Origin of the sequence: Arthrobacter sp. FW306-2-2C-D06B, from assembly GCF_021789175.1 — a bacterium.
Classification (GTDB): domain Bacteria; phylum Actinomycetota; class Actinomycetes; order Actinomycetales; family Micrococcaceae; genus Arthrobacter.
On record NZ_CP084560.1, the window covers coordinates 4,167,381 to 4,279,935 of the forward strand.

The window sequence follows — 112,555 nt, forward strand, 5'->3', positions numbered from 1 at the left end:
CCACCGTGCCGGAATCCTCTAGGATCACCGCGCCGGAGGCGGCCCCGAGAAGCTTCCCGGCGGTAACGAGGTTGCTGGCTTCGAGCGCCACGGTTGCGTGGTCCTTGGTGGGCAACGGCGCCCGCGGAGGAGAAATCCGAGTGGCGCCGGCAGCCGGCCGAGGATCGCCGGCGTCGGTATATTGACAGCCGGACAAACCGGCCGCGAGCAGCAGCCCTGCCAGCAATACCGCTACAGTTCTGGTTCCCCCATGAGCCACCATGAATCCGAGTGTAGCGGGCCGCGCAATTTAGCATGGCGACCCTATTGCGCCGCCATGGCCCCAGTAGTTAACTAGTTGCGCCGCGCTAGCTTGATAGCCGCCTGGTGCGCCGGTTCTGGGGCCGGCGCACCAGGCTTCCCCAACTAACTCGCATTTGTTGTCGTTTAGCGGCCTGTAAACGACAACAAATGCGAGTCAGTTGGGCCTCTCAGGATCCGATGGGAGAAAGTGCCCGCACCAGACCGAAGAGGTCCTTCGGGTCATCGGGGTTCGCGACGAGGTCGATCTCCTCGAAGAATTCTGAACCCTCAACGGCGTCGCGGAGATACCGCAACGCGGAAAAGTCCTCGATCGCGAAGCCCACGGAATCGAAAATCGTGATCTGGTCCGTGGAGGTGCGGCCCAGCGCGTGCCCGCACAGAACCTGCCAGAATTCCGTGACGGGAAATTCGGCGGACATTTGTTGGATCTCGCCTTCAATCCGCGTCTGGGGATCGTATTCCACAAAGACATCGCCGAGGCCCAGGATGGCAGCGTCGAGTTCGGTCTTCCCTGGGCAATCTCCACCGATCGCGTTGATGTGAACACCGGGCGAGACCTGGGCAGCCGTAAGGATGGTGGCGTTGGCCTTGTCGGCCGTGCAGGTGGTGATGACGTCGGCGCCCTCCACTGCCTGGGCCGCGGACCCGGCGATGGTGATGTCGAAGCCGAGGGGAGCCATGTTCCGGACGAACTTCTCCATCGCAGCCGGATCCGTGTCCCAGATCCTGACGCTGTTAATGCCCAGAGCCGCCCGGAAGGCCAGGGCCTGGAACTCCGATTGGGTTCCGGTCCCGATCATCGCCATGGTGTGGGCATCCGGGCGCGCGAGTTTCTTAGCGACCATCCCGGACGTAGCCGCCGTCCGCAGCGCTGTCAGCACTGTCATCTCCGCGAGGAACGTCGGATAGCCGTTATGGACGTCGGACAGGACACCGAAAGCTGTCACGGTCTGGAAGCCACGCGCTGGATTCGAAGGGTGTCCATTTACATACTTGAAGCCGTATGTTTCCTGGTCGCTGGTGGGCATCAGCTCGATGACCCCAAACGGCGTGTGGCTTGCCACCCGCGGCGTCTTGTCAAAAGACTCCCACCGGCGGAAGTCGTCTTCCAAGTACTGAATCATCTCCGAGATGATGGTCTCCGGGCCCCGCCCGGCCGTCCAGCGAACCATATTGCGGACATCGACAAAGCGCGTCATGTGCGCTCCTTTCCCTCATAAGCACTGTTGCTACGAGGCTACGGAGCGGCGATATGCATCCACAATGGCCAGAGTACGTACTTTTCATTGAGAATACGTACAAAATGACGAAGCAAATTTTACATAATGTTCAAGCGGGTCCGTCCTGCGGGCGCCTACCGCAGGACGGAACTGAGCAACAGGCTCGTCTCGCTGTTGACGATCCCGTCGATCCCGCGGATCCTGCCGAGGACCTGGTCGAAGTCGCTGAGGCTTTCCGTGCGCAGCTCGGCCACGAGGTCCCATCCGCCGTTGGTGGTGTGCAGCGCCCAAATCTCCGGAAGTCCCCTGAGCTGGCGAATGACCTTGTCGGCCGATCTTCCCTCCACGGCAATGAGCGCAATAGCCCTAATCGCAAGTGGATCGACCTCGTCGCGCACTCTCGCAGTGAAACCAACGATGGTTCCGGAGGAGACAAGACGATCGAGCCTGCTATTCACAGTGGCCCTGGCGACGCCCAGCTTGCGCGCGAGGCTCGCCACGGACGCCCTGCCGTCTTCCCGGAGGGCGGAGAGGAGCTGACGGTCGAGGTCGGTGAGTGCTGCCATAAAGATAAACGTATCGCCCATTCCCCAAGCGGGCCTGAGTCCGTAGGGTATCGACATGAGCATCTACATCAGCCCCGACTCTGCTGCATGGTCGCTGACGGCCATGGCGACCGGTGCGTCAGCGGGATCAATCGATGATGCAAATGGCATGTCCAACTTGGTGAAGGAAATCTACGAGACAGAAGGTTTCGAAGCCCTGTCGGGTGTGGTTTTTGCCTTGGCTCATCACAACAGCCTCTCGCTGCATGCACTCGCCACGGCCACCGGAATATCCGTCCACGAGCTGCTGGAAATCCGGAAGCATCAAGGTTCCACTTTTCATCACTCCCCTACGGCAGTAGCGTCGCGGTTCGACGCCATTCCACCCCGGATCCAGGCAAGCCTGGAACCATTGCCTAATGAAACCGAGGCATAGGACCGCTGGCTCCCATCCTTCGCCAGCCTGACTGTCATCCGGTTACGGAACATGACGACGGCCGGTGATGCGGGCCGCCCTGCTGGATGTTATTTTTCTTCTTGAGTAATGAGCACCAGCGCGAAGCCCTGACTTGCTGGTCGGCAACCCTCTCTCCGGCGGGGTGCCTCAGGTGACTACTCGGCGTATCGACACTTTCGAACTGCAAGCGTGACTGAGGAGCACCAATGCCTGAACCCACCGAAGAAAAACTCTCGTACCGTCTCATCACGGGCCCTGACACGAAGGATTTCTGCGAGCGGATCTCCACCGCCCTCGCGGAGGGATACGTGTTGCACGGCAGCCCGGCCGCGACCTTCAATGGCACGGACGTGATTGTGGCCCAGGCCATCGTCCTACCCGCAGCGATCGCGAGCGCGGATGCAGCAGTTGCCAACGCGGTAGACCAGCTTGACGAAGAGTTCGACGGCGAGGGCCACGCATGAGCTACGCAGGCGACCTCAGCCCGCACGACGCCTGGACCAAACTGGAGCAAGGCGCCATCCTGGTGGACGTCCGCACCGAAGGCGAGTGGGCACACATTGGCATTCCGGATACCAAGGCCACCGAAAACGATCCCCTGTTCATCCAGTGGAACCTGGCCGGCGGCATCCCCAACACCCGTTTCATCGAAGAGCTGACGCAACAGGCTCCGGAAGCGGATGGCACCGAACTGGTCTTCCTTTGCCGCTCCGGCCAGCGTTCCATCGCCGCCGCGATCGCCGCAACCCAGGCCGGGTACACCGCATACAACGTCCTCGAGGGCTTTGAGGGCGAACCGGACCGCTATGGCGAGCGAACTGTGAACGGCTGGAAAAACCGTGGACTTCCGACGAACCTGGGGAACATCTAAGTGACTTTCAATCCTGACGCCGCCGGCTGGAGCCCTGATACCCAGGCAGTCCGCGGTGGTCTTGACCGCACCAATTTCCAAGAAACATCCGAGGCCGTCTTCCTGAACTCCGGATTCGTCTATGAGTCCGCCGCGGCCGCAGAGCGCGCATTCACGGGAGAGGACGAGCGCTTCGTCTACTCCCGTTACGGCAACCCCTCCGTGGCCACTTTCCAGGAGCGGCTCCGCCTGCTCGAAGGCACCGAAGCGTGCTTCGCGACGGCGTCGGGCATGTCCGCTGTCTTCACCGCGCTCGGTGCGTTGCTGGCTGCAGGTGACCGCGTGGTTGCCGCCCGCTCGCTCTTCGGTTCCTGTTTCGTGATCCTCAACGAGATCCTGCCGCGCTGGGGCGTCGAGACCGTCTTCGTCGACGGACCGGACCTGGAACAGTGGCGTGCCGCGTTGTCCGAGCCGACAACGGCAGTGTTCTTCGAGTCGCCGTCGAACCCCATGCAGGAAATCGTGGACATCGCGGCAGTGAGCGAGCTCGCTCACGCGGCGGGCGCCACCGTCGTCGTCGACAATGTCTTTGCCACTCCCCTGCTACAGCGCTGCGGGGATCTCGGCGCAGACGTGATCGTCTACTCGGGCACCAAGCACATCGATGGCCAAGGCCGGGTCCTGGGCGGAGCGATCCTGGGCACCAAGGAATTCATCGACGGTCCCGTCAAGCAGCTCATGCGTCACACCGGGCCGTCGCTTTCAGCGTTCAACGCCTGGGTCCTGACCAAAGGCCTGGAGACGATGGCGCTGCGCGTCAATCACTCCTCGGCGTCTGCGTTGCGGATCGCCGAATGGCTTGAGGATCAGCCGGCCATCAGTTGGGTCAAGTACCCCCTGCTGAAGTCTCACCCGCAGTACGACCTGGCTGCGAAGCAAATGAAGGCCGGCGGAACCGTGCTCACCTTTGAGCTGCTCCCCTCTGCGGGGCGATCGGCGAAAGAGGCCGCCTTCGCGCTGCTGGACGGGCTCGCCGTCATCGATATCTCGAACAACCTCGGCGACTCAAAGTCCCTCATCACCCATCCCGCCACCACCACGCACCGCGCCATGGGTCCGGAAGGCCGAGCGGCCATTGGCCTGAGCGACGGCGTCGTGCGGCTTTCGGTGGGGCTGGAGGATGTGGCCGACCTCATCGGGGACCTGGAGAGGGCCCTCAAGCAGGTCTAGCCCGCCGGGTTAGCCCGGCGCTTCGCGCCAGTCCTGGCGCACCCAGGTGAGGACGGGCTGCGGCTTGGTGTCGCTCTCGTCCCTCTCCGAGCGCATCGTGATCTGAACTGCGTGCTCGACGACGGCGGCCAACCCGGCGGCGTCGGGCGCGCCCCCGTTGGTCCCGCTCCAGCGCTCGGCAACACCACGCTGCTCGATGGCACCGTTCCCGCGGCCCAGGATGGCCGCCACGCCGGTTTGCACCAAGTCGAGTTCACCCTGTTCGGCGAGCACAGGTTCCAGGTACTCCACCAGCGACCATACGACGTCCGCGGCGGGCTCCGGGCGGAACGTTCCGAAATCCAGCAGTTCGGTGCGCAGTCCGAAGTTGCTTGCCTGCCAGGACGCCATCCGCAAAAGCGCCGTGGGCACGGCCGCTGGCTCTATACCGGCATGGTACTCACGAACGGAAGTCTCAACCAAGGCCCTGACGAGCACCGCGATGAGCGCCGCATCCTCGGCCCGTAGGCAGACATCGGCCACCCGGACTTCCACCGTGGGAACGTGCCGGGATAGCCTGGCGTCGAAATAAACCATCCCCTCGTCCAGCAACACTCCCGTTTCGATGAGCCTCCTGACAACCCGCCTGTAAGCAGCCAGGGAACCGAAGATTGCTGACGGTCCCGAGGACGGCCAGCGGTTCCACGCCTGCGTCCGGTAGCTCTCAAAACCGGTAGCCAGGCCCCGCCAGTAAGGGGAATTGGCGCTCATCGCCGTGAAGACAGCGAGCTTGTCCCGGATCCGGTCAAGGACCATCACTCCTTCCTCCGGGGACTCGATCGAGGTGTGGACGTGGAATCCGCAGGTGAGCTGTTCGTGCGCCGTGATGCCGAAACGTTCGAGCATGATGGCGTATCGGGGATCAGGAGTGGTGTGCAACGCGGCGTCCACGGGCGAGGTGGCCAACGCGGCGATCCTTGCGCCATGGCGCCGAGCGGCATGGCTCGCGAGGCCCCGCGCCCTGCGGATCTGGTGCAGGAGCTCGGCGTAGCTGCGGCATGGCCGGGTCTGGGTTTCGATCTGTTCAAGCTTGAGCTCGTGGCTTAGGCCGGTATCGGGGCCGTCGATCTCCTCAAGCGTAGGACCTATGTCGGAGCCATCTTGGGCGGGTCCGTCATAGGCGGGGCCGTCCTGAGCGGGGCCAGAGAGGAGCGCATCGGCAAGCGCGAGCGGCTCGCCGGTCACCGGATCGACGATCAGCAATTCCTCTTCCACACCAAAAGTGCGCACGGATCAATTGTGCGCCATGGCAGCCTCGCCGAGACAGAGCGGGATTTTGCGGGCCGCCCGATGGATTCTGCTGGATCACTCCTGCCATGCGGAACGAGTATCCCCATATTCCGGGCATTAGCGGAAGCCACCCCCGGGGTAATCCAGCAGAATGTCGGCCAACTCATCCACATACGCCACATTCTTTGGCCCGTCAGCCCCGACATCGTGACTAGCTGGATCCATGGATGCCCTGGATTTCCTCTCCTCAGTGGGCGGCGTCGCCCGGGTAGGTCTGCTTCGCGCCAACGGCTATACGCCCTCAGCGATCCACAAGTTGGCTTCCGCCGGGGCGCACCAACCACGAAAGGGCGTGTGGGCCCTCGAGTCGGCGGATCCGGAATACCTCACGGCGATCCTCAACAACGGACATGTCACGTGCGCGAGTGCAGCTTTACGCTACGGCCTGTGGATCAAAGACAGGCCCATGCGCTTGCATCTGGCTACGAGGCACTGCCGGGGCAGCGGTTTCGTCAGGCACGGCGGGCTTCGCCTCTCTCCGGAGAATGCCGTCCCCGTGGCATCCGTAGAAGACACCGTCATTCACGCTCTGACCTGTTTGCCGGACGTTGATGCTATTTCCATTGCGCAGTCGGCCATGCGGCAGTTCGGCATCCCGCAGGCCATGATCGAAAGTGAGATCTCTGCCGACTACTACGGAAACGCCAGAAGGCTGTTGGCAAAGGCAGACGGACTGTCCGAATCCCTACCCGAAATCAGCGCCCGCCTGCTGTTCGAATCAGAAGGCCTGCCATTCCGCCGCCAAGTCCATATCCGCGGTGTCGGACGGGTCGACTTTTTGATTGGCAGGAGGTTGATCGTTGAGGTCAATGGCTATGCCTTCCACAGCTCCCGGGAGGCATGGAGGAAAGACATGGCACGACTGAACGCGGCGCAGGTACGTGGCTTTGACGTCCTGAGCTTCGCCCCCGAGAAGATCTGGAACAACCCGGAGCAGGTGATGGAGGAAATCCGCGCCGTCCTGGCCCTGCACAGCGAACGGAAGTGACCCCAACGACGGATTCTGCTGGATCACCGGCTCTGGTGGAACGGACACCCCAGAGCTTCCGCGCCTGGGAGGCAGCACACTCTGGGTGATCCAGCAGAATGTTCCGCCGGAAGTCCGAATCGTCCCAAATCCGACGCTGTCAGTCCTGGAAGTACTCGATCTTGGCGCCGATGGTGTTGAGCCGCTCGGCCAGGTCCTCGTATCCGCGCTCAATCACGTAGATGTTACGCAACTCGGACGTGCCGCGGGCCGCCAGCATGGCCAAGAGCAGGCACGCGGCGGGTCGGAGTGCCGGAGGGCATCCGACTTCCGCGCCGCGCCATTTGGTGGGGCCATTGACGTAGATGCGGTGCGGATCGAGCAGTTGCACCTGGGCGCCAAGCTTGTTGAGCTCGGTCAAGTAGATCGCTCGGTTCTCGTAGACCCAGTCGTGGATCATGGTCTGGCCCTCGGCATTGCCGGCGATGACCGCGAAGAACGGCAAGTTATCGATGTTCAAACCCGGGAACGGCATCGGATGGATCTTGTCTTCCGGGGCACGCAACCGGGATGGCTTGGTGGTGACATCCACCAGGCGAGTCCGTCCGTTGCGGGCAAAGTACTCCCCGGAAATGTCGAGCTGCTGGCCCATCTGCTCAAGCGTGGCCAGTTCGATCTCCATGAACTCGATGGGGACCCGGCAGACGGTGACCTCCGAGTTGGTCACGATGCCCGCGGTGATGAGGCTCATGGCCTCGATGGGGTCTTCGGACGGGAAGTACTCAATGTCGACGTCGATCGCCGGGCGGCCCGTGATCTTCAGGGTGGTTGTTCCGATGCCGTCGATCACCACACCGAGCCCCTGCAAGTAGAAACAGAGGTCCTGCACCATGTAATTGGGGCTGGCATTACGGATCACGGTGGTACCGCTCCGGTGTGCGGCGGCCATGATGGCGTTCTCCGTCACCGTGTCGCCGCGCTCCGTGAGGACAAAGGTGCGGTGCTCGCCGTCGGCCGGTGGAGCCTGCACGGAATAGAAGCCGGACTTGGCCTCCACCGAGAGCCCGAACTGACGCAACGCCTGCATGTGCGGTTCCACGGTTCGAGTCCCAAGATCGCAACCGCCGGCGTAGGGCAGTTGATAGGAGGCCGCCTCATCCAAGAGGGGGCCCAGCAGCATGATGACGCTGCGGGTGCGGCGCGCCGCCTCCACGTCCATGGAGGCGAGGTCCAGGGTCTCCGGGCGGCGGATGCGAAGATCGTTGCCGTTCAGCCAGGTGCATTCGACACCGATCGAGGTCAAAACCTCGACGATCCGGTTGACTTCTTCGATCCGGGCGAGCCGGCGCAAGGTGGTGGTGCCGCGGTTGATGAGGCTCGCGCAAAGCAGTGCGACTCCGGCATTCTTGCTGCTGTTGACGTCCACCGAGCCGGAGAGCGTGCGTCCGCCCTCTACGCGCAGATGGGTCATCTGCCGTTTGCCGACTTTGACGATGGTTCGCCCGAAGATCGACTCAAGGCGCTCGATCATGCGGAGGCTCAGGTTCTGCTTGCCCTGTTCCATTCTGGCAATGGCGCTTTGGCTGGTGCCCAGTTCCGAAGCGAGCTGTCCCTGTGTCCAGCCCTTTTCGCCACGGGCATCGCGAAGAAGGAGACCTACATGTTCGGCAGTCGGTTGCGTCATAACCAATAAATATCACGGATGGTCTATCAATGGGAGGTTCTGTGACGCAACACGCCGATTCCGTCACAGAATAGTCGTCTCGTGCGATATTTGGGTTTCCCAGTCCATCGTTGCGTTTGCTCGCCACTGCCTGGAACCAGCCGCTGGCCTACCCAACTAGCTCGCAGGTGTTGTCGTTATGAGGCGCCAAAACGACAACAACTGCGAGTCAGTTGGGCTGCTTCAGCCAGACGAAGTGCCACGTTCCTGCCCATTGCGCCGCGAGCACCGCCGCGGCTGCGATGAGCAGTCCGCCAGCGAGAACCCAGACGTCAAGGCGACTGTAGGTGGATTCGCGCGCCCAGGTCCGCCGTCCACCGCCGAAGCCGCGCGCCTCCATGGTCACGGCCAAGCGGGACGCCCGTCGTATCGCCTGGACCAGTAGCCCGAAGCTTTGGCCGAGCATGGCCTTGAACCGTTGCGGCGGGCTCCCATGCGAGCCGACACCCCGCGCGCGCCGTGCCATGCCGATGGTCTGCCACTCCTCCGCCATGAGCCCCACGAGCCGCAGCGCGGCCAAGGTGCCCAGGACAAAACGGTGCGGCAGTTTCGCCTTCTGCGCCAGGGCATCGGCAAGGTCCGTCGGATCGGTGCAACTCATCAAGAGAATGGCCGGCAGCGCGATCGCCAAGCCGCGCAGCATGAACCCGAGTCCCAGCTGAAGCGAGCCTTCGCTGATCGACCAGATCCCGACGTCGAGCAGTATCCTCCCGCTGTCGGCCGACAGGATCGCGGTGCTCCAGCCGCCAAGCGCCGCCGCGATAATCAGGGGCCAGCCGCGCTGCCACAGCAAGCGCACGGTGAGCCCCGCGAGGGGGAACAGCGCCAGTTCGCCAAGGAGCGCCGTCGAGGCGGACACGAGGTCGATGGACAGCGCCAAGACCAAGGTGATCAGGAAGACAGAGACAAACTTGGCCAGAGGATTCGCCCGGGTCAGGAGGGCATTATTGCCGCGCAGGGTCAGGGTTTCCCTCATGCCGCACCCGCTTCCTGCCGGGCCCCGCCTTGGAACGCGGGCTCGAACCGCATTTCGGTGCCGCCCAGGACGGAGCTGAACTCCTGGTCGTGGGTCACGGACACCACGGAGGTTCCGGCGTCGAGCAGTTCGGAGAGGAACGACGCAAGCTCGGCCCAAGTGTTCGCGTCCTGGCCGAACGTGGGTTCGTCCAGCACCAGTACCCGGGGGTGGGCTGCGAGCACTGTCGCCACGGACAGCCGGCGCTTTTCGCCCCCGGAGAGCGTGTACGGATTGGCGTCCACCAAATGCCCCAGGCGCAGCCGTTCCAACAACTCGTCCACCCGTTCCTCGCCATGGCCAAGGTGCTTCGGGCCGAACAGGAGCTCGTCGAGCACGCGGCCGGTCACGAACTGATGTTCAGGCTCTTGGAACACCGTCCCGATGCGGGAGATCAGCTGCTGGGCCTTCCACTTGAACGGGTCGGTGCCGGCCCCGTCGCTGAGCCCGACGGCGGCAGTCACCGTGCCGGACACCGGCGCCAACAAGCCCGCGAGGGTCAACGCGAAGGTCGATTTTCCGGCGCCGTTGGGACCGGTGATGGTCAGGGCCTGCCCGGCGAGCACTTCGGCGTCGAGGCCGGACTGCACAGGAAGAGGCGGGATGGTTTTGAACCTGCGGCGCCGTGGCCGTTCGCGGGACACCGCGAGCTCCTGCGTGGCGAGCAGCAGTTCTCCAGCGTTGCCGGGGCCGGAGCCTACTCTCGAGCCGGAACCTGTTCCCGAACGTGGCCGGGTGGCCGGCACGTACCCGGGCACCCAGACGCCCGCAGCAGTGAGCATGTCCCTTGCTTGCACCAACACGGTGTCCGGATCGCCGTCCAGGAGCACCGCCGGCGTCGACCCTCCCGTGGACGAGGAGCTGCCCGGCTGCAGCACTACGATCCGGTCCACAAGGTCTTTCCAGACGGAGACCCGGTGCTCCACCACCACCAACGTGGCGCCGGTCTTATCGAGGCAGCGGCCCACGGCATCGCGTACTTCCAACACGCCGGCGGGGTCCAGGTTGGCCGTCGGCTCGTCCAGGAGGATCAAGCCGGGCCGCATCGCCAGGATGCCGGCCAGCGCAAGTCGTTGCTTCTGCCCGCCCGAGAGGGCCGACGTCGGGTGATCGAGCGGGAAGCTGCCGCTCGCACTATTCCGCAGCCCGACGTCGTCGAGCGCTTCATGGACCCGCTTCCAGATCTCTTCCCGCGGCACGCAAAGGTTCTCCGCGCCGAACGCGACGTCGTCGCCCAGCCGGGAAAGCACCACCTGGGTTTCCGGGTCCTGCTGCATGAGTCCGGCACGGCCCCGCTGGGCCCTCGGCGAAACACCGTCCACCAGCAACGAGCCGGTCTCGTCGGCGTCGTCACCTTCCTCGCCCAACACGCCCGCCAGGGCATGCAGGAGCGTCGACTTGCCCGCGCCCGAGGGGCCGAGCAGGAGCACACGCTCCCCTGGACGGATGTCCAGGTCGAGGGCGTGGATGGCCTGCGTGGTGCGGCCCGCGTGCCGCCAGCCCCAGCCTTGCGCGGAAATGGCGGCGGGTCGCACCACAGAAGGGGTGCCGGAATCAGGGCTGGGCATCAGGAAAAGACGGGCTCCGAGGCGGCCTTGCGGGACGCGAACGCACTCAGGACACCGGTCCTGGCCAGGCCGCGGGTCGCGATCCAGGACAGGGCTCCGGCAATGACGGCACCGGAGATCGTGCAGAACACGATGTACGCGAGCTTGTCGACCGGTTCGTAAGCGATGTTCCAGCCCCACGGGAGGAAGGAGTCGTTCAGACCGCAGAACAGGCCCGCGCCGGCACCGGCCAGCAGGGACACCGGCAGGTTGAACTTCTTGTACATGAAGGCCAGGAAGATGAGTTCCGCGCCGAGGCCTTGGAGCAGGCCCGAGATCAGCACCGTGGTTCCGTACTGCGAACCCATGATGAGCTCACTGGTGGCGGCCACCGTCTCGCAGAATATTGCCGCACCGGGCTTGCGGACGATGAGCATGCCCAGCACTGCCGGAATCATCCAGCCGCCGGCGATCAGGCCGCTCAGCGGCGGGTAGCCGGCGGACATCGGCGTTGCAACCAGAGCCATCTGGTCCCATGCCCAGAAGATCACGCCACCGGCGATCGAGATCAGTGCCGCCACGACGATGTCCACGACGCGCCAGTTGTAACCAGGCTTGGTGAGGCCCGGCCTTGCAGAAATACCAGTCATTTTGTCCTCCTGAGGAACAGGAGGGGAAAGTGTTTCCGGTTGCCTGCGAGCGGCTTCCGCCGCGCCGGTCCGGACACTATGAGAACTCGACTCCCTTGCGCCGGTACTAGCCGGATCAGGTTCGAGGGTCTGCGGCTGTCCGCACTCTCAGCGCCCGTCCTCCGTGCCGCATTGCTGCGAGCCCGACGGCGGCGCTCCCCTGTCGTTATCAATCCACCCTTTTGGGCGTGGTTCAGTTTACACCTTGGCGGGGTTTCGGGCGCTGTGCCGGAACGGGTACCGACAGATTCTGCTGGATCACCGGCCGGGTGAGCGCAGGCAGGCCCGGAATGGCGCGGGCGGCCGAGGAAACTGGGAGAATGATCCAGCAGAATGTGACGCAGCGCGGGCAAAGGAGCGGTCTTGGCAGGCAATGGCGAAGCGAACAGCACCACGGTGGCCGAACCTAGGCTCGCCGCGAGCGTGATCCTGGTCCGCGAGGCCGCCGTTCCTACGGTCCAGTCAGACCTGGAGGTTCCGGCGGATGCCGGGCGCGGCCTGGAAGTCTTCGTCCAGCACCGCGTGACCACGATGGATTTCGCCGCGGGCATGGTCGTCTTCCCGGGAGGGCGAGTGGATCCGGCGGACAGCTCAGGCTGGGACTTCGCGGACGACGTCGTCGAGCGGCACGCCGACGCATGGCGCCGGAGCAGCATCGCCGTCGAGCCCGCTTCGGCCCGTTTCAACGCCGGCCGGGTGCTGGCGGCTGCGCGGCGCGAGGTGTTCGAAGAGGCCGGGCTGAAGCTCGACGCCGCCACCCTCCGCCCGTGGGCCAACTGGGTCACCCCGGCAGACCAGCCCAAGCGCTTCGACACATACTTCTACCTTGCCTGCCCGCTTTCGGGTGCAGAGCCAAGGCACCAAACCACGGAAGCGTCGTCGTCCTTGTGGATGCCGGTCCATGGGATCCTGGATGCCGAAGCCGCCGGAACCCTCAAGCTCATGCCGCCCACGCTGGCGCTGCTGGATGAGCTCCTCGCCCTCGGCACGGTGGAAGCGATACTGGCCGAGGACCGTGACATCGTGCCCGTCCGTCCAAAGCCTGGAGCTCTGGAGGAGTTCTTCCGGCTGAGGCGCCAATCCCCAACCGTTGCTCCGGAACTGCCCTGAAGTGGAGTTAGGCTGGGGACGATCCTGTTTCCTCCCGCAAGGAGTCCCGGAATGAACCTCCTCATCAAGCTGCTCGGCACTGGCGTCAGCATCGGCGCAGGCTTTGTCGGCACCAAACTCGTCAATGCGTTGTGGGAAAAGTCCACCGGCAAGAAGCCTCCCAAGGGTCACGATGACATGGAGGCAAGCCTGCGCTCGGCACTGACCTTCGCGCTGATTTCGGCGACCGTCAGCGCAGTCATCCAGGTTTTCGCAAGCCGCAGTACCCAGCGCGCCATCTCGCGTTTCTCGAAGACGCAGGACATCGTCTAGGCTGACCGCCCGCCATCCCGGCCGTTCGCGGCTGAGCTCCCGCCGTTCCCGGTGTTGGGCATTGCCGGTTCCGTTTCCTGAGCTTTCTCAGCTGCCCGTTGACCGGCAGCCCGCAGCACCACGGCCTCGAGTTCGTCTATGGTCAGCAACTCGCGGTGGAGGTGCTTGGTCCGGTAGCCTGCGCGGCCCACCATGTGTGCGGATACGGGCACGGTCAGCAGCTGGAAGATCCAGGCCACCGCCAGGATCGGCCACACCCACCATTCGCGCATCTGCAGCCCGATGGCCGCCAAGACAAGGAACAGCCCCAACACTTGCGGCTTGGTGGCCGCGTGCATGCGGCTCATAAGGTCCGGGAACCGCAACAGGCCGATTGCCGCGCCCAATGACATCAGCGCGCCAACAATCAGCAGCACTGCGGTGACCGCATCGATCACTGCGTCAACTCCGGTGGCATTAGGAGTCATTGACCTGTCCCCTTCGGTCGGCCACGAAGCGGGCCACCGTCACCGAGCCAACGAACCCGATCAGCGTCAGGGCGACGAGCAGCACGAGGTTGTTGAGGTGCCTGTTGACGGCCATGTCGATGGCCAGCGCGGCGCCCAGTATGGCGAGCAGCACGTCCGAGGCGAGCACCCGGTCCAGCAGGGACGGCCCGACGGCGATCCGGTAGATGGCGCCTGCCGCCGCGAGGCTAAGAATCACCGCCGTGACGATCAGCACGATGTCTTTCATGAGCCAACTCCCCTCGTTGCAGGCCAGCCTTCGGCCTGGAGTGCGTCCATTTCCGCCCGGGTACCCATGATCCGGATCAGCGAGGCCTCCGTGTCCTGGACTTCCTTGCGCAGCTTGGCGGTGTCCACATCGTTGCGGACATTGAGCCCGTGGATATAGAGCGTGGACGTTGAGCGATCCACCTCCACCACCAAGGAACCCGGAATCAGCGAAATCACGTGGCCTGTGGCGGTCACCATGAGGTCGGAATGGCTACGAAGGGGAACCGCGACCACGGCATTGGTGACCGAAGGCCCCCGGAATACCGCCAAGTACATGACTTGGAAGCTCGCGGCCACCACTTTGGCAAGGAACAACCCGGCAAAAGGAATGGCTCGCAGCACGTTGAATCGTCCGCTGAGTTCCACGGGAGGCAAATAGAAGACCCTGGCTACCACCACGGCGATCAGCGCTCCGAACACCAAGTTGCCCGGGCTGAAGTCCCGCCAAAGCGCACCCCAGACGACCACGAGCCAGACCAGCAGGGGCAACTCGGTCCGGAACGAAATCCGCTTGCGGCTCACTTGGCACCTCCCTGCACCGGCGCAGCGATCTCCGGAACCTTCGCATTCCCGCCGAGCACGGAATGGATGTACGCCGTACGGTCCAACATCTGTTCCGCGGAGTTTCCGGCCAATTGGAACAGTGGACCGGCGAAGACGGTCAGCGCCACGCCAAAGACCACCAGCGCGGCAGTCGGCCCCACCATGGTCCGCGGAAGCAGGCCGACTGCTGCCGTGTCCTTGAGGGCGGCGGCCGGGTATTCCGCGTCCTCGGGCTTCCGCCAGAATGCGCGGTTCCAGACCCGGGCAATTGCCAGCAAGGTCAAGAGGCTCGTGACCACGCCGCCCACCACCAAGGTAATGGCCAAGGGTGTCCCGAGGGCGATGCCTGCCTGCAGGAGCCCGAGCTTCCCCAGGAACCCGGAGAAGGGCGGGATTCCTGCGAGGTTCATCGCCGGAATGAAGAACAAGAGCGCGAGGAGCGGAGACAGTTTGGCGAGCCCACCCAGCCTGTCCATGGACGAGCTGCCACCTCGGCGCTCAATCAAGCCGGTCACCAGGAACAGGCTCGTTTGGACCGTGATGTGGTGGGCCACATAGAAGACCGCGGCAGCAAGCCCCGCAACGGAAGACATGGCCAGCCCAAATACCATGTAGCCGATGTGGCTGACCAAGGTGAAGGAGAGTAATCGTTTGATGTCGCTCTGCGCTATGGCCCCGAGAATGCCCACCAGCATGGTGAGGAGCGCTACCACCATCAACGGGGCATTCAAGGTGTCGCCCGGGAAGAGAAGGGTCTCCGTGCGGACCATCGCGTAGACGCCCACTTTGGTGAGCAGGCCCGCGAACACGGCAGTGACCGGTGCCGGCGCGGTCGGGTACGAGTCAGGCAGCCAGAACGACAGCGGGAACACGGCAGCCTTGATGCCGAAGGCCACGAGCAGCATGACGTGGAGCAGGTTCCTGGTGCCAGGATCCAATTCGGCCAGCTTGATGGCAAGATCCGCCATGGTGATGGTCCCGGTGGCTCCGTAGATCATGGCAATGGCGATCAGGAACAACACCGAAGACACCACGGAAACCACCACGTACGTGACCCCGGCGCGGATGCGCGGACCGGTGCCGCCCAGCGTCATGAGCACGTAGCTCGCGGTCAGCAGGATCTCGAAGCCCACGTACAGGTTGAAGAGGTCACCCGTGAGGAAGGCGTTCGAGACTCCGGCTACCAGGATCAGGTAAGTCGGGTGGAAGATCGACACCGGCGCCTCGCGGTCGCCGTCGGCCATGCCCTGGCCGGTGGCGTAGATGAGCACCGCGAGGCTGATGACGGAAGAAACCACCAACATGAGCGAGGAGAACTGGTCGACCACCATCACCACGCCAAAAGGCGGCTGCCAGCCACCCAGGGTGACGGATGCTGTGCCCGTGGTCCATACCGAGGCAAGGAGCCAGCATTCCAGGAGCAAGGTCAGGGACAATAAACCGATGCTGACCGCGCGTTGGGCCAGAGGGTTCCTGTTCAGGGCGAACGTCAGTGCGGCACCGAGGATGGGAAGTACGACGGCGAGCGGCGCCAGGCTGGCGATGTTCACTGGGGGCCCCCTTCCTTGGCTGCTTCGGTTACTGCCGTCACCGGGAATTCGGACGTTTCTTCAGGAACCACGGAGTCGTCTTCGGCGTCAAAGCTAGGTGTCTTCGCCACACGCCGGTCTTCGGCGTCGTCCTGGATGTCGTCTTGACGTGCCAACGCCCAGGTCCGGTAGATGATGCCGAGCATGAATGCCGTCACCGCGAAGGAAATCACAATCGACGTCAGGATCAAGGCTTGTGGCAAAGGATCGTTGTAGTCGCGCGGATCCGTCGATTTGTTGAACAGCGGGGCCAGCCCGGCATATCCGCCCGTGGCGAGGATCAACAGGTTGGTTGCGTTGGCCAGGAGCATAAGCCCCAGGAGAACGCGCGTCAGGCTGCGTTCCAGGATCAAATAAATTCCGCAGGCATAGAGCACTCCCATGACGATCAACAAGGTCAAGTTGACGCTCATGGGGTCCCCTTCCCTGGCGCAATAGTTGCTGTGGTTACCGCGGCGGCGGCTTCGGATCGGGCTTCCCCGGAATCCCCCGAGTCGCCGCCGGCAGTCTCTTCGAAGTGTTCGTCGATCTCGGCTCCCAAGCTGCGCAGCACGTCCAAGGCCAGCCCTACGACCACGAGGTACACGCCGATGTCGAAGACCGTCGAGGTCACGAACTTGATGTCACCGAACAGCGGCAGCCAGAACCCGATGATGGCACTTTGGAACACTTGGCCGCCCAGCAGCAACGGGACGAAGCCCGCCGCGGCCGCCGTCGCAAGACCGGTTCCCAGCAGCATGCCGGCGCTGATCGGTGCGGCTTCCCGCAACTCGAACCGTCCGCCGGCCAAGTAGCGGATGGTCAGGGCGAGCCCGGCAGTGAGTCCGCCGGCGAAGCCGCCTCCCGGAAGATTGTGTCCCGCAAGCAAGAGGTACACGGAGAAGACGATCATCGAGTGGAAAATCAGCCGCGTGACCACTTCGAAGATGATGGAACGCCGTTCCGGTGCCAGGGTTCGGCCGGCCACGAGCCAGGGGTCCGTCAGGGAGCCCGCGAACTTGCGGACGAGTGCCAGCGATGCGTCGTCGCGCGAACTGCCCCCGGCGGCGGCGCGCCTTCCCACAATGCCCTCGGGAATCGTGGCGGCCTTGTTGAGGCGCTCACCCCTGCTGCGGACAAAGATCAAGCTCGCGACGCCGGTAGCGGCAACTGCCAGCACCGAGATCTCCCCGAAAGTGTCCCACGCCCGGATGTCCACCAGCGTCACGTTGACCACGTTGAGTCCGCCGCCGCCTTCGTAGGCCAGCCGGGGGAACGAGAGCGACACAGGCTCGGCAATGCGGGCGCCCATCGCGTAGATCGCCACGAAGATCATGGTGACCGCGAACGCCACGCCGATAATGACGCGGACCACCCGGTATTTGCCGCCGGTGCGGTCCCGGAGCTCCGGAGGGAGGCTGCGCATCGCCAGCACGAAGGCCACCAGGATGATGGTCTCCACGAGCATTTGCGTCAAGGCGAGGTCCGGGGCTCCCTGCAACGCGAACATGAGCGCGATGCCGTAGCCCGTGACAGACACCATCAGCACTGCGAGGAAGCGCTTATTGGCACGGACTGCGGCTAGCGCGCCAACAACGATTCCTGCCGCGGCGATGAGCTGGAGCGGAGAATTCGGGTCGATCAAAAAGAGACCGCCTGGGAGCGGCTTGTTAGCGACGATAAGTGCCGTGAGCGGAACGGCGAACGCCACGGTGAGAATAACCGCCAGGTAAAAGTAGAGGGAACCGCGCTGCGTGCGCCCGGTGACCCAGACGGCGACGTCATCCAAGGCCCCGATGGTGCGCTGGTAGGCGCGATCGCCGTCCACCCAATCCGGGATATGAGTCTGCGCCCTCGCCACGAGGTTACGGGCATAGAACATCACGACGCCGGCCGCGAACGTCACGGCGGTCAGCCCCAAGGCGGGAGTCAGTCCGTGCCATAGCGCAAGGTGGCTGGCACTGGCTGCGGTTGGTCCGACTGCGTTTGTTCCGGCAGCGGGCTCTACAAAGAGCGCCGCATACGGTTGGATCCACCCGTCAACCGGATCCGGCCACAGGCCGTACACGATGGTGAGGAAGCTCAGGATCGCGGGCGCCGCGAGGAACGATGGCTGGATGGCTTTGAACGGAGTCCGTTCCACGCCCGGCTTGGTGGCGAACGCACCCCACATGAAGCGGGCGCTGTAGGCGAACGTGAGGATGGACCCCAGGACCAAGCCGACGAGGAGGAGCAGTCCCCACGGTTGCGAAGCAGGGGCCGTGCCGTAGTGGACGAAGGCTTCGAACACGGATTCCTTGGCCACGAAGCCTGCCATCGGAGGTATTCCGGCCATGGACGCAGCGGCGATGGCCGCCACAATGGCGAGCGCCCTGGAGGACTTGTACACGCCCGAGAGTTTGCGGATATCGCGCGTGCCGGATTGGTGGTCGATGATGCCCACCACCAGGAACAGGGAAGCCTTGAAGAGCCCGTGGGCCAGCAGAAGCGCGAGTCCGGCCAGCGCGGCGTCGGGCCGGCCGAGGCCCACCACCATGGTGAGGAATCCGAGCTGGCTGACGGTTCCGTAGGCGAGGATGAGCTTGATGTCGGTCTGCCGGAGCGCCCGGTAGCCGCCCACCAGCATCGTCGCCAGGCCGAGCCCGAGCACCAGCGGCAACCAGTACGGGCTCTCGCTGAACCCCGGCGCCATGCGGGCGACGATGTATATGCCGGCCTTCACCATGGCCGCGGCGTGCAGGTAGGCGCTCACCGGGGTGGGTGCGGCCATGGCGCCCGGGAGCCAGAAGTGGAAGGGGACCAGCGCCGATTTGGTAATCGCACCTACCAAGATGAGTACGACGGCGGCAGCAACCGCACCTTGTGCGGGTCCCGTCACGAGGGCGGCCGCTTGAGTCATGATCGCCGAAATCCGGTATGTTCCGGCGGCCTGGCCCAGAATGATGAGGCCCACGAGCATGGCCAGGCCGCCGGCGGTGGTGACCATGAGGGCCTGCAAAGCCGAGCGCCGCGCGGACAGTCGGGTGCGCGCATAGCCGATCAGCAGATAGGACAGGACGGTGGTGAGTTCCCAGAAGATGAACATCATCAGGAGGTCGTCCGCCGTCACCAGGCCGAACATCGCCCCGGCGAAGGCGAGGAGTTGGGCCCCGAACCCTCCGAGGTCGGCATCCTTGTTCTTGAAGTACCGGGCGCAATAGACCAGGACCAACGCGCCGACCCCCAGGACCAGCAAGGACATCACCCACGCCAGGACGTCCATGCGGAACGCGAATTCAAGCTTGAGGTTTGGAATCCATGGGAGGGTTTCTTCGATGAAACCGCCGGTAGGGTCCCCGGGACCCGGAAGGCTCTGGCCGGGATAGATCCGGTCGTACTGTAGGAGCAGCCAGATAAAGGCAGCGGCGGGAACCGCTGCGATGACGTAGAAGGCATTCCGCTGAAGTTTCCGGAAGATCCAGGGCGCCACAGTTGCCGCTGCAAAGGTCACGGCAAGGACTGTGATCACTGGAATCTCCGCAAAGTCAGGAATAAGTTGTCAAAAGTTGGAGCAGGCGGTCAAGCGTTGGGTTCGGTGCAGGTAGTTTATCAACCATGAACATGGCAACTGCGCCTGAGGCCCCGCACCCGGCATCCGAGCTTGCTTCAGGCCCTGCCCTGTCGAACAAGGGCCAGATCCTTGCGTGGGCATCCTGGGACTGGGGTTCCGCGGCATTCAATGCCGTGATGACCACCTTCGTGTTCACCGTCTACCTGACGTCGAAGGCGTTTGGCGGCGAAGATTCCGCGTCGGCGACGTTGGGTGCCGCGCTGGCGATTGCCGGCGTCGCGATTGCGATCCTCGCGCCGGTCACCGGACAGCGTTCAGACTCCGGCGGCCGGCGGAAGCTGTGGCTCGGAGTCAACACCGCGCTCGTGGCCGTCCTGACGGGCTCTTGCTTCTTTGTTTTCCCCAAGCCCGAATTCCTGCTTCTGGGTGTCTCGTTGATCGCGCTTGGCAATGTGTTTTTCGAGTTCGCGGGTGTCAATTACAACGCCATGCTGGCCCAGATTTCCACCCCGGCCAACATCGGCAAAGTGAGCGGCTTCGGCTGGGGGATGGGGTACCTGGGCGGGATTATCGCGCTGCTCGTGGTGCTGCAGCTATTCGTCCAACCGTCCTTCGAGTGGTTCGGGGCCTCCACCCAGGACAGCCTGAATATCAGGCTCGTGGCTGTCTTCTCCGCGCTCTGGTTCTTCATCTTCGCGCTGCCGGTCCTTTTCGCGGTTCCGGAACTCTCCGTCAAGAAACCGGAATCCCGTCTCGGGTTCCTTGCCTCCTACGGTTTGCTGGTCCGCAGGATCAAGGCCATCTATCAAACCAGCCCGCACACCATCTACTTCCTGCTCGCGAGCGCCATCTTCCGCGACGGCCTGGCGGCGGTCTTCACCTTCGGCGGGGTCATTGCTGCCGGGACCTTCGGCTTCGAGCTCAAACAAGTCATCTTCTTCGCGATTTTCGGCAACGTGGTGGCCGCCGTCGGCGCCATGATCGGTGGATTCCTGGACGACAGGATCGGACCCAAGGCCGTCATCGTCATCTCCCTTCTAGGACTCCTGGTAGCCGGCACCGCGATCCTGGTTCTCGGCAACGGCGACTACGTGTTCTTCGGAGCCCATTGGGCAGGCAGCACCACGTTCTGGGTGTTCGGGCTATTCCTCTGCCTCTTCGTGGGACCAGCACAGGCTTCCTCCCGCGCCTACCTCGCGAGGCTGGCGCCGGACGGCGAATCCGGCGAGCTGTTCGGACTCTACGCCACTACCGGCCGGGCCGTGAGCTTCCTGGCGCCTGCGCTCTTCACACTGTGCATCACCCTTGCGACCCCTCTTGTGGCCCCGGGCGCAGCCCAACGCTGGGGAATCCTGGGCATCATGGTGGTGCTCCTGGCCGGCCTGCTGGTGATCCTGCCCGTCAAGTCACCCAACAAGACGGAAATCGCGACCGTTCCGCTGAGCTGAGACTGTGCTTTGCGGAAAACCCTTGATCTTTGATTGTTAGTAGAGTTTACTAACTCACATGGAAGCCCTTCGTGACCGCCAGCGCACTGATCGGACCGGGGCAGCAACCCTGCCTTCCGACGGGCGAGCCCACAACCTCTCCTTGGTGCGCCAGACGCTCCACTCGGCAGGGGCGATGAGCCGTGCGGAACTCTCCCGGACCCTGGGCCTGACCCGCGTCACGGTATCAGACCTCGTCTCGGACCTCCTGGAACGAGGCCATGTGGTGGAGCTGGGCCACTCGGATGAAGTCCGCCCTGGCAAGCCGGCCATCCTGGTGGACATCAATCGCCAAGGCCTTCAAGTGATCGGCATGGACTTGGCCGAAAATTCCGTGCTGCGTGCCGCTGTCCTGGACCTTGACGGCAACATCCTCGAACGGGTCGAGCGTTCCCTCTCCGAGGGGAGCGGAGAGGACGTCGTCAACCAGGTCCTCGAACTCGCTTCCGAGGCCGTCGGACGGGCCACCGCCACGCTCCTCGGGATCGGAGTCGGAACCCCCGGCATCGTCAACGCGGACGGCGTGGTCACCACGGCCCCCAACTTCGGATGGAAGGACGTCGCCCTCCGCGGCCTCCTCCAGGAGCGCACCGGCCTGCCAACCCTCGTCTCCAACGACGCCGACGCCGCAGTCCATGCGGACCATACGTTCGGCGGCGGCAGTGACGACGAAGTCCTCGTGAAAATCGGCCGCGGTGTCGGTTCGGGGCTCATCGTCGGCGGCAGGCGCGCCCGGGGCGCCCACTCCGCGGCGGGCGAAATCGGCCACGTTACGGTCGGCACCGACGGCGGAACCATGTGCAAATGCGGTAAAACAGGCTGCCTCGAAACCTGGATGTCCGTCCCAAGCCTCGAACTGGCCCTGGCCGAAGCAGCGGCGAGCTCCGAACCGGACGCCGCGGCCGACGTCGTACTCCGGGAGGCAGGCGAGCGGCTCGCCATCGCCCTCGCGCCCGTGGTTGGCGCCCTCGATTTGGGCGAAGTAGTCCTCAGCGGACCCCGGGAGCTTTTGGAAGGCCCCCTTCTCAACGCCGTCCAGCAGACCCTGCTTGAGCGGCTATTGCACCAGGACCCTTCACCGGTGTCCGTCCGTCTCGCGGCAGACGCACAGGACATTGTCCTGCGCGGAGCCGCCGTGATGGTCCTGTGGAACCAGCTTGGCGTGGCCTAAGTGCCCCGCCCCCGCCGTTTCCAACCCTGACTAACCAGCCAAGCATTCTTCGAAGGAACCGGACATGGAAACAATTCAGTCCCCCGCTACCCAGTCCTTTGCCACCGGGGCCGCCCGCACCCACCTCCGCCGCCTCGCGGCAGGCACCCTCATGCCCGGATTCACCGGCATCGCCGTCCCCGTCTGGATCCTTGAAGCGTACGACGCCGGGCTGGCGGCAGTGTGCCTCTACGGCACCAACGTGGCGTCCCCCGTCCAGCTGCGCGAGCTTTGCGCCGGGCTCCGCGCGCATTCCCCGAACACGCTTATCGCCGTCGATGAAGAGGGCGGCGACGTCACGAGGCTGCACTACCTCACAGGTTCACCGCAGCCCGGAAACGCGGTGCTCGGGCGTTTGGACGACGTCGGCCTGACCGCTGCCAGCGCCAGCGCCATCGGCCACGAACTCGCAGGCCTGGGCATCAACCTCAACCTGGCCCCGGATGCCGATGTCAATTCCGCTCCGGCCAATCCCGTGATCGGCGTCCGCAGCTTCGGGGCCGAACCGGATTTGGTGGCCCGGCATACCGCCGCTTGGATCCGTGGACTCGAAGACGCCGGCGTGGCATCGTGTGCCAAGCACTTCCCGGGCCACGGCGACACAACCACGGACTCCCATCTGGCCCTCCCGCGGGTCACGGCCGACGCCGCCACGCTGGATGCACGCGAACTTGTCCCTTTCCGCGCACTCGTCGCGGCCCGTGGAGCCACAGTCATGACCAGCCACATCCTGGTCGAAGCCCTCGACCCGGACCACCCCGCCACCTTCTCCTCGCGCATCTTGCAGGACCTCCTGCGTCGGGACATGGGATTCGAGGGCGTCATCATCACGGATGCCCTGGACATGGCTGGCGCGTCGGCCCAGACCGGCATTCCGGAAGCAGCCGTCCGTGCACTGATCGCCGGGGCGGACCTGCTGTGCCTTGGCTCCGAAACAGGACCGGCACTCTTCGAGCAGACGCTCACCGCGATTGCAGACGCGGTTGAAGAGGGGCGTTTGCCCGTGGAGCGTCTCGCGGACGCGGTCGCCCGCACGGCAGCATTGTCCTCGGGTTTCCCCGCCGCGGGTGCCGCGGAAATCCAGGAGGCCTCCATCAGGGGCCAGCTCGGCCTACCGGGCCAGCCGGAGCCTGCCGGCGTGCCTGCCGACCGCAGGGCGCTCGCCGGCGAGCGTATCGCCGAGGCCTTCGAGGTGTCCGAAGCCGCCCAACGATGGCTTGCACGGGAGGAACCCGTGGCGATCGTGCAGGTTGAAACCGGGTCGAACTTCGCCGTCGGCCGCGTGCCCTGGGGCCCCGCTGCCACGGCTTCGGCGGTGGTCCGCGAAGGCGAGGTGCCCGACGGCGCGCGGGTCGCCGTCGTCGGGCGCGGCCTGGATGCCGAACACCCGCTGTGGACCGTATTCGCCCGCTTGAGGGCGGAGGGGCACGCGGTGATCGCTGTCGAGTGCGGCTGGCCGCGCGGCGGAGCGGACATCGTCACGTATGGTGCGTCCCTCACCGTGTCCCAGGCCCTGACTGCACTGCTGAACGGCAGCACCAAAGCCTGACCTTGGCTAGCTAGCGCCCGCACCCCACCTATCGACAGAAAGTTGCCATGGAAGTCATTGTCACGCCCACTCCGGAAGCGGCCGCTTCGGCCGCCGCCCAAGCCGTCCTCTCAGGACTCCCTTCAGGCAGGGGACCCGTGCTGGGCCTGGCTACCGGTTCGTCTCCCCTGGGACTGTACGCGGAGCTCGCAGCTGCTGCGGCTGCGGGACGAGCCGATTTCTCGGCCGCCACGGGATTCGCCTTGGACGAATATGTGGGCCTTCCGACTGGACATGTCCAGTCCTACCGCGAGGTCCTGATCCGCGAGGTCTACGATGTGATCGGGCTTCCCTTGGCCGGGCTGAGTGTCCCTGACGGTACCGGCACCACCCAGGCCGAGCTCGAAGCGGGAGCGGCTGCCTACGACGCCGCAATAGCTGCCGCCGGCGGTGTCGACGTGCAGATCCTCGGCATCGGCGCCAATGGCCATGTGGGATTCAATGAGCCCGGATCCTCTTTGTCCTCCCGGACACGGCTGAAGAGGCTGACGGCCCGCACGAGGCGGGACAACGCCCGGTTCTTCGACCACGACGGCGATGTCCCTACCCACTGCATCACCCAGGGATTGGGGACTGTGTTGGATGCGCGCCGGCTGGTGCTCATCGCCACGGGCGCCGCGAAGGCCCCCGCGATCGCTGCCGCCGTCGAGGGACCGCTGACGGCGTCGTGCCCGGGTTCGATCCTGCAGTGGCATGCCGACGCTGTCGTGGTTCTGGACGAGGCGGCAGCCTCCGGATTGGAGAACCGCGAATACTACGACGACGCCGCGCGCGGCCTGGCTCTGACCCCCTAGAAAGGCGCGCACCGCTTTGTGCGGCGGCTGTGAGTGGCATCATTCCGCCGTCCCCTCAAGAGGGCTAGGGTGGACTTATGAACGTGGATGAGACAGAACTTCCAGGCCTCGGGGTCCGCAAGGATTTCATCACGGCCTCGGGACGCCGGATCGGTGTTGTCGAGATGCGGGAGGGTGAGACCGAGCTTTTCGTCTCCACGTGGGACGATCCCGATACCTGCCAGGCATCCATCCCGTTGACCGCAGACGAGGCCGCCGCCCTGGGCAATCTCCTGGGCGGGCAGCACATCGCCATGCGTTTGGCCGAAGCCCACAAGGAAATTCCCGGCATTGTCACGCGGCAGTTCTCCATCACCGCGGATTCCCCTTTCAACAACCAGCCCATGGGCAAAGCCCAGATCCGCACCCGCAGTGGCGTCTCGATCGTGGCGATCATGCGCGAAGGCGAAGTGGTTCCCTCACCGGCCCCCGACGTCGTCCTTCACACGGGTGATTTGCTGGTGGCTGTCGGTACGCAGGAAGGTCTTGACTCTGCGGCTGCCATTCTGCGCAACGGCTGACGTCCATGGACCCCCTGGCCCTGACCCTCATTGAGCTGGGCGCAGTCGTTTTCTGTCTCGGCCTCTTGGCGCGCTTGGCCGGCAGGATCGGCATGTCACCCATTCCGCTCTATTTGGTGGGGGGACTGGCGTTCGGGGCGGGTGGACTGATCAAGCTCGATGGCATGCACGAGTTCGCCCATCTTTCCGGCGAAATCGGCGTCATCCTGCTCCTGTTGATGCTCGGCTTGGAATATACGGCCGCGGAACTCGTCACCGGGCTGCGCCGCTCCTGGCAAGCCGGCGTTTTGGACCTCGTGTTGAACTTCCTGCCAGGTGCCGGGATCGCCGTGTGGCTCGGCTGGGGACTCGTGGGCGCGATCGTGATGGGCGGGGTGACCTATATTTCCTCCTCCGGCATCGCCGCCAAGGTGATCACCGACCTCGGCCGGATCGGTAACCGTGAAACGCCGGTGGTGCTGGCCATCCTGGTGTTCGAAGACCTCACCATGGCCATCTACCTTCCTATCCTGACGGCGATCCTCGCGGGCGTGGGCTTCCTGGGCGGTCTCCAGACGGTAGGTATTGCGTTGGCCGTCGTCACCCTCGTGCTGGTAGTGGCCCTTAAACACGGCCATCGGGTATCCCAGGCCGTGCACAGCGAAAACTCCGAAGTCTTCCTGCTCAATCTCCTCGGGGCCGCACTTCTCGTGGCCGGCATCGCGTCCGCCCTCCAAGTCTCCGCGGCTGTGGGCGCGTTCATGCTGGGCATTGCCATTTCGGGGGCCACGGCCCACAACGCGACGCGGATCCTTGAACCGCTGCGGGATCTCTTCGCGGCTATCTTCTTCGTGGCCTTCGGCCTCAACACGGACCCGTCCAGCATCCCGCCAGTCCTGGGCTGGGCGCTGCTCCTGGCTCTCGCGACAGCCGTGACCAAGGTGCTGACCGGATTTTGGGCCGCGAAGCGGGCAGGGATCGCCGTTCCCGGGCGTTTCCGCGCCGGAGCCGCTTTGATTGCCCGCGGCGAATTCTCCATTGTCATTGCGGGCCTCGCCGTGGCCTCGGGAGTCGTCCCGCGCGAACTTGCCGCCCTCGCCACCGCGTATGTGCTGCTCATGGCCATCATCGGACCTCTCGCAGCCCGCTTCGTGGAACCGACAGTCAAGGCCTTCCGCAAGTCCCCGCGCAAAGCGAAGGCATCGGAGCCTATTGCGTCCTTCGAGGCGTGAGATCCCGGCCTTTTCGAGCCTCCAAAGAGGCGAGATCTCACCTCTCGATCTGTAAGCGGGCCCGCACTACTCCTCCCCACTGTGGATAACCGGCTACGGGCGCCTACGTTGTGCCAAGAATTGGTGCATGCGCAGTCCCGGGCCTCTTCCTGAAACCCTCAGGGGCCGCTCGTTCACGCTCTCCGAGCAACGCGCTGCCGGGGTTTCGGACAACCGGGCATGGAATAAGGATCTTCGCGTGGCCAGCCGCGGAGTCGGTGTTCCGTGGGGCGCCGCCCAGGAACTTGCCCACACCGCACGCCTGCTGACCGGCATCTCACCGGGAACAGTCTGTTGCGGCCCGACGGCGGCAATCCTGTGGCGTTGTCCCCTCCCTTTTGACCTCGAACGCCAGCCGTTGGTGCATTTGCTGCGGTGGGACGGCGGGAACCGGCCAGTTCGCAAGGGGGTCGCCGGGCGCAGGGTAGCTTTGGGGGCCGCCGACCGTCAGGCACTTGACGGAGTCCCCGTGACGAGTCCTGCCCGGACGTGGCTCGATTTGGCGGCATTGCTGCCCCTCGACGATCTCGTGGCCGCTGCCGACCACTTCATCTGCACTCAGTCCCGCAGTTTCGGCCACAACCGGGCCGCGCTTTGTTCCCTTGAGGATTTGCGTTCGCAGGTGGAGGGAAACCCGGGCATCCGTGGACGCAGGAACGCCCTGCTGGCGCTGGAACTCGCGAGGGTTGGGGCCGACTCCGTACCGGAAACCAAGCTCCGTCTTGCCATCGGCCGGCGGGGATTGCCGGAACCTGTATTGCGCTTTGTCGTCCGGGATTCAGCCGGCTGGGAGCTGGCATGGCCGGACTTGGCCTTCCCCCGGTACAAAGTTGCCGTCAATTACGACGGCAGCCACCACCTGACTGCCACGCAGAAGGAATCGGACATTCGCCGTGACGAATCCATCGCCGCGATCGGCTGGACCTCAGTGACCATTACGGCACGGCACGTGAAGGCGTGGGGGTTCGACGGCGTCGTGCACCGCGTGCGCGATGCCCTTGCCCGCGCCGGTTGGGCCAGCGAGACGTGAGATCTCGGCCTTTCGTACCTTCAAAGAGGTGAGATCTCACCTCTCGACAGGGGCTAAACAGCCGTCCGGTGGAAATTCAGGTGGCTGCGGCTCGCGGTGGGGCCGCGCTGGCCCTGGTAACGGTTGCCGTAGCCGCCGGAACCATAGGGATGCTCAGCGGCCGACGAGAGCCGGAAGAAGCACAGCTGGCCGATCTTCATGCCGGGCCACAACTTGATGGGCAGCGTCGCAACGTTGGAGAGTTCAAGCGTCACATGGCCCGAGAACCCGGGATCAATGAAGCCGGCCGTGGAGTGCGTCAACAAGCCGAGGCGCCCCAGCGAAGACTTTCCTTCGAGTCGTGCGGCGACGTCGTCCGGCAGGCTCACGGTTTCGTATGTTGAACCGAGCACAAACTCGCCCGGGTGCAGGATGAAAGGCTCATCACCCTCGACCTCAACCAGCCGAGTCAGCTCAGGCTGCTCCTCGGAGGGGTCGATGTGCGCGTATTTGTGGTTGTCGAACAGCCGGAAGAAGCGGTCGATCCTCACATCCACCGAGGACGGCTGAACCATCGCGGGGTCGTAGGGCTCCAAGACGATACGTCGGGAGTCGATTTCGGCACGTATGTCGCGGTCAGAGATCAGCACAGGATCAAAAGTACCGTATGCATCGCGAACCCCGTGGTGCCGGAGTGGCGCATGGGACTATAGTGCACCACATAGACTACCGTTACCGCTGTTGTGCTTGGGAACGGTGGCACGACGCGAATCTGGGGAAACATTGAGACGAATTGCGGTGCCCGTCGCCGTGCTGGTGGCATGCCTTCTCACGGTGATGGCCCCTGCCTCTGGCCCGCTCGCCGTTCCGGTTCCGCTCGCGGGAACTGCCGCCGCCGCGCCTTCCACCTCAAGCACCACCGCAGGCGCTGAAAGTACGACGACGGCGTCCGCACCGCCGTCGGGATCTAGCCTTCCGCAGGCCGCACCCGCGCCGGGGTCATCATCGGCCACCCCCGCACCACCAGGAGCTGCAGCCGCCCCTGCTACAGCCACGGCTGGCGCAGGCACCTCCTCAACCGTCCCAGCGGGGACCTCCCCTGCGCAGGGGAGCCCCGTCGTCGAGCCCGGCAAAGGCACCTCACCCCAGGCAGTGGCCGGCCCGCCCCCGCTGCCCTCCATCCCGCCGGCATCCGGCCCGGACCCGCTCCCCGGGACCGCGGCAGGGGGCGCCACCCTGCCGGCTCCAGCCCCGACGAAGTCCTCCCCCGCAGCTGTGCCGCTGGTCTCGACGCAAGCATTGGTCAACGACGATAATTCCGCCCAGGTGCTGGCCGTGTTCAACGCCATCAATGCCTACAGGACGTCGCTCGGCTTGAATCCGGTGAAGTACAACCCCACCGTGTCAACTCTTTCGCAGGACTGGTCCAACAACATCGCCAGCCGCCAAGTGATTGAACACCGCAGCAACTTCTGGACCGACCCCAGGGCCTTGAACCCCAACAACGGGGCAGGCGAGATCATCGCGGTCCGCTGGGATCGGAATGCCGCCCAGCTTGTCGAATGGTGGAAAAGCTCACCCGCCCACGATGCGCTCCTGCGGGATCCCCGTTTCAACGTGATCGGCGTTGGAATCACGTTCACCGACGGCAACTACCTGACCACGCCCAACAGCTACACGATGTGGGGCGTCGTCAATCTCTTCGGCTATACGACGCTCCCCGCCGGCACAGTCAACAGCCCGGGCGCCGGCACGGCCCCTCCCCAGCTTCCGCCCCCGACCGTCTGCGACCCCATCGCGAAGCACCAGCCGCCCACGCTGGACCTCAGCACCGCAGCCATCCGCAGCGCCGGTGACCTCGTCGCCGTCGACCCCTCCGGCAACTTGAGGGACTACCCGGCACTCGGCAACGGTACGTTCGGTCCCGCGCGGACGGTCGGTACCGGTTTCGCCGGGGCGAAGGAAGTGATGACCACCGATTGGGACCGCGACGGTGTGACCGACGTCTTGGTCCAAATGCTGGACGGCAGGCTCCTGCTCTACCCCGGAGCGGTGAGCGGAGGATTCAAGGCGCCGGTGACGTTGGGCGGATCGGGCTGGCAGTCGATGACCATGGCCGTGGGCATTTGGTGCGGCAACAACCGGCTTCCGCAAATCCTCGCCACTGATTCCAGCGGCGCGCTCTACCTGTACCGGAACCTGGGGCTCACCGCCCTGGTCGGACGGACCCAAGTGGGCTCGGGCGTCAGCGCGATCCGGCTGAGCATGGTGGACTACGACGCCGACGGCTTCCAGGACCTCCTGGCGGTTGAAGCAAACGGGAACCTGCGACTCTACCGCGGCTCCGGGCTCACCGCGCCGAGGGCAGAGGCACATCTGGTGGTCGGAACCGCCTGGACAGACTACTCCGGATTGCGCTCGCTCAAGGGCGTCACGGGCCTCAACACCACCGGAATCGCGGGCCTGCTGAGCGATGGAACGATCGAGTATTGGGACCTGACCGCCGGACGCCTCACGACCCCGAGCACTCCGATAACCGGTTTGGGCGGACTCAAGCTGGCGCAGTAACTCTCATGCCTCCGGGGTTTGCTCCTCGATGACCGACTTGAGCTGCTCCAGCTGGACCACTTCGTCTTCCATGGTCTTCTGGATCATGCTGTTCATGAGTTTCTGCAGACCCTTGGGGTGGTACTCCAGGGCGAAGCGCAGGCGGGTATTGGGCCCCTCGGTGCTGAGGTAGTAGCCGCCTGTAGGCCGCGCAGGACCGGCGACGACGGCGAAACGCACTTCGGCGCCTGGCCTGGCTTCAGTGATTTGGAAATCAGCCGCGATCGGCCGCCCGCCCGGGCCCGCCAAAGTCTGCTGATAAACGGCGCCCTTTTCGCCGGCGTGTCCCGAACGGAGCGAAATGCTGCGGATACCGCTGCGCCACAGCGGATTGTTGAGTCCGTCCACCAGGAATTGATAGACAGTCATGGCATCGCGACCAATGAGTACTTCATGCTCTGCAAATGCCACGGAATCCTCTTTCGGCGTACGGCTCTTGGACATAGCCGGGTTCCCCATGACACAGCAGCTAACTGCTACAGAATAGTCAGGCGCGGCGCAGCGCAACACACCCACGTCGAGCCTTAACCGAATCTTTACGAGCTCTGTAGGGAATTTGATGAGACCGTGATACCGGTGAGTCTGTGTCTAAATCAGGGCCCCAACTGCGCTAAGCTGGGATCTGCTCCGGCTGGTTTGCGGAGTATTGCGGGCGTAGCTCAATGGTAGAGCGCTAGCTTCCCAAGCTCGATACGCGGGTTCGATTCCCGTCGCCCGCTCCATTTTTGCCCGGATACAAGGCCTCCCATACCCTGGGTGTATCGTCAGGAGCTAGGAGCCATTTCGGCTCTGCTCTAAGGGAGCGATCATGGCTGACAAATCACCTCGCCAAGCTGCATCGAAAAAATCCGGCAAATCCATCAAAGAAAAGCGCGCGGACAAGCGGGCTTCAGAGTCCTCCGCAACCACGGTGGCCAAGCCGGCAACCGGCAACAAAAAGTGAGCGGCCATACAGGCGCCATGACACTCGGCATCCTGTCGTCCTCGCGGAAGCCGGACGAGCGCCGGCTGCCTGTCCATCCCCTGCACCTGGAGCGTATTGCTCCGGAACTCCGGCAAAATATCCGGCTCGAGCGCGGCTACGGCGAGCGCTTCGGCTTTTCGGACGGCCAACTTGAGCCGCTGGTCGCTGGCATGGCAAGCCGTGAAGAACTGATCGCGGATTCGGATGTCATTCTCCTGCCCAAGCCGCAGCCGGAAGACCTGGCCGATCTCCGCGACGGGCAGGTCCTCTGGGGTTGGCCGCACTGCGTCCAGGACAGGGCCATCACCCAACTGGCCATCGACAAGAAGTTGACCCTGATCGCGTTCGAGGCGATGAACCACTGGGCCAGCGACGGCGGCTTCGGGCTCCACGTTTTCCATAAGAACAACGAACTTGCGGGCTACTGTTCGGTCATCCACGCCCTTGCGCTGACGGGCTCGACGGGTGACTACGGGAGGCGGCTGAGCGCCGTCGTGATTGGCTTCGGAGCCACAGCGCGTGGCGCGGTGACCGCCCTCAACGCGCACGGCATCCACGATGTCCAGGTACTGACCAACCGCGGCGTTGCGGCGGTCGGCTCCCCCATCCACTCGGTTCGCATAGTGCAGTTCGACCACGACCAGAACGCCCCTTTCCTGAGCGAGGTCATTACCGATCGTGGCCGCCTGCCACTCGCTCCGTTCCTTGCCGCGAGCGACATCGTGGTCAACTGCACGCTGCAGGATCCCAACTCGCCGCTGACATACCTGCGGACCGAGGACCTGGATGCGTTCCAGCCGGGCAGTTTGATTGTTGACGTCTCCTGCGACGAAGGTATGGGCTTCAGTTGGGCGCGGACCACGACGTTCGCCGAGCCGATGTTCACGGTGGGCGACCACATCAACTACTACGCCGTGGACCACAGCCCGTCCTACTTGTGGAACTCGTCCAGCTGGGAGATCAGCGAAGCGCTCCTGCCGTTCCTCGGGACGGTCATTTCGGGCCCCGAGGCCTGGGAGGCCAGCGAAACGATCTCCCGGGCCATCGAGATCCGGGACGGTGTCATCCGCAACCCGGATGTGCTGCAGTTCCAAGGACGCTCAGCGGACTATCCGCACCTTGCGGCGTAATCGCCTCGCAGCCTCACTGCGGCTGAGCCCGGCGCCGTGTGGGTGCCCGGCTCAGCCGCGTTCGGCCGTTATTCCGCTACGCCGACTGCGGGACGATCCGCACCATCCGGCGTCGATCCCTGACGTTCACCTTGAGCCGCAACTCAGACTTCCGGGCGAGCACGACGGCGACTGTCGCCGCCGCGAGCGCCGGCACCCCACCGGACACCAAGAGAGCTGCCTGCGGGTTCAGGTGCTCGGCAAGCCAACCCATCATGGGTCCGCCGATGGCTTGGCCACCGATGAGCACCATGATGTAGAGGCTCATGACGCGACCGCGGATGCTCATGTTGGCGCTCACCTGGACCAGCTGGTTGGCGGCGGTCAGGAACATGAGGCACCAGAATCCGGAGAGAACCATGGCGGCGGAGAGCCACACCATGGACGGTGCCAACGCCGCCAGGCACAGCATCAACCCGTACATCCCGGCGCACAGCACCACCGAGCGCAGGCGCAATTGGCGGCGGCGGGCCGAAGTGATTGCTCCGGCCAGCGCGCCAAGGGCAACCATGGCGTTGAGCAAGCCGTAGCCGCCGGCACCCGCATGGTAGATGTGGTCCGCGAAGGCGGCGAGGAGCACAGGCAGGCTCATCGCGAAGACCGCGACAAAGCCGGCCATGAGCCACGGCCAGTAGATGGTGGGCTTGCTGAGGGCGTATCGCAGGCCTTCCTGCAACATTCCCTTGCGTTTTGGCACGGGCGTGCTGACATAAAGTTCGTTCTTGCGCAGCATGAGGAGCATGGTCACCGTGGAGCAGCAGGCCACCGCGTTCGCCGCGAAAGCCCAGCCCGCGCCGACCGCGGTCAGCAGCACGCCGGCCAGTGCGGGACCAATGAGGCCGCCCAACTGGAACGTGGTGGAGTTGACGCTGATGGCGTTGCGCAGGTATTTCGGGCCCACGAGTTCGTTGACGAAGACCTGCCGGGCGGGCTGGTCGAGAACCGTCACAAGGCCCAGGACAAACGCGATCACGTAGACGTGCCACACCTCGATGTGGTGGCTCAACGCCAACACGGCAAGGATGGCGGCCAGGGAGGCAGCCACGCTTTGGCACAGGATGAGGATGCGTCGCTTGGGGAAGCGGTCCGCCATCATGCCGCCCCACGGGCCCAGGAACAGCGACGGCATGAACTGCAATGCCACGGTTATTCCGACGGCGGTGACGGATCCGGAGAGCTGGAGTACCAACCAGTCCTGGGCAATCCTCTGCATCCAGAGAGCGATGACTGCTACGAAGTGGCCCATCGCGAAAATCCGGAAGTTTGGTACTTTGAGGGAAATGAAGGTGTGCCGCCAGGGCAACCGTTCGCTGACGACGGCGATTGGCTGGGTGACCGTATCCGGTTCGGCAGCATGTGAAAATCGGCTGCTTGCGGCGAGTGAATCGATGATGGGTTGGCTGACGTTTGCCGCTGAGGGCGGTGGGGGTGCCAAAAGTAGTCCTTGGATAGGCGTTTCGCTGGGATGCCTTTAACGCTAGGGTTGGCCGCGGTGATTATGGAAGTGAATTGGCCGTATAACTAGCATTGCGAAGTGCAATACACCGGCGTGAGCGGCGGTGTACGTAGCTATTCAAGGAGTCCCGTGTTCGAACCCGTGCAGCTGCGGTCCTTCCTGGCCGTGGCAGAGACTTTGAGTTTCACGAAGGCAGCCGAGCGCCTCGGCTTGGCACAGCCCACGGTCAGCCAGCACGTGAGAAAGCTGGAGACGGCGGCCAAACGGGCGCTTGTAGCCCGCGACACGCGGGATGTCCGGCTCACGGACAACGGCGACGCCATGGCCGGCTTTGCCCGCAATATCCTCTCCGCGCACGATTCCGCGGCGAGGTACTTTTCCGGCTCCGCGATGCGCGGTCGCCTCCGGTTCGGAACAGCGGACGATCTCGCCATCACAGGTTTGCCTCGGATCCTGCGCGAGTTCCGGCAGCTGTACCCCCAGATCAACCTGGAACTCACCGTCAGCCAGAGTGACCAGCTCTACAAACGCGTCAATGCGGGGCAGTTGGATCTCGTATTCGTGAAGTGGGTGGGCGAGGCGAAGGACGGCACGGTCGTCCGGCACGACAAGTTTGCCTGGGTGGGCGTCGAGCAGACCGTGCTGGACCCCGCCAGCCCTGTGCCGCTGATCTGCTATCCGGCTCCGAGCGTCAGCCGGAAACTTGCCATCGACGCGCTGGAGGCCATGGGCCGGACGTGGCGGGTCACCTGCTCGACCAAGCAGATCGCGGGCGTCTTGGCGGCGGTGCGCGCAGGCATAGGCGTCGCAGTCATGCCGTCGTCGCTGGTTCCCGAGGACCTCACGGTGATCACCAAACGCTTCGACCTCCCGCCCGTGGGTGACGTCGACTTCACCTTGATCCGCAACCCTTTGGCGAACGCCGAGGTAGTCGATGCGCTGACACAGGCGATCATCGGCAGAACCCTCAACAAGCAGGCGTAGCCAGCTCCCGTGCAGAAAGGAGGACGGTCTGGACGATCGTCTTCCGGCGCCGCTCCGCCCTGCTTGACCCCTTGCTGCCGGCCATGAGGCCATCCAGCTCGGGCAGTACCGGCCAGGCGTCACACAACGCAATGATGGTGAGCATCAGATCGGCCGCATCTTCCCTGGACGTCCCCGGCATGGCCCGAATGACGCCGTCAACCTTGTTTCTGCAGTTCGCGGCCCGGTCCGGACGGTTCACCACATATTCGCCCCGCTCCAAACCCTCCCAAAACAGCAGTCTCGGAAGGGTGGCATCTTGGTGGTGATGGTCGAACAGGCGTCCGGCGTAATCGGCCAAGGCTTCGGGACCAGCGCCCTCGATGCGGACTTCGTCCACCACCTTGCTGAGCTGGGATGCGATCACGGCGTCGAAGAGAAGATCTTTCTTGCCGAAGTACTGGTAGATGCGTTCCTTGTTGACTCCGGCCGCAGCGGCGATGCGGTCCACCCTGGCGCCGGCTAGTCCGAATTGGCAGAACTCGGCAGTCGCTGCCTCAAGGAGGAGTCGCTTGGTCCGCTCGGTATCCCATGCCATGTGTCCACCTTAACAGATTCCAACCAAGTAGTTGCAGTTTTCGATGGTGGGGTCTAGTCTGAACTCACGCCGAAAGCAACCAAATAGTTGGAGAATGTCATGAGCACCCAAATCCCCGTTTCCGCACCCGCGGACAGCGCCGCGGTTGCGCCGGTTCCCGCGCCCGCTCCGCACCTGCCTTCCGTGCACACGCCCTCCGTGCACACGCCTTCAATACACATGCCTTCCGTGCACATGCGTGCGGTCATCACGTGGCTGGCCATCTTCCCCCTCGTCGCGATCGGCATGACGATCCTCGCTCCGCTCACGGAGTCATGGCACCCGGCACTGCGCGCCCTCGTCCTGACGCTCGCCGTGGTTCCTACCGCCGTCTACCTGGTTGTCCCAAAACTGCTCGCCGGCTACGGTTCCCTGAAGAGGCGGCAGGCCCGGAAGGCCACCGCCAAGGCCTAGCCTGTGTCAGGCATCACCCGGCGATCGGGTGGCCACGCGCTAAACTTGTCACGTTATGAACCGCACAATGTTTAAGTCCAAGATCCACCGTGCCACGGTGACCCATGCCGACCTGCACTATGTAGGTTCAGTGACGGTCGACCTGGATCTGCTGGATGCTGCGGATATTCTCCCCGGCGAACTCGTCTCCATTGTTGACGTGACCAACGGCGCGCGCCTGGAAACTTACACCATTGCCGGCGAACGCGGCTCCGGCGTCATTGGCATCAACGGGGCCGCTGCGCACCTGGTGCACGTGGGCGACGTCGTCATTCTCATCACCTACGCGGAGATGACCACGGAAGAGGCCAGGGCCTACCAGCCGAAGGTTGTCCATGTGGACAGGGCCAACAAAATCGTCCAGCTCGGCAGTGATCCGGCCGAAGGCATCACTCCCGGCATTATGCGCCCGCCGCACGCACTCAACAACGCAGACCTGAACTAGCTTCCCCTCTTCCGCTGCCCCAGGGCACCGCTCCTTCGCGGTCCACATGGCGGAACATGCCGCCGTCGGGCCTTACAGCCGAATAAAGCTGATTTAGGCTGGGACTGTGAACCCACGCCGCTCCGCGCCCGTCCCCCTCCGGATGCCGTAGTGCTGGGCGTACTTTCCGGGTTCTTCGTGGTGTGGGCCATCATTCTGGTGGGCATGTTCGTCGGCAAGCGCGGGATCCTGGGAGACAACGCACGTTCGGTCCTCAGCGGCCTGACTTTCTTCGTCGCGAGCCCTGCGCTTCTCTTTGAAACCCTGGGCAAGGCCCATCTCCGCGACATCTTCGCCGCTCCGCTCCTGGTCACGGCGGTCGGCGCCGTCGTCACTGGCAGCTTGTTCTTCGTCATCGTGAAGTTCTGGCTCAAACGCTCCCTGCCCGAATCGCTCATGTCCTCCATGAGCGCTTCCTTGGCCAACTCTGCGAACCTCGGCATCCCCATCGCCGTGTTCGTCCTCGGCGACGCAAGCTATGTGGCTCCACTGTTGATCTTCCAGCTCGCATTCTTCACTCCCATGTACTTGATGGCGCTCGACGCGAGCACCAGCGCCCACCGCACCACTCCCCTGCGCTTCGTCCTGATGATCGTGCGGAATCCGATGATCGTGGGATCGGCCCTCGGCTTGGTGGTGGCTGGAACGGGCTGGCAAGTGCCCTCGCTCATCATGGACCCGATCCACTTGATCGGGGGTGCCGCCATTCCGGCGATGCTGATGGCCTTCGGGATGAGCCTGAATGGCTCCCGGCCCCTGCAAAAGGACACAGGCCGCCGGACGGACGCGCTCCTGGCCAGCGGCTTCAAGTTGTTTGTCCACCCCACGATGGCGTACTTGTTCGCCCGCTTCGCCCTGGGCCTGGAGGCGCATGCCTTGTTCGCCGTGGTGGTCACGGCGGCCCTGCCCACTGCGCAGAATGTGTTCGTGGCCGCGAGCCGCTACAACACGGGAATCACCGTGGCCAAGGATACGGTCCTGATCACCACGGTGGTGGCCGTCCCGGCAATGATCGCCGTGGCCCTACTGCTCACCTAGCCCAACTGACTCGCATTTGTTGTCGTTTTGGGCGCCGAAAACGACATTAAATGCGAGTCAGTTGGGTCGGCGCCTACTCTTCCTCTACCGAGTCGAGGTACCTGTCCAGGAGCTGCGCGCAGCGGATGAAACCCAGGTGCGAATACGCCTGCGGGTGGTTGCCCAGGTGGGTCTCCGTGCCGGGGTCGAACTCCTCGGGAAGCAGCCCGGTCGGCCCGAAGAGCGCCACGAGCTGGTTGAACAACTCCAGCGCATCGTCCAGCCGGCCCACGGCCAGGTACGCCTCGATCAGCCAGGTGGTGCAGATGTGGAACCCGCCCTCCAGGCCCGGCAGGCCGTCGTCGTACCTGTACCGGAACACGGTGGGACCCACCCGGAGCTCCCGCTCGACGGCGGTGACGGTGTCCAGGAAGCGCTGGTCGCGGACGTCCAGCAGGCCCGAGAGCCCGATATGCAACACAGCCGCGTCGAGGTCCGGGCTGTCGTAGGCCACGGTGTAGGAGTTCGCGGAATCATCCCAGCCCTCGCGGAGGACTTCCGCGCGGATGGTGTTGGCCGTTTCCTCCCACTCGGCCCCGATGGGGCGCCGGAACCGGACCGCCGTCTGCATGGCCCGGTCCAGGGTGACCCAGCACATCACCTTGGTGTAGATGTGGTGCCGTGGCGCCCGCCGGGCTTCCCAAATGCCATGGTCCGCTTCGTGCCAGCGGGCCAAGACGGCCGAGGCCATCTGCTCCATGAGTCTCCAGTGCTCGTCCGGCAAGGTGCCGCGGCGCTTGCTGAGGGTCTGGATGAGCTCGGCGATCGGTCCGAAGACGTCCAGCTGCACTTGGTGGTCGGCGGCGTTTCCGATCCGTACGGGCCGCGAGCCGGCGTAACCGGGCAGGCTCTCGATAATGGCCTCCGTAGACAGCGGGGAGCCAGTCACGGAGTACAGGGGATGCAGCCATTCCGGACCCGGAGCGTTCTCGAGGATGCGGCCCAGCCAGCGGAGGAACCCGTCTGCCTCCTCGGTGGAACCCAGGTCCACGAGCGCATTGACCGTCATGGAGCCGTCACGGAGCCAGCAGTAGCGGTAATCCCAATTGCGGGTGCCGCCGATCCCTTCCGGCAGCGACGTGGTTGGAGCCGCGAGGACGGCGCCCGTCGGCTCGTGCACGAGCGCTTTCAGGACAAGTGCCGAGCGCCGCACCAGCGATGGTTTCATGTCGGGTAGTTCCAGCCCACGGACCCACTGCCGGGATTGGTGCGCGACGGCGGCCCGCCGGGCGAGCTCTCCGGCGGGGTCCGGCGTCGTCGGCTCAGTGTCTCCGCACCTCAGGTTCATGACGACGGGACCGTACGCGAGGCTGACTTCCGCGGTTGCGGTGCCGTGCTTGCCATCGCTCGTGACCGTGAACGAGACCCCGGGAGCGAAGAGGATGATGGGATCCGAGGTACCCACGACGTGCAGCTCTTCGCCGCGGACTTCCATATTGAACGGGGCGTTGGCATAGTCAGGCCGCGGTGCGAAAACAATCCGCGCGCTGCCGGTTCCGGACAGGACCCGGACCAGGCTGGTGATGCCGTCCGGTGCAGGCTCAAGATAGTCGGTGACCGTGACGTCCGCCCACCGGGTCTCCACGATCATGGTGTTGTCGACATAGCGCTGGCCCAGCACCTTCGACGTCTTGACCGGTTCCACGCTGAAGTGGCCGGCCGGGTCGCCACCAAGGATGTGCGCAAACAAGGAGCCGGAATCCGGGAGGGGATGGCTCATCCAGCAGATCTTGGCTTCGGGGGTGAGCAACGCCGTCGACGTCCCGTTGCCGATCATCGAATGCCGCTCCAGCCCCACCGCGTCCTCGCCGAAAAGCCACGCACGGCGCAGTTCGAACAGGATGGCGAGCACTTTGGCGAACGATTCCGGGTCCGGCAAGCGGTGGCGCGCCGTGGATTCTCCATCTCCAATGTGCAGGCCAAGATCCGGGCCCCGCAAGGTTGCTATCGCGAGCTCATCGCTTTCCGCGTCGCCGGCAAACAGGGCCGCGCTGGCCCCCAACTGTGTACGCAGATGCTCCAGCGCGGCGTCTTTGGAGGGCTCCACGATGGACAGGTCCAGGACGGATCCGTCCACAATGAAAAACAGGCCCAATTCACGGGCGATCTCGTGCGCCTCGCGCGTCACCCGTGCCACGACGGCAGGCGTGGCCGGCCTGGTGTGGATGGCTACCGCCACGGGCTTGCGCTCGATGCTGACGCCCTTTTCGAAACCGATGGATTCGTTCAGGGCGGTCGCTGCCTGCTGAAGTACGGCTTCCGTTGCCATCGAGATGCTGTACGCGTAGGTCATGTCGAACTCGGCGCCGTGCGAACCTACGAGGTGGACTTCCGCCGGCAGCCGGGACACCGCGGCAAGGTCCCGCAGCGACCTGCCTGAGATGACGGCCGTATGTGTGTTCGGCAGCGCCGCCAGTGCCCGGAGCGCGACGGCTGCACTCCCCAAGGGGAGCGTCTCAGTGGATACGCCTTCGGCAGCGCAGAGGGTTCCACCGTAGTTGCAGGCCACCAGGAGCCCTGGAGTGCGGGCCAGCATCCTCAATTCCCCGAGCAGCTCCGGAGTGATTCCATCGTGGGCGGCCTCGGATTGGACTGCCGTCCGCAGGAGGCCCAACGGAAGCGATTTTGTCAGCAGCGCCGAATCGGCCACGGACAAATTGAGCGGAGTAGCCATGGGGGACGATCCTTCCGGGGTGGTTCGTCCAGTTTCCGCCCGGCGGGTTTCGCCTCCATGACCCGCGTATTGCCGGGGTGTAACGAGTTTGCTTTAGGGGGCCGTTACACCCGCGTCAGCCCGACGGCTTCCGCCACCAGCTCCACGGAACGCAGCCGCTGCTCCGTGCCCGTGCTTTGGTGCGCAACGATCAGTTCGTCGGCGTCGGCGTGGCGGGCAAACTCGTCGAGGTAATCGCGCACCACTTCCGGCGTGCCCACGGCGGAGTACTTCACCATCTGCGCGATGTGCTGGCCCTGGGGCGAGTCCAGGATGAGGTCCGCTTCGGCGTCGGTGAATTCGCGTCCGCCGCCCAGGAAGCGGGATACGCGGTCCCGCTTGACCTCGAGGAAGAGCCGTTGGGCTTCGGCCGCCGAATCCGCGGCCACGACGTTGACGCCCGCGATCACGTAGGGTTCCTGCAGCTGCTCGGACGGTTTGAACTCGCGGCGGTAGACGGCGACAGAGTCCTGCAGCGCGTTGGGCGCGAAGTGCGAGGCGAAGGCGTAGGGCAGGCCGAGCTGCGCCGCCAGGTGCGCCCCGAAAAGCGAAGACCCGAGAATGTAGAGCGGCACGTTGGTGCCCTTGCCCGGCGTCGCTTCGACCCCTTGGATGCGGGTGGGTCCGGTGATGTAGCCCTGGAGTTCCAGCACGTCTTGCGGGAAGGTGTCCGCAGCCATGGGGTCGCGGCGGAGTGCACGCATCGTGTTCTGGTCACTGCCGGGCGCCCGTCCGAGGCCGAGGTCGATGCGGCCCGGGTGCAGCGTCTCAAGGGTGCCGAACTGCTCCGCGATGGTGAGCGGCGAGTGGTTGGGCAGCATGACGCCGCCGGCACCGAGCCGGATAGTGCTCGTGTTGGCCGCGATGTGCGCAATCAGCACGCTCGTGGCCGAGGACGCGATTGAGCCCATGTTGTGGTGCTCGGCGTACCAGATCCGCCGGTAGCCGAGCCGTTCGGCCAGTTGCGCCATGGCGACGCTCCCGGCGAAACTCTCCGCCGCCGTCTGCCCTTTGCCGATTATTGCCAGGTCGAGGATGGAGAGGGGAACAGTCACGTGATGCCGGCCTTTCGAAGGTGGTTTCGTTCAAGGGGCCGGTTCCCCGGCCACTCTTGCGACAACGACGGCGGCGTCCGGGTTATTTCTCTTGTTTGCGTGGGTTCCGTCTCAGCTCGTGAAGATGCCTTTGCCGGTCTCCATGTCGATGGGCAGGGAAGAGTGCTCGTGGGCGATCTTCCATGTTCCGTTCTTCTTCTCAAGGCAAATGGTGAAGCGGTTGGTCATCGCCCGGAGCCGTTCCCCATCGGCCGATATCCCGGCGAAGGTCACAGCCGCATGTCCGAAAGCCACGTCCTCCCCGGCGACGGACTGCACATCGTTGAAATCGACCTGAACGCGCTCATCGCCGAGCGAACCGAACCATTCGCCGGCCATCTGCCGCCAAGCCTCGATTCCCGTGTATTGCCATAGCCCCCAGGAATCGTAGATGTGGACGTTGTCGTCGTAGAGCGCCGTGAATGCGTCAACGTCCTTCGCGTGGACAGCAGCTGCGTAGGAGTCCAGCGCCTGATTGACCGGGGTTTGCTCGTTGCTCACGAAAAATCTCCTCACGTGTCGGCGGTTGTGTGTGGGAAGCCTACACCGTGGCCCGAGTGTGACTCCTCGGGACCTCGAATGAACCTCCGTTAACTCCTATATCCCAGCGTTTCACAGCGCTTTGACCGGCACTGGGGCCTGCCGGATAGTTGCAGCAACGCACGCAATCCATCACTTTCGAAGGGGACTTTCATGGCAATTTCACGCCTCAAAACAGGCAGCGCACTGGCACTCGCCGTGACCACGACTCTCGGCCTCGCCGCGTGCTCGGACCCGGGCGCCTCGGCCGCGTCAGCGCCGTCGTCGTCCGCTGGCTCTTCCGCTGGCAAAACCTTCAACCTGGCGCCGGAGCAGAACCGCTTCCCGGTACAGGTCTCGCCGGAAGCCGCCGCCCTGGTTCCCGGGTCGGTCAAGGCGGACGGCAAGCTGACCGTCGCCGTGAGCCCCTTCGCCGCACCGCTGGCTGTCTATGCCACGGACAACAAGACGCCGGTGGGCAACGAGGTGGACATCGCCGTCGCGCTGGCAGAATCTCTGGGGCTCAAGGCGGACATTGTCCCGACGGCGTGGGCCGACTGGCCGTTGGGCGTGGAATCGGGCAAATATGAGGCCGTCATCTCGAACGTCACCGTGACGGAAGAGCGCAAGCTCAAGTTCGATTTCGCCAGTTACCGAGAGGACAAACTGGGCTTCTACGCCAAGAGCGACAGCTCCATCACGAAGGTGGATTCGGCTCCGGACGTAGCGGGCAAGCGGATCATCGTGGGCTCGGGCACCAACCAGGAAGCAATCCTGTTGCGCTGGGACGCCGAGAACAAGAAGAACGGCTTGAAGCCGGTCGAGTTCCAGTATTACGACGACGACTCGGCCTCCACGCTGGCGCTTCAGTCGGGCCGCGCGGACCTGACGTTCGGGCCGAACGCGACCGCGTCCTACAAGTCGCAGACCGATGGCAAGACCAAGAACGTGGGCCTGGTGGCTGGCGGGTGGCCGCTCAAGGCGAGCATCGCGGTGACCACTAAGAAGGGCAACGGCTTCGCGGCGGCAGCCCAGGCCGGCCTGAACGCGCTCATCAAGGACGGAACCTACGGCAAGATCCTGGACCGCTGGGGACTCACCGCGGAAGGCATCCAGAAGTCTGAACTGAACCCGCCGGGTCTTCCGAAGAGCTAGGGAAGGATTTAAGCATCGACTGCTCCGTAACTGTCGTTTTGGAGGTCGAAAACGACAGTTACGGAGCAGTCGATAGCCTTGCGGGTGTAACTTTCCACATACCCGCGACTCCTCCCAGCGAAAGGGAATTCCATGGGCCAGCGCCTTGCCATCCTCGACGACTACCAAGCTGTGGCACGCGACTATGCGCCGTGGGCCGACCTTGCGGGCGACGGCGTCGATGTCACCGTTTTCACGGAGCCATTGGCTGACGCCGTGGCCGTGCTCCGCGACTTCGATATCATCGTGGCCATGCGGGAACGGACCGCTTTCGACGCCGGGCTCCTCCGGGAACTGCCGAAGCTGAAGCTCCTGGTCACCACCGGAATGGCCAACGCAGCCATCGACCTGGGCGCAGCCGCGGAGCAGGGAATCATTGTCTGCGGGACGGGCGGCTCACCCGCCGCTGCGCCCGAGCTGACGTGGGCCCTGCTTCTGGCTTTCGCACGGAACGTGCCGTTCGAGGACCGTCGGCTCCGCGCCGGAAATTGGCAGAGCACGGTGGGTTTCGAGCTGTCAGGAAAGACGCTCGGCGTGCTCGGGCTGGGAAAGATCGGGAGCAAGATCGCCGGCTACGGCAACGCCTTTGGCATGGAGGTGATTGCTTGGAGTCCGAACCTCACTGAAGAAACTGCCGCTGCGGCCGACGCCAGGAGGGTGAGTAAGGAGGCACTCTTCCGGGAGGCCGACGTCGTTAGTGTCCACGTGCGGTTATCGGAACGGTCCCGGGGGCTCGTCGGGGAGAACGAACTACGGCTCCTCGGCCCCGAAGGCGTGCTGGTGAACACAGCCCGCGGGCCGATCGTGGACGAGGCTGCCCTCCTTCGCGGGCTCAGCGAGGGCTGGCTTGGCGGCGCGGCCCTGGACGTGTACGACGTCGAGCCCCTCCCGGCGGACCACCCCCTCCTCACAGCCCCGAGAACCGTGCTGACGCCGCACTTGGGTTACGTCAGCTCGCAAAGCTACGCCCGCTTCTACGGCGAGGCCTTCGAGGACGTCCGCGCGTGGGTGCGGGGGAATCCGGTGCGGGTGCTCACCGCTTGATTCGGCGGCGTCGATTGGGGTTGAGGTTGGGGTTGAATAGTCCAGTGCCTGCCGAATTCTCGCTCCGTCCCGCCCTGCCCACCGATGCCGACTGGATCGCCGAACTACGCGCCGTCGTCATGCGACCCGACTTGGAACGGCTTGGTCGTTGGGATCCCGTGCGGGTCCGGGAGCGGTTCTTGAACGCGTTCCAGCCCGATCACACCTCCGTCATTCTCGCCGAAGAGCAACGTGCCGGCGTCATTGCTGTCCGTCCCGAGCCCGAAGCGCTGTGGATCGAACACTTCTACATCGCTCCCCGATTCCAGGGGCAAGGACTTGGGGCCGCCGTGCTCCAGCGGGTCATGGGCGAGTCAAAGGACCACCGGCCGGTCCGGCTCAACGTGCTCCAGGGCAGCCCTGCGCGACGCCTCTACGAACGCCACGGCTTTGTCCTGGAGACCGAGGACCCGGTAGACGTTTTCATGGTTGCAGCCTGATTTGTAGCGAATGCGGTCGTCTACGGCTCTGTTGTCCTGCAAACCGGGCTATCACAGCCGCATCCGGTTTGTGGAAGGTTCGCCAGTCCGTGCGAATGTCGACCCACCGTTCAATCCTGTGGATGCGTGTACCGTGGCCATCTTCGCCGGCTTCGCCCTCTACGCGGCCTTCGCGCTTAAGCTGCTTCTTTTCTCCCGTGTACCGGGCTCGGAGCGTTCGATCAATCTCATCCCGTTCGCAAGTATCGCGAAATACGCGTTCAGCCACTCTCCCGGGACCGAGAGAGTGGCGTTCGCCACCGTCGTCGGGAACATCCTGATCTTCGTCCCGCTCGGAGTCTACGCATCGTGGCTCCGACATCGGGCGGCCGCATGGCTGACCATGTTCACGGTTGCCTCGGTCAGCGTGGCCGTAGAGGTCATCCAGGGCGTGTTCGCGGTTGGAGCATCTGACATCGACGACGTGATCCCCCACTCCACTGCTCCACTGCACTGCTGAGGGTAAATCCATCGGCCGGCACGGTCTTGCGCCGGCGCTGACCGAGCCGCGGTTCGTCAGGCCACCCGGATGCCGTGGTCAGCGAGGAACTCGCGGGCACGGCCCATCTTGCGGTCGGCGGAGAAGGCGTACCACTGTTCGCTAAGGTTCTCGCCGTGGACGAGGTCGCGGAACCGGAAGAAGGCACCTTTGCCCTCGATCGCCCGCTCCAGCCGCTCCCGGAGGGCATCATTGTGCTGCCGCTCGGCGAAGGCCGCCATGTCCTGCCAGCCGTTCCGGGAATCGGCGCGGCTGATTCGAAGCCAACGGTCCGGTTCTTCCTCTACATCGATGGCGGCGTCCTCCCCGACGATCATCGGGTCGGTGGCGGTCTCGTCGTACACCTGCCCGGTGTGTAGGTCGAGGTAGCCACCGGCCGACAGCTCGGGATCCCCTTCCAACACGGTGCTGAGCATGTCCAGGTCTACTGGCACCACTTTGCCTGTCAGCGGCTCGCGGCGCAGAGCGGCCAGAAGGTCCTCGGCCAGGATCCGGTCCCCGACGCCGTCGCGCCACGTCAGCCGGTTGATAACCGAGAGTGCCACCGGCTCGGCTTCCTGTCGTCTTTGCTCCAGCGCCATCGGGATGCCGGCCCCCACCTGTTGCAGAGCGTCATCGATGTCGGGCCCGGTCACCGCCGCGAGGAAGCGGGCCGCATCTGGCGCCGCGATGGCTTCACGCAGCTCGGACAAGTCGAGCGCGGGCATCTGCACCTGTGCGGCCCAGGCGTGCAGCAGCATCGGGTGCGGCCGGCTCGGCTTCCCCGGGGCCGGGCTCTCGCCGTCGTCGGCGGCCCACCGGCGCCCGTACTGGTCCGGGATGCTCCCCCAGCCCCAGTACGGCAGGGGGCCATCAGGGCGGATACCCAATACCTCAAGCGGGTCGACCTTTACCTCCCCGACCACGCATCGGTGTGTCCAGGCGTCACCGAGGTCGTACGTGAACTGAAACTCCGCCCCCGGCTCCAGCGTCCGGGTGACCTTGGCAGTAGCGATGTCGATTGGCGCTTTGATCGGGCCGTGGATCGATCCGGCGATCTCGGTTCCCGTCTCTTCGTCGGTGATTACCCGGCCGTCGGCCAAGGTGAACATTGACAGGTGTGAGCGGTCCCATCGGGCGAAGGCATCGTTGATGGCGTTGGCGAGATCCATGAAGGTGTGCGAGGGTCCGACCGCGAAGATGCGCCCGGGCCAGGGCCACAGCTCCTCGCCACGACCGCCGAGCAGTTCCACCGTCACCGATAACCACGTTCGTGCCATACCCAAGGATGGCACGCGCCACGGCTCTGCCGAGGACCGGTTAACGTGCTCGCGCTCGGCCCGTGCCATCACCGCTGCAAGCTCCTCGACCGTCAGCCGTACGGGAACGACCTGAGACGCCTCCGCACCCCTGGACTTGTTCCCGCGCTTCCAAGGGCCCGTGAACGGTTTACACCGGGTTTGTGTCTACCGGCATGCCACGATGGCCGCGTCCCGTCTCACCCCTGCCAGCAGTGCTGAGCGAGGGGTGCGCATGGGCATCGGTTATGTACTCCATCACGCGGCCCCTATTTCCCGCCGCCGCATGGCGATGAGCGCAATGGTCGTGAGAGCGGCAGCTATGCCGAGCATCCAGAACCCGTCGCTCCAGTCGCTGCCGGAGGCCGAGGGAACGGGCGTGTGGGTGAACGGCGAGAGGTCGCGGACACTCTTGTCCAAGCCGATCATGCCACCGTAGATGCCAATCATCACGCCCAGGACGAGCGTCCCCCAGCCCAGCGGCATGGTCCAGCGTGGCCAGAGGACGAACGCTGCCGCCGGCAGCGCGAGGTAGATGAGGGCCGCGGGAAGCTGGTCGGCGGCGGTCTGCCACACGTCGGTGACGGCGCTTGAGGTGTCCCCGGACGCGATGAGGGACGCCCACGCGCCCACGGCAGCGAACGCCATGACGAGCACCACCGAGGCTGCGCCCAGCGCCAGGAAGCTTGCGAGCAAATGGACGCGGCTCAGCGGCTGAGCCGCGAGGAGCGCTGCCGTGCCGGCCGTTTCCTCCTGCCGCAGCCGGACGATAGCCTGCAGGCAGCACGCCGCGGCGAGCACCCCGGCGAACTCGAACAGGACCGAGATCACGAGCTGGGTCATGGACGTGCCTTGGGCTTGGATCATGGCGCGCAGGACGCTCGTAATTGATGGAGCGCCGTTGAGGGCCTGCTGGACCGCTGACCCGAGAGCCCCTGCGAGGAGACCGGTCGCGAGGCCGCCCAGGCACCAGCCGATGATCGCAGCCTGCTGGAGCCTGAGTGCGAGCGAGAACGGCCCGCGAAGGCTCGCCCTCGCGTCCGCTCGGCTTGCCCGGCCCGCGAGGACGCTCGCGCCGACATCGCGCCGTGACATGAGGACTACGGCGGCGGCGATGCACGCCGCTCCGAGCGCGAGCGGGAGCGCGATCGGCCACAGCCGGTTGCCCGTGTAGGCGAAGGTCTGCTGGCCCCAGCCGATGGGAGAGAACCAGCTCGGCCAAGCCGCCGTGATCACGAGGCCATCCGGGCTGACCTTGCCCGTCGCGTCGCCGAAGCCCCGCAGGAGGTAGGCGAGCGCGACGAGCGCCGACGCGATCCCGTTCGCCCCGCGCGAGGTGCTCATGAACTCGGCCGAGAGCAGCCCGACGCCCAGGAACGCGATCCCGACGGAGCCCGCGGCCGCGCCGGCCACGAGCGAACCGCTCGGTTCGAGCCCGCCGACCATGAGGCCCGTCGCGAGGGCCGCCGCCACGAGGACATTCGCGACGAACCCGTGTGCGACTGTCACGGCCAGCGGCGCCCAACGCCCCGCAGGGGTCGCCGAGACGAGCTCGGCGCGGCCAGATTCCTCCTCGGCGCGGGTGTGCCGCACGGCGAGGAACGTGCTCATGAACCCGGCCAGAAGCGAAATGAACGCGAAGAGCGCGAAGAATGTGAAGGCGCCTTCGCTCGCGCCGCGGACGAGGCCGCGGAGCATGAGAATCGCGGGCGTCGCAGTCGCGAGCTGCAGGACTTCGACACGGGAAGCCTCGTAGCCATAGGCCTTGAGGATCGTCGTTACCGACAGGAGCGCGAGCAAGCCGATCGCGATGACCCAGATGGCAAGCTGCCACCGGTCGCGGCGGAGCCGCTGCACGTAAAGGGTCAGGAACGTGCTCATCTCAGGTTCCCGTCCGCTCCACGTCCCGATGACGACGGCGGCGAGTGGCGCCGTTCTCCTGCACGAGCAGGCGGATCTCGCGCATGAAGACGGCCTCCATGAGGGGGTCGAGCCCGCTCGTTGGCTCGTCCAGCAGGTACAGCTCAGCGTCGGTTGCGAGGGCCGCGACAAGCGCGACCTTCTGCCGGTTGCCCTTCGAGTACGCCCGGCCCTTCTTGGAGGGGTCCAAGTCGAACAGCTCCAGGTCGAGACCGTCTAGAGCCTTGACCTGGCTGAAGTCCTTATGTAGGCCGGCAGTCCGGATGACGGCGTCCATAAAGTTCACCGTACGCAGGTTTCAGAATCTTGTGAACGGTCAACCCTGTCGGCGACGCACCGGGTCCATCGGTCCTTCGGCATAGCCAAGACCGGTCACGTCCAGTCCGCCCGGCTATGGTCCCCTAGGCGCGCCATAAGTAGGTGGCCTTTCCGCGTGAGCGAGGTGCCCGCTAGCCGGTCCCCCCGCCTGTCAGCTCGCCACCTTCATGCCTTACCTTCGAGAAAACCGCCATGCAGGCACTCTCTCTAATTCCCGTATGACCCGCCCGATTGAATGCCCGGTGAAGGCGCCCTAATCGCTACACGCCACGGCGGCTCTGAAACCTAGAGATACGAGCCCGGCCCGACGCCCTTACGAAGGCCACGGTTTTGTCTTGGAAACCCAGTATCCATTGGCCGTGTTCATGGTTGCAGGAGGTTCTTGATGTATCCGTTCAGAGCTGCTGTTCCCATACGGTTAGTCGGAGCCGCACCAGTCCGTCATTGCCGGGTCCGTTGCTCCCCACCGGCCACCTCGCCTCACGAATTCGGCCAGGGAACCCTGCCGGCGTGGGCCCAGAGCGCCGTTTTGGACGCTCAAAACGGCGTTCATGGGGCCCCACCCCGGCGAGGGCCCCGGCCTGAGCTTGCGAAGGCTGGGAGCCGGTGGGGAGCAATCGATGGAGGTTCAAAGCTGTACCGATTCCAACGCCTCCGAACGCACCGGCGTCGCGAGCCCAAGGTTTTCGCGGAGGGTCGAGCCGGGGTACTCCGTGGGGTACACACCGCGTTCCTGAAGCTCGGGCACCAGATGGTTCACGATGTCGTCCAAGCCCGTGGGGATGAGCCAGGGCGAAATGTTGAAGCCGTCCACGGCACCCACCCGGGCGTATTCGGCCAGGGTGTCGGCCACGGCTGTGTAGGATCCCGTGAAGGTCGCGTCCACCCTGGAAGTCCGCGAGCTCACGAACTGCCGGATGGACAGGCCCTTCTCCTTGGACTCGGCGCGCCACTGCTCGGCGAGCTGACGGGCCTTGGCACCGTGGAAACCACTGCCACGGGTCTCGGAGGTCTCCTCCACCACCGGATCGATCTCCGGAAGCGGACCATCGGGATCGTAGGCAGACAGCTCCCGGCCCCAGAACTGTTCGAGATAGGCAACTGCCTGCTGCGGCCCTATCTGCAGACTTCGGACCCACTCCTTCTTTTCGCGCGCTTCCTCGTCGGTCGCCGCGACGATGAACTCGCTGGCAGGCATGATCTGGACGTCGTTGGCGCCCCGTCCGGCAGCCAGGGAGCGCGCGACGATATCGGCGCGGAACTCCACGGCGTCGTCGAACTTCGGGTGCGCCGAGAAGATGACGTCGGCTTGGCGGGCGGCGAAGTCGCGGCCCGCCGGGGAGTCGCCGGCTTGGAACAACACTGGCCTGTACTGGGCGCTGCGCGGCAACCGGGGCGTGAAGTCCACGGAATAGTGCTGCCCCGAGTGGTGCACGCTCCGGACATGCGATGGAACCGCCCAGGAATCCGCGGAAACGGACGAGGAAACCGCTCCGTCCTCCCACGAATCCCAGATCCTCTTGGCCGTCTCCACGAAGGCTTCGGCATGGACGTACCGATCGGCGTGGTCCAGATAGCCACCCCGCCGGAAGTTGGCCCCGGTCCAGGCGTTGTCCGTCGTCACGACGTTCCACGCCGCCCGGCCGCCGGAGAGCAAGTCGAGCGAGGCGAGCCGGTGCGCAAGGTCTGCGGGATCGTTGTACGTCGTGTTCTGCGTTGCCACGAGCCCGATGATCGACGTCACCGACGCGAGCGCCGCGAGCATCGTCTGCGCGTCCGGCCTGCCCGCAACATCCAAAGCATGCGGACGGCCGAGGTGTTCACGCAAGCGCAGGCCTTCGCCCAGGAAGAAGGCAGCGAAAAGCCCGCGCTCGGCGGTCTGGGCGATCCTCCGGAACGACTCAAAATCGGTCTGCGAACCGGATTCGGGCGCCTTCCAGATGGTGCCGGAATTGACGCCCTGGAAGAAGATCCCGAACTGGATCTTCCCGCTCGGCTGGAATTTAGCACGGTTGTGCAGTGTCATGTTCTCTCCTCAGTTTTCCGAGCCGACGCTCGCGTACCGGCTCCGCGGCCGTTCAAGACCCAGCAATTCCCGGAACGTGCCGCCCTGGGCAACAGGCTTAAGCGCCCCGCGGCGCCGAAGCTCGGGCAGCACCAACTGCGCCAGCTCCTCGAGCTCTGCGTCCAGCACCGCTGGATGCAGCCGAACACCGTCGGCCACCGCAAGCAGCTCCGCCAGGAAATCAACGAGTTCCGCAGCCGTGCCGATGAAGCGCGCTCGGGAACTGGACCACGGAGTAAAGGCGTCCAGTTCGGCGAGCCGCGCAGAGGCGCTTTGCCCGCGCGAGTCAAGGACGACGTCGAGCTCCGCCACCACCGCCGGACCGCCCCCAACAACGGCGCCGCCCCCAGCGATAGCCCGACGCACCTCCGCCACCTCCGCGGCGAGCAGCGAAGGGGTCGGAGCGGACGCCAGCACCACATCGACGTTCGAAGGAAGCAAGCCAGCCTGCGCAACCACGGGCAACTGCCCCTGCAGCGGACGCGGAATGATCGAGGGTCCCTTCACCGAATACCGGGTCCCTGCGAAATCCGCTGGCGTCTCGAAGTCGACGTAGTGCAGCTTGTCGACGTCAAGGTACCGCCCGCTGGCCACGTCGCGGATCACCGCGTCGTCCTCCCAGGAATCCCAGAGCCGCCTGCCCACGTCCACCGACGCCGCGGCCTCCTGCGCCAACGCGGCACCTTCAGCAAAAGAGCGCCCGACGGCGGCAGCCTCCTCCGCGGAGCCGCTCGCCGCGACGAGCCAACCGGCCCGTCCGCCCGAGACAAGGTCCAGGCTCGCCAGCTGCGTCGAAACGTGGAAGGGCTCGGTGTAAACCGTGTCGACTTCCGGGACCAGCACAATCGAACTTGTCACTGGCCCGGCGAAGGCGGCCCGCTGCAAGGCGTTCAGACGGCCGGCAACGTCACGTCCGGAACTCACCGGCCCATCGGCGAACGTCGCCACATGAAACCCCGCCGACTCCGCCGCCAACACTGTGCTCCGGATCCGCGCACCGTTCAGCAACTCATCCGGGGCATGCCGGGCTTTGCGCCAGGCGGCTGGGTGGGCGCCGTCGCCGTCGAGCTCCAGGGCCAAGAATCCGGGCCGGCCTGGAGCCGTTTCACTGTGCGTGGACAAGATTCCTCCTGTGGTTTGCGTGGTCTGCGGTGATGGTTCCCGCGGCGTCAGGTGAGGTGGCGCCGGCGAATTCCGGACGGCCGCCGAAGAGATCCGCTGGCTCCCACAACGTGGTGGGCGCGGCGGCGCGGACCGCCGGGATGATCTCAAGCGCGAACCGCTCCAGGATCTCCAGTTGCTGTTCGAAGGGCAGCGTGGTCGGCAAGGAAATGGACTGCAGATCGTGGCCGTAGAGCGAGTGGTAGCTCAGGATCTTGTCGATGACCTGCTCCGGGCTGCCCACCAGTGCGGGACCTTCAGCCACAGCGTGGTCGATGTCCCGGAACGGCGAATTGTTGCCCGGGACGTTGCGTCCGATCGTCAACGCCTCGTAGACCGGCCCGAACTGGCGCTTGGCTTCCTGCGTGGTGTCCGCGATGAACACTCCGCCGGCTCCGGAACCCGAGCCGAGGTACTGGTGGCGCGGGTCGTGACCGTGGCGCTCATATTCCTCGCGGTAGTGGTCGATCAGGATCTTGTAGTTTTCGCGAGGCTGGATAGCGTTGGCGGTGAACAACGGATCCCCCCATTGGGCGGCGAGCGCGGCGGAGGTCAGGGTTGTAGCCGAGCCGTGCCAAATCCGCGGCGAACCCGCAAACGGTCGTGGCGTCGTCGTCGCTTCGGTCAATTCGGGCCGGAAACGGCCGGACCACGTGACGTTATCCTCACGCCACAGCCGCCGCAACAGTCCATATTTGTCGGCAAGCAGCTCCCACTGGTCATCGAGGGAGAGCCCGAACAGAGGGTACTGCAGCACTTCGTTGCCTTTGCCGATCACGAGTTCCAGGCGGCCCCGGCTCAATTGGTCGATCGTGGCGTAGTCTTCGGCCACCCGCACGGGATCCACCACGGACAAAACGGTGACACCGGTTTGGAGCCTGATGCGGCTGGTGACAGCAGCGATCGCGGCGAGGACCGTCGTCGGGGACGAAGAGATGAACTCACCGGCATGCCTCTCCCCTACCGCGAAACTGTCGAAACCCAGTTCCTCGGCCCGGCGGGCAGTCTGCACCACTTGGTTGAGCCGCTCCGCCGTCGAGACGATTACCCCCGTCACCGGGTTCTTCAGGTGCGGAATGATGTCGAGTACCTGGAACTTCACTGTGTTTTCCCTGTCTGGGCACTCCCGAAGTTGGCCTCGGTCACGGTCTTGGATTCCGGCAGGGCTTCCTCGCTCAGGCCCCAGCGCGCCAGGACCTTGCCGTAGGAACCGTCCTTGATGGCCGAATTCAAGGCATCCGTGATGGCCGGAGCCAGGCCGTTGCCTTTGAGGGTGGTAGCCGCGACGAGGGTCTCGGAGGGCCAGCCGGCATTGACCTCGCCCACCACTTTCAGGTCGTTCCGGGTGTTCTCGCGGTAGGAGACGGACGGGTAGGGCGCGATGTTCAAGTCTGTCCGGCCGGAGGAAAGCGCCAGGATGGTGTCGGCGTCGGAGGAGTAGTACTGCAGTGTTGCCGGGGCCTTGCCACGGGATTCGAGGTCCTTGTTCCAAGCGAGGAGGATCTTCTCCTGGTTGGTGCCCGAGCCCACCGAGACCTTCAACCCGGAGATGTCGTCCGCGCCCTTGATGTTGTACGTGGACGATTTCTTGGCCTCGAAGCCCATGTATGCGGCGCGGTATGTGGAGAAGTCGAACAGTTTCACCCGGTCCTTGTTGATGCCGACGTTCGAGAACACGGCTTCGAAGTCCCCGGACTGCGTCTTGAGCGGCCAGTTCTCCCAGGAGGTGACCTGCACGTCCAGTGCGAGCCCCAGCTTGTCGGCTACAAGTTGTGCAATGTCCACCTCGACGCCGATCGGGGTCTTGTCATCCGTGGCGTGGAAGGACAGCGGGATGGACCCGGCCGTGGTGGCGACCGTCAGTTTGCCGTCCTTGCCGATCGCAGGGGGAACCGCGGCTGCCGCGGCGGGGTCCTTCTGCGCCCGGATGCGGTTTTGCTCGGGCGAGGTGTTGTAGACGACGCCGTTGCGGGCAGTACTCGGGGATGGGCTGGCCGCGGCAGCCGACGCGCCCGGGTCGGAGCATCCGGCGAGCGCCGGGAGTACGACGGCGGGCAGCACCGCGAGCGCGAGGAGTTTGGTTTTGATGCGTGGCATTTTCAAAGATTCCTCAAATGTTGAAAGCTGGTTCGATGACTTTGGAGAAGAAGCTCCGCGTCCGCGGTTCGCGGGGGTTCGCGAAGATCTCCTGGGGACTGCCTTGCTCCACGATCTGGCCGTCGTCCATGAAAACCACGGTGTCCGCCACGTCACGGGCAAAGCCCATTTCGTGCGTGACGATGATCAACGTGGTGCCCGACGTGGCGAGTTCTCGGATGACGTCCAGGACCTCGTTGACCAACTCCGGATCCAGCGCCGAAGTGGGTTCGTCGAAGAGGAGGATCTTGGGGTCAAGGGCCAGCGCCCGTGCGATGGCAACGCGCTGTTGCTGGCCTCCGGACAATTGCCGTGGATAGGCATCGGCCCGGTCCTTGAGGCCCACGCGGTCCAGGAGTTCCAGCGCACGCTTGCGCGCTTCGGCCTTGTTCCGGTGGAGGGCGACGACGGGTGCTTCGGTCACGTTTTCCAGTGCGGTGAGGTGCGGGAACAGGTTGAAGTTCTGGAACACCATGCCGATGTCGGTGCGCTGCTTGAGGATGTCCTTTTCGCGCAGTTCGTGCAGCTTGTTTCCACGGACCTCGTAGCCCACTAATTGGCCGTCGATGGTGATGTACCCGCCGTCCACCTTTTCCAGGTGGTTGATGGTCCGCAGGAGCGTGGACTTCCCGGAGCCGGAGGGCCCCACGATCACTGCGACTCCGCCGGGCGGAACCGTTAGGGACACTCCTTTGAGGACTTCCGTGCCCCCAAAAGACTTGCGGACGTTGGTGATTTCCACGTGGCCGCGGGTTGGCTCTGTACTCATCGGGCGTCCTTCGCTCGGTCAAAATTCACGGCTGCGTGGGTGGAAAAGAAGTTCCTTGCCTTCTGCAGCGGAGTGAGCGGCAGGTTGCGGACGGCGCCCTTCGAGAAGTGCCGCTCGATGTAGTACTGGAAAACACTCAGGACCGAGGTAATCGCCACATACCAGAGGGTCGCCACGAGGAGCAGTGGAAGGACCTGCTGGGTGCGGTTATAGATGACCTGCACGGTGTAGAAGAGCTCGGAGTAGGCCAGGACGTAGACGATCGAGGTTCCCTTGACCAGGCCGATGATCTCGTTGAAAGCGGTGGGCAGGATGGCCCGCATGGCCTGCGGCAACACGATCCTGGTGGAGCGTCGCCAGGCCGGAATGCCCAGGGCCGCGGCTGCTTCGAGCTGGCCCTGGTCCACCGAGAGGATGCCGCCGCGGATGATCTCCGCAGAGTACGCCGCCTGGTTGAGGGTCAGGCCCAGGACGGCGGCTGCGAATTGGCTGATGAGCGTGGTGGTCTGGACCTCGAAGAAGCGGATATCTGTGAAGGGGAGACCTAAGCTGATTTTCTCGTAGAGATAACCGAGGTTGTACCAAAGCAGCATCTGCACCAACAATGGCGTGGAGCGGAAGATCCAGGAGAACGTCCAGGACACTGAGAGCAGCAGCGGCGAGGCCGAGAGCCTCATGAGTGCCAGGATGAAGCCGAGGACAAAGCCGAGCGCGCCGGAGATGGCCGTCAGCTTGAGTGTCTCCACCAGGCCGTTCACCACTGACTGCGCGGTGAACCATTGCGCCACCACACCCCATTCCCAGCGCGGGTTGGTCGCCAGCGACCACGCCACCGCGACGACGCCGAGCGCCACCAGCACGGTGCCTACCCAGCGCCATGGATGCCGGGCAGGTACCAGCTTGTAGCCGGAGTAGTCGGTTGCTGGCCGGGCGACGGCCGCCGTCGGGCCTTCTGCGGCGGCGCTGGCTGGCGCCGGTTCCGGTGCAGATTGCTGTGCGGACTGCGCCACTGTGGTTGCTGCTGAACTCATGCGCCACCTCGCTTCGTAGGGGTTGTTGGCTATCGGATGGCTGCCAATCTAGGGGCGCCCTCGAAGCGGCTGCAAGGCGGATTTTTGCACTTCTTCATGGGGCTTCATCGCGCTACTCGGCACTTAACAAGGCGCCATATGAGTCCGTTCTTTGCGTTAGTTGACGCGCCATGTCGCGGGGTGAACGGCCGTTACCCAGGCCTCGACCGAAGCCCCAAAGCGTCCATAGGCTCGGGTACCACCAGCCACCGCCAACAGGAGTTGCCATGCCGCCCTTAGCCCCCACGATCGTGTTCATTGGCGGTGGTCCGCGCTCTGCCGGCATCCTCGAACGGCTCGCAGCCAACAAACCGGACCTCTTCGATGGCCCCTTCTCCATCCACGTCGTCGAGCCGTACGAACCCGGTTCCGGGAGGATCTGGCGCTTTGACCAGAGCCCGGGACTCCTGCTCAACTCCACGGCAGCGGACGTCACGATGTTCACCGACAGTTCCGTGGCCTGCGATGGTCCCTCGGTGGACGGTCCGGGCCTCGCCGCATGGGCGGCCGGCGTGCGGGAGGGTTCCATCCGCGACGTTCCGCAGTTGGAGTCCCACCTCCGTGAGCAGCTCCGGACGCTCACACCGGCGTCCTTTCCCAGCCGCCAGCTCCAGAGCAAGTACCTCGAGTGGTTCTTCCGCAAGGCCGTCGAGGCACTCGGCCCGGACGTCACGGTGACGGTCCACCGGGACACGGCCACCGCCGTCGAACATCTTGCTCCAGGGCACGACGGCGGTGCGAAGTACCGCGTGCGGCTCGCCTCCGGTGGGGTCGTGGAGGCGGACATCGTGGTGTATTCGCTGGGGCACACGGACTCCCGGGCCGATCCGGAGTCCGCGCGTCTGACGGGGTTTGCCGCGCGCCACGGCGGGTTCCACGCGGCGCCGTCGTACACCACCGACGTCGACTACTCGGCGATAGCCCCCGGCCAGGACGTCCTGGTTTCGGGCATGGGGCTGGCGTTCGTGGACCTGCTGGTGCTCTTGTTCGAGGGCCGCGGCGGCCGCTTCGAAGACAGGCCCGACGGCGGTCTGGAGTATGTGCCGTCCGGCGCCGAGCCGCGGCTCTGGGCAGGCTCCCGGCGCGGAGTCCCCTACCACTCCAAGATCTCCTCGACCCTGCGAGGGGAACCCGGGGGCGACCCGCGGTACTTCACTGCCGCCGCCGTGGAATCGCTGCTCGCCGCTCACGAGGAGCTGGATTTCCGGACCCAGCTATGGCCGCTCATCGCCAAGGACGCCGGCTACGCCTATTACCGCGAGCTCTTCACCGGCTATCCGGCACGGGTCCACGGCGGCTGGGAAGAGTTTTCGGCGCGCTTCGATGCCCTGGACTGGTACGGCCGCGAACGCGAAGACCTCGTGGCCGCGGCCATCCCGGACCCGACCCTCCGGCTCGACCTCGAGGCCCTGGACCAACCATTCAGCGGCTGCGCCTTCGCAGACCATGCCGCCGTGCAAAGATCCGTGGCGGGCTACATCGAACGCGACCTCAAGCTCCGCACGAGCCCGGACCATTCGGAAACCTTGGCCTTGTTCACGGCCCTGCTCCGCGTCTACATGGAGCTCGGCCGGCTGGTCCCGCCGGAGCGGCTGAATTCGCGCTCCCAACAAGCGGTGCACGGTTGGTGGCACGGCTTCTTCAGCTTCGTGGATTCCGGACCGCCGCCCCACCGGCTGCGCGAAATCCTCGCCCTGCACAGGGCCGGGTTGCTGCAGTTCCTCGGCCCCGGCATGTGGGTGCGTCCGGACGAAGCCAGCGGCCGATTCGTGGCCGGTTCCTTCCAATCGCCCGTAGTGGTGGACGCTGCGGCGTACATCGAGGCCCGGTTGCCGTCGCCGTCGGTCACGCTATCGGCCAACCCCGCGCTGGCGGACCTGCACGACGCCGGATGGGGCACCGAACAGTCACTCCTCACCTCGGACGGCCCGCACTCCACCGGTAAGCTGTTGGTCTCGAGTTCGCACGAAGTCCTGGCTTCCGACGGCGGACGGCAGGCGGGCCTCTTCGCCGTCGGACCCTGGACCTCGGGGTGGGGCGCGGGTGCGTTCGCGCGGCCCGGCACCAACGCTGCACCGTTTCGCGAGAACGACGCCCTGGCCCGCCGCCTCCTGGCCGAACTCTCCGCCCGTCACCCACGCACCAGCCACCCAACTGACTCGCAGTTGTTGTCGTTTTGACGCCTCATAACGACAACAAATGCGAGTCAGTTGGGGAAATTCACGAAAGGCATGACATGACAACAACGCCAACCCTGCCGTCGTCGGGCCTTTCCGTCCTGACGCTGCCCATGTGCGATCCCCGGGTCAAGCCCCTCCTGGACGAACTCGCCGTCGAATACACCACGCGCTATGGCGACCTCTTCGGCACGGGTGGCGCGGCCGAAGAGCTCAACAGGTACCCGGCCGGCGAGTTTGCCGCGCCCCACGGTGCCCTCCTCATCCTGCAGGAGAACGGCGAAACCGTGGCGGGCGGGGCATTCCGCCGCTACGACTCCCGTACGGCGGAGCTCAAGCGGATTTGGACGCATTCGGCCCACCGCCGTCGTGGGCTGGCCCGCGTGGTCCTCAGGGAACTGGAGGCCGAGGCGTCCCGACGCGGCTACCGAAGGATCTACCTCACCACCGGTCCGCGGCAGCCCGAAGCCAAGAACCTGTACCTGGCCACTGGCTACACCCCGCTGTTCGACGTCGACGCGGATCCGGAAGAGATCAAGCACTTGGCGTTCACGAAGGACCTTGCACCCACTGAGGCGTGAGGTCTCGGGCCTTTCGGGCGCGCAAAGGGCAGAGATCTCACCCCTCGATTGCTACCCCTCGGCCTGGCGCGCGGCGGCTTCGATCCGGGCCCGGTGATCGGCCCATCCTTCGGGCGTTCTCTGAGACAAATTCAGGTCCCCGGGGCCTTTCCCGGCTGAGCCGTCGATAAGCTCACGAAGTATGTCGGCATGCCCCAAGTGCTGGGCTGTCTCGACGCTCATGTGCACCAAGATCTGATGGAGCGTCACATGGCGGCGTTCTTCGGGCCACCACGGCACTTCCCCGGGGGCGTCGAGTGGGAGCGACTCGATGGTTGCATCGCTGTGCTCGGCCGAGAACCGGTGCAGTTCGATGATCTCGTCCCTGCTCTCTTCCGGGGGAACCCACAGGTCCGCGTCGGCTTCGGCATCGTCGGCGAACCACGGTAAGTCCCGGCCGCTGGGCCGGCCAAAGACTTCCCCGAAGTACCCCAGCTCCACGCTGGCCACATGCTTGACCAGTCCCAGGAGGTTGGTTCCGGTGGGGGTCATGGGCCGGCGGACGTCGTACTCGTCGAGTCCGTCAAGCTTGGCGAGGAGCTCGCCGCGACGGGCGCGCAGGTATTTGAGCAGAATCCCTTTGTCATCCATCCGGGCACTATACCGTTGCCGTCGCGAGTGTGTACCGTCTGTGCATGGCGAAACTGATCTACGCAGGGATCATGTCCCTGGACGGCTACACCGCCGATGCAGAAGGAAAGTTCGACTGGAGCATGCCGGACGAAGAAGTGCACGCCTTCGTCAACGACCTTGAGCGGCCCATCGGCACGTACCTCTATGGCAGGCGAATGTACGAAGTCATGTCCGCATGGGAGGACATGTCCCTTTCCGAGGAGCCACCCGTCATGCGGGACTACGCCGAGATCTGGCGTGCTGCGGACAAGATCGTGTATTCCACGAGTTTGGAGAGTCTGTCCACCGCAAAGACACGGCTTGAGCGGGAGTTCGACGCCGGAGCCATCCGCGCGCTGAAAGAGTCGTCAGAGCAGGACATGTCCATTGGTGGCACGGTTCTAGCCGCCCAGGCCATCAAAGCCGGACTGGTGGATGAGTTCTGTCTCTTCCTCACGCCGGTGGTGGTTGGAGGCGGCAAACAATTCCTCCCCGACGGCGTGGGCCTGGCCCTTGAGCTGTTGGACGAACGTCGCTTTGGCAACGGCGTCGTCTACCTCAGGTACGCCAAACGATCGTAAGCAGTCAGGCAAATTTTTCCGCCAAACTGCGTCCCTGCACCACTAGGCTATGCGCATGGCCAAGAAAACCACAGCTGAAAAACTTGCCACGATCCAGCAGGGATACACCCTCGACGGGCCCACGATCGAGCTGGGTGCCGCCATCGTCGACGGTGAAGTCCATAAAGAAGCGCAAGTCCGGTTGCCGCTGTCCATGATGAACCGGCACGGCCTGGTTGCCGGTGCCACGGGCACCGGCAAGACGGTCACCCTGCACATGATGGCAGAACAGCTCTCCACTGCCGGAGTCCCCGTGTTCTTGGCGGACATCAAAGGAGACCTTTCAGGACTCGCCACCGCCGCGACTGCCAGCGAAAAACTCACGGCCCGCACCGCGAGCCTCGGCCAACAGTGGGTGGGCAAGGCTTTTCCTGTCGAGTTTCTCTCGCTGGGCGGGGATGGCAACGGCGTTCCCGTCCGCGCAACGATCACCTCGTTCGGCCCGATCCTGCTTTCGCGCATCATGGAGCTCAACGACACCCAAGAATCCAGCCTGCAGCTGATCTTCCATTTCGCCGACCAGAAAAAACTCGAACTGATCGACCTCAAAGACCTGCGGGCAGTCATCCAGTTCCTGACCTCGGATGAGGGCAAGGCTGAACTCGAGGACCTCGGCGGACTATCCAAGGCCACGGCCGGCGTCATCCTGCGCGAGCTCGTGAATCTCGAGGCCCAAGGCATGGAGAAGTTCTTCGGCGAGCCGGAATTCGATACCGCGGAACTTCTCCGAACGGCCCCGGACGGCCGCGGTGTGATCAGTTGCCTCGAATTGCCGACGCTCCAGACCAAACCCATGCTGTTCTCGACGTTCCTCATGTGGCTGCTTGCCGACCTGTTCGAAGATCTGCCCGAGGCGGGAGACCTGGACAAGCCCAAGCTGGTGTTCTTCCTCGACGAGGCCCACCTGCTCTTCACCGGCGCATCCAAGGCCTTCCTCGAAGCCATCACCACCACGGTACGGCTCATCCGGTCCAAGGGGGTCGGGATATTCTTCGTCACGCAGACGCCCAGGGATGTTCCTGCCGCCGTCCTCGGCCAGCTTGCCAACCGGGTCCAGCACGCCCTGCGCGCGTTCACCCCGGAGGATGCCAAAGCCCTCAAGGCCACCGTGTCCACGTTCCCCGTAAGCGATTACGACCTTGCGGAAACCCTGACCTCCGCCGGTATCGGCGAAGCGGTCATCACCGTCATGAACGAAAGGGGCGCGCCCACCCCCGTGGCGCTGACGAAGCTGCGTGCCCCGGAATCGGTGATGGGACCCAGCACGGACGAGCTGATCGGCGGCACCATCGCGGCTTCCCCGCTGCTTCCGAAATACGGCACGGCCGTGGACAACATTTCAGCCTACGAGAAACTCAGCGGTAAAGCCGCCGCACCCTCCACTGGAGAAGCGGCCCCCGGTCGGCCGCCGGCACTTGACCCCCATGCCGTTGATGCAGAGGCCCGCAGGATCGAGGAAGAAATCCTTGGCCGTCCCAGCAGTCGTCCACTGCCAGGCTCCGCGCCCATAGAGTGGCCGTCCGCACCGGTACCTGCCAACGCACCGGCACCTGCGCCGCAGCAAGACGGGATGATGGGCGACCTCGCAGGCGTCCTGGGTGGTGCGCTCGGCGGCGGAATGAAGAGCATGGCGCGGTCCCTCGGTACGCAGCTCGGCCGGGAACTACTCCGCGGAGTGTTCGGAACCTCATCGCGCCGGCGACGCTAAAACGGAGCTGCCGCCCGCCGTCGGGCCCTTCCCTCAAGGCATGTTCAGCCGTCACGTGAGGGAAGGATGCCGGTGTATCGCTGAACCGGCGGGTAACGTAAAGGGCGTGCAGTTGAGTCAAGCGTTGGTCAAGACCGCGGCCGGGTGGCTGCTCGGTCTGATGCTTGCTGTGGCCGCGGCGGTCGTTTCGATCAACCTGGTGAGCAACTCCATAGCCAGCCCGCAGCAGCAAGTTCGAGATTACCTCTCTGCCCTGCAGAAGGGGCACGGCGGGGAAGCCCTCGGGCTCCTGCACGCGTCCGTGCCCAACGCCAATGCGGCCATGCTGGACGGTACCGCCCTGCAGACGGCGGCGTCGAAGATCACCGATATCAAGCTCGGCAACGCCGAATCCCGTGGCGGCAACCGGGTGACGGTCCCCATGGACTACCAGATCGACGGCAAGGCCCTGCACTCGGACTTCCTGCTGGAACGGACGGGCACCGAGTGGCTGTTCTTCGGAAAGTGGTCATTCGTGCCGTCATCCTTGCCGACCATTGAGGTCACCGTGGTGAACGCCAACGAGGCGAACCTGAACGGCGTCCCGGTGAACTTGCCCAACGGCCGCAACAGCTTTGCCGTTTTCTACCCCGGCCAGTACGAAGCCAGCCTCGCCGGCAAATACTTCTCTGCGCCGACTACCAGCACCTCGGTGACTACCGGCGCCCTGCCTCAGGCACCCCTCAACCTTCTGACAAAGCCTACGGACGCCATGATCAAGGTGGTGAGCGACAAGGTCAAGGAATTCCTGGACACCTGCGCCGCTGACGCCACCAAGCAACAAAAGCTCCAGCCCGACTGCCCGTTCTACCACGTGACCAACAGCCGGGTGGTGGATGGCACCATCAAATGGCAGATCACGGAGTATCCCAAGGTCAGCATCGACCCCTTTAACGGCCAGTGGGTTGTGGCGCCCCTCAACGGCAAAGCCAAGGTAACAGCCCGCGAAATCGACCTCTTCAGCGGGCAAGTGGGCGACCTCAGCGCCGTTCACGACTTCAGCTTCACCACCCGGCTGGACATAGGCGCGGACACCATCACGGTCACGCCGCTGGTGAGCTTCTAGCTTCGACGGCGGCCCGCGCCCCAGCGTGACGCGGCTCAAGCCGCGCCAGCACCTGCCTAGTCCATCCCGCGCAGGTCAAGCACCAGCTCGGAGTCGCCGTCGGCCTGCAGGACCACGGGGATGCCCCAGTCCTGCTGGTAGAGGTGGCACGCGGCGTGATCGGGGATTTCGCCGTCATCGGTCTCCGGGCCATCGCACGCAGCCGCGCGTGCCGTGATGTGGAGGATCCCCTCAGGCACGTCGGCAGACAGCTCAAGGGTCCGCAGCAGCCCCACGGACGTGCCACCACCCGAAAGCAGCAGCTCGGGCGGGGTCGACGAAATCTTCAGCTGGGTCGGGTCGCCCCAGCGGTCGTCGAGCTTCTGGCCGGTCGGGGCCGTGAAGCGCACGATGAGCTCCAGGTTCCCTGGCGCCACTGGACTCTTGGGCCGCTGCGTCTGGGATGCGCCCTCGTCCACCTGCTGGGCTTCCTTGGGGATGGGAACCAGGACCAGTTGATGCTTGTTGGATTCGACGACCACCAGGAGCGGTTCGCCGCCTTCCGGGTAGACCACGACGACGTCGCTCGGCTCGGCGAGCCCCCGCGCCAAGGTGGACACTGCCTTTGTCGCGGGGTCGTAGCGCCGCACGGCACCGTTGTAGGTGTCGGCGATGGCGACCGAGCCATCTGGGAGCACTGTGACACCCAGGGGGTGCTGCAGGCGGGCCGCCGTGGCCTCGCCGTCCCGGAAACCGAAATCGAACAGGCCCTTGCCCACGGCAGACTCAACGGTCACGCCAGTTTCGCCAAGGACCAGGCGCCGCAACGCCGAGGTCTCGGAGTCGGCCACCCAGATGTTGTCGTCCGCATCCACGGCCAGGCCGGAAGGCTGGGCGAACCAGGCTTCCTCGGCGGGTCCGTCAAGCAAACCTTCAAGGCCCGATCCGGCCAGGATGGATACCTCGCCGCTGAGAGGCTCGAAGGCAAAGATCTGGTGTGTGCCGGCCATTGCGATGACGATCCGCTGGAGCTTCTCGCTCCACACGACGTCCCACGGCGAGGACAGGGACACTCCGGCCCCGACACCCAGTACCCCGACGTCGACCGCGTCGGCCGCGAAGTCAGCCGGACCGGCGTCGTGGTGTTCAGCCCAAACGCCGGCACCGCTTTCCGTCACCCGGGCAGGGCCGGCGTCGAGCAAGCGCTGAACGCCGTTGCCGGCAACTGTCTGCACATAACCCGAGCTGAGCGTGACGCCGCGGAGGCGGTGGTTCACGGTATCCGCGACCACTGCTTCGTACCCAAGCTGCCATGCCAGCGACGACGGGAGGACCGCCACGCCCTGCGGCTCGTTGAACTGGGCAATTTCCGCCGCGCCGTCGAGGTACCCCTTGGTTCCGGAGCCGATGACACGCTCCACAGTCTCGAGGTCAGGACGAAGTTCCACCAAACGGTGGTGGCCGGAATCGACGACCAGGTAGTTGCCGTTGTCCAGCTGGGTCGCCTTGCCGGGAAAGCGCAGGGTGCCCGACGTCGGGACCGGAGCGACGTAGGGGCCGTCACCACGGTGGAGGGTCCCCTTGGCTTCGTGCTCGGCCACCAGCTCCTCGAGGAGCACCGCAAGGCCGTCTGCGTGGCCCTCACCGGAAAGGTGCGCCACGATGTATCCCTCAGGATCCACAACCACCAGCGTCGGCCAGGCGCGGGCCGTGTAGGCCTTCCACGTGGCGAGCTCGGGGTCGTCCAGAACGGGGTGGTGGATTTCGTAGCGCTCCACAGCGGATGCGAGGGCCACGGGGTCGGCCTCGTGCTCGAACTTGGGAGAGTGCACGCCCACGGTGACCAGGACGTCGGAGTATTTTTCCTCGAGCGGGCGCAGCTCATCCAGGACATGCAGGCAGTTGATGCAGCAGAACGTCCAGAAGTCCAGCAGCACGATCTTGCCGCGCAGCGCTTCCAAGTCCAGGGTCTTGCCACCGGTGTTGAGCCAGCCACGGCCCACGAGTTCAGAGGCGCGGACACGCAGTTGGGTGCGTACGGATTCGCTCATCAGCGTCCTTCCAGGTTGGTCTTGCTTTCGGGCTGCTTGACGTCCCGATCAATCAGTTTCGCATCGCGGTCTGCAAGCCGCGCAAACATATCGTTGTAAGCATTAAGGTCGGCGTCGTTATTCCTGTCCGCCGCCCGGTCGGTGCGTTTGGTCTCCCGCTCATCCGAACGCGACCACATGACCGCGACGCCGATCGCCACCAGCAAGGTGGGAACTTCGCCGATTCCCCAGGCCACGGCACCGCCTGTCTGCTGGTCCAGCAGCGCCGATTGGCCCCAGGTCCGGCCGAGGTTGCCGAAGTAGTCGGCTGCGAGAAGCCCGGTGCCTCCCATGATGGACACGCCGAAGAATGCGTGGAAGCCCATCGTGGCGAGCAAGAGGAGCAAACGCATGGGGTAGGGCGCCCGTCGGGGCAGCGGGTCGGTGCCGATCATGGTGAGGACAAAGATGTAGCCGGTCAGCAGGAAGTGCAGGTTCATCAGCTCATGCCCGACGTGCTCACGCATCGCCCAGCCGAAGGCGTCCGAGAAGTAGAACAGAACGATCGAACCGGCAAAGTTCGCGGCGGCAAACAGTGGGTGCGTCACCACCTGGGAGAACTTCGAGTGAACAAACACCAGGAGCCACTCACGAAGGCCACGGGAGCCGTCCCCGCGCGACCCTTCGCCGCGTGACGGCAGGGCCCGCAATGCCAAGGTCACCGGCGAACCCAGGACCAGGAACAGGGGCGCCACCATCGTCAATGCCATATGGTCCACCATGTGCGCGGAGAACAGTATGCGGCCGTAGACCGACGGCGGTCCGGACGTGATGTAGGTCAGGACCAGCAGGCCGATCATCCAGTTCACGGCACGGAACCAGGACCAGGAGTCGCCGCGGCGGCGGACCTTGACCACGCCAAGGATGTAGCTCGCCGCGCCGAAGAGGGCCACGGCCACCCAAAGCCAGTCGAAGCGCCACTCGGTCAACCAGCGGGCGGGCGTCAGTTCAGGCGGCAGCTCGTAACCGGACAGGATAAAGGCCGGCGAGGCGTCCGGCGCGTAGGTGGTGGGCAGCGGCGGCGCCGAACTGGCCAGCGCGACGGCGAGTCCCGACGTCGCGCCCATCACCAGAAGTTCAACCAACACCAGCTGCCACAGCACGCGACGCGTGGTCATCGACTTGCGGCCCAGCTGCGGAATCACCCACTGGCGGTGCATGAACCCGATACCGCCGAGGACAATCGTGGCCAGCGCTTTTGCCAGGATGATCTGCCCGTAGGGGGTGCCGACCAAAGCCGAAAAGCTTGTGACGCGGATGCTCGCGTTAACGACGCCCGACGCGAAGACGAGGACGAAGGCAAAGCCGGCCAACGCGGAGAACCGGCGGAGGGTCTGCTCCGTAATGTCCTTGGTACCTGTTGCCTTGGAACCCCGCAGGAGGCTCGAGAGGACCGCAAGCATGATGATGCCGCCCACCCAGGTGGATACGCCCACTAAGTGAAGGCCAAGCGAATTGATGGCGCCCTCATGGTCGCTGGAACTCGCGGAGTGGCCGATCAGTGCGCTCGGCACCAGTCCGCCCAGGGCCAGGACAAGCGTCAAAGCGAGTCCCGCCAACGAGCGGACGCCGAACAACGCCGTCGTGACAATCGCGGCGATGATCGTCACCGCGAGCCACGCCTGGCCCGTCTGGATGTCCGTCATGAAGTAGACGAGAGAAGCGGTGAACTGCGCGTCCCCGGAGAGGCTCTGCCCGGCCACGTCCGCGTACGTCAGCACAAGGACCGCGACGGCGGAGAGAGTCCAGGCTGCGCCTGCTGCTGCCGCTACTGCCAAGGCGCGCGTGAATGCGGGGTGCTCTGGGGCGTCGTCGCCCTTGGATCGGGATATGTGCTTGGGAAGGATCACGACGGCGAAGATCAGTCCGCCGATCACAGTCGCCAAGGACACGTTGTGAATCGATTTGGCGACGGGCAGGCCCCAGCGGACCAAGGCGCCCGGGTCAGAGACCTGCCGCGCGGCTGAAGCGCCGGAGAAGATCAGAGCACCCGCGAGAGCCAGGAAGAGCGCAGCGAAGCCCGCAAGCTGCCACGGCAAGGAGATCCCTTCCACGGCAGCGCCTGCCTTGGTTCCCGGCTTGGAAGCGGGCGAAGGGGCAGTGGCGGGAGTTTTGGCGGATGGCACCTATCCATTGTCCGCTAACGTCGGCGGCGCGGCGAATCGGGCGGATTAAAGCAGAAAGGCGGCAACCCGCAGATTGCCGCCTTTCCTAGGCGTTCGCCGAAGTGTCCTACTTCTTGGCGACGGCTGCCTTCAGCTTGGAGCCGGCGGTCAGCTTGACGCTGTGGCCAGCGGCGATCTGGATGGTCTCGCCGGTCTGCGGGTTGCGGCCCGTGCGGGCGGCGCGGTCGGTGCGCTCGATGGCGAGCCAGCCCGGAATGGTGATCTTCTCGCCAGCGGCGACGGAAGTCTCGAAAACTTCGAACAGGGCATCGAGCACGGAGTTGACTGCAGCCTGGCTGGTGCCAGCCTTGCCAGCTACCTCGGAAACCAGTTCGCTACGGTTCTTAGCCATTTGTGTCCTCCTGGACTTTACGATTTTGGAGCTCACACACGGCATGTGTGCGAGCCACTGTTCGAAAACTTACCAGCTTGGGACGGCCCGGCCAGCAAATTCCGCGTGTTTCCGCGCTTTTTTGACCAAATTCACCCTATTTCGGGCGCTTTTGGGGGTCAATTCCGCCGCGGGCGAACTCCCCGGCTCCGGACGCTAGCTCACATATGGGGGGTCCTGACCGGACGCGAGCTCACATATCCCGGGCCCTAGCCGGACGCCCGCTCACATATCCCGGGCCCTAGCCGGACGCCCGCTCACATATCCCGGGCCCTAGCCGGACGCCCGCTCACATATCCCGGGCCCTAGCCGGACGCCCGCTCACATATCCCGGGCCCTAGCCGGACGCCCGCTCACATATCCCGGGCCCTAGCCGGACGCCCGCTCACATATCCCGGGCTCTAGCAGGACGCCTGCTCACATATCCCGGGCTCTAGCCGGACGCCTGCTCACTTCTGCTGAGGGCGGGGGAGGCCTGGGGTCCGTGGAAACCGTTCATACGTGAGCCGGGGTCTGCCAAAGGGGCCGGATATCTGGGCGGGGGTTTTGGGGGTGGGGGTGTGTTGTGGGTGTTTAAATGGGTCGGGCCCCGGCACGTGTGTGTCGGGGCCCGGCCGTTAATGGTTGTCCGGCGGTGTCCTACTCTCCCACACCCTCCCGGGTGCAGTACCATCGGCGCTGTGGGTCTTAGCTTCCGGGTTCGGAATGGGACCGGGCGTTTCCCCCACGCTATGACCGCCGTAACCTTGTTACCCGTCCCCGCACGGGTGCGGGGTGGGAAGACTGGTGGTTACAACTGTGGTGTTGTTATTCAGTTGTGGTTTGTTCCGGAACGGGTTGTTGTTCGGGAACCACATAGTGGACGCAAGCAGTGATCGTGTTTGTGTGGTGTAAGTTGTCGGCCTATTAGTACCGGTCAGCTTCAACAGTCTTTAGTCCTGTCTTCCACATCCGGCCTATCAACCCAGTGGTCTGGCTGGGGGCCTCTCACACACGAGGTGTATGGAAATCTCATCTTGAAGCGAGCTTCCCGCTTAGATGCTTTCAGCGGTTATCCCATCCGAACGTAGCTAATCAGCGGTGCACTTGGCAGTACAACTGACACACCAGAGGTTCGTCCGTCCCGGTCCTCTCGTACTAAGGACAGCCCTTCTCAAATTTCCTGCGCGCGCAGCGGATAGGGACCGAACTGTCTCACGACGTTCTAAACCCAGCTCGCGTACCGCTTTAATGGGCGAACAGCCCAACCCTTGGGACCTACTCCAGCCCCAGGATGCGACGAGCCGACATCGAGGTGCCAAACCATGCCGTCGATATGGACTCTTGGGCAAGATCAGCCTGTTATCCCCGAGGTACCTTTTATCCGTTGAGCGACGGCCATTCCACAATGTACCGCCGGATCACTAGTCCCGACTTTCGTCCCTGCTTGAGATGTCTCTCTCACAGTCAAGCTCCCTTGTGCACTTACACTCGACACCTGATTGCCAACCAGGCTGAGGGAACCTTTGGGCGCCTCCGTTACTTTTTAGGAGGCAACCGCCCCAGTTAAACTACCCATCAGGCACTGTCCCTGACCCGGATCACGGGCCGAAGTTAGATGTCCAAAGTGACCAGAGTGGTATTTCAACGATGACTCCACCCGAACTGGCGTCCGGGCTTCAACGTCTCCCACCTATCCTACACAAGCCACTCCGAACACCAATACCAAACTATAGTAAAGGTCTCGGGGTCTTTCCGTCCTGCTGCGCGTAACGAGCATCTTTACTCGTACTGCAATTTCGCCGAGTTTATGGTTGAGACAGCGGGGAAGTCGTTACTCCATTCGTGCAGGTCGGAACTTACCCGACAAGGAATTTCGCTACCTTAGGATGGTTATAGTTACCACCGCCGTTTACTGGGGCTTAAATTCTCAGCTTCGCCTTGCGGCTAACCGGTCCTCTTAACCTTCCAGCACCGGGCAGGAGTCAGTCCGTATACATCGTCTTGCGACTTCGCACGGACCTGTGTTTTTAGTAAACAGTCGCTTCCCCCTGGTCTCTGCGGCCCCGATCCCCTCCCACCAGCAAGTGGTGTTCAAGGTTGGGGCCCCCCTTCTCCCGAAGTTACGGGGGCATTTTGCCGAGTTCCTTAACCATAATTCTCTCGATCGCCTTGGTATTCTCTACCTGATCACCTGTGTCGGTTTGGGGTACGGGCGGCTGGAACCTCGCGCCGATGCTTTTCTAGGCAGCATAGGATCACCGGATCCCCCCATGACGGGGGTCCCATCAGATCTCAGGAACGTCATCAAAGACACAGCGACGGATTTGCCTATCGCTGACCCTACATCCTTAGACCGGGGCAACCATCGCCCGGCCCGGCTACCTTCCTGCGTCACACCTGTTAATACGCTTACCTCCCGGGATCAGGTCCCGCGCTCGGCCAAAACCCGCACACCACAAGGGTGATTGGGCAGGCTCCGGGCGGTTAGTATCCCCCGCTTGGCATGGGCGGTCCTTCGCCGGTACGGGAATATCAACCCGTTGTCCATCGACTACGCCTGTCGGCCTCGCCTTAGGTCCCGACTTACCCAGGGCAGATTAGCTTGACCCTGGAACCCTTGATCATTCGGCGGACGGGTTTCTCACCCGTCTTTCGCTACTCATGCCTGCATTCTCACTCGTGTAGGCTCCACCGCTGGTTTACACCGCGACTTCACCGCCCACACGACGCTCCCCTACCACTCCAGACGACTGAACCACGAAGGCTTGTCTACTATCTGAAATCCACAACTTCGGCGGTGTACTTGAGCCCCGCTACATTGTCGGCGCGGAATCACTTGACCAGTGAGCTATTACGCACTCTTTCAAGGATGGCTGCTTCTAAGCCAACCTCCTGGTTGTCTTCGCAACTCCACATCCTTTCCCACTTAGCACACGCTTAGGGGCCTTAGTTGGTGGTCTGGGCTGTTTCCCTCTCGACTATGAAGCTTATCCCCCACAGTCTCACTGCTGCGCTCTCACTTACCGGCATTCGGAGTTTGGCTGACGTCAGTAACCTTGTAGGGCCCATCGGCCATCCAGTAGCTCTACCTCCGGCAAGAAACACGCAACGCTGCACCTAAATGCATTTCGGGGAGAACCAGCTATCACGGAGTTTGATTGGCCTTTCACCCCTACCCACAGCTCATCCCCTCCATTTTCAACTGAAGTGGGTTCGGTCCTCCACGACGTCTTACCGTCGCTTCAACCTGGCCATGGGTAGATCACTCCGCTTCGGGTCTAGATCACGCCACTACACTCGCCCTGTTCAGACTCGCTTTCGCTACGGCTACCCCACACGGGTTAACCTCGCGACGTAACACTAACTCGCAGGCTCATTCTTCAAAAGGCACGCCGTCACCAGAATCAGACTGGCTCCGACGGATTGTAAGCACACGGTTTCAGGTACTGTTTCACTCCCCTCCCGGGGTACTTTTCACCTTTCCCTCACGGTACTGGTCCGCTATCGGTCATTAGGAAGTATTTAGGCTTATCAGGTGGTCCTGACAGATTCACACGGGATTTCTCGGGCCCCGTGCTACTTGGGATCCTCTCCAGGCGGCACACAACATTACGGTTACGGGGCTAACACCCTCTCCGGCCGGCCTTTCAAGACCGTTCACCTATGTCCATGCTCTCACCCCACCGGTCCGGCAGAACCAGTACGGAAAGTCCCACAACCCCGCCCATGCAACGCCCGCCGGCTATCACACATGGAACGGTTTAGCCTCATCCGCGTTCGCTCGCCACTACTAACGGAATCACTCTTGTTTTCTCTTCCTGCGGGTACTGAGATGTTTCACTTCCCCGCGTTCCCCCCACGCACCCTATGTGTTCAGATGCGGGTCACCAGATCACGCAAAACGCGTCTGGCGGGGTTTCCCCATTCGGACATCCTGGGATCACCGTTCGGTTATCAACTCCCCCAGGCTTATCGCAGATTCCTACGTCCTTCTTCGGCTCCTAATGCCAAGGCATCCACCGTGTGCCCTTAAAAACTTGACCACACAAGATCAAAAAACTTCTCGAGAGAACCAGACCCCCCACAAGGAAGGGCCGGGTTCATAAAAAGAAATTGCTGTAAGACACACACACCCCACCACCCCCCAAAAAAGGAGACAATGACCATGCGCGTGCCTAGATGCTCGCGTCCACTATGTAGTTCTCAAACAACAACCCCGTACCACACCCCCCGCACCGGCCACCCAAAAAGGGACAACCACCAAACGCACGGAAACAATGCAGCCAGGAAACCAGAAACACACAAACCCGCACCACGGAACCACGCAACCCAAACAGGCCACACACTCCCACGCCACGGCCCTGTTGCCTCAGGACCCAACAGTGTGCCAAACACGAAAACCGGACAACCCCCACCCGCACCGTTCCAAAACACTCGAAAGCATCCGTACTAGGGGCAGGAAAGAACCAACCGGCCGCTATCTGCTGATATTCCACCCATGAGCACCCACCGCAGAACAGACGCCTGCGCAATGGGCTTTGCTTCCACACACCCCCCACCCCGCCATGCGGCAGGACAGGAAGCGATAATGGTGCTCCTTAGAAAGGAGGTGATCCAGCCGCACCTTCCGGTACGGCTACCTTGTTACGACTTAGTCCCAATCGCCGGTCCCACCTTCGACGGCTCCCCCCACAAGGGTTAGGCCACCGGCTTCGGGTGTTACCAACTTTCGTGACTTGACGGGCGGTGTGTACAAGGCCCGGGAACGTATTCACCGCAGCGTTGCTGATCTGCGATTACTAGCGACTCCGACTTCATGGGGTCGAGTTGCAGACCCCAATCCGAACTGAGACCGGCTTTTTGGGATTAGCTCCACCTCACAGTATCGCAACCCTTTGTACCGGCCATTGTAGCATGCGTGAAGCCCAAGACATAAGGGGCATGATGATTTGACGTCGTCCCCACCTTCCTCCGAGTTGACCCCGGCAGTCTCCTATGAGTCCCCGCCATCACGCGCTGGCAACATAGAACGAGGGTTGCGCTCGTTGCGGGACTTAACCCAACATCTCACGACACGAGCTGACGACAACCATGCACCACCTGTAAACCGACCGCAAGCGGGGCACCTGTTTCCAGGCGTTACCGGTTCATGTCAAGCCTTGGTAAGGTTCTTCGCGTTGCATCGAATTAATCCGCATGCTCCGCCGCTTGTGCGGGCCCCCGTCAATTCCTTTGAGTTTTAGCCTTGCGGCCGTACTCCCCAGGCGGGGCACTTAATGCGTTAGCTACGGCGCGGAAAACGTGGAATGTCCCCCACACCTAGTGCCCAACGTTTACGGCATGGACTACCAGGGTATCTAATCCTGTTCGCTCCCCATGCTTTCGCTCCTCAGCGTCAGTTAATGCCCAGAGACCTGCCTTCGCCATCGGTGTTCCTCCTGATATCTGCGCATTTCACCGCTACACCAGGAATTCCAGTCTCCCCTACATCACTCTAGTCTGCCCGTACCCACTGCAGAACCGGAGTTGAGCCCCGGTCTTTCACAGCAGACGCGACAAACCGCCTACGAGCTCTTTACGCCCAATAATTCCGGATAACGCTTGCGCCCTACGTATTACCGCGGCTGCTGGCACGTAGTTAGCCGGCGCTTCTTCTGCAGGTACCGTCACTTTCGCTTCTTCCCTACTGAAAGAGGTTTACAACCCGAAGGCCGTCATCCCTCACGCGGCGTCGCTGCATCAGGCTTCCGCCCATTGTGCAATATTCCCCACTGCTGCCTCCCGTAGGAGTCTGGGCCGTGTCTCAGTCCCAGTGTGGCCGGTCACCCTCTCAGGCCGGCTACCCGTCGTCGCCTTGGTAGGCCATTACCCCACCAACAAGCTGATAGGCCGCGAGTCCATCCAAAACCGCAAAAGCTTTCCACCACCACACCATGCGGTGAGCGGTCGTATCCGGTATTAGACCCAGTTTCCCAGGCTTATCCCAGAGTCAAGGGCAGGTTACTCACGTGTTACTCACCCGTTCGCCACTAATCCCCCCAGCAAGCTGGAGATCATCGTTCGACTTGCATGTGTTAAGCACGCCGCCAGCGTTCATCCTGAGCCAGGATCAAACTCTCCGTTGAAGTAAAACAAAAACAGACACAACCACAACCACCGGAAATAACGGCAGAACGGCTGCACAAAATTTGAAACCAGCTGTAAAAAACCAGCCCCGCACCACGGAGGTGACACAGGACCAGCCAAAACAACCAATTTAATAAAAAATCGGTATCAACAAACTTGGCACACTATTGAGTTCTCAAACAACAGACACACCCGGCACCACCCACACCCCAAAGGGCCCAGACTCGCTCCGGAGCAACTTCCCAAACTTACCAGAACTGCCAAGATCAAGCAAATCAGCGTTTCCGCGATTCACTGCTCAACAGGGGTCCCCACCCATCCACAGCACGCTAACCAGCACGCCATTTCCAGGCCGTTTATCAGAGGGGGTCGGTCGCTATCTTTCCGCATCAGCGGCGGCGACTCGAACTACTTTACACACCCCCAAGACCCGGCGCAAATCACGCCTCAGGCGAGCAAGAACCGCGGTAATCCGGGACAGGACAGCCGGTTGCACGCAAAAAGAAGCCGCCGGCGTCGTAAATCGGCCCTGTGTGCTGCACCACTTAATCGCAAAGCAAAGAGACCCCCACGGCAAAACCCGGAACCGGCGCCTTAAACGCAAGAAGGGCCGGCAACCCAAACGGTTGCCGACCCTTCTAGTGCTTCTGGATTACCAGGAAGACTTGGTGATGCCCGGGAGCTCACCACGGTGAGCCATGTCGCGGAAGCGGACACGGGAGATACCGAACTTCTGGAAGGTACCGCGCGGGCGGCCGTCGATGATGTCGCGGTTACGCAGACGGATCGGCGAGGCGTTGCGGGGCAGCTTCTGCAGGCCGAGGCGAGCCTCTTCGCGTGCTTCGTCAGTCGCGTTGGCGTCAACCAGGGTCTTCTTCAGTTCGAGACGCTTGGCAGCGTAACGCTCAACGATGACCTTGCGCTGCTCGTTGCGAGCAATCTTGGACTTCTTAGCCATGTTTAGCGCTCCTCTCGGAATTCGACGTGCTGGCGGATCTTGGGGTCGTACTTCTTCAGGACCAGGCGGTCCGGGTCGTTACGACGGTTCTTGCGGGTTACGTAGGTGTAACCGGTTCCCGCAGTCGACTTCAGCTTGATGATCGGACGTACGTCCTTGTCTTTTGCCACTAGAGCTTCACCCCACGAGCCAGAACTTCGGCGACGACTGCGTCGATGCCGCGAACGTCGATGGTCTTGATGCCCTTGGCCGACAGGGTCAGCGTGACATTACGGCGCAGGGACGGAACCCAGTAGCGCTTCTTCTGGATGTTGGGGTCGAACCGACGCTTGTTGCGGCGGTGCGAGTGCGAAATGCTGTGTCCAAAGCCCGGCTCGGCTCCGGTCACCTGGCAGTTTGCTGCCATGACGACTCTCCTAAAAAATAAAATGAAACGGCCAGCAGAGTTCCTGCTTCCCGTGCAATAGGCGACGTCCGCAACCAGTCCACACCGTTTTCGGTAGTTCCCGCGGGCTGGATCCCTCGGCTGAAACCAGCCAAAGATCACCGCTGCGGCGAAGGTAGTGGGTCCGGACAACAGGCCGGAATACTGGGCGAATACTGGAATGCACGCAACTTGAGCCCCTAACTACCGGCCCGCGGATCTCCTGTTGTTGCCAACAGTCACCGCCAACCGGAGCAATTGCACACGCTCCGCGCCACCTAGCGCCTAATAAGTCTAGGGGCTGGGGGAAATTAAGACCAATCGGGTGTATAAGAACCAAGTGATCAACTCATAAGCGGGGGCAAGGCCCTTCACAGGAGAACGAAAGGTTGAGAGTTCAATCTTGAGACATGAAGTCACAACTCCTCGCCTCCCCAGGCCAACGTGTGGGTATGTCCCCGGGTCAGCCTCCAGCGCCCGCTGGGCGTAAATCCACCAAGGGAAGGTTCGCTGCGCAGCATCGCCGACGCATGTTCCGGACGGACATGCTCACCGTTGCGCTGTGGGCTTCCCTCGCAGCGGCCTTGGCGTTGTGGCTCGCCGACGGCGGGATGTCGTCCGTCGGGAACCTCACCCAAGCGGTTACCGCCGTCGGGATCCTGGCCGGGCTTGCCGGCATGGATCTGGTCTTCCTGATGCTTCTCCTCGCGGCACGCCTGCCGTTCGTGGACGGCGCGGTGGGACACGACAGGGCGTTGGAGTTCCACCGGAAGCTAGGCAAACCGGCGCTCTACCTGTTGCTGGCGCACGGACTTCTCCTGGCGACCGGCTACGGCATGGCCGAAGGCCTGAATCCCGTGAGCGAGGCTGTCGCGCTCTGGACGCTGGTACCCGATATGTGGCTGGCATTCGTATCCATGGCATTGTTCATTGCCGTGGTGGTCACCTCGCTTGTGGCTGTTCGGCGCCGCTTTCCCTACGAATTCTGGTACTTCGTCCACCTGCTCACGTATTTGGCGGTGGCGGTAGCCCTTCCGCACCAGTTCAGTGTGGGCGGTTTGTTCGCCGAAGGAACCTGGCAGCGCTGGTACTGGCTGCTGCTCTACATTGGATCAGGCTCGGCGCTGGCTTGGTTCCGTATTGCCCAACCGGTGATAGCCACCTACCGGCACCAGCTGACGGTGCGGCGCGTGGTGCCCCTTGCGCCCGGCGTCTTCAGCATCGAAATGAGCGGCCTGCGATTGAACGAATTGTCGGGAAACGGCGGCCGGTTCTTCGTGTGGCGCTTCCTCGCTCCCGGCATGTGGTGGCAGGCGCATCCGTTCAGCTTGTCCGCGGAACCACAGGTGGGGAAATCGTCGCGGCAACCCACCTTGAGGATCACTGTCCGGAATCTGGGTGCAGGCTCGGCCCGCTTGGCTTCGCTCAAACCAGGAACCAAGGTAGCCATCGAAGGCCCCTACGGTGTCTTCAGCTCGGCGGCCCGCAGCCGGGAACACGTCGTCATGATCGGCGCAGGAATCGGAATCACGCCCCTCCGTGCCCTCCTGGAATCCACGCCCTTCGGGCCCGGCCAGGCGACCGTCTTGTTGCGCGGCAGCAGCACGGAAGAGCTATTCCTTGGCGACGAGATCCTGGAATTGTGCCGGAAGCGCGGTGCCACGCTCTTCCACCTGACCGGCCCGCGGTCGGCGAATCCTCAAAGCGCCTGGCTGCCTGCCTCTGCCGGCACCTCGCAGTTGCGGGACTTCGTTCCGGACATCACTGATGCGGATGTCTACATCTGCGGCCCTTCCGCTTGGGCCCGCCAGGTGCTGGCCGAGGCGAAAAGGTCCGGCGTGCGGGAGGAGCAACTCCACTACGAAAGGTTTGACTGGTGAGACTCAGGGCAGGAATTTCAGCAGCGCTAGCGTCGGCGGCCATCCTCCTCGTCGGTTGGCAGGCGGGCGCGCACGTGGCGGAATCGAACGCATCGGCGGTCACGACCTCCTCAGCCGGAACCGCCGGCGGAACCGCCCCCAGTACGGGCTCGACGGCGAATGGAACCACCGGGAGCAGCGCTTCCGGATCGTCCTCGGGAACCGGAGCAGGCTCGAGTTCCGGCACAGGCTCCACTTCCGGCACGGGCTCGAGTTCCAGCTCCACCCTGGGAGCCACGGCCAAGGCGGGCGGCACCTACGCAGGAACGGCAGTGGAGACGCGCTTCGGAACAGTCCAGGTCCAGGTAACCATCAAGGCCGGCGTCATCACGGATGTCACAGCCCTGCATCTGACTGACCAAGAGCAACGATCCGTCCAGATCAGCGCCAGGGCTGCACCCCTTCTGCGATCCGAAGTGCTGAGCGCCCAATCGGCGAACGTGCAGACCATTGGCGGCGCCACCTTTACCAGCGAGGCCTATCTGACATCGCTCCAGGCGGCCCTCGATGCAGCCCATTTCTAAGCCCAACGCGCGCGGACCGGGCAGTGCGGAGCCCCGCCTTCCTTCCCGCACGTTCACGAGCATGGGCACCGTGGTGAGCATCGCAATCCCACGTGCTCCAGGGACGGCCCCCCAAGCTGCGGTAGAAGAGCTCGAGGCGGCAACCGCCGTCGTCGAGCAGTTGTTCAACGCCTTGGACCGGACGTTTAGTCTCTACCGTCCCGACTCGGAGGCAAGTGCGATGGCGCGCGGCGAGCTGGCCCTGAAGGACGCATCTACGGACATGCGACGGCTGTATGTCGAGGCGGCCGAATGGCGCAACCTCACCGAAGGTGCGTTCACGGCGGAACGGCCCGACGGCGTCGTGGACTTGGCGGGGATCGTCAAGGCACATGCCATCCGGGAAGCCGGAACGTCGTTGCTCGCACTCGGCCTGAAGGATTGGTGCCTCAATGCCGGCGGGGACGTCCTGGTACACGGTTCGCCGACGCCGGGCAGCGTGCAGTCGTGGCTCGCAGGGATCGTTGACCCGCAGGATCGGACGACGGTTCTGACCGCGTTTCCGCTCAGTGACGCGTGCAAGCAGGCGCTCGCGACCTCAGGAACCAGCGAACGCGGCCACCACATTTGGTCAGCCGGCCTCCCGGCGACGCGGGACAAGGGCTTCCGCCAGGTTTCGGTGGCAGCTGCCGACATCATCACGGCCGATGTACTGGCCACGGCCATCATGGCCGGCGGCCTAGGGGCCCTCACGCTGGCGACCTCCCACTGGGACGTGGACGTGCTCGCTGTGAAGAACGACGGCGGACTGCTTGCGACACCGGGTTTCCGGAACGTTGCTGCCCGGAACAGTTAGGGACGGGTGAGCTGGGGGTACTTCGGGCTGAGGCCATCACCTGAGGACTTGCCCGTAACGCGGCGGACGACCCACGGTGCGGCGTGTTCACGGGCCCAACGCGCGTTGGCCCGCAACGCTTCCACCCGCGCAAGCTGTGGTTGTGTGACGGGAGGCGGGACCTCGAGGGAACCTTCGTGCTCCAGGACCGCCAGGACCCGGTTGGCCATGTTGATATGACCAGCAGTGGACATGTGCATCCGGTCCTGCGCCCACATATGCCAGTCGTGGTATTCGCTGAAGCGCCAGTAGTCCACCACCAAAGCACCGTGGTTTTCGGCGATTTCCCGCAGCAACTCGTTATAGATCGCGGTGCGTCCGCGCATGGTGCCGAAAACCTTGGAACTGCGGGCGTCGAAACCCGTAAAGAGAAGCAACGTAGCGCCAGTGGCACTTAGTTTCTCAATACCGGCTTCGTAGTCCTCCATGAGCCTGTCGATATCGACCTTGGGGCGGAAGATGTCGTTTGCTCCCGCGTACAGGGTCACCAGCGTTGGTTGAAGCGCGACGGCGGCGTCCACCTGTTCTGCCATGACTTGCCGGAGCTTCTTGCCACGGATGGCCAAATTGGCGTAGCCGAAATTGTCGTTGCTTCGGGCCAGCTGCTGGGCAACGAGGTCCGCCCATCCCCTGACTCCGTTAGGTCGCGAGGGGTCGGCGTCGCCAAGTCCTTCGGTGAACGAGTCACCCAATGCCACATACCGGGCAGAAAAATCCATGGCGCCAGTCTTTCATCAGTGCGGGGCGGCCGTCACGCGCGGCGCCGGATGCGCAGCGTACGGCGACCGTGTTTGCCGGCTCAGCGGGCGCGGCTCAGTGTTCGCGCAGGATCCAGTGATCGTCGTCCAGGCGGGCCACGATCTTCTCGCCGATCCGCGCGAGGTCCGCAACGTCGTCGTCGGTCATGGCGTCCAGCATCAACGCGCGGACGGCATCCACATGCCCCGGGGCGAGGGACACGATGGTGTCCATGCCGGCCTCCGTCAGGTGCGCCACGGTGACACGGGCATCACCCGGATGGGCCTCGCGCTCCACCCAACCGCGTCCTTGGAGCTTGGTGACAACGTGCGACAACCTGGACAAGGAAGCGCTGGTGCGGGCGGCAAGCTCACTCATGGGCAGGAAACGCCCCTCCGCTTCGGACAGCATGGCGAGCACGTTGTAGTCGAACAGCGACAATTTGCCGGCCGCCTGCAGTTGGGTGTCCAGGGCTGCCGGCAGCAGGGTGTTGATGCTCAAGAGGGCCAGCCAGGCACGGCGTTCGTCGGCGTTGAGCCAGCGCGGTTCGGTCATGGATTCATCTTAGAAGGAAATTAATGCTTGACACTTCAACTTAAGGCCGTTATTGTTTTAGTTGAAGCTTCAAGTAAATGAATGTAACCCGATCATGAGCACTCAAGCAAAGGAAACAACAATGGCTGCCATCACCATCATCGGCACCGGCAACATGGCGTCCGGCATTGCGGCCCGCGCGGCCGTGGCAGGCAAGAGCGTCCAGATCCTCAGCCGCGATGCAAGCTCTGCTGCTGCGCTTGCGGCAACGGTCAACGGAACTTCCGGCATCACCGGATCCCCCGTGGAAGGCAGCATCGTGGTGCTGGCCGCTCCGTTCGACGCCTCCAAAGCAGTCCTTAGTTCCTATGGCTCAGCGCTCAACGGCAAGACCATCGTGGACATCTCCAACCCCGTGAACTTCGAAACCTTCGATTCCCTCACTGTCCCCGCCGGAACCTCGGCGGCCGAAGAACTCCAGGCCCTGGCCCCGGGTGCGTCGGTGGTCAAGGCGTTCAACACCGTCTTCGCGGCCACGCTCGCGGACGGCGAAGTGGACGGCCAGACCCTCGATGTGCTGGTCGCGGGCGACGACGCCGAGGCGACTGCCGCCGTCGTCGACTTCGTCAAAGGTGCTGGCCTGCGCCCGGTCAACGTCGGCCCGCTGCGCCGCTCGCGTGAGCTCGAAGCCTTCCAGTTGCTCGTCATGACGCTGCAGGTCAGCGACGCCCACCCCGACTACAACTGGAACTCCGCGGTCAAGCTCCTGCCGTAGTTCATTGCGCTCTCGGAGGGCGGCCCGTTTTGGCCGCCCTCCGCGTTGTAGGCTGGGCGGCATGTTCGTGGTTTCGCTGACCTACAAAGTTCCCGACGAGATCGTCGATTTCCACCGCCCAGCACACATGGATTGGGTCAAAGAAGCGTTCGACGCCGGCACTTTCGTTGCGTCCGGACGTCGCGTTCCGGCCATCGGGGGCGTGCTATTGTCCAACGTCGACCGTGCAACGCTGGACGCTTCCCTGGCTACGGATCCGTTCTACATCAACGGGGTGGCCGACTTCGAGATCATCGAATTCACGGTCACCACGGCGTCCACGGGTTTCGAAAACCTGTTGGACTAGTCAGGTTGGGGGCGTATGGGGCGTCACGCAGAGCACATTTTTGGCGCCTCGACTCGGCGAAAACCCCGGAAATTCGCGGCTTCGATGCCCGTCCGCAGCCAAAAAGTTGTCAGGCGTGACGCTGACGCTTCAAATCCGGACCGGTTCAGGGTAAGTCCCCAAGCGCTCCGGCAAGACGACCGGCATCAGGGCCGGCCACCGCGCGCTCAGGTGATCGCCGCTCGAAACTCCCCTGAGACGACGCGAAAGCCAGGGTGCCACATCGCGCCGAAGCCACGCGGCGTCGTCGGCCATTATGGCGGCGCGGCTCCGCGGTTGCAGCGGCCCAAGCACCGGTGAACCCAGCGAGTGCGGGGCGCCCAACACCTCCAAGACCTTCTTGGCCATGTATTCGTGTCCGATGCCGGACATGTGCAGCCGGTCGGGAGCCCACATGCGGCGGTCCTGGTACTTTTCGAAGCACCAATGGTCCACCAGAAGTGTTCCGTAGGCTGCGGAAATGCGCCGGATGTGTTTGTTGAAGACGGCCGTGCGCAGCTTAAGCGGCTCCAACACCGGCGAGAGCGGCACGTTGTACTCGGTGAACAGCAGGACTTGGGCACCAGTTTGCGCGATCCGGGCAACGGCGTCCTCGAACCCGCGGACCAGCAGGCGCATGTCCAGTCGTGCGCCGAGGAGATCGTTGCCTCCGGCGTGGAAACTGACGAGCGTGGGAGCCATCGCGAGCGCCGGCTCAAGTTGTTCAACGACGATCTGCCTGAGCCGACGGCCGCGGAGGGCCAGATTGGCGTACTGCGTCTGGGGCCGGTGCCTGGACAGTTCCTCAGCCACACGGTCGGCCCAGCCGCGGCAGTCGTTGGGGAGGCGAAGGTCGGTGTCGCCGACGCCTTCGGTGAAGGAATCTCCGACCGCGACGAATCGCAGCGGTGTATGTGTGGCCATGGTCATGTCCCCCCGTTGTTTTGGGCTGTTCCTCGCGCCTTGCTTCCCGAGTCGGTGGCAGCTGCCGCGGCTTGGCGTTCTGCGAGCTTCCGAAGCCCGGCCTTCCGCGGCACCTTCACGGGCTCCGGCCAGCGTGGGCCCAGGCTGTCGCCGAGCGTGACGCCGCGAAGCTTCCGGCCGAACAAGGGCACGACCCAGTCGTTCACCCAGCGGCGCTGGCGACGTTCCCAGTCGCGAAGCTTGAGCCGCTGTGGCGGTTCCCAGTCCTTGGGCGAGAACTTGTGGGGTACGCCGAGGTGGTCCAGGACCTGCGACGCCATGTATTTGTGTCCAGCCTTGGACATGTGGAGGCGGTCTGAGGCCCACATCCGGCGGTCGTGGTAGGCGTCAAGGCACCAATAGTCCACCAGCACGGCCCCGTACTTGGCGGCCAGTTCGCGGACGCGTTCGTTGTACAGGGCGTTCCGCTTCTTGAAGGGTTCCAGCACGGCCGAGACCTTGACGTCGTACCCCGTGAACAAGACCAACGTGGCTCCCGTGGCTGCGAGGCGGGCCACGAGCCTTTCGTACTCGGCCATGAGGATGTCCATGTCCGTGCCGAAATCCAGGATGTCGTTGCCACCTGCGTAAAGCGTGATGAGCGTCGGTTCCATGGCCAGTGCCCGGCCCAACTGTTCCTCAACGACATGCCGGAGGCGCTTGCTCCGCACGGCAAGATTCGCATACTCCCAGCCAGGTTCGGCCTTGGCGAGTTTCTCGGCAACGCGGTCGGCCCAGCCCCGGACGCCGTTCGGCAGGGCCTCGTTCCGGTCCCCCACGCCCTCGGTGAAGGAATCGCCCAAGGCAACAAACCGCCGTCGTCCGTTCTGGTCAGCATGAAGCACGTTCCCAGCCACCACGCCAGCGTAGCCCCGCCCGGTTGCCCCCCGGCAAAGCCCAGGTTAATTCGACGCCCGCTCACCTATGAGCCATTTTGACCGAACGCCCGCTCACCTATGGCGTGTTTCGGGCAAACGCCCGCTCACATGAGGTGAGCGGGCGTTCCGGCTTTTGGCTGTATACGTGAGCGAGCGTCAGGGAAAGTGACGATATACGTGAGCGGGCGTCGCCAGGGGCGACCTAGAGTTCGGCTTTCCCCTTGCGCCAGTAGCCCATGAACGCCACCTGCTTCCGGTCGATCCCCACATCCCTGACGAGATATCGGCGCAGCTCCTTGACGACCCCGGCCTCCCCTGCGATCCAGGCGTAGAACGGCAAGGCGCCGGCAGGAAGGCCCGGGTTACGGCTCGCTTCGATCGCGGCCGTGTCCATGCGCAGCGGGGTGTCCCACAAGATGTCCTGGTCCACATTGACGTCTTCGGGCTCAGGGCCGGCGGCGCCGTCGAGCGAGATGATGCCCACCCAACCGGGGACGGGTACAGCTCCGCGGACGGCTTCCTTCAGCGGCTCGCCGTGGGGCCGGGACCGGCCGAGGGCCGCGCCACGCGCGAGCCACGTGATTTCAATGTCGGCGTCTGTGGCGAGGTCCTGGAAATCGCCGGCCTCGGGTACTTCGAGGAAGGCATGGCCGGTGATTCCCGCAGGCAAGGATTCCAGGATCGCGCTGATCGCGGGGACCGACGTTTCGTCGCCGGCAAGGAGGACCCGCTGCGCCAAGCCGGGACGCCATTCGATGCCGGAGTATGTCTCTGCGGTGACGCAGTGGGCTGCCCGGTTGTTGGGCCCGATGATGGTGATGGAATCCCCGGGTTTCGCGCCGAGCGCCCAGTTGGCCGCGGGCCCGCCCGTCGGGTAAGCCGAACCGCCGTCGACGTCGGACCCCGCCGCGCCACCGCCGTCGGTGCCGCCGTCGGTGTCGCCGAAGTGCATCACGAAGTCGACGTCGATCTCCGGATAGACGGCGTCGAGCCTCTCGTTCCGCACGGTGTAGGTCCGCATCGAACCGCGTACCGCGGGGTCCATCGCCAACCACTCTCGGTACCAACCGGCGTCGCACGTATTGAAGGCGGGCAAGGGCAGCGGGCGACCGTCGGCATCGAGCGAGGGAATCATGAGTTTGATACGCAAGTCCAGGGTGTTCCCTGAAACACCGAATCCGCGCAGGCAATATCCCCCGAACGTGATGCGGCGGAAATTGGGTCCGAGATCCTCGACGGCGGTGATGGTGACGTCGAAGGCGAGGGTCATCGGCTCCGTGATGGCGTTTCGCACACCTGTGTCTGCGTTCATGAGGCGAACTCCAATTCGATGCGTGTTGAGGGAGCGGCGGTGTGGTGCCGGCCGATCGGGAGAATGAGCGGGGTGCCGGAAATTGGATCTGGAACCACCCGGGACTCCAGGCCAAAGACGTCGCGGACCAAGTCCTCGGTGAGCACTACAAGCGCGGGCCCCTCGGCGACGATTGCCCCGGACTTCATCGCGATGACGTGGTCCGCGTATCGCGCTGCCAGGTTGAGGTCGTGCAGCACGATTGCCACGGTGGTTCCGCGGTTGCGGTTGAGATCGGTCACCAGATCCAACACCTCCACTTGGTGTGCCAAGTCGAGGTAGGTGGTGGGTTCGTCGAGCAGCAGGACGTCCGTCTCCTGCGCAAGGGCCATGGCGATCCACACTCTCTGTCGTTGGCCGCCGGACAGTTCATCGACGTTCCGTTCAGCCAACTCCAACGTTGCGGTGGATTCGAGCGCGCGCTGAACGGCCAGATCATGCACAGACCGGTCACCAGTCCTCCAGCTGCGGAAGAATCCTTGGTGCGGATAGCGTCCGCGGCCCACGAGCTCGCGGACGGTGATGCCATCCGGGGCAAGGGGGTGCTGCGGAAGTAGGCCGAGCGTGCGGGCGAGTTCACGGGCCGGGCGGGAGTGGATGTCCTTGCCATCCAAGGTGACGACGCCGGCGCTCGGCTTCAGGAGCCTCGACAGCCCTCGGAGCAACGTGGATTTTCCGCAGGCGTTGGCACCCACGATCATGGTCACTTTGCCTTCGGGGATCTGCGTCGAGAGTCCTTCGACCACCCGTCGTTGCTCGTATTGGAGCGTCAAGCCGTGTGCGCTCAGTTGTGCCATGTCAGGCTTCCTTTCGATTGGACGTGACCAGGAGCCACAACAGGAATGGAGCGCCGAGGGCGCCGGTAATGACGCCGACCGGCAGGACGGTGCCGCCCAGAATCAGGGGCGCCACGTTGTATGCGAAGTAGTCGGCCGCCAGGACAATGAGGGCGCCAGTGAACGCCGACGCCGGCAGGCTGGGCCGCCCGACCATCCGTCGGGCGATCGGCCCGGCAAGGAATGCGACGAACGCAACCGGCCCGGCAGCCGCCGTCGCCACTGCTGCGAGCCCGACGGCGGTAATCACCAGCCCGAAACGCACGGCGTTCACGCGGATTCCCAGTCCGGCCGCGGCATCGTCCCCGAGTTCGAGCATGCGCAGCGGTCCCGCGAGGATGGCCAGTGCGGGAACAAGGACTGCGAGCGAGGCGAGGAGGACGCCCACACGCTCCCAATTGGCCGAATTCAAGGAACCGTTGAGCCAAATGAGGGCCTCGGAGGCTGTCCGGATGTCCGCCCGGGTCATAAGGAAGTTCACCACTGCCGCCAATGCGGCGGCGATACCAACGCCGGCGAGGATCAGGCGGTTGCCTGCCGCATTCCCGCGCCGGCTGCCCGACCCGCCACCTGAACCGCTGCTGCCTCGCGAAATGGCGTAAATGAGGAGCGCGACGCCGATCGCCCCGGCGAGCGCAGCGGCGCACACAGCGGCACCGGACGCGCCGAACACGACAATGGCCAGGACCGCCGCAGCACTCGCCCCGTAACTGATGCCGATAACGTCGGGGCTTGCGAGCGGGTTGCGGAGCATGGTCTGGAAGAGCCCGCCGGAGAGGCCGAAGGCCACTCCGATCAGGATTCCCAGCACGGCCCGGGGCAGTTTGTTTTCCATGACGATGAAGTTTGCGCCGGGGATCTTCTCGCCGCCTGTCAGGTGGGCAGCGAGGATCCTGAAGAAATCGGGGATGGTGACCGTGTAGCTGCCAAGGAGCACGGTCACCGCAAAGAGGACAACGACGCCGGCGCCCAGGAGCGCGGTCATGCTGCGGGGCTTCCGCCGCGTGACGCTCACAGTGAGGCCCCCTTGCCCCGGCGGACGAGCCACACGAAGACGGGAGCCCCGACGATGGCCGTCATGATGCCGGCGGGGACTTCGCCGGGCAGCAGCGCCACCCGGCCGACCACGTCCGAAACAATAAGGAGGGCCGGTGCGAGAACCATCGAGAACGGCAGGATCCAGCGGTAGTCCGGGCCGGTAAAGAAACGCACTGCGTGTGGAACAACGAGCCCGACGAATCCGATGGGACCGGCCAGCGCGGTGGCTGATCCGCACAGCAGCACGATGCCGAGCGCGGCCACGCCCCTGGCCAGGGCCACGTTCTGGCCGAGTCCGCGGGCAACGTCGTCGCCGAGCGCCAGGCTGTTGAGGATCCGGCCGCTGCCCAGGACGATCAACGCCCCCAGCAGCAGGAAAGGCAGGCCGGTCAGGATCACGGACCAGTCGCGGCCGGCAATTCCGCCGACCTGCCAGAAACGGAAGCGATCCAGCGTGTCCTGGCTCGAAACCAGGATGACATTCATCAACGAGTAAAGCCCCGCACTCAGCGCCGCCCCCGCCAAAGCGAGCTTCACCGGCGTCGCACCGTCCCGTCCCATCGAAGCGATCAGGTAGACGACGACGGCGACCGCGGCGGCGCCGACGAAGGCGAACCAGATGTAGCCGCTCGCCCCTGAGATACCGAAAAGGTAGATACCCGCGACGACGGCCAGTGCCGCCCCCGCGTTGACGCCTATGATGCCCGGGTCAGCCAAGGGGTTGCGGGAGACGCCCTGCATTGCGGCGCCGGCAAGGCCAAGCGCAGCCCCGGCCACCAAACCGAGCACGGTCCGTGGAATGCGGGTGTGGACCACGGCGTGGTTGCCGTCGTCGGGATTGAACCGCGTGAGTGCCTGCCACACAGTTTCAAGGGACATGCCCCGCGCGCCGATCGCGAGCGAGGCTGCGCAGACAAGCACAAGAACCACGACGGCGGCCAACAGCCAAGCGGCCTTCGCGCGAACTGGCAGGTGTTGCCCCTTGGAGGCGCGTTGAGGGTCACCGGTTGCCAGTTCGCGCGCGGTTCCGCCCACGGAAGGTGGGCCCGCCGTCGTCGTACTCTGTGTCATGTCAGGCGTGTCGCTACTTCGCTGCCGCGTCGGCGCCCTTGGCCAGCTGGGGCAGGAACATGTCCAGCGCCCACGGCAGGCTCAGGGGCGAGGATGCGGAGATCGCCAGGGTGAGGGTGTTGTCGGAGCCGGCAACAAGGGCGCCCTTCTTGATCGCCGGAATCTGGCCCAGCAGGGGGTCCTGCTTGATCTGGTCCGTAGTCTTGGAATCCGGCACCCAGGTCACGAAGACGTCCGAGGAAAGTTCGTTGGCCTTTTCAGCGGACCACGGAACGAAGAATTCCTTGGAGCCCTTGCTGGCTTTCTCCACCACGGGAGCAAGCTTCATGCCGATTTCGGACAGGAAACGCGGACGGTTGTCGTTGGCTGTGTAGACGTTGACGCCGTCGCCCTTCGCAGGCTCGAGGTTGCCGTAGATGAAGGTCTTGCCGGCGAGCTGCGGGAAGGCGTCAACCTTGCTTTTGATCGTCGCCTCGGTGTCCGAGACGAGCTTTGCCGCCTCTGAGTCCTTCCCCAAGGCCGTGCCGATGATCGTGGTTGCTTCCTGCCATGGCGTGCCGTACGCGAGCTCGGGCTGCGCCACCACCGGGGCAATTTCCGAGAGCTTCTTGTAGTCGGCTTCGGTCAAGCCCGAGTAGGCGGCAAGGATGACGTCCGGTGCCAGCTTGGCGATCTCCGTGAAGTTGATCCCGTCCGCCTCGGAGAACTGGGCCGGGGCCTTGGCGGTGCCGAAGCCGGCGCCCAACTTCTCAAGCGCGGCGTCCTTCCAGGGAGTGGAGCCCTTGTCGTTGTTGCCCCAGGCAACCTTCGGAACACCGACCGGCACGACGCCGAGAGCCAAGGCGACGTCGTCGTTGACCCACGAGACAGTCACCACGCGCTGCGGTTGCGCCTTGATGGTGGTCTCGCCGAAGACGTTCTTGAGAGTGACCGGGAAGTGGCCGCTCGAGGCCGGGGACATCGCGGAACTGGCGGTGGTTGAGCCGGTCGAGCAAGCGGTGAGGGACAGTGCGACGGCGGCAAAGGCTGCGGTCGCTACACCTGCGGTCTTCAGCAGGGCACGGCGTGAGGGGCGGGAAGCCACGGGACTCCTTAGGTAAGTGATGCAAACCTAAGTAAGGCTAGCCTACCCTTTGGATAATTACGAAACGTTTGTGTCGCGTAATTAATCCGCCGTTCTGGTGCCCCCGACGCTCGCTCACCTATGTGGCACTTTCGGCGGACGCTCGCTCACCTATCGGGCACTCTCGGCGGACGCTCGCTCACCTATATGGCACTTTCGGCCGACGCGCGCTCAACTCTAGTGAGCGAGCGTCGGGCCCGCGGGACTTCAACGCACGGTATTTTGGACACCGAGGACGGCGTTTGCAAAGATGACAGAGCCGGTTGATTCAACGGACCGCGCCAAGGCCGCGAAAGCGGCGAAGATCGAGAGGATGAGCATGCGCACTGCACACGTTGGCGCTGCCATGGTTGGCGAGGTGGCCGTGTTGGCCTACTTGGCATCCCCCTCCGCGTCGGCCATCCCGCTCGGCGGCCAGGAAAACTAACCCCGCCGCCCCGCACAGAAGCACGCGAAGAGTTCCTTTGCTGTGCCTTCGGATCGCAGACGCCAGCGTCCTTCCTCTTCGGAGCCCAAACGATCTGAAAGAACTGCGCCGTGCAGAAAATAACCGCCCAACAAATCCGTTCCTCATTCATCAATGCGAGCCGCTCGGAGGCCGCCAAACTCAACCTCCCGAAGGACTTCGATTCCCTCGACTGGGACAAGCTCGAATTCCTTGGCTGGCGAGACGAAAAGATGCCGATGCGGGGATATCTCGTCCTCCCGAACGGCGGCTCCCTCACTGGCATCATGCTGCGTGCGCCGGAGGGAGGCTCCGGCAAGAAGCGCTCTGTACTTTGCGAGCTGTGCCGTGACGTGTTTTCCAAAGACGATGTCTATCTTTGGGTTGCCAAGCGCGCGGGCCAATCGGGGCGCGACGGCAATACCGTCGGGACGTTGATCTGTGCCGAATTCGGCTGCTGCGCCAACGTCCGCAAGGAGCCCCCGGCGAATGAGATCAATCCGGACCCGGCCGCCGTCGTCGTTCGCCAAATCGCCGGACTGCAGTCCCGGACCGCCCAGTTCCTGGGCCGGGTCCAAGGAACGTAGACGCCGCGGCGGCAAACGCTCGCTCACCTTTGGGGGCAAAACCGCCGACGCCGGCTCACGTCAAGTGAGCGAGCGTCGGCCGAAAGTGCCACACAAGTGAGCGGGCGTCGGGGCTAGCGGAGCACGATGTCCACCGGGTTGGCTTCGGAACGCCATCCGCCGGGTACGCCCGGGCCGCCGATAACGGGAGCAGTGAGCACGCCGGAGCGGTTGGTTCGTTTGTCGCGCAGGATTTCGGTGACCGATCCTAGGTGCCGGGAGAGGTCGATGACGTTTTCGGGCGCAGCCAGCAACAACTGGAAGCCGAACTCGTGCAGGGCCTTGATTCCTGCGCCGGCGAATTCCTCCGATGCCAGGACGAACGCTTCGTCCATCATCACCGTTCCGTAGGTGGTGAAACCCTGCTCGGCGATGCCCAACTGATAGCTCAGGGCCGCAGCCATGATGAACGCCGTGAATCGCTGCCGCTCTCCACCGGACATAGAGCCGGTGTCCGCGTGCATGTACACCTCGGTCCTCTTGCCACCCCGAGGGCCGCGGACAGAACGGTGCTCCTTGCACTGGATGAAGAGATGCCCGCGGACATCCAGCACCTCGGCTCGCCACCGCCGGTCCTCGGGGGTTTGCGAACCGAGTCGTTTGACCAGCGTTTCGAGCGACTTATAGCGGTTGGTGAGTTCGACGTCGTCGTCCGCCGCGGTCGGGGCACCGGCGCCCGCAACTGCGCCAGCGGCGCGGGACGGTCGCGTGTGGCGCGTCTTCAACGCGTTGTGGATGGCGTCCTTGAACTGCTTAGCGGTGGCCGGGAGCGTCTGTTTGATGTCGAGTTCCAGGAAGCTGCCCTCGTGGAAATTGACCTCGGACAGGATGCCGTTGAGGGGGAGGATACGGCTCGTGATGGCGCGGCGTTCCTCGTCGAGCAAGTGGAGCAAGGTGCTGAACGATTCGTGCGTGCGCTGGTTGAAGAACTGCCGGAATTCGGCTTCCTGCGCGGGCAACCCTTCGCTGACGATCTGGTGGTAGCGGGACTCGAACTCCCCTGCAGCACCGATCGAGGTGCCGTGGTCCGCGGAAATGGCAGTGCCCCATTCGCGTACGAATCCTTCGAACATGCGTGTCAGCCGCTCGGCCAACGCCTGCCCGCGCGATTCGGCAGCGTGCAGTTCCGCCAGGAGCTTGCTCCGGACTTCGGCAGCGAGGGTATCGAGTTCGTGGAGCTCGCCCACCTCGCCGAATGCGCTGAAGTAGGGTTCGAGGGCAGTCGCGGTAGTGCCCGACGGCGGCGCCTCGTCAAGGCGGTTGCGCGCGGCATCCAGGAGGGCATCAGCCGTGGTCATCTGGTGGTCGAGCGTCTTGTACTCGCTCTGCAACACCGCCGCCGACCCTGTGGAGGACTGGTGCTTTTCGCGCACGGCCTCGATGTTTGCACGCAAAGGTTCCAGATCGGCCTGCGCAGCCAAGGCATCCTTGAGCCGCTGTTCGATCCTCGCGAGTTCCTCCAAGGCTACCGCTGCGGAGACCTGTTCCCAGCCACGTTCGTCGTCGGCGATGCGGCGCAATGCTTCAAGCTGGCGCGTCATGCCTTGGTGGGAATCCTCGCGGCTTTGGGCGAGTTCGGCGGCCTTCAACAGCTCGTTTTCGAGCTCGCCCACCTTCGCGGCCACGAGCTCCAGCTTGGAAGCATTGTCGAAACCGAGAACGTAGTCCTGGCGGCTCGTGAAGCGATCATCCTTCTCGACCGTGTGCCTGTTGCGCTTGACCACGCCGCCCAGGCTCAGTCCTTTGTCCAGCTTGGCGAGCTCGTCCGGGTCTTCGACGCACGGGTAGGCGAAATCGAGGGCGATCCGCTCGCGGATCCACTCACCGGCGTCGGCGTTCGCCCCCAGGGTGAGGATTTCCAGCTTCGTCAACAGGTCGCCGTCGGACACGTCCTCCACAGCCAAAGCGCCGCCTGCGAGCGGCTTGGAAACATCCACCGCCCGAAGGGCGCCACGGACAGTGTTGTCATTCAGGTAGCGCGTGACGGCGGCAAAATGCTCACCGGGAACCAGCAACGTCGTGGCGAGATTCCGCAAGGCGCGCTCGGCCGCGGGCCGCCACTGTTCCTCCCCCTCGGCGAGGTCGATCAGCTCGCCTCCAAAGGGCATGCGGTCCTCGGGAACGCCCGTGGCTGCCGCGATTGCGGCGCGGTTTTCAATGCTCGACGGCGGCAGCAACGACTTGCGCGTCTTCAGCGAAACGAGCTCCTGCTGGGCTGCGGCGAGTTCGCGTTTCTTGGTGGCGTGGCCGTCGAAAGCTTCGAAGCGGAGTTCCCGCAGCGCCTCGGAATCGTCCTTGAGTTCGGCGGAGCGGCTCGCTGCCTGCTCGTGGGCCTGCTCCCACCCCTCAGCCGTCCACTCAAGGTTGAGTCCGGCGTCGGCCAATGCTTGGCGGGCCGCCTCCTCCACTTGCTGCCGGAGCTTGAGGCCGACCCGGGCATTTTCAAGCGACTGCTCGATCGCCGAAATCGCGTTACCGCCCTGGTTGTTGTAATCCGATTCGAGCTGGCGAAGCTCCTTGGCGAGCGCGTCCCGGACGCCTCGCTCAGCGCTGAGCTCCTTGGCTTTCGCCTGGGCAAGGTCCTTGAAGCGGGCCAAGGTCTTGGCATGGACCGTGACCGAGAGCTGCTGCTTGTAGGCGTCGAATTCCTCGCCGCTGAGCTCCCGGAGCCGGTTGGCCTCCAGCAGCGACTGGGCATACTCCTTGTTCATCCCGGGCACGGGTGCGAGCTGATCGCGCTGCTGGCGGACGTCCTCCAGCCGTTGCCTGATGGACATAAGGTTGCTGAATTCCTCGACGACGTCGTCGGCGGCAGTCAGTGTCGCGGGCGCGTCGAGCACCTGGTCCCGGAAGAATGTGTTGACGCTGCCGCCAAGCCCCTTACCGGCCTGGATCACACGCAAAAGCGGAAGCGCCTGGTCCGAGTTGATGCCAAGAAGCCGGCGGAAACGCTCCGCAAAAGCCTTGTGGACATCGAAGATCTGGGCGTCCGGGAAGATGGTCTCCAGCGCGCCCTTGGTGAAGCGCTTCTCCGCGATGCCCTCGATCGCTCCGAGATCCAGGGGCTTGTTGTCAATCACGTAGAACCGGCCGACGCTGGACTCCGTGCCGTTTTTAGGCAGGTCAAAGAGGGCCGAAATAGTGATCTTGGTGCCGGCCGCGTTGTCGAATGTCAGCGCGACGGCGGACCAGGTGGCACCGGGGCGCTGGAAGGCACTCGCCGAGCCGTCGCCCACGGCCTTGTCGCCCACTTTTCCACGCATGTACGTAAACGTGGTCCTCTTGTCCTCCACTGCCCCGCCAGCCCGCTGCGCCGCAGCCTCGTTGGAGCGCGGACGGGCATCGAAGACGCGGAGCATGGCATCGAACAACGTCGACTTGCCGACGCCCGAATTGCCCGTAAGCAGCGTGCCGTTGCGGTCCACGTGCATCGTGTGGGCGCCATGGAACGTGCCCCAGTTGACCACCTGGACCAAGGCAAGGCGCATCTGGCCCGGGTTGGTGAGTTCGCCGATCGGAAGCATGGTTGCAATGGTCATTTGGCTGCCTCACTCTCGAACGAAACCCCATTGGAGCTGTGGTCACCTGTCGCGACGCCACCGGACACATGCTCTGCATGCTCGCTCGTTCCTCGCTTAGACGCATGCTGCCGCATGTCCCCGTCGTCGCCGCTGCGGTCGGTCACCGGATCCTCGCCGTCCTCGACGTCGGAGTCAGCGTCGCCGTTGGAGTTGGAGTCATCGCCGTCGTCGTCCGCGTCTGGTAGTTCGATGAGGGGTTCGGTGCCTGATTCGTCGGCTGCTACTGCGATCAGTGCTTCGATTTGGGCTGGGATGTCGCCGATGTTTTCGAAGGGGAGGGCTAGGGGGAGCGCCCGGGAGATCGCGAAGGTGTCTTCGATGCCCGTGGCCAGGAGGAGTTGGCGGGCCAGGAGTTTGGTGATTGCGCGATTCACGACGTCGGTATCGCGGAGGGCGTCTTGTTGGCCGGACGGCTGGTAGTGCGCCACGAGTTCAGCAATTTCTTCGCGAGTGATCACCGGGTCGGTCTGGGCCGTGACGTGGCGGTCGAGGAGGAGCCTCAGGCGCAGAAGCACGATGGTTTCCACCCGGCTCAACGCGCGTTGCTGGCGAAGGATGCTCGAGCGGGCGCTTCCTCCGATGGCTTCGGGATCGACGGGTCGGAGCACCGCGATCTTGCGTTCGTGGTCCAGTTGCAGGTTCAGGAAGAGCTCGGAAAGCCGGCTGCGGAGAATCACTTGGTTGTCCAGGAGGGTCGTCCAGAGCTTTTCGTCGCGGCCGCCGTCGACATAAGGGCCCTTGAGCAGCCGCACGAGGGCCTGGCGGACCTTCATGGGCAAGACGCCGGTGTCGGCCGGGAACAGCGCCGCGCCGTCGACGAACGTGTCGCGGGGCGTGACCCGGAACGGATCCTGATGGACATGTCCATTCTCCGCCGCCGATGACGCCGCAGGTTCCGCGGTCCCGGAATGCGCATGTCCATCCTGCGAAGCCTCCGACTGGACATGCTGCGTTATGTCCACTCCTTGCTCCGAAGAGGGGGCATGCTCGGTGAGGTGGGCGTCAGTCATCGGAATCCTTAGTCAGCGTCACGAGCGGCAGGTACGCGGTGCGTGTGCTGCCATCGATTTGTTCGAAGTCGATGTTTTCCCAGGCTGCCCGGTCGAACGCCGCACCGCCGTGCAGCGCTTCGGACAGGAGGGCCCGGACAGTGTTGATGTGCCGTTCTTCCTCAGGGAGGTTCGCCCAGGCCCCCGCCAATGTGGAGGCGCCCGCCATTGCCGAGCGGACGACGTCGGGCCTTGCCTTCGCGGAGCGCAGCGAACGCACGCGGTCCGAATCGCTGAAGGCGATGGGGTCGGCGAGCTTTGGAGGCGCGGCAAACTCATCGGGGTCGAAGAGCTTGACCATGGCGAGTGATTCGAATCCCGCATTGAACAACACCGGTCCGCGGACCAGGCCGGAACGGTCGCGTTCGTAGGGCATGGAGCGGATAGCCTGTTCGGCTTCTCGCAGGACCTGCCGCAGCCGGACGGACTGGCGGATGTCGTCGCTCTGGATGTAGTTGTTCAGGCTTTCGGACAGCCGGCCGTAGATGCGCTGGATCTGGCTGTGCTGGGTACGCAGTTCCGCCACGAGGTTCTTGAGGGTTTCCCGGTCCTCATGGCTGAGGTCGTCCGCGAATTGGCGGCTCAGCACGTCACCGATCGCTGAACGGAAGCGCAACTGTTGCTGCGGGTCCTCAAGGAACGCCGTGAAGGAACGGAACGTGCGGCCTTCGGGGCTCTGCCGCAAGCGTTTGTCCGCCTCCAGGACCTGCGCCATGGTGGCACCCTTGCTGAGCGATTCTTCGATGATCTGGTTGCGGAGCTCGCCTACCAGTTCTTCGATGCGGTCACGCATCTTCTTGTAGTCGGCAGGCAGGCTCGCCGCAAGGTCCAGGATGTTGCCCGCTGCTTCGACGGCTTCCTCATCGTCCAAGAGACCGTCGAAGTCGCCGGAACTTATGTCCTCGATCAGCTGCTGGCGCTCCTGGATCTCCTCCTCGAGGGATTCCAGACGGGCGCTTTGATCGGGGTTCGTCTCGTTGGCGAGCTTTTCGACGTCGCCCAACAGCGTTCCGAGCCGGGAACCGTTGAGGGTGGAGCGTTCGCTGGAGAGGCTATCGAGGAAAGCCAGGACGCGCGCGGCGGCCTCTGTGATTTCGTAGACGATCTGGCCGGACTGGCTGCGTCGGGTCAGGAACTGCTTGCGGGTCCATTCGTCGGCAAAGGCCTTGCCACTCCCCTGCCCGCCCAGCCCGGGATCCTGCCTACGGAGCTGCTCAAGGAAAGCGTCGACGTCGGCATGGAACTCTTCGAGCGGAAGCTGCGGCCTTGTCCGGGTGAAGGATGCCTGGAGCACCGCGATGACCCAAGGAGCCGAGCGTGTGAGGGCCCACGCGGGCCCTTTGGTCAGGACTTCGAGGTCTCTGAGCCGAGCACTGATGGCATCGGCTGAGGACATTGCTGAACGGGACACTTACTCTCCTTCAGCTGCCGCGAAACCTTCTGGCAGCGGAAATCCCGAAAACTGCCCCGTACAAGGTTAACGCAGGGTGCGCCGCAACCCTTCCGTGATCTACCTGCCGGTATGGTTTCGATCGCGTATCAACGGCCTCGGCGCCGGTGTCGTTGCTGGCCGAATCGCCGATGCCGCCCTTAGTGTCGACACCAACGACGTCGACGCTCCGACGTCGGCTTTGGCAGCGTTGCGGAGGGGACCCAATGCAGTTCGACTTGACGACGTTAGACAGCAGCACCTATGTCTTCGCGGGAACACTAATCCTTGGCCTGGTTCTGGCAGCCTTCATCGCGGTAGCGGCCATGGCCGCCCTTGCGTTGCTCGGAGCCGGGAGCCTCGCCTGGTACACCGTGAAGAACGTGCTGGGCGGGCTGGTACACGGCATCAATTTTGCGTGGGACCAACTGGTCCACCAGGCCGGAAAAGTGGAACTGCCGGTGGAATTCCCGGCGCAAACCGCCCCTAGCACAGGTACCTACCCGCGGGTAGCATTGAGGGACAGCTGAAGGGTCCCCCACCCGAGGCGGATCCTGGGCTCGAACCGGCACAACCGGCAAGAGGAGTCCTCCCATGACCTCCGCCACTGATAACAAGAGCAACGGCGTCACGGCCGCAGAAGCCCGCGCCGTCGCCGAGGCCGCCCGCGACACCGAATGGAACCGTCCGAGTTTCGCCAAGGGACTGTATCTGGGAGACTTCGATCTCGGGCTGATCCATCCCTGGCCCCAGCCGAGAGCCGAAGACGTCGAGCGCGGCGAAGAGTTCATGGCGAAGCTGGCGGAGTTCTGCGGCACCATGAACGGCCGAACCATCGAACGCGATGCAAAGATCCCGGACGAATACCTCGCCGGCCTCACCGAACTAGGCGTGTTCGGCATGAAGATTCCGCGCGAGTACGGCGGTTTGGGCCTGTCGCTGGTCTATTACGGCAGGGCGCTGGCACTGCTGGGGTCAGTCCACCCGAGCCTTGGCGCGCTGCTGTCGGCCCACCAGTCCATCGGCGTCCCGGAACCGGTCAAAGTCTTCGGCACTCCGGAACAAAAGCAGGAGTACTTGCCGCGTTGCGCGGCCGGTGCCATCACCGCCTTCCTGTTGACAGAGCCCGACGTCGGCAGCGACCCTGCGCGGATGGGCTCCACCGCAGTGCCAAGCGACGACGGCGAGTCTTACCTTTTGGACGGCGTGAAACTTTGGACCACCAACGGCGTGATCGCCGAATTGGTAGTGGTCATGGCGGTGGTGCCTGCGCGCACCAACCCGGATGGAACGGTAGAAAAGGGCGGAATCACGGCGTTCGTCGTGGAAATGGACTCTCCCGGCATCACGGTGGAGAACCGCAACGCCTTCATGGGTCTGCGCGGCATCGAGAACGGCGTGACCCGGTTCCACCAAGTCCGCGTACCGGCGGCCAGCCGGCTGGGCCGCGAAGGCCAGGGACTCAAGATCGCGCTCACCACTCTTAACACCGGCCGACTCTCCATACCCGGGCTGTGCGTGGCGGCAGGCAAGTGGTCGTTGAAGATCGCACGCGAATGGTCCAACGCCCGCACCCAGTGGGGCCGGCCGGTCGGAAAACATGAGGCAGTCGGCAAGAAGATCGCCTTCATCGCCGCCACCACTTTTGCCCTCGAAGCTGTTTTTGAACTCTCTGCCGAGATGGCCGATGCCGGCCAGAAAGATGTGAGGATCGAAGCCGCGCTGGCCAAGCTTTGGTCCACTGAACTCAGCTACACGGTAGCTGATGAGTTAGTCCAGATCCGAGGTGGCCGTGGCTTTGAGACGGCGGATTCATTGGAAGCCCGCGGAGAGCGCGCGGTGGCCGCCGAGCAATTGCTGAGGGACATGCGCATCAACCGGATCTTCGAAGGCTCGTCGGAGATCATGCGCCTGCTCATCGCCCGCGAAGCCGTCGATGCCCACCTTTCGGCGGCGGGCGAGCTCGCCTCCGCGGACGCAACCCTGCAGGAGAAGGCGCGTGCCGCCGTCGGCGCCTCTGGTTTCTACGCCAAATGGCTACCCAAGCTTGTGGCCGGAGCCGGCATGGACCCCCGGTCCTACAGTGAGTTCGGGCGCCTCGCTAAGCAGCTGAGGTATGTGGAGCGGGCTTCACGCCGACTCGCCCGCCAGACGTTCTACGGCATGGGCCGCTGGCAGGCGAGGCTTGAATACAAACAAGCGTTCCTCGGCAGGATCGTCGACATCGGGGCCGAGTTGTTTGCCATGGCGGCGTGCTGCTCAAGGGCAGAGATGCTGCTGCAGACCGCACCTGAGCAAGGCGCGGGTGCGTATGAGCTTGCCGAGGCCTACTGCGAGCAGGCCCGGATTCGCGTGGACGGATACTTCGATCAGCTGTGGCGGAACACCGACGACGTCGATCACGAGTTGTCATCGAACGTCCTCGCGGGCGACTACGCCTGGCTTGAGGCCGGAATCCTGGACCAATCCGAAGGAACGGGTCCCTGGATTGCCGACGCCACCCCAGGTGCGTCGTCGAAGGAGAGCCTGCACCGGAAGTACCGCTAGCCGACATCGCCGTCGAGGTAGTACCAGCGCCGGTCGATCCGCACGAAGCGACTGTTTTCGCGCTGGACTCCGCGTTCGCCGTCGGAACGGTAGTGTGCCGCGAACTCGACCGTCCCTTCGGCGTCCAAGGGGCCGCCTCGGAGAGTAGCCACGATGTCCAGCCGGCGCCATTCGATGTCCGGGTCCAGCTCCAGCGCGGCAGGCCTGGTATCCGGGTGCCACGTTCGCAGAAGGTAATCGGTGTCACGGACCACAAAGGCCGAGTAACGCGAACGCATGAGCTGCTCTGCCGTGGGCGCGTCGGTGTCTCCGCGGTGGAAGCGTCCACAGCAGTCGGTGTACTGCTCTCCTGACAAACAAGGGCAAGCGCCTAGTCGGAGGCGGGCCGGATCGAGTGGCATTGAAGCCCTATCTGGAAGAGAAGGTGAGAGCTAGGCAACAAATTCTGTCACAGCAGATAACAGCTTCGAAACAACCTCGGCGAGGCGGAGTTTGGCGGATGATTCATTAACATTTCGCCCTTAGGCTAGATGACATGCCCGCAGACCAACGGTTGCGGCGTTCACCCCACAACTCTGGCTCGAGGAGGCTACGTGGAGGATCCAACAACACTTGGCCTCAATCTGACTTTTTTTGGAACGCTCGGGTTGGCTTTGCTGATGTTCCTTGGTTTGGCCTTCCTGATGGTTGTCACCTTGGTGCTGGCCGGCGTCGCGAAGCTGGTTTGGATCATCCTGCTCGCGATGGTGGGGATCTTCCCGAAACGCGAGGTCCTGCCGGTGGTGCACTTGCCCGCGCGGCCTCGGCGCGCCCCCGCCCCGTCGTCGGATTCCGAGGAATCGACGACGGTGGAAGACGCTTTGTTGGGCGCGGAGCCATCCGTTGCCCGGAAACCGCGTCCTGGAATCGTTCGGACCGTCAGGTTGCTGGGGTCGGCGTCGTTGGCTGCTGTGCGGAACTTCCCGTGGAAGTCGCTCGTGGACCCTCGGGCCTGGCCTAAGCCCGCCCAGGTCAAGGCCGGAATCGCAGCCACAGCCACCGCCGTAGCCACAACACAGGCCAAGGAACATCCCTTTGTGGTTGCGGTGAAGCAGGATCCTCCGGTCCTGAACAGCCAGTGGGCTGCCGCGGTCGCCGAGGCTGATGCCAGGGCCGCAGCACGCGAGGCTGAGCGGGCGCAAGAAGCGCCAGCTTCTGTCCAGGAATCCGACGAAGGGAACGCCGCGGAGTCGCCCAGGACTGCCGCGCCTGCCCGTGAACACCGGGGAGACCCCCATGGCGGCAAGGCTGTCTCTTCCGGCCGCGTGACTGCCTCTTCCGGGGCCCGGCCCCGGGCATAGCGTCCGCAGCGCCCAACTGACTCGCATTTGTTGTCGTTTTGACGCCCGATAACGACATCTACTGCGAGCTAGTTGGGGCCGCGCCGAAGCTCAGGCGGCCAGTTGCCTGAACCCTGCCCCGTGGTAGATAAGGGGTTCAGCGTCGTGGTTGATCTCCACGGACTTCACTTCGAGGACGACGATCGCGTGGTCGCCCGCGGGCGTTTCGGAGACCACTTCGCACTCAAGCACGAGCGCCGCGCCGTCGATCAACACCGCACCTGCGTCGCTCGTTGAGGTCGCAAGGCCAGCGAATCGGTCCTGCGTCCGCGAGGAGAGCTGCAGGCACACGGCCTCCTGGCCCTGGGCCAAGATGGAAACACCCAGGCGAGGGGCGCGCCGGAGCTTGGGCCAAGTGGTGGAGGAGTTCTGCACCGCAAACATGACCAGCGGTGGTTCGAGCGAGACTCCCACTGTGAAGCTCGATGCCACCAGGGCCTCCGGTACGAAGCCGACCATGGCACTGAAGGCCGCCACGCCTGAGGGAAATTGCGCGAACGCCTGCTTGATCGAAGCGGCTCCATCCACCGTTACCTGGGTCATGGCGGGTTCCTTTCTCTGTAGTTTCGTGCCTGCCTTTCTACTAATTCACTGGATGCCGATAACGGCAATATTTGTGTATTCGCGTGTCGATTCAAGTCAATTCTTAATTCGTCATGCGTTGTTTTCATTACCCCGCAATACGAAAAGCGAAGAATTTGTACGTTTTTCGAGTGCCGCGGCCACGACATGTGTAGCGTCGTGTCAATCCATTGCACAGCCTTGATTCTTCACGGAGGAAGCCGGAGATGAGCCTCAGCGAGCTTCGAACCCTGGGACGCACAGGCGCCCTGATCAGTCCCCTTACCCTGGGAACCCTTAACCTTGGGACAGGCTCGGCGCCCACGGGCGCCGAAGAAAGCATCCGCATTGTCCATGCGGCCCTCGACGCCGGCATCACGAGCGTCGATACCGCTGACATCTATTCCCAGGGCGAGGCAGAGGCTATTGTGGGCCGGGCCCTCCATGGCAGGCGGGATGACGTTTTCCTTTCCACCAAGTTCCACGGACAAATGGGGCCGAATCCCGCGCACGCAGGCAATTCCCGGCGTTGGATCATGAAAGCCGTGGAAGGTAGCCTGCACCGCTTGCAGACGGACAGGATCGATCTTTACCAGGCGCACCGTCCGGACTACAACACCGACGTCCTGGAAACCATCACTGCCCTCAACGACCTCATCCGGCAGGGCAAGATCCTCTACTACGGAACGTCGGTATTCACGCCGTCGCAGCTTGTGGAGGCACAGTGGATCGCCACCACGAACCACCTCATACCGCCGGTGGTGGATCAGGTGCCCTACTCCTTGCTGGTCCGCGCGAACGAGCGCGACGTCTTCGCGATCACGCAGCAGTACAACCTTGGCGTGCTCAGCTATGGACCGCTCGACGGCGGCTGGCTCTCCGGGAACTATCGCGTGGGAGTCGCCCAGCCCGCAAGCTCCCGCGCGTCGGCCGTTCCCGGGCGCTTCGACGTCTCGGCACCTTTCAACAGGAACAAACTCCTCGCAGCCGATGCCTTGGCCCGCGTCGCCGAGCGGCACGGACTCACCCTCATCCAGCTTGCTGTCGGCTTCGCCCTGAATCATCCGGCCGTCAGCAGCGTGCTTATCGGTCCACGGACGGAGGACCATCTGGTCGACTACCTCAAGGCCGCGGATGTTGTCCTCAACGAAGCAGTCCTGGATGCCATTGACGAGATCGTGGCACCCGGCACCAACTTCCTGGAGCGGGACGCAGGCACGGTCGTACCGCACCTTGAATACGCGGAACTTCGACGCCGGTAATCGGCTTCGCGGAGGACAGCCCAGGCCGCGCGCCGACTATACTCGTTCGCAATCATGACTAGCCTTCCGACTTCCGCCCAAACATCAAAAACCGGCAATGTGCGCATTGACGCCTGGCTCTGGGCTATCCGCGCTTACAAGACCCGTTCCGCAGCGACGACCGCTTGCAGGGCGGGACACGTGCGAATCAACGGGAACCCGGTCAAGGCCTCCCAATCCGTGATTATCGGCGACACGATCCGTGTCCGGCAGCCTGGCTTCGAGCGCATCCTTGAGGTCCGCAGGCTCATTGCAAAGAGGGTAGGGGCCGAAGCTGCGTCCCACTGCTTTACCGACCACACTCCGGAGCGTCCCGCCGCGCCCGCCCTCGGGCTGCCGCAGCGCGATCGCGGCGCAGGACGGCCCACCAAGAAGGACCGGCGCGATATGCAGAAGCTGAAGGGACAGTAGCCCGCGGAGAGGCGGGACGGGAAGCTCGCTGCAAGGCCCGGCGTCGGGCAGTTTTGTCCCTCGGCTCTGCAGGAGCGTGAGCGACGCGTAAAGTGACAAGAGACGCCGATTCTGGACGCCGCGCTGCCGAAGGAGAGAACGTGACCATTGACTGGGACGAAAAAAGGGCTTTGCTACAGGAGCCCAACATTGCTGCCGTGACGCAGCTGTGCGACGAACTGATGGCCAAAAGGCCCGGTTCCACCGTGCCTTACATCGATCCGGTGCATGACGAAGATGAGTGCCGGATCGTCACCCTCCAGACCAGCCCGGGGCGGGCTCCCACCTCGGGTTTCGTATCGCACCTCAACGACGACGACGCTGCCCGACGTGCGCAGCTGATCTATGACTCAGCCGACTTGGACGTCCGCTATGTGATGCCGTGGAACTGCTACCCCTGGGTCCGCGACCCGGAACTGCCGCCGGCACTGAGCGCACAGGAGAAGACCGACGGGCTCCGCCCATTCCGCCAGTTCCTCAAGATCAATAAGCGGGTTTCCGCCGTCGTCGCCCACGGCGCAGAGGCCGCCGCCTTCCTGGCACTCTTCGAGAAGACCTACCACTCGCCGCTCCGGCAGCACGGGATCAAGGTCTACAAGGCGAGCGCGCTCGGTGGACGGGCATTTGCCTTGTCCGAGGCGAAGCAGCAGGAACTCCTCGCCAAGAACATCGAAACGTACAGGGACGCGATGCAGCGGGCAGGGATCCAGCACCTCTAGCTAAGCCATTACGCGCCTGTAACGGCACGAAGGACCTCCCGTGCGGTGTCTTCCCATTGCGGCAACCCCCTGCTGGCTGCCTCGGCTGCTGCGCGCCATCCCTCCCGCAGGGTAGGGTCGCCAAGCCACCTCCGCAGGAGCTTCTCCAACGATCCGATTCCTGCGGTGAGATCGATCGCTTCACCGGCACCATGGGCGCCGAGCGCTTCGACGGCGCCGGTTCCCTTGCGGACCACAGCCGGTATGCCGTGCGCCAGGGACTCCTGAACCACCATGCCGAAAGACTCCGAGTGTGAGATCAACAGACTGAGATCAGCACGGAGCCACTGCTCCTCCAAGGCCGGGCCGTTAAGCTCACCTGTGGATTCCACCCGCTTTTCAAGTCCATTCCGGAGGATACGCTCCCGCACGGCGGCGGCGTACAAGGGGTCTGCTTTTGTGGACCCCACAAGTGCCGCGGTCCACGCCAGATCCTTGATCCGGGCCAGCGCGTCGACAAAGAAGATCTGGTCCTTATTGGGGAGCAGGGCGCCCACCATGATGAAATGCTGTGCGGCTGTGGCTCGTGGACTCGGGCGTGTTTTCGAAGGGCGATCCACACCAGGGGTCGCCAAGTGCACGTTGCCCAGGCCCAATCTTCCGGCCGCTTCGGCAGTACGGGAGCCAGTGCAGAGAAGACCCGTCGCGGCGCGGAGCGCGCTCGTTTCCACTGGTTTCTTTCCGGAAGGGGGCATGTGGAGCAACACCCAGACCCGGTACCCTGTAGCGGTTGCTGTCTCGATTTCCATAGGCGCGCCCGTGGCGATCAGGCCATCGACAATGTGGATGGCCTGATCGCCTCCGGAAAGTGCATCGGCAAAGCCGCTCCGGTCTCCCGCATTTCCCGTAGGCCAGTCGCCGTCGAGCGTGCAGACCGAAACCTCTGCGCCCTCCGCGCGGAGTGCTTCAGCCAGCCTCGCGTTGTAGATGTTTCCCCCGGATCGATGGCGCACATTTGCGGGCAAAATCATGTGGATCTCGACCACGGGTAGTCCTCCATCACGCTGTTCGTTTGGCCTTAAGGTCCTCAGACCATGGTGTTGACCATATAGCCCGTCCAGCTTGCGTGGAAGGCGAACTACATGCCCGGCGCCGCGCATCGGCGGTAGATTGTGGGCATGGGACAGACTTCTTCAGACGGTCGGGATGTGCTCGCTGGTCGGCTCTTGGAGGTCGCGGAGTTCACCCACGCGCACTGGTTTTTCGGCAACCTCTACGAGGCCATCGTCAAAATCCCGGACCGGGTCGCGGCCTCGGAAGCGAGCCGCGAACTCCCTCGAACCCCCTTCGGAGCGGGAAGCCCCGGGCGCTACTACGCGCCGATCGCGCCGCTCAATGCCCCCGCCGCCGTCGCCGCCCTCATCAGCGGATGGAGGCATTCCGACAGCAGGGCTTGGTTGATAGCGGGTGCCGCCAGCTCGGCCACGGGTGCTGCCGCTACGGCGTACCTGCTGCGATCCATCAACCCCAAGCTGTTCTTCAGCCCCCAGCCGCTCGACGAGGAGCGCCGCAAGCCGCTGTTGAAGCGGTGGTACAGGGTCCACGCCCTCAGGCTCACAGCCAGCGCGGTTGCCTTGGCCGCCATCCACCAGGCCCGGACGATCCGGCTGAGAAGCCGCGGATAGACCTCAGCCGGGACCGCTATCCCGGAGGGTTTGGCGGTTCCTGATCCGCGATTCGCCGAAATCAACTCCCACCCGGCCAATCTCCCAAGGCCCGCGGCCCCTGTACATTGGCCTGCCCACAGCCACATGGGGTACCCAGCGAGGAGAGCGGAATCCAAGGGCAGGGGAGCTGAGGATGAAGTCGTCGATGTTGTCGACAAGCAGTTCATCCAGGAGTTCGTGAAGGGCGTGCACGAGGGAGACCTGATAGTCGCGCACCGACGCGGGGATATCCACTTCCAGTCCGCACACTCCGCCCCCGCCCAGGACGATCAGCCTTTCGGAACTGCCGGAAAAGGCCTCCAGCAGAGGCAGCGCCTCAAGCCACGCAACAGTCCTGAGCTGGGCGGACTCGACACCGGTGTTGCCTTTGGTCCAAGCGGCCACATCCCGGCAAAAGTCCTCGAAGACACCCAGGTGCAACAGTGTCATGTGCAATCCCCGCGGCCTGCGCAAGGCAAACACGTAGCGCGCCAACTCCTCATAGTCCGAGGGGCCCGCTCCGATACCGAGGACCGGCACCTCGACCGTTATGGGCGGTGCTGTCTGTGTCGTTGAATCCCATCCCCCGCGCGGACGGTTGGCCATGGGAGCAATTATGCTCCGGCAGCAGTTGGTTCGCCGCACGAATGCCGGTTCGATCGACTGGCCTATTGAGTGTCTCTCAGTATCTGAGGCAGGAATCCCATCTGGTCGAGGCGCCACGTCAGCAACGGGGTCAACTCACTCGGCACCAGGCGGAGGCGGTATGTCCTCCTACCGTCGCCAATAGGCTCGATAACGCCTCGATCGAGGAGCTTCCGGATGTTCTGGCTACGGGTTGCAGCCGAGCCCGGGAAAGCCGATTCAAGGTCCGCGGCTTTCGCCTCCCCCTTCTTCGCGACGATGAACAGTGCACTTGCTTCATTCACCGTAAACCTCGCTGTCTGCAGTCCTCTTCGCAAAGCGGGCAGTAGAAGTTCTTCTGTTACGAAACCCTGGGTCCCCAACATCGAAAGTTTCCTCATGTCAGCCAAGAGTCCCTCCAGAACATAGGTAGACCACCGGACGAGCGCCGCAGGCTCTAGCGAATCCGCGTCCTCGAGACGTTCGTAGTAGAGACTTCTGTTCTGGCCAAACACTGCAGTAGGGTTCAGCCCGCGGTAGCCAGCGGCGTCAGAGAACCCGTGTCGCCTCATCGCCGCATACGTGAGGAGTCTTCCAACGCGCCCATTTCCGTTCCCAAATGGATGAATCCATACGAAGCGGTGGTGGGCTAAAGCGATCTTCAGCAGTTCAAAGTTCTGCTCGACATCTGCATTGATGAAATCCAGGAGTGAAGTCATGTCACTGTGGACATCACCCGGAGCGGGCGGGCGGTGGGCGGATCCGCTGATGGTGACATCGCTCAGCCGGTATGCGCCAGGCGTACGATCGCCCTCACGCTCCAGCCCTTCAACCGATATTCGATGGATTTCCCGAACAAGTCCGTGTGTCAGCGTGGTTCCCGGGCTCACCGTTGCATCGACGAAGGCCGTTGCTTGTTGCAGCTGGACGATCTCTTTAACGCCATCATTTTGCTGCACGTCGCCATAGCGATCGGCCCGTTCCACGCCCGCCACGGCGTCGACAATCGATGTGCGGTTTCCCTCGATACGCGCGCTCATGATGTTCGACATCAGTTGGAAGAGGTCCTTTAACTGCGAAAAGATCGCAGGATGAGTCGTTCCGTCACCCATGTCACTACGTATCCGTTCTAGCTCAATGATGGCCTTGGCCAACGGAGAACTGAACAGGAAGTCGGGAAATTCGATGGGCTTCATCGCATCAGGATTTTCGCCAGGGTATTCATAACAATTAAGACTATGCCCCGCCATGCCCCTAGAAATCAACCAACTCTCCGCCATGAGGGCACCAGACAATTAAATCTGGGGCATTCAGCATTTAAGTCGAGAGCTCAAGCCAACATTGACACCACCCTGTGACCCGTGCCATATTCGTAGGGTGAACCTGTCAGACAGCCGGACAGCCGGACAGGCCGCCACTGGACAGCCAGCCATCAGCCAGAAAGCTGCGGCTGGCCAGCGCACCGCCACAAGCGGCGCCGTCCCCCGGCCGGCCCAAGCGCCCAGGCCATCAAGCCCCCGGCCCCTCGCCCGCTTCAGTGCCGCGGAAGCCGTGTTCAGCGCCGTCCGCAAGGACATTGAAGACGGAACCGTGGAAGTGGGGGCCAAACTCAGCTCCGAAGCCACCTTGGCTGCGCAGTACGGAGTGAGCCGCTCGGTCGTCCGTGAGGCGCTCCGCTCGTGCACTGCGCTCGGGCTGACGGTCACCAAGACCGGCAAAGGGACGTTCGTCGTCGCGGACCGGGTGGCCAATGACCTCACACTCGGCCAGTACTCGGCACGGGACCTCAACGAGGCACGCCCGCATATCGAAGTCCCGGCTGCAGGCCTCGCGGCGAAGCGCCGCAGTCCGGAAGACCTTGAACACCTCAAGGAAATCGTGGATTCAATGGCAGCCGAGACCGACCCTGAGACCTGGGTCAGCCTCGACGCCAGTTTCCATTCTGCCATTGCCCGCGCAAGCGGCAACAAGGTGTTCGAAAGCGTTGTCGCAGACATACGCGAAGCCCTGGCCCATCAATCCGAAACCTTGAACATGGTGGCCGACCGCCAGCATGTTTCAGACGATGAACACCTCCGCATCGTCGAAGCCATCGAAGCCGGCGACGCCCCCGCCGCCGAAGCCGCAATGGCAGACCATCTCAGCGCCGTCAGCGTTGCGTTGGACACCATCCTCAGCAAATGATCCACCAACTGAAGGAAGTCATGCCCACCCCGCATGCAACGCACGGTGCTCTGCACGAAAGCGCCGCCACCACCCCGGCAGCAGCCATTCCAAGCACCCCACGCCACGTCCCCCTCGCGGAACAGACCCGCGACGGCTTGGTCGAGAGCATCCACTACGGCTCCCTTATCGCCGTCGGGCCGGACGGCGAAACGCTCCTCGAAGCGGGCGAGCCCGACGCCGCGTTCTACCCACGATCCTCCCTCAAACCGCTGCAGGCGGTCGCGATGGTCCGCGCAGGCCTCAAGCTTCCGGAGAACCTCCTCGCCCTCACCGCCGCAAGCCACTCCGGTGCCGCAATGCACCTCGACGGTGCCGCACGCATCCTCGAGATGCACGGCCTGGACAAAGGCGCGTTGGAAAACAGCACCGACCTCCCCTACGGCAACGCCGAACGCGAAGCATGGCTCCGCAGCGGCGGCGAGCCCACCCAGCTCGCACAGAACTGTTCCGGCAAGCACGCATCCATGGCCGCCACGTGCGTGATCAACGGCTGGCCGGTCCAGGGTTACCTGCACCCCGAGCATCCGCTCCAAGTGCTCGTGAAGGACACCATCACCGAGCTCACGGGCGAAGACGCCGCGGCCATCAGCACGGACGGTTGCGGCACCCCGCTCTTTGCCCACAGCCTGCACGGCATGGCCCGGGCCTATGCCCGCATGGCCGCGGCCGACAACACTGAAGCGGAGGGCCAAGTGGCCCACGCCATGCGCGCCTTCCCCGAAATGGTGGCCGGCGAGGGTCGCGATGTCACAGCGATCATGCGCGCAGTTCCCGGACTGCTTGCCAAGGACGGTTTCGAAGGCCTCCAGCTCGTCGGCCTGCGCAACGGCACCGGCGTCGCCATCAAAATCTCCGACGGCGGCGACCGCGCCCGCATGCCCGTCACCGTCCGCGTCCTTGAGGAACTAGGGCTCGACGGCGGCCAGCTCGCCACGCTCGCCAGTGCGCCCGTGTTGGGCGGCGGCCACCCTGTTGGCGTGCTGCGAGCCGCGAACTTCCTCGCATCCAACTGACTTCGACTGAGTCCAACTGACGCAGTCAAACAAGCACAAAAGACCAAAGGACAGCAATGACATCTGCCGTGCGCTCCACGACAATTCCAGGGTTCCGCTCGGAACATGACCTCCTCGGCGACCGGGACGTCCCTGCTGATGCCTATTGGGGCGTGCACACGCTGCGTGCCATCGAGAACTTCCCCATCACCGGCCACCCGCTGGCGAGCAACGCCAACCTCGTCAAGGGCCTCGCAGCAGTCAAGCTCGCCGCCGCGCGCACCAACCGCGAGCTCGGACTCCTGGACGACGAGCGGGCCGACGCGATTGAGCAGGCCTGCCAGGACATCTTGGACGGCAAGCTCCACGAGCAGTTCATGGTGGACGTCATCCAGGGTGGTGCCGGCACCAGCTCCAACATGAACGCCAACGAGGTGATCGCCAACCGGGCCCTTGAAATCCTTGGCCACCCGAAGGGCGACTACGCCAGGCTGCACCCGAACGACCACGTCAACTTGAGCCAGTCCACCAACGACGTGTACCCCACAGCCGTCAACCTGGCCACCATTTTCTCCGTCCAGGGCCTTCTTTCCGCGCTTCAGGAACTCCAGATCGCGTTCGCGGAAAAGGGCGAGGAATTCCGCACCGTGGTCAAGATGGGCCGCACTCAGTTGCAGGACGCCGTACCCATGACCCTCGGCCAGGAATTCGGCGGCTACGCCGTAACCGTGGGCGAGGACCGGGCTCGACTGGCCGAGTCCCAGCTGCTCATCCACGAGATCAACCTTGGCGCTACTGCCATCGGAACCGGCCTGAACGCCCCCGTTGGATACGCCGCAGCAGCCTGCAGGCACCTGGCCGAGATCACGGGCTTGCCGCTGGTCACGTCGGTCGACCTCATCGAGGCCACCCAGGACGTGGGCGCGTTCGTCCACCTCTCCGGCGTGCTCAAGCGCGTCGCCGTCAAGCTTTCCAAGATTTGCAACGATCTCCGCTTGCTGTCCTCCGGACCGCGTGCGGGACTGGGCGAGATCAACCTCCCGGCTGTGCAGTCGGGATCGTCCATCATGCCAGGCAAGATCAATCCGGTGATCCCGGAAGTGGTCAGCCAAGTGGCCTATGAAGTCATCGGCAACGATGTCACAGTCACCATGGCAGCCGAAGCGGGACAGCTCCAGCTGAACGCCTTCGAGCCGATTATCGTCCACAGCCTCCACAAGAGCATCTCCCACCTGGAAGCCGCGTGCCGCACACTCACGTCGCGCTGCATCCGGGGCATTACCGCGAACACCGAACGCCTGCGGCTCACAGTAGAGCAGTCGATCGGACTCGTCACGGCACTCAATCCGCACATCGGCTACGCCTCTGCCACCGCCATCGCCCAAGAAGCGCTGGCAAGCGGCAAGGGCGTCGCCGAGCTCGTTCTCGAACACGGCTTGCTGACCTCGGAGCAGCTCGACGAGCTCCTCCGTCCCGAACGCCTGGCCAACCTCAGCAACTAGGCTGAGCCGCGCTGAACGTCCGACGACGGCGGCCCTCACCAGCCGCCGTCGGGCATGAACGCGCGAAAAGACAGGCCGGACGGCGAGATCCGGACACCCAACAGGACACCCCCTAAGGATTCCCATGACCAATGCACCCATCACGGACCACACGGTCCCGCCACAGGCGCACGCCACTGAAAAGCTCCTCCACGCCGAGGACAAGGGCTATCACAAGAGCCTGAAGCCGCGTCAGATCCAGATGATCGCGATCGGCGGTGCCATCGGCACCGGCCTGTTCCTGGGTGCCGGCGGCCGCCTCAACGCTGCGGGCCCCTCCCTCGTCATCGCGTACGCGGTCTGCGGCTTCTTTGCCTTCCTGATCCTGCGCGCCCTCGGCGAACTCGTGCTGCACCGCCCGTCGTCGGGCTCCTTTGTCTCCTACGCCCGCGAATTCTTCGGCGAGAAGGCTGCGTTTGTCTCCGGCTGGTTCTACTGGATCAACTGGGCCACCACCACTATCGTGGACATCACCGCCGCGGCCCTCTACATGAACTTCTTCGGCAAATACGTCCCCTGGATGGGCGTTGTTCCGCAGTGGGCATGGGCCTTGATCGCCTTGGTCGTCGTTCTGAGCCTGAACCTGGTTTCCGTCAAGGTGTTCGGCGAAATGGAGTTCTACTTCGCGCTCATCAAGGTGGCTGCTCTTGCGGCCTTCCTCGTGGTGGGCACCTTCTTCGTCATCTTCGGCACGCCGGTACCGGGCCAGGAGGTCGGCTTCAGCCTCCTCACGGATCACGGCGGCATCTTCCCCAACGGCCTGCTGCCGATGATCATCCTCATGCAGGGTGTGCTGTTCGCGTACGCTTCGATCGAGCTCGTAGGAACGGCGGCAGGTGAGACCGAGAACCCCGAGAAGATCATGCCCAAGGCCATCAACTCCGTGGTCTTCCGCATCGCTGTCTTCTATGTCGGCTCCGTCATCCTGCTGGCCCTGCTGCTTCCGTACACCTCGTACGAGAAGGGCGTCAGTCCGTTCGTGACGTTCTTCGGCCACATCGGGATCCAGGGCGTTGACGTGATCATGAACCTCGTGGTCCTCACGGCTGCGCTGTCCTCGCTGAACGCCGGGCTGTACTCCACCGGCCGCATCCTGCGCTCCATGTCCGTGGCCGGTTCGGCTCCGAAGTTCGCCCAGCGCATGAACAAGGCCGGTGTCCCCTATGGCGGCATCGCCATCACGGCCGGCGTCTCGTTGCTCGGTGTTCCGCTGAACTACCTCGTCCCTGCTCAAGCATTCGAAATCGTGCTCAACGTCGCCTCCGTGGGCATCATCGTCACCTGGGCAACGATTGTCCTGTGCCAGATGCAGCTCAAGCGCTGGGCGGACAAAGGCTGGCTGAAGCGTCCGTCCTTCCGGATGTTCGGCGCCCCCTACACCGGCTACCTTTCGCTGCTGTTCCTGGTGGGTGTGCTGGTGATGGTGTTCATCGACTCCCCGCTCACCATGCTGGTCACGGCAATTGCCTGCGCCCTCATGGTGGTCGGCTGGTACCTGTGCCGCAAGCAGATCCACGAGCTCGCCGCAGCCCGCGACGGTTTCACCGGCAGTTCCCCCGTGATCGCCAACCTGCCGGTTGCCGGTGCCGAGGACAGGATCTAGACCTTTCAGCGCTCGCCCAAAAACTAAGTGCCCGACGGCGGCACCCGGGGTTCCGTTCGCGCGGAACCCGGGTGCCGCCGTCGTGCGTTGGGTGCCCAACTGACTCGCATTTGTTGTCGTTTTGGGGCCCCATAACGACAACAAATGCGAGCTAGTTGGGTGCCAGACATCGGATCATTCGCCGTTAGGATGTAGCCATGGCTGTCACAGATGAAGCGATCAGCAAGATCAAGGACATGCTGATCCGCGGCGAACTCAAGGCCGGGGACCGCCTCCCGCCGGAGAAGGAACTGAGCGAGCGGCTCGGCCTCTCGCGAAGCTCCCTGCGCGAAGCCGTCAAGGCCCTCGAACTCATCCGGGTCCTGGACGTGCGGCGTGGGGACGGCACGTACGTCACCAGCCTTGACGCTAAGTTGCTCAACGAGGCCGTGGCGTTCGTCGTTGATCTTCATCAGGACCGTTCCATCCTGGAACTCTTTGAGGTCCGGCGAATCCTGGAGCCCGCCACCGCGTTCATCGCCACAGGCAAGATGACCCCGACGGCGCTCACGGCCCTGCGCGCCACGATGGACGGGATCGACGAGAACACCGACGTCGAAGAACTCGTGGCCCACGACCTCGAATTCCACGGCATCATCACCCAAGCCGCCGGAAATGACTACCTCGCCGGCCTGCTTGAGGCCCTCTCCAGCAGCACCGTCCGCGCCCGCATTTGGCGCGGCTTGACCCAGGAAAAGGCCGTTGCGCACACGCTCGCGGAGCACAAGGCCATCGCGGACGCCTTGGAACGCGGCGACGCCGAGCTGGTCCGGGCGCTCGTGACTGTCCACATCAGCGGCGTCGAGAGCTGGCTACGCCAAGCGCTCTAGTTTGCGCCGATTCCTCGCTCATGAAGCCCGTACGTCCGCACGGCGGTTCCCTCAAGGAACTCCTCCCGCTCGGCCGAAGTCAGCTCCTCGGCCAGTTCCAGCAGCACCTCCAAGGTGCGGCCGTACGGAGCACCCAAGGTACTGACGGGCCAATCGCCACCGAACATGAGCCGTCCAGGACCGAAGGCATCCATCGCCTCGTCCCAGAGCGGACGCAAGGCCTCCGCTGTGTACGGGACGCCCGGCAAGTGCAGGCCTGACACCTTGGCCACGGTGTTGGGCAGCTCGGCAAAGGCCCGGAAATCCGCACGCCACACGTCCATCGCCGCTGCATCGGCCAGCGGCGGCTTCCCGAGATGGTCCAGCACAACCGTCAGCTCCGGGAGGTCCCGGGCCAGCTGAACCGTACGCCCGAGGTGCCGCGGAAAGGCGTCCGGGACGTCGAAGGCCAATCGGTGGCTGGCTAGCATGCTCAAAGAATCGCGGACCGCGGGCAATTCGAGGAAATCGTCCCGAGGATCGTCGTGGACCAAGTGCCGGACACCCCTGAACGCGGGGTTCCGGACGAACCGTTGCAGTTCTTTCTCCGCTTCGGACGGCTTGTCGAGGGGAATCCAGCCGACGACGCCGAGTACCCAGGAGTTACGGTCGGCGACACCGAGCATGGACTCTGTATCCGCGAGGGTGTCGTCAGCCTGGACGAGCACTGCTCCCCCGACGCTCGCCCCGTCCAGGTTTTCCCGGGCCTCGGCTTCGCCGTAGCTGCGGAACAGTTCGCCGTATTGCGGGCCAAGCCACGCATAAGCCCCCGGCCCGAGCTCCCACAGGTGCAGGTGGGAATCAATCACCCGGGCACTCCTGCCAAATCCGCCCACAGCTCTTCCGGCACTGTCTCATTCATCCGCGCTGCGTTGGTGGACACTTGCTCCGGGCTGCTCGCCCCCACCGTCACGTTCACCACGGCGGGGTGTCGCAGGCTGAACTGGAGTGCCGCCGTCGGGAGCTCCACCCCGAAGCCCCGGCACACGCCGGCGAGCGCCCGCGCACGCTCCACCAGCGCCCGCGGGGCACGCGCATAGTTGTAGTGCGCGTTCTCGGGGACCTCGGGCCGTGCCAGCAGGCCCGAGTTGAACACGCCCACGTTCACGACGCCGGTGCCGCGCGCCACGCAGCGGTCAAGGAGCGGAACACCGGGCTGCTCAAGCAAGGTGTACCGGCCGGCAAGCATCACCAGGTCCAGATCC

General features: G+C 64.1%; 103 protein-coding genes, 1 tRNA gene, 3 rRNA genes, 1 pseudogene and 2 riboswitches (2 of these 110 only partly in view). Of the genes and pseudogenes, 49 read left to right on the forward strand and 59 right to left on the reverse strand.

The window, feature by feature from the left end; genetic code table 11:
- The 3 genes from LFT47_RS19415 to LFT47_RS19425 all read right to left on the reverse strand — a co-directional run.
- A protein-coding gene (locus LFT47_RS19415) for a hypothetical protein (RefSeq protein ID WP_236813286.1) crosses the window boundary here: on the reverse strand, positions 1-262 show its 5' end (the start). Its footprint begins 296 nt before the window's first position; only the first 262 of its 558 coding nucleotides appear in the window; the start codon lies at positions 260-262; its stop codon lies beyond the left edge, outside the window.
- 208 nt (positions 263-470) lie between these two features.
- On the reverse strand, positions 471-1,502 hold the full coding sequence (locus tag LFT47_RS19420; protein ID WP_236813288.1) for an ornithine cyclodeaminase: 1,032 nt from the start codon (positions 1,500-1,502) through the stop codon (positions 471-473).
- 155 nt (positions 1,503-1,657) lie between these two features.
- Positions 1,658-2,089: an Lrp/AsnC family transcriptional regulator gene (locus LFT47_RS19425; RefSeq protein ID WP_236813289.1), complete on the reverse strand. Its 432-nt coding sequence runs from the start codon at positions 2,087-2,089 to the stop codon at positions 1,658-1,660.
- A 55-nt stretch (positions 2,090-2,144) separates the two neighbouring features.
- Between LFT47_RS19425 and LFT47_RS19430 the strand changes: the two genes are divergently transcribed.
- From LFT47_RS19430 to LFT47_RS19445, 4 genes are all read left to right on the forward strand, one after another.
- The gene (locus tag LFT47_RS19430; RefSeq protein ID WP_236813291.1) at positions 2,145-2,504 is read left to right on the forward strand and encodes a hypothetical protein; all 360 of its coding nucleotides are present in this window, start codon (positions 2,145-2,147) and stop codon (positions 2,502-2,504) included.
- Positions 2,505-2,608: 104 nt separating this feature from the next.
- Positions 2,609-2,721: riboswitch (SAM riboswitch) on the forward strand.
- A gap of 10 nt (positions 2,722-2,731) precedes the next feature.
- Complete coding sequence (locus LFT47_RS19435; protein WP_236813293.1) at positions 2,732-2,989, forward strand: DUF1737 domain-containing protein; 258 nt, start codon at positions 2,732-2,734, stop codon at positions 2,987-2,989.
- Positions 2,986-3,396, forward strand: coding sequence for a rhodanese-like domain-containing protein (locus LFT47_RS19440; RefSeq protein ID WP_236813295.1), 411 nt, complete (start codon positions 2,986-2,988; stop codon positions 3,394-3,396). Before LFT47_RS19435 ends, LFT47_RS19440 begins: the two co-directional genes overlap by 4 nt.
- The gene (locus LFT47_RS19445; RefSeq protein ID WP_236813297.1) at positions 3,397-4,605 is read left to right on the forward strand and encodes an O-succinylhomoserine sulfhydrylase; all 1,209 of its coding nucleotides are present in this window, start codon (positions 3,397-3,399) and stop codon (positions 4,603-4,605) included. It abuts the gene before it with no gap.
- A gap of 9 nt (positions 4,606-4,614) precedes the next feature.
- Here LFT47_RS19445 and LFT47_RS19450 read toward each other — a convergent pair whose 3' ends face one another.
- Positions 4,615-5,874, reverse strand: a complete 1,260-nt coding sequence (locus tag LFT47_RS19450) for a glutamate--cysteine ligase 2 (RefSeq protein WP_236813299.1) — start codon at positions 5,872-5,874, stop codon at positions 4,615-4,617.
- A 223-nt stretch (positions 5,875-6,097) separates the two neighbouring features.
- Here LFT47_RS19450 and LFT47_RS19455 point away from each other — a divergent pair, with 223 nt between their 5' ends.
- Positions 6,098-6,922, forward strand: coding sequence for an endonuclease domain-containing protein (locus tag LFT47_RS19455; RefSeq protein ID WP_236813301.1), 825 nt, complete (start codon positions 6,098-6,100; stop codon positions 6,920-6,922).
- A 139-nt stretch (positions 6,923-7,061) separates the two neighbouring features.
- Here the strand turns inward: LFT47_RS19455 and LFT47_RS19460 are convergent, their stop codons facing one another.
- The 4 genes from LFT47_RS19460 to LFT47_RS19475 form a co-directional block, all read right to left on the reverse strand.
- Positions 7,062-8,585, reverse strand: coding sequence for a UDP-N-acetylglucosamine 1-carboxyvinyltransferase (locus LFT47_RS19460; RefSeq protein ID WP_236813303.1), 1,524 nt, complete (start codon positions 8,583-8,585; stop codon positions 7,062-7,064).
- A gap of 208 nt (positions 8,586-8,793) precedes the next feature.
- Positions 8,794-9,600, reverse strand: coding sequence for an energy-coupling factor transporter transmembrane component T family protein (locus tag LFT47_RS19465; protein ID WP_236813305.1), 807 nt, complete (start codon positions 9,598-9,600; stop codon positions 8,794-8,796).
- A complete protein-coding gene (locus tag LFT47_RS19470; RefSeq protein WP_236813307.1) occupies positions 9,597-11,207 on the reverse strand; it encodes an ABC transporter ATP-binding protein in 1,611 nt (536 codons plus the stop codon). The genes LFT47_RS19465 and LFT47_RS19470 overlap by 4 nt, the downstream gene beginning before the upstream one ends.
- On the reverse strand, positions 11,207-11,836 hold the full coding sequence (locus LFT47_RS19475; protein ID WP_236813309.1) for an ECF transporter S component: 630 nt from the start codon (positions 11,834-11,836) through the stop codon (positions 11,207-11,209). Before LFT47_RS19475 ends, LFT47_RS19470 begins: the two co-directional genes overlap by 1 nt.
- A 74-nt stretch (positions 11,837-11,910) precedes the next feature.
- Positions 11,911-12,047: riboswitch (TPP riboswitch) on the reverse strand.
- A gap of 191 nt (positions 12,048-12,238) precedes the next feature.
- Here LFT47_RS19475 and LFT47_RS19480 point away from each other — a divergent pair.
- Positions 12,239-12,985 (forward strand): NUDIX hydrolase, encoded by a 747-nt coding sequence (locus LFT47_RS19480; protein ID WP_236813311.1) that lies wholly within the window; start codon positions 12,239-12,241, stop codon positions 12,983-12,985.
- Positions 12,986-13,036: 51 nt separating this feature from the next.
- Positions 13,037-13,297: a DUF4235 domain-containing protein gene (locus tag LFT47_RS19485; RefSeq protein WP_059389844.1), complete on the forward strand. Its 261-nt coding sequence runs from the start codon at positions 13,037-13,039 to the stop codon at positions 13,295-13,297.
- Here the strand turns inward: LFT47_RS19485 and mnhG are convergent.
- Genes mnhG through LFT47_RS19515 form a run of 6 tightly spaced genes read right to left on the reverse strand, consistent with a single transcriptional unit; the run spans position 13,294 to position 19,692 of the window.
- On the reverse strand, positions 13,294-13,764 hold the full coding sequence (gene mnhG / locus LFT47_RS19490; RefSeq protein WP_236813313.1) for a monovalent cation/H(+) antiporter subunit G: 471 nt from the start codon (positions 13,762-13,764) through the stop codon (positions 13,294-13,296). The genes LFT47_RS19485 and mnhG overlap by 4 nt on opposite strands.
- Positions 13,754-14,032 carry a monovalent cation/H+ antiporter complex subunit F gene (locus tag LFT47_RS19495; protein ID WP_078107371.1) on the reverse strand — a complete coding sequence of 93 codons (279 nt, stop codon included), beginning with the start codon at positions 14,030-14,032 and terminating at the stop codon, positions 13,754-13,756. The genes mnhG and LFT47_RS19495 overlap by 11 nt, the downstream gene beginning before the upstream one ends.
- Positions 14,029-14,595, reverse strand: a complete 567-nt coding sequence (locus LFT47_RS19500; protein ID WP_236813315.1) for a Na+/H+ antiporter subunit E — start codon at positions 14,593-14,595, stop codon at positions 14,029-14,031. Before LFT47_RS19500 ends, LFT47_RS19495 begins: the two co-directional genes overlap by 4 nt.
- Positions 14,592-16,166: a Na+/H+ antiporter subunit D gene (locus tag LFT47_RS19505; RefSeq protein WP_236813316.1), complete on the reverse strand. Its 1,575-nt coding sequence runs from the start codon at positions 16,164-16,166 to the stop codon at positions 14,592-14,594. The genes LFT47_RS19500 and LFT47_RS19505 overlap by 4 nt, the downstream gene beginning before the upstream one ends.
- Positions 16,163-16,618: a Na(+)/H(+) antiporter subunit C gene (locus LFT47_RS19510; RefSeq protein ID WP_236813318.1), complete on the reverse strand. Its 456-nt coding sequence runs from the start codon at positions 16,616-16,618 to the stop codon at positions 16,163-16,165. The genes LFT47_RS19505 and LFT47_RS19510 overlap by 4 nt, the downstream gene beginning before the upstream one ends.
- The gene (locus LFT47_RS19515) at positions 16,615-19,692 is read right to left on the reverse strand and encodes a Na+/H+ antiporter subunit A (protein WP_236813320.1); all 3,078 of its coding nucleotides are present in this window, start codon (positions 19,690-19,692) and stop codon (positions 16,615-16,617) included. Before LFT47_RS19515 ends, LFT47_RS19510 begins: the two co-directional genes overlap by 4 nt.
- An 86-nt stretch (positions 19,693-19,778) precedes the next feature.
- Here LFT47_RS19515 and LFT47_RS19520 point away from each other — a divergent pair, with 86 nt between their 5' ends.
- The 7 genes from LFT47_RS19520 to LFT47_RS19550 all read left to right on the forward strand — a co-directional run bounded on the left by LFT47_RS19520 (position 19,779) and on the right by LFT47_RS19550 (position 27,653).
- Entirely contained in the window at positions 19,779-21,182 is a 1,404-nt protein-coding gene (locus LFT47_RS19520) for an MFS transporter (RefSeq protein ID WP_236813323.1), read from the forward strand.
- Between the two features lie 58 nt (positions 21,183-21,240).
- Positions 21,241-22,392, forward strand: a complete 1,152-nt coding sequence (locus LFT47_RS19525) for an ROK family transcriptional regulator (RefSeq protein WP_236813325.1) — start codon at positions 21,241-21,243, stop codon at positions 22,390-22,392.
- 64 nt (positions 22,393-22,456) lie between these two features.
- Complete coding sequence (locus LFT47_RS19530; protein ID WP_236813327.1) at positions 22,457-23,980, forward strand: glycoside hydrolase family 3 protein; 1,524 nt, start codon at positions 22,457-22,459, stop codon at positions 23,978-23,980.
- Positions 23,981-24,027: 47 nt separating this feature from the next.
- On the forward strand, positions 24,028-24,813 hold the full coding sequence (locus tag LFT47_RS19535; RefSeq protein WP_236813329.1) for a glucosamine-6-phosphate deaminase: 786 nt from the start codon (positions 24,028-24,030) through the stop codon (positions 24,811-24,813).
- Positions 24,814-24,890: 77 nt separating this feature from the next.
- On the forward strand, positions 24,891-25,373 hold the full coding sequence (locus LFT47_RS19540) for a cation:proton antiporter regulatory subunit (RefSeq protein WP_059389838.1): 483 nt from the start codon (positions 24,891-24,893) through the stop codon (positions 25,371-25,373).
- 5 nt (positions 25,374-25,378) lie between these two features.
- Complete coding sequence (locus LFT47_RS19545) at positions 25,379-26,584, forward strand: cation:proton antiporter (RefSeq protein ID WP_236813331.1); 1,206 nt, start codon at positions 25,379-25,381, stop codon at positions 26,582-26,584.
- 127 nt (positions 26,585-26,711) lie between these two features.
- Positions 26,712-27,653, forward strand: a complete 942-nt coding sequence (locus tag LFT47_RS19550) for an endonuclease domain-containing protein (RefSeq protein ID WP_236813332.1) — start codon at positions 26,712-26,714, stop codon at positions 27,651-27,653.
- Between the two features lie 53 nt (positions 27,654-27,706).
- On the opposite strand, the gene dcd is transcribed toward LFT47_RS19550, so the two are convergent.
- Positions 27,707-28,282, reverse strand: a complete 576-nt coding sequence (gene dcd, locus LFT47_RS19555; RefSeq protein WP_236813334.1) for a dCTP deaminase — start codon at positions 28,280-28,282, stop codon at positions 27,707-27,709.
- Between the two features lie 133 nt (positions 28,283-28,415).
- On the opposite strand from dcd, the gene LFT47_RS19560 reads away from it, so the two are divergent.
- The gene (locus tag LFT47_RS19560; RefSeq protein ID WP_236813336.1) at positions 28,416-30,200 is read left to right on the forward strand and encodes a CAP domain-containing protein; all 1,785 of its coding nucleotides are present in this window, start codon (positions 28,416-28,418) and stop codon (positions 30,198-30,200) included.
- Positions 30,201-30,203: 3 nt separating this feature from the next.
- Here the strand turns inward: LFT47_RS19560 and LFT47_RS19565 are convergent, their stop codons facing one another.
- Positions 30,204-30,650, reverse strand: coding sequence for an SRPBCC family protein (locus tag LFT47_RS19565; protein WP_236818717.1), 447 nt, complete (start codon positions 30,648-30,650; stop codon positions 30,204-30,206).
- Between the two features lie 237 nt (positions 30,651-30,887).
- Between LFT47_RS19565 and LFT47_RS19570 the strand changes: the two genes are divergently transcribed.
- The 3 genes from LFT47_RS19570 (at position 30,888) to LFT47_RS19575 (ending at position 32,333) form a co-directional block, all read left to right on the forward strand.
- Positions 30,888-30,961: transfer RNA gene (locus tag LFT47_RS19570), tRNA-Gly, on the forward strand.
- A gap of 86 nt (positions 30,962-31,047) precedes the next feature.
- A complete protein-coding gene (locus LFT47_RS21410) occupies positions 31,048-31,182 on the forward strand; it encodes a hypothetical protein (RefSeq protein ID WP_264637052.1) in 135 nt (44 codons plus the stop codon).
- Positions 31,183-31,199: 17 nt separating this feature from the next.
- Positions 31,200-32,333 (forward strand): N(5)-(carboxyethyl)ornithine synthase, encoded by a 1,134-nt coding sequence (locus tag LFT47_RS19575; protein ID WP_236813338.1) that lies wholly within the window; start codon positions 31,200-31,202, stop codon positions 32,331-32,333.
- Positions 32,334-32,409: 76 nt separating this feature from the next.
- Here the strand turns inward: LFT47_RS19575 and LFT47_RS19580 are convergent, their stop codons facing one another.
- On the reverse strand, positions 32,410-33,807 hold the full coding sequence (locus tag LFT47_RS19580; protein ID WP_236813339.1) for an MFS transporter: 1,398 nt from the start codon (positions 33,805-33,807) through the stop codon (positions 32,410-32,412).
- Positions 33,808-33,957: 150 nt separating this feature from the next.
- Between LFT47_RS19580 and LFT47_RS19585 the strand changes: the two genes are divergently transcribed.
- Complete coding sequence (locus LFT47_RS19585) at positions 33,958-34,812, forward strand: LysR substrate-binding domain-containing protein (RefSeq protein WP_236813341.1); 855 nt, start codon at positions 33,958-33,960, stop codon at positions 34,810-34,812.
- Here LFT47_RS19585 and LFT47_RS19590 read toward each other — a convergent pair.
- Positions 34,796-35,389 carry a TetR/AcrR family transcriptional regulator gene (locus tag LFT47_RS19590; protein ID WP_236813343.1) on the reverse strand — a complete coding sequence of 198 codons (594 nt, stop codon included), beginning with the start codon at positions 35,387-35,389 and terminating at the stop codon, positions 34,796-34,798. The genes LFT47_RS19585 and LFT47_RS19590 overlap by 17 nt on opposite strands.
- 99 nt (positions 35,390-35,488) lie before the next feature.
- On the opposite strand from LFT47_RS19590, the gene LFT47_RS19595 reads away from it, so the two are divergent.
- The 3 genes from LFT47_RS19595 (at position 35,489) to LFT47_RS19605 (ending at position 37,403) form a co-directional block, all read left to right on the forward strand.
- Positions 35,489-35,842, forward strand: a complete 354-nt coding sequence (locus tag LFT47_RS19595; RefSeq protein WP_236813345.1) for a hypothetical protein — start codon at positions 35,489-35,491, stop codon at positions 35,840-35,842.
- Positions 35,843-35,897: 55 nt separating this feature from the next.
- Positions 35,898-36,326, forward strand: coding sequence for an aspartate 1-decarboxylase (gene panD, locus LFT47_RS19600; protein WP_236813347.1), 429 nt, complete (start codon positions 35,898-35,900; stop codon positions 36,324-36,326).
- A 150-nt stretch (positions 36,327-36,476) separates the two neighbouring features.
- Positions 36,477-37,403, forward strand: coding sequence for an AEC family transporter (locus LFT47_RS19605; RefSeq protein WP_236813349.1), 927 nt, complete (start codon positions 36,477-36,479; stop codon positions 37,401-37,403).
- A gap of 73 nt (positions 37,404-37,476) precedes the next feature.
- On the opposite strand, the gene LFT47_RS19610 is transcribed toward LFT47_RS19605, so the two are convergent.
- The 3 genes from LFT47_RS19610 to LFT47_RS19620 all read right to left on the reverse strand — a co-directional run bounded on the left by LFT47_RS19610 (position 37,477) and on the right by LFT47_RS19620 (position 41,750).
- Positions 37,477-40,116, reverse strand: a complete 2,640-nt coding sequence (locus LFT47_RS19610) for a trehalase-like domain-containing protein (RefSeq protein ID WP_236813351.1) — start codon at positions 40,114-40,116, stop codon at positions 37,477-37,479.
- A gap of 104 nt (positions 40,117-40,220) precedes the next feature.
- Complete coding sequence (locus LFT47_RS19615; RefSeq protein WP_236813353.1) at positions 40,221-41,210, reverse strand: LLM class flavin-dependent oxidoreductase; 990 nt, start codon at positions 41,208-41,210, stop codon at positions 40,221-40,223.
- Between the two features lie 111 nt (positions 41,211-41,321).
- On the reverse strand, positions 41,322-41,750 hold the full coding sequence (locus LFT47_RS19620; protein WP_236813355.1) for a YybH family protein: 429 nt from the start codon (positions 41,748-41,750) through the stop codon (positions 41,322-41,324).
- Between the two features lie 192 nt (positions 41,751-41,942).
- Here LFT47_RS19620 and LFT47_RS19625 point away from each other — a divergent pair, with 192 nt between their 5' ends.
- The 4 genes from LFT47_RS19625 (at position 41,943) to LFT47_RS19640 (ending at position 44,984) form a co-directional block, all read left to right on the forward strand.
- On the forward strand, positions 41,943-42,923 hold the full coding sequence (locus LFT47_RS19625; RefSeq protein WP_236813357.1) for an ABC transporter substrate-binding protein: 981 nt from the start codon (positions 41,943-41,945) through the stop codon (positions 42,921-42,923).
- Between the two features lie 132 nt (positions 42,924-43,055).
- Positions 43,056-44,006 carry a D-2-hydroxyacid dehydrogenase family protein gene (locus LFT47_RS19630; protein ID WP_236813359.1) on the forward strand — a complete coding sequence of 317 codons (951 nt, stop codon included), beginning with the start codon at positions 43,056-43,058 and terminating at the stop codon, positions 44,004-44,006.
- Positions 44,007-44,050: 44 nt separating this feature from the next.
- On the forward strand, positions 44,051-44,485 hold the full coding sequence (locus LFT47_RS19635) for a GNAT family N-acetyltransferase (protein ID WP_236813362.1): 435 nt from the start codon (positions 44,051-44,053) through the stop codon (positions 44,483-44,485).
- Between the two features lie 133 nt (positions 44,486-44,618).
- A complete protein-coding gene (locus LFT47_RS19640; RefSeq protein ID WP_236813364.1) occupies positions 44,619-44,984 on the forward strand; it encodes a VanZ family protein in 366 nt (121 codons plus the stop codon).
- A 56-nt stretch (positions 44,985-45,040) separates the two neighbouring features.
- Here the strand turns inward: LFT47_RS19640 and LFT47_RS19645 are convergent, their stop codons facing one another.
- From LFT47_RS19645 to LFT47_RS19685, 9 genes and pseudogenes are all read right to left on the reverse strand, one after another.
- Entirely contained in the window at positions 45,041-46,351 is a 1,311-nt protein-coding gene (locus LFT47_RS19645) for a UPF0158 family protein (RefSeq protein ID WP_236813366.1), read from the reverse strand.
- Between the two features lie 207 nt (positions 46,352-46,558).
- Positions 46,559-48,181, reverse strand: coding sequence for an ABC transporter permease (locus LFT47_RS19650; protein ID WP_236813368.1), 1,623 nt, complete (start codon positions 48,179-48,181; stop codon positions 46,559-46,561).
- A 70-nt stretch (positions 48,182-48,251) separates the two neighbouring features.
- Positions 48,252-48,425, reverse strand: a pseudogene (locus tag LFT47_RS19655) (ATP-binding cassette domain-containing protein); the annotation flags it as partial.
- 741 nt (positions 48,426-49,166) lie between these two features.
- Positions 49,167-50,564 (reverse strand): NtaA/DmoA family FMN-dependent monooxygenase, encoded by a 1,398-nt coding sequence (locus LFT47_RS19660; RefSeq protein ID WP_236813370.1) that lies wholly within the window; start codon positions 50,562-50,564, stop codon positions 49,167-49,169.
- A 9-nt stretch (positions 50,565-50,573) separates the two neighbouring features.
- On the reverse strand, positions 50,574-51,725 hold the full coding sequence (locus LFT47_RS19665; protein ID WP_442863420.1) for an LLM class flavin-dependent oxidoreductase: 1,152 nt from the start codon (positions 51,723-51,725) through the stop codon (positions 50,574-50,576).
- Positions 51,709-52,866, reverse strand: coding sequence for an LLM class flavin-dependent oxidoreductase (locus LFT47_RS19670; protein WP_236813372.1), 1,158 nt, complete (start codon positions 52,864-52,866; stop codon positions 51,709-51,711). The genes LFT47_RS19665 and LFT47_RS19670 overlap by 17 nt, the downstream gene beginning before the upstream one ends.
- Positions 52,863-53,861 carry an ABC transporter substrate-binding protein gene (locus LFT47_RS19675; protein WP_236813374.1) on the reverse strand — a complete coding sequence of 333 codons (999 nt, stop codon included), beginning with the start codon at positions 53,859-53,861 and terminating at the stop codon, positions 52,863-52,865. Before LFT47_RS19675 ends, LFT47_RS19670 begins: the two co-directional genes overlap by 4 nt.
- Positions 53,862-53,874: 13 nt before the next feature.
- A complete protein-coding gene (locus tag LFT47_RS19680) occupies positions 53,875-54,669 on the reverse strand; it encodes an amino acid ABC transporter ATP-binding protein (protein ID WP_236813375.1) in 795 nt (264 codons plus the stop codon).
- Positions 54,666-55,700, reverse strand: a complete 1,035-nt coding sequence (locus LFT47_RS19685) for an amino acid ABC transporter permease (RefSeq protein WP_236813378.1) — start codon at positions 55,698-55,700, stop codon at positions 54,666-54,668. Before LFT47_RS19685 ends, LFT47_RS19680 begins: the two co-directional genes overlap by 4 nt.
- 266 nt (positions 55,701-55,966) lie before the next feature.
- On the opposite strand from LFT47_RS19685, the gene LFT47_RS19690 reads away from it, so the two are divergent.
- Both LFT47_RS19690 and LFT47_RS19695 read left to right on the forward strand, forming a co-directional pair.
- The gene (locus LFT47_RS19690; RefSeq protein ID WP_236813380.1) at positions 55,967-57,919 is read left to right on the forward strand and encodes an FAD/NAD(P)-binding protein; all 1,953 of its coding nucleotides are present in this window, start codon (positions 55,967-55,969) and stop codon (positions 57,917-57,919) included.
- A 56-nt stretch (positions 57,920-57,975) separates the two neighbouring features.
- Complete coding sequence (locus tag LFT47_RS19695) at positions 57,976-58,497, forward strand: GNAT family N-acetyltransferase (RefSeq protein ID WP_236813382.1); 522 nt, start codon at positions 57,976-57,978, stop codon at positions 58,495-58,497.
- A gap of 51 nt (positions 58,498-58,548) precedes the next feature.
- On the opposite strand, the gene LFT47_RS19700 is transcribed toward LFT47_RS19695, so the two are convergent.
- Positions 58,549-59,127, reverse strand: coding sequence for a mycothiol transferase (locus LFT47_RS19700; RefSeq protein ID WP_236813384.1), 579 nt, complete (start codon positions 59,125-59,127; stop codon positions 58,549-58,551).
- Positions 59,128-59,171: 44 nt separating this feature from the next.
- Here LFT47_RS19700 and LFT47_RS19705 point away from each other — a divergent pair, with 44 nt between their 5' ends.
- The 3 genes from LFT47_RS19705 (at position 59,172) to LFT47_RS19715 (ending at position 62,581) form a co-directional block, all read left to right on the forward strand.
- Positions 59,172-59,729: a dihydrofolate reductase family protein gene (locus LFT47_RS19705; RefSeq protein ID WP_236813386.1), complete on the forward strand. Its 558-nt coding sequence runs from the start codon at positions 59,172-59,174 to the stop codon at positions 59,727-59,729.
- A gap of 55 nt (positions 59,730-59,784) precedes the next feature.
- Positions 59,785-61,476 carry a helicase HerA-like domain-containing protein gene (locus LFT47_RS19710; RefSeq protein WP_236813388.1) on the forward strand — a complete coding sequence of 564 codons (1,692 nt, stop codon included), beginning with the start codon at positions 59,785-59,787 and terminating at the stop codon, positions 61,474-61,476.
- Positions 61,477-61,588: 112 nt separating this feature from the next.
- The gene (locus LFT47_RS19715) at positions 61,589-62,581 is read left to right on the forward strand and encodes a hypothetical protein (RefSeq protein WP_236818721.1); all 993 of its coding nucleotides are present in this window, start codon (positions 61,589-61,591) and stop codon (positions 62,579-62,581) included.
- Positions 62,582-62,637: 56 nt separating this feature from the next.
- Here the strand turns inward: LFT47_RS19715 and LFT47_RS19720 are convergent, their stop codons facing one another.
- The 9 genes from LFT47_RS19720 to rpmB all read right to left on the reverse strand — a co-directional run bounded on the left by LFT47_RS19720 (position 62,638) and on the right by rpmB (position 74,678).
- Positions 62,638-64,611, reverse strand: coding sequence for an NHL domain-containing thioredoxin family protein (locus LFT47_RS19720; RefSeq protein ID WP_236813390.1), 1,974 nt, complete (start codon positions 64,609-64,611; stop codon positions 62,638-62,640).
- Complete coding sequence (locus LFT47_RS19725) at positions 64,611-66,776, reverse strand: cytochrome c oxidase assembly protein (RefSeq protein ID WP_236813392.1); 2,166 nt, start codon at positions 66,774-66,776, stop codon at positions 64,611-64,613. Before LFT47_RS19725 ends, LFT47_RS19720 begins: the two co-directional genes overlap by 1 nt.
- A gap of 106 nt (positions 66,777-66,882) precedes the next feature.
- Positions 66,883-67,167, reverse strand: coding sequence for an HU family DNA-binding protein (locus LFT47_RS19730; RefSeq protein WP_184739845.1), 285 nt, complete (start codon positions 67,165-67,167; stop codon positions 66,883-66,885).
- Between the two features lie 665 nt (positions 67,168-67,832).
- Positions 67,833-67,949 (reverse strand): 5S ribosomal RNA (gene rrf, locus LFT47_RS19735).
- 142 nt (positions 67,950-68,091) lie between these two features.
- A 23S ribosomal RNA gene (locus LFT47_RS19740) occupies positions 68,092-71,231 on the reverse strand.
- 559 nt (positions 71,232-71,790) lie between these two features.
- A 16S ribosomal RNA gene (locus LFT47_RS19745) occupies positions 71,791-73,313 on the reverse strand.
- Together the 16S, 23S and 5S rRNA genes form the textbook arrangement of a ribosomal RNA operon.
- A 653-nt stretch (positions 73,314-73,966) precedes the next feature.
- On the reverse strand, positions 73,967-74,272 hold the full coding sequence (gene rpsN / locus LFT47_RS19750) for a 30S ribosomal protein S14 (RefSeq protein WP_028267656.1): 306 nt from the start codon (positions 74,270-74,272) through the stop codon (positions 73,967-73,969).
- Positions 74,273-74,274: 2 nt separating this feature from the next.
- Positions 74,275-74,442, reverse strand: a complete 168-nt coding sequence (rpmG, locus tag LFT47_RS19755) for a 50S ribosomal protein L33 (RefSeq protein ID WP_003798558.1) — start codon at positions 74,440-74,442, stop codon at positions 74,275-74,277.
- The gene (gene rpmB / locus LFT47_RS19760; protein WP_078107326.1) at positions 74,442-74,678 is read right to left on the reverse strand and encodes a 50S ribosomal protein L28; all 237 of its coding nucleotides are present in this window, start codon (positions 74,676-74,678) and stop codon (positions 74,442-74,444) included. Before rpmB ends, rpmG begins: the two co-directional genes overlap by 1 nt.
- 428 nt (positions 74,679-75,106) lie before the next feature.
- Between rpmB and LFT47_RS19765 the strand changes: the two genes are divergently transcribed.
- Genes LFT47_RS19765 through LFT47_RS19775 form a run of 3 tightly spaced genes read left to right on the forward strand, consistent with a single transcriptional unit; the run spans position 75,107 to position 77,974 of the window.
- Positions 75,107-76,576: a ferredoxin reductase family protein gene (locus LFT47_RS19765; RefSeq protein ID WP_236813394.1), complete on the forward strand. Its 1,470-nt coding sequence runs from the start codon at positions 75,107-75,109 to the stop codon at positions 76,574-76,576.
- Positions 76,573-77,139, forward strand: a complete 567-nt coding sequence (locus LFT47_RS19770) for an FMN-binding protein (protein WP_236813396.1) — start codon at positions 76,573-76,575, stop codon at positions 77,137-77,139. The genes LFT47_RS19765 and LFT47_RS19770 overlap by 4 nt, the downstream gene beginning before the upstream one ends.
- Entirely contained in the window at positions 77,123-77,974 is an 852-nt protein-coding gene (locus tag LFT47_RS19775) for an FAD:protein FMN transferase (protein WP_336885422.1), read from the forward strand. Before LFT47_RS19770 ends, LFT47_RS19775 begins: the two co-directional genes overlap by 17 nt.
- Here LFT47_RS19775 and LFT47_RS19780 read toward each other — a convergent pair.
- The gene (locus tag LFT47_RS19780) at positions 77,971-78,732 is read right to left on the reverse strand and encodes an SGNH/GDSL hydrolase family protein (protein ID WP_236813398.1); all 762 of its coding nucleotides are present in this window, start codon (positions 78,730-78,732) and stop codon (positions 77,971-77,973) included. The two genes, LFT47_RS19775 and LFT47_RS19780, sit on opposite strands and share 4 nt — an antisense overlap.
- Positions 78,733-78,826: 94 nt before the next feature.
- Entirely contained in the window at positions 78,827-79,306 is a 480-nt protein-coding gene (locus tag LFT47_RS19785) for a MarR family winged helix-turn-helix transcriptional regulator (RefSeq protein ID WP_236813400.1), read from the reverse strand.
- A 94-nt stretch (positions 79,307-79,400) separates the two neighbouring features.
- On the opposite strand from LFT47_RS19785, the gene LFT47_RS19790 reads away from it, so the two are divergent.
- Together LFT47_RS19790 and LFT47_RS19795 are read left to right on the forward strand one after the other, a co-directional pair.
- Positions 79,401-80,060, forward strand: coding sequence for an NADPH-dependent F420 reductase (locus tag LFT47_RS19790; protein ID WP_236813402.1), 660 nt, complete (start codon positions 79,401-79,403; stop codon positions 80,058-80,060).
- 61 nt (positions 80,061-80,121) lie between these two features.
- A complete protein-coding gene (locus LFT47_RS19795; protein ID WP_236813404.1) occupies positions 80,122-80,406 on the forward strand; it encodes a YciI family protein in 285 nt (94 codons plus the stop codon).
- Between the two features lie 129 nt (positions 80,407-80,535).
- Here LFT47_RS19795 and LFT47_RS19800 read toward each other — a convergent pair whose 3' ends face one another.
- The 7 genes from LFT47_RS19800 to LFT47_RS19830 all read right to left on the reverse strand — a co-directional run bounded on the left by LFT47_RS19800 (position 80,536) and on the right by LFT47_RS19830 (position 87,645).
- Positions 80,536-81,348: an SGNH/GDSL hydrolase family protein gene (locus LFT47_RS19800; RefSeq protein WP_236813406.1), complete on the reverse strand. Its 813-nt coding sequence runs from the start codon at positions 81,346-81,348 to the stop codon at positions 80,536-80,538.
- A gap of 2 nt (positions 81,349-81,350) precedes the next feature.
- On the reverse strand, positions 81,351-82,244 hold the full coding sequence (locus LFT47_RS19805; protein ID WP_236813408.1) for an SGNH/GDSL hydrolase family protein: 894 nt from the start codon (positions 82,242-82,244) through the stop codon (positions 81,351-81,353).
- Positions 82,245-82,467: 223 nt separating this feature from the next.
- Positions 82,468-83,577, reverse strand: coding sequence for a siderophore-interacting protein (locus tag LFT47_RS19810; RefSeq protein WP_236813410.1), 1,110 nt, complete (start codon positions 83,575-83,577; stop codon positions 82,468-82,470).
- Positions 83,574-84,413 (reverse strand): ABC transporter ATP-binding protein, encoded by an 840-nt coding sequence (locus LFT47_RS19815; RefSeq protein WP_236813412.1) that lies wholly within the window; start codon positions 84,411-84,413, stop codon positions 83,574-83,576. The genes LFT47_RS19810 and LFT47_RS19815 overlap by 4 nt, the downstream gene beginning before the upstream one ends.
- 1 nt (position 84,414) lies before the next feature.
- Complete coding sequence (locus LFT47_RS19820; RefSeq protein WP_236818726.1) at positions 84,415-85,437, reverse strand: FecCD family ABC transporter permease; 1,023 nt, start codon at positions 85,435-85,437, stop codon at positions 84,415-84,417.
- Between the two features lie 26 nt (positions 85,438-85,463).
- Positions 85,464-86,561: a FecCD family ABC transporter permease gene (locus LFT47_RS19825; RefSeq protein WP_236813413.1), complete on the reverse strand. Its 1,098-nt coding sequence runs from the start codon at positions 86,559-86,561 to the stop codon at positions 85,464-85,466.
- A gap of 13 nt (positions 86,562-86,574) precedes the next feature.
- Positions 86,575-87,645 (reverse strand): ABC transporter substrate-binding protein, encoded by a 1,071-nt coding sequence (locus LFT47_RS19830; RefSeq protein ID WP_236813415.1) that lies wholly within the window; start codon positions 87,643-87,645, stop codon positions 86,575-86,577.
- Between the two features lie 576 nt (positions 87,646-88,221).
- Here LFT47_RS19830 and LFT47_RS19835 point away from each other — a divergent pair.
- Entirely contained in the window at positions 88,222-88,716 is a 495-nt protein-coding gene (locus LFT47_RS19835; RefSeq protein ID WP_236813417.1) for an FBP domain-containing protein, read from the forward strand.
- A 113-nt stretch (positions 88,717-88,829) separates the two neighbouring features.
- Here the strand turns inward: LFT47_RS19835 and LFT47_RS19840 are convergent, their stop codons facing one another.
- From LFT47_RS19840 to LFT47_RS19850, 3 genes are read right to left on the reverse strand one after another with little or no spacing between them, the layout of a single operon-like run.
- Entirely contained in the window at positions 88,830-92,294 is a 3,465-nt protein-coding gene (locus LFT47_RS19840) for an ATP-binding protein (protein ID WP_236813419.1), read from the reverse strand.
- A complete protein-coding gene (locus LFT47_RS19845; RefSeq protein WP_236813421.1) occupies positions 92,291-93,346 on the reverse strand; it encodes a DUF4194 domain-containing protein in 1,056 nt (351 codons plus the stop codon). The genes LFT47_RS19840 and LFT47_RS19845 overlap by 4 nt, the downstream gene beginning before the upstream one ends.
- Positions 93,339-94,796, reverse strand: coding sequence for a DUF3375 family protein (locus LFT47_RS19850; RefSeq protein ID WP_236813423.1), 1,458 nt, complete (start codon positions 94,794-94,796; stop codon positions 93,339-93,341). Before LFT47_RS19850 ends, LFT47_RS19845 begins: the two co-directional genes overlap by 8 nt.
- A 245-nt stretch (positions 94,797-95,041) precedes the next feature.
- Between LFT47_RS19850 and LFT47_RS19855 the strand changes: the two genes are divergently transcribed.
- Both LFT47_RS19855 and LFT47_RS19860 read left to right on the forward strand, forming a co-directional pair.
- Entirely contained in the window at positions 95,042-95,344 is a 303-nt protein-coding gene (locus tag LFT47_RS19855) for a hypothetical protein (protein ID WP_236813425.1), read from the forward strand.
- A 64-nt stretch (positions 95,345-95,408) separates the two neighbouring features.
- Positions 95,409-97,361, forward strand: a complete 1,953-nt coding sequence (locus LFT47_RS19860) for an acyl-CoA dehydrogenase family protein (RefSeq protein WP_236813427.1) — start codon at positions 95,409-95,411, stop codon at positions 97,359-97,361.
- Here the strand turns inward: LFT47_RS19860 and LFT47_RS19865 are convergent.
- The gene (locus LFT47_RS19865) at positions 97,358-97,762 is read right to left on the reverse strand and encodes a YchJ family protein (protein ID WP_236813429.1); all 405 of its coding nucleotides are present in this window, start codon (positions 97,760-97,762) and stop codon (positions 97,358-97,360) included. The two genes, LFT47_RS19860 and LFT47_RS19865, sit on opposite strands and share 4 nt — an antisense overlap.
- A gap of 192 nt (positions 97,763-97,954) precedes the next feature.
- On the opposite strand from LFT47_RS19865, the gene LFT47_RS19870 reads away from it, so the two are divergent.
- A complete protein-coding gene (locus tag LFT47_RS19870) occupies positions 97,955-98,701 on the forward strand; it encodes a hypothetical protein (RefSeq protein WP_236813431.1) in 747 nt (248 codons plus the stop codon).
- A gap of 90 nt (positions 98,702-98,791) precedes the next feature.
- On the opposite strand, the gene LFT47_RS19875 is transcribed toward LFT47_RS19870, so the two are convergent.
- A complete protein-coding gene (locus tag LFT47_RS19875; protein WP_236813432.1) occupies positions 98,792-99,283 on the reverse strand; it encodes a flavin reductase family protein in 492 nt (163 codons plus the stop codon).
- 245 nt (positions 99,284-99,528) lie between these two features.
- On the opposite strand from LFT47_RS19875, the gene LFT47_RS19880 reads away from it, so the two are divergent.
- The 3 genes from LFT47_RS19880 (at position 99,529) to LFT47_RS19890 (ending at position 101,771) form a co-directional block, all read left to right on the forward strand.
- Positions 99,529-100,563 carry an aldo/keto reductase gene (locus LFT47_RS19880; protein ID WP_236813434.1) on the forward strand — a complete coding sequence of 345 codons (1,035 nt, stop codon included), beginning with the start codon at positions 99,529-99,531 and terminating at the stop codon, positions 100,561-100,563.
- A 54-nt stretch (positions 100,564-100,617) separates the two neighbouring features.
- The gene (locus LFT47_RS19885) at positions 100,618-101,013 is read left to right on the forward strand and encodes an RNA-binding S4 domain-containing protein (RefSeq protein ID WP_236813437.1); all 396 of its coding nucleotides are present in this window, start codon (positions 100,618-100,620) and stop codon (positions 101,011-101,013) included.
- A 140-nt stretch (positions 101,014-101,153) separates the two neighbouring features.
- Positions 101,154-101,771, forward strand: a complete 618-nt coding sequence (locus LFT47_RS19890; RefSeq protein ID WP_059388685.1) for a uracil-DNA glycosylase — start codon at positions 101,154-101,156, stop codon at positions 101,769-101,771.
- Positions 101,772-101,779: 8 nt separating this feature from the next.
- Here the strand turns inward: LFT47_RS19890 and LFT47_RS19895 are convergent, their stop codons facing one another.
- Positions 101,780-102,796 (reverse strand): glycosyltransferase family 4 protein, encoded by a 1,017-nt coding sequence (locus tag LFT47_RS19895; RefSeq protein ID WP_236813439.1) that lies wholly within the window; start codon positions 102,794-102,796, stop codon positions 101,780-101,782.
- 132 nt (positions 102,797-102,928) lie between these two features.
- Here LFT47_RS19895 and LFT47_RS19900 point away from each other — a divergent pair, with 132 nt between their 5' ends.
- Positions 102,929-103,435, forward strand: coding sequence for a DUF1772 domain-containing protein (locus LFT47_RS19900; protein WP_236813440.1), 507 nt, complete (start codon positions 102,929-102,931; stop codon positions 103,433-103,435).
- A 3-nt stretch (positions 103,436-103,438) separates the two neighbouring features.
- Here LFT47_RS19900 and LFT47_RS19905 read toward each other — a convergent pair whose 3' ends face one another.
- The gene (locus LFT47_RS19905) at positions 103,439-103,906 is read right to left on the reverse strand and encodes a hypothetical protein (RefSeq protein ID WP_236813442.1); all 468 of its coding nucleotides are present in this window, start codon (positions 103,904-103,906) and stop codon (positions 103,439-103,441) included.
- 218 nt (positions 103,907-104,124) lie between these two features.
- Positions 104,125-105,276 (reverse strand): Fic family protein, encoded by a 1,152-nt coding sequence (locus LFT47_RS19910; protein ID WP_236813444.1) that lies wholly within the window; start codon positions 105,274-105,276, stop codon positions 104,125-104,127.
- A 355-nt stretch (positions 105,277-105,631) separates the two neighbouring features.
- Between LFT47_RS19910 and LFT47_RS19915 the strand changes: the two genes are divergently transcribed.
- From LFT47_RS19915 to LFT47_RS19935, 5 genes are all read left to right on the forward strand, one after another.
- The gene (locus tag LFT47_RS19915; RefSeq protein ID WP_442863481.1) at positions 105,632-106,264 is read left to right on the forward strand and encodes a FadR/GntR family transcriptional regulator; all 633 of its coding nucleotides are present in this window, start codon (positions 105,632-105,634) and stop codon (positions 106,262-106,264) included.
- A gap of 20 nt (positions 106,265-106,284) precedes the next feature.
- Complete coding sequence (locus LFT47_RS19920; protein WP_236818727.1) at positions 106,285-107,319, forward strand: asparaginase; 1,035 nt, start codon at positions 106,285-106,287, stop codon at positions 107,317-107,319.
- Between the two features lie 56 nt (positions 107,320-107,375).
- Positions 107,376-108,800, forward strand: coding sequence for an aspartate ammonia-lyase (gene aspA / locus LFT47_RS19925; RefSeq protein ID WP_236813448.1), 1,425 nt, complete (start codon positions 107,376-107,378; stop codon positions 108,798-108,800).
- A gap of 124 nt (positions 108,801-108,924) precedes the next feature.
- Complete coding sequence (locus LFT47_RS19930) at positions 108,925-110,442, forward strand: amino acid permease (RefSeq protein WP_236813451.1); 1,518 nt, start codon at positions 108,925-108,927, stop codon at positions 110,440-110,442.
- 197 nt (positions 110,443-110,639) lie between these two features.
- On the forward strand, positions 110,640-111,311 hold the full coding sequence (locus LFT47_RS19935) for a FadR/GntR family transcriptional regulator (protein ID WP_236813453.1): 672 nt from the start codon (positions 110,640-110,642) through the stop codon (positions 111,309-111,311).
- Here the strand turns inward: LFT47_RS19935 and LFT47_RS19940 are convergent.
- On the reverse strand, positions 111,308-112,159 hold the full coding sequence (locus tag LFT47_RS19940; protein ID WP_236813455.1) for an amidohydrolase family protein: 852 nt from the start codon (positions 112,157-112,159) through the stop codon (positions 111,308-111,310). The two genes, LFT47_RS19935 and LFT47_RS19940, sit on opposite strands and share 4 nt — an antisense overlap.
- Positions 112,156-112,555: the 3' portion of an aldo/keto reductase gene (locus LFT47_RS19945; protein ID WP_236813457.1), read on the reverse strand. Its footprint extends 554 nt past the window's final position; only the last 400 of its 954 coding nucleotides appear in the window; its start codon lies beyond the right edge, outside the window — the gene reads right to left on this strand; it ends in the stop codon at positions 112,156-112,158. Before LFT47_RS19945 ends, LFT47_RS19940 begins: the two co-directional genes overlap by 4 nt.

What these genes read in the sequence shown, in the direction of transcription:
- LFT47_RS19420 (WP_236813288.1), bottom strand. Translation starts at nt 1,502, where the DNA reads ATGACGCGCTTTGTCGATGTCCGCAATATGGTTCGCTGGACGGCCGGG.
- LFT47_RS19425 (WP_236813289.1), bottom strand. Translation starts at nt 2,089, where the DNA reads ATGGCAGCACTCACCGACCTCGACCGTCAGCTCCTCTCCGCCCTCCGG.
- LFT47_RS19430 (WP_236813291.1), top strand. Translation starts at nt 2,145, where the DNA reads ATGAGCATCTACATCAGCCCCGACTCTGCTGCATGGTCGCTGACGGCC.
- LFT47_RS19435 (WP_236813293.1), top strand. Translation starts at nt 2,732, where the DNA reads ATGCCTGAACCCACCGAAGAAAAACTCTCGTACCGTCTCATCACGGGC.
- LFT47_RS19440 (WP_236813295.1), top strand. Translation starts at nt 2,986, where the DNA reads ATGAGCTACGCAGGCGACCTCAGCCCGCACGACGCCTGGACCAAACTG.
- LFT47_RS19455 (WP_236813301.1), top strand. Translation starts at nt 6,098, where the DNA reads ATGGATGCCCTGGATTTCCTCTCCTCAGTGGGCGGCGTCGCCCGGGTA.
- LFT47_RS19460 (WP_236813303.1), bottom strand. Translation starts at nt 8,585, where the DNA reads ATGACGCAACCGACTGCCGAACATGTAGGTCTCCTTCTTCGCGATGCC.
- LFT47_RS19465 (WP_236813305.1), bottom strand. Translation starts at nt 9,600, where the DNA reads ATGAGGGAAACCCTGACCCTGCGCGGCAATAATGCCCTCCTGACCCGG.
- LFT47_RS19470 (WP_236813307.1), bottom strand. Translation starts at nt 11,207, where the DNA reads ATGCCCAGCCCTGATTCCGGCACCCCTTCTGTGGTGCGACCCGCCGCC.
- LFT47_RS19475 (WP_236813309.1), bottom strand. Translation starts at nt 11,836, where the DNA reads ATGACTGGTATTTCTGCAAGGCCGGGCCTCACCAAGCCTGGTTACAAC.
- LFT47_RS19485 (WP_059389844.1), top strand. Translation starts at nt 13,037, where the DNA reads ATGAACCTCCTCATCAAGCTGCTCGGCACTGGCGTCAGCATCGGCGCA.
- mnhG (WP_236813313.1), bottom strand. Translation starts at nt 13,764, where the DNA reads ATGACTCCTAATGCCACCGGAGTTGACGCAGTGATCGATGCGGTCACC.
- LFT47_RS19495 (WP_078107371.1), bottom strand. Translation starts at nt 14,032, where the DNA reads ATGAAAGACATCGTGCTGATCGTCACGGCGGTGATTCTTAGCCTCGCG.
- LFT47_RS19510 (WP_236813318.1), bottom strand. Translation starts at nt 16,618, where the DNA reads ATGAGCGTCAACTTGACCTTGTTGATCGTCATGGGAGTGCTCTATGCC.
- LFT47_RS19520 (WP_236813323.1), top strand. Translation starts at nt 19,779, where the DNA reads ATGAACATGGCAACTGCGCCTGAGGCCCCGCACCCGGCATCCGAGCTT.
- LFT47_RS19525 (WP_236813325.1), top strand. Translation starts at nt 21,241, where the DNA reads ATGGAAGCCCTTCGTGACCGCCAGCGCACTGATCGGACCGGGGCAGCA.
- LFT47_RS19530 (WP_236813327.1), top strand. Translation starts at nt 22,457, where the DNA reads ATGGAAACAATTCAGTCCCCCGCTACCCAGTCCTTTGCCACCGGGGCC.
- LFT47_RS19535 (WP_236813329.1), top strand. Translation starts at nt 24,028, where the DNA reads ATGGAAGTCATTGTCACGCCCACTCCGGAAGCGGCCGCTTCGGCCGCC.
- LFT47_RS19540 (WP_059389838.1), top strand. Translation starts at nt 24,891, where the DNA reads ATGAACGTGGATGAGACAGAACTTCCAGGCCTCGGGGTCCGCAAGGAT.
- LFT47_RS19545 (WP_236813331.1), top strand. Translation starts at nt 25,379, where the DNA reads ATGGACCCCCTGGCCCTGACCCTCATTGAGCTGGGCGCAGTCGTTTTC.
- LFT47_RS19550 (WP_236813332.1), top strand. Translation starts at nt 26,712, where the DNA reads ATGCGCAGTCCCGGGCCTCTTCCTGAAACCCTCAGGGGCCGCTCGTTC.
- LFT47_RS21410 (WP_264637052.1), top strand. Translation starts at nt 31,048, where the DNA reads ATGGCTGACAAATCACCTCGCCAAGCTGCATCGAAAAAATCCGGCAAA.
- LFT47_RS19575 (WP_236813338.1), top strand. Translation starts at nt 31,200, where the DNA reads ATGACACTCGGCATCCTGTCGTCCTCGCGGAAGCCGGACGAGCGCCGG.
- LFT47_RS19590 (WP_236813343.1), bottom strand. Translation starts at nt 35,389, where the DNA reads ATGGCATGGGATACCGAGCGGACCAAGCGACTCCTCCTTGAGGCAGCG.
- LFT47_RS19595 (WP_236813345.1), top strand. Translation starts at nt 35,489, where the DNA reads ATGAGCACCCAAATCCCCGTTTCCGCACCCGCGGACAGCGCCGCGGTT.
- panD (WP_236813347.1), top strand. Translation starts at nt 35,898, where the DNA reads ATGAACCGCACAATGTTTAAGTCCAAGATCCACCGTGCCACGGTGACC.
- LFT47_RS19610 (WP_236813351.1), bottom strand. Translation starts at nt 40,116, where the DNA reads ATGGCTACTCCGCTCAATTTGTCCGTGGCCGATTCGGCGCTGCTGACA.
- LFT47_RS19625 (WP_236813357.1), top strand. Translation starts at nt 41,943, where the DNA reads ATGGCAATTTCACGCCTCAAAACAGGCAGCGCACTGGCACTCGCCGTG.
- LFT47_RS19630 (WP_236813359.1), top strand. Translation starts at nt 43,056, where the DNA reads ATGGGCCAGCGCCTTGCCATCCTCGACGACTACCAAGCTGTGGCACGC.
- LFT47_RS19645 (WP_236813366.1), bottom strand. Translation starts at nt 46,351, where the DNA reads ATGGCACGGGCCGAGCGCGAGCACGTTAACCGGTCCTCGGCAGAGCCG.
- LFT47_RS19650 (WP_236813368.1), bottom strand. Translation starts at nt 48,181, where the DNA reads ATGAGCACGTTCCTGACCCTTTACGTGCAGCGGCTCCGCCGCGACCGG.
- LFT47_RS19660 (WP_236813370.1), bottom strand. Translation starts at nt 50,564, where the DNA reads ATGACACTGCACAACCGTGCTAAATTCCAGCCGAGCGGGAAGATCCAG.
- LFT47_RS19675 (WP_236813374.1), bottom strand. Translation starts at nt 53,861, where the DNA reads ATGCCACGCATCAAAACCAAACTCCTCGCGCTCGCGGTGCTGCCCGCC.
- LFT47_RS19680 (WP_236813375.1), bottom strand. Translation starts at nt 54,669, where the DNA reads ATGAGTACAGAGCCAACCCGCGGCCACGTGGAAATCACCAACGTCCGC.
- LFT47_RS19685 (WP_236813378.1), bottom strand. Translation starts at nt 55,700, where the DNA reads ATGAGTTCAGCAGCAACCACAGTGGCGCAGTCCGCACAGCAATCTGCA.
- LFT47_RS19690 (WP_236813380.1), top strand. Translation starts at nt 55,967, where the DNA reads ATGCCGCCCTTAGCCCCCACGATCGTGTTCATTGGCGGTGGTCCGCGC.
- LFT47_RS19695 (WP_236813382.1), top strand. Translation starts at nt 57,976, where the DNA reads ATGACAACAACGCCAACCCTGCCGTCGTCGGGCCTTTCCGTCCTGACG.
- LFT47_RS19700 (WP_236813384.1), bottom strand. Translation starts at nt 59,127, where the DNA reads ATGGATGACAAAGGGATTCTGCTCAAATACCTGCGCGCCCGTCGCGGC.
- LFT47_RS19705 (WP_236813386.1), top strand. Translation starts at nt 59,172, where the DNA reads ATGGCGAAACTGATCTACGCAGGGATCATGTCCCTGGACGGCTACACC.
- LFT47_RS19710 (WP_236813388.1), top strand. Translation starts at nt 59,785, where the DNA reads ATGGCCAAGAAAACCACAGCTGAAAAACTTGCCACGATCCAGCAGGGA.
- LFT47_RS19720 (WP_236813390.1), bottom strand. Translation starts at nt 64,611, where the DNA reads ATGAGCGAATCCGTACGCACCCAACTGCGTGTCCGCGCCTCTGAACTC.
- LFT47_RS19730 (WP_184739845.1), bottom strand. Translation starts at nt 67,167, where the DNA reads ATGGCTAAGAACCGTAGCGAACTGGTTTCCGAGGTAGCTGGCAAGGCT.
- rpsN (WP_028267656.1), bottom strand. Translation starts at nt 74,272, where the DNA reads ATGGCTAAGAAGTCCAAGATTGCTCGCAACGAGCAGCGCAAGGTCATC.
- rpmB (WP_078107326.1), bottom strand. Translation starts at nt 74,678, where the DNA reads ATGGCAGCAAACTGCCAGGTGACCGGAGCCGAGCCGGGCTTTGGACAC.
- LFT47_RS19765 (WP_236813394.1), top strand. Translation starts at nt 75,107, where the DNA reads ATGAAGTCACAACTCCTCGCCTCCCCAGGCCAACGTGTGGGTATGTCC.
- LFT47_RS19775 (WP_336885422.1), top strand. Translation starts at nt 77,123, where the DNA reads ATGCAGCCCATTTCTAAGCCCAACGCGCGCGGACCGGGCAGTGCGGAG.
- LFT47_RS19780 (WP_236813398.1), bottom strand. Translation starts at nt 78,732, where the DNA reads ATGGATTTTTCTGCCCGGTATGTGGCATTGGGTGACTCGTTCACCGAA.
- LFT47_RS19785 (WP_236813400.1), bottom strand. Translation starts at nt 79,306, where the DNA reads ATGACCGAACCGCGCTGGCTCAACGCCGACGAACGCCGTGCCTGGCTG.
- LFT47_RS19790 (WP_236813402.1), top strand. Translation starts at nt 79,401, where the DNA reads ATGAGCACTCAAGCAAAGGAAACAACAATGGCTGCCATCACCATCATC.
- LFT47_RS19795 (WP_236813404.1), top strand. Translation starts at nt 80,122, where the DNA reads ATGTTCGTGGTTTCGCTGACCTACAAAGTTCCCGACGAGATCGTCGAT.
- LFT47_RS19800 (WP_236813406.1), bottom strand. Translation starts at nt 81,348, where the DNA reads ATGGCCACACATACACCGCTGCGATTCGTCGCGGTCGGAGATTCCTTC.
- LFT47_RS19810 (WP_236813410.1), bottom strand. Translation starts at nt 83,577, where the DNA reads ATGAACGCAGACACAGGTGTGCGAAACGCCATCACGGAGCCGATGACC.
- LFT47_RS19815 (WP_236813412.1), bottom strand. Translation starts at nt 84,413, where the DNA reads ATGGCACAACTGAGCGCACACGGCTTGACGCTCCAATACGAGCAACGA.
- LFT47_RS19820 (WP_236818726.1), bottom strand. Translation starts at nt 85,437, where the DNA reads ATGACCGCGCTCCTGGGCGCCGGCGTCGTTGTCCTCTTTGCGGTGACC.
- LFT47_RS19825 (WP_236813413.1), bottom strand. Translation starts at nt 86,561, where the DNA reads ATGACACAGAGTACGACGACGGCGGGCCCACCTTCCGTGGGCGGAACC.
- LFT47_RS19840 (WP_236813419.1), bottom strand. Translation starts at nt 92,294, where the DNA reads ATGACCATTGCAACCATGCTTCCGATCGGCGAACTCACCAACCCGGGC.
- LFT47_RS19845 (WP_236813421.1), bottom strand. Translation starts at nt 93,346, where the DNA reads ATGACTGACGCCCACCTCACCGAGCATGCCCCCTCTTCGGAGCAAGGA.
- LFT47_RS19855 (WP_236813425.1), top strand. Translation starts at nt 95,042, where the DNA reads ATGCAGTTCGACTTGACGACGTTAGACAGCAGCACCTATGTCTTCGCG.
- LFT47_RS19860 (WP_236813427.1), top strand. Translation starts at nt 95,409, where the DNA reads ATGACCTCCGCCACTGATAACAAGAGCAACGGCGTCACGGCCGCAGAA.
- LFT47_RS19865 (WP_236813429.1), bottom strand. Translation starts at nt 97,762, where the DNA reads ATGCCACTCGATCCGGCCCGCCTCCGACTAGGCGCTTGCCCTTGTTTG.
- LFT47_RS19875 (WP_236813432.1), bottom strand. Translation starts at nt 99,283, where the DNA reads ATGACCCAGGTAACGGTGGATGGAGCCGCTTCGATCAAGCAGGCGTTC.
- LFT47_RS19880 (WP_236813434.1), top strand. Translation starts at nt 99,529, where the DNA reads ATGAGCCTCAGCGAGCTTCGAACCCTGGGACGCACAGGCGCCCTGATC.
- LFT47_RS19885 (WP_236813437.1), top strand. Translation starts at nt 100,618, where the DNA reads ATGACTAGCCTTCCGACTTCCGCCCAAACATCAAAAACCGGCAATGTG.
- LFT47_RS19900 (WP_236813440.1), top strand. Translation starts at nt 102,929, where the DNA reads ATGGGACAGACTTCTTCAGACGGTCGGGATGTGCTCGCTGGTCGGCTC.
- LFT47_RS19905 (WP_236813442.1), bottom strand. Translation starts at nt 103,906, where the DNA reads ATGACACTGTTGCACCTGGGTGTCTTCGAGGACTTTTGCCGGGATGTG.
- LFT47_RS19910 (WP_236813444.1), bottom strand. Translation starts at nt 105,276, where the DNA reads ATGAAGCCCATCGAATTTCCCGACTTCCTGTTCAGTTCTCCGTTGGCC.
- LFT47_RS19920 (WP_236818727.1), top strand. Translation starts at nt 106,285, where the DNA reads ATGCCCACCCCGCATGCAACGCACGGTGCTCTGCACGAAAGCGCCGCC.
- aspA (WP_236813448.1), top strand. Translation starts at nt 107,376, where the DNA reads ATGACATCTGCCGTGCGCTCCACGACAATTCCAGGGTTCCGCTCGGAA.
- LFT47_RS19930 (WP_236813451.1), top strand. Translation starts at nt 108,925, where the DNA reads ATGACCAATGCACCCATCACGGACCACACGGTCCCGCCACAGGCGCAC.
- LFT47_RS19935 (WP_236813453.1), top strand. Translation starts at nt 110,640, where the DNA reads ATGGCTGTCACAGATGAAGCGATCAGCAAGATCAAGGACATGCTGATC.